The following is a 114923-nucleotide window of genomic DNA, read 5'->3' as shown; positions in this document are numbered from 1 at the left end:
AGTCCGAAGTGACGGCCGCGCTGGACAGCACGCTCGAAGGCGACCTGGGCTTCGACAGCCTGACGCGCGCCGAGCTGCTGACCCGCCTTGAACACCGCTTCGGCGTCAGCCTGCCGGAGCAGGTGCTGGCCCAGGCCGACACCCCGCGCGCGCTGCTGCGCGCCTTGCTCGCCGCCCAGGACCTGCCGCCCGGCGCGAGCGGCACGCACCTGCGCCAGGCCCGCCCTGCCCCGGCGGCACAGGCGCCCGACAGCGCCGCCACCTTGCCGGACGTGCTGCGCTGGCACTTGCGCAGCCACCCGGAGCGCACCCACATCATCCTGCAGGACGGCGACGGCGCAGACACGCAGATCAGCTTTGCTCAACTGCACCGCGGCGCCGCGGCCATCGCCGCCGGGCTGGTGTCCCGCGGCGTGAGCGCGGGCACGGCGGTGGCCATCATGCTGCCTACCAGCCCCGACTACTTCTACAGCTTCTGCGGCGTGCTGCTGGCGGGCGGGATTCCGGTACCGCTCTACCCGCCGGCGCGGCTGGCGCAGATCGGCGACCACCTGCAGCGCCACGCCGGCATCCTGGCCAACGCGCAGGCGCCGGTCCTGATCACGGTGGCACAGGCGCGGCCGCTGGCGGCCCTGCTCAAGGCCAGCACGGGAACGCTGCATAGCGTGCTCACGCCGCAGGAGCTGGCGGACGGCGGCGGCGCCCCGGTCCATCCGATGCTGCGCACGCACGACATCGCCCTGCTGCAATACACCTCGGGCAGCACCGGCTCGCCCAAGGGGGTCGTGCTCAGCCATGCCAACCTGCTGGCCAACCTGCGCGCCATGGGCAAGACCCTGGCCGTCGGCTCGCAAGACGTCTTTGTCAGCTGGCTGCCGCTCTATCACGACATGGGCCTGATCGGCGCCTGGCTGGGCAGCCTGTACTACGCCTACCCGCTGGTGGTGATGTCGCCGCTTGCCTTCCTGGCGCGGCCCGAGCGCTGGCTCTGGGCGATCCACAAGTACCGCGGCACGCTCTCGGGCGGGCCCAATTTCGCCTTCGAGCTGTGCCTGCGCAAGCTGGCCAATGCCGACCTGGCCGGGCTCGACCTGTCCAGCTGGCGCTTCGTCTTCAATGGCGCGGAGCCGGTAAGCCTGCAGACCATGCGCGCCTTCATGGAGCGCTTTGCCCGCTACGGCCTGCGCCCGCAGGCTGCCGCGCCGGTGTACGGGCTGGCGGAGGCCTCGCTGGGCCTGACCTTTCCGCCGCTTGGCCGAGGGCTGGCGGCCGACCGCATCGACCGCGACGAATTCACGCGCACTGCCGTGGCCGTGCCCGCGGGCGAACACGCGCCCACTGGCGAGCGCGAGACCCTGGAATTCCCGTCCTGCGGCCGGCCGCTGTCCGGCCACGAAGTCCGCATCGTCGACGCCACCGGACGCGAACTGGGCGAGCGGCATGAGGGCCTGCTGCAGTTCCGCGGCCCTTCGGCCACCAGCGGCTATTTCCGCAATCCCGTGCAGACCCGCCAGCTGTTCGACCGCGGCTGGCTGAACACCGGCGACTATGCCTATATGGCGGCCGATGAGGTCTATATCACCGGGCGCGCCAAGGAAACCATCGTGCGCGGCGGCCGCAATATCTATCCCTACGAACTGGAGCAGGCGGTCGGCGCCATCCCCGGCATACGCAAGGGCTGCGTGGCCGTGTTCGGCAGCCCCGATCCGGATAGCGGCACCGAACGCATCGTGGTGATGGCGGAGACCGCAGAGAAGGATGTGCAGGCGCGCCGGGCGCTGCACCGGCAGGCGCTGAAGACCGCCCTCGACGTGCTGGGCATGCCGCCCGACCACATCGCCCTGGTGCCGCCGCACAGCATCCTGAAGACATCGAGCGGCAAGATCCGGCGCGCCGCCTGCCGCGAGCGCTTCGAGCACGGGCGCCCCGGCCGCGGCGTGGAAGCGCCCTGGCTGCAGATCGCGCGCTTTGGCTGGCGCGCGCTGCGGCCGGAGCTGCGGCGCGGCCGGCAGACCGCCGCGGGCCTGTCCTACGCCCTCTATGCCTGGCTCCTGTTCGCAACGCTGGCGCCGGCGACCTGGCTGGCATCGGTTGCGCTGCACCGGCCGGCACTGGGCTGGACGCTCAGCCACCACGTTGCCCGGCTGTTTCTCAGGCTGGGCGCGGTGCCCTGGTTCGTGCAAGGGCTTGAGCACCTGCCGCGCGACCGGCCCTGCATCCTGGTCTCGAACCATGCCAGCTACCTGGACGGAATCGTGCTGGTGGCGGCGCTGCCCACGCCGGTATGCATGGTCGCCAAGCGCGAGCTGCAGGGCCAGCGCATTCCCGGCACCTACCTGGCCAGCATCGGCGCCGACTTCATCGACCGCTTCGATAACGTGCGCGAGCACGAGGACGTGGAGCGCGTGGTGGCCGCGGTGCGCGCCGGGCATTCGGCGCTGTTCTTCCCCGAAGGCACCTTCGGCCGCGCGCCGGGGCTGCAGGCATTCCGCTCGGGCGCCTTCCTGGCGGCCGCGCGGGCCGGCGCGCCGGTGGTGCCGGTCGCCATCCGCGGCACCCGCTCGGTGCTGCGCGACGGCCAGTGGCTGCCGCGCCGCGGGCCGATCGGCGTGGTCATCGGCAGCCCGCTCTGGCCGGACGGCGCAGACTGGCCCGCCGCCATGCGCCTGCGCAACACTGCCCGCGCCGAGATCCTGCACTACTGCGGCGAACCGGATGCGCGGCGCACGACGCACCGGGATGCGAGGCGGGCCTAGTGTGCCGCGCCGCGAGGAACTTGCCATGACATCTGCCGACGGAGCAGGACACTAGCGGCATGGATACCTTTGCCACCGCGCCGATGTGGGCCGGCTTCCTGGTCCTGGTGCTGGGAACGCTGGTGGTCGACGTGTTCGTCCTTGGCGGCCGGCACGCGCACCGCGTTTCGACGCGCGAGGCGCTGGGCTGGACCCTGGCCTGGTCGACGCTGGCCGTGCTCTTCGGCATCGCGCTGTGGTGGCTGCTGGCCGGGAGCGCCGGACGCGAGGCCGCAGACCGCAAGGTGCTGGAGTTCTATACCGGCTACCTGATCGAGCTGTCGCTGTCGGTCGACAATATGTTCGTGTTCGCGATGATCTTCGGCTACTTTGCGGTGCCGCCGGAGTTGCAGCGCAGGGTGCTGCTGTTCGGCGTGGTCGGCGCGATCGTGATGCGCGCCGTCATGATCCTGCTCGGCGTTTGGCTGATCAGCGAATTCTCGTGGATCCTTTATGTGTTCGGCGTGTTCCTGCTGTTCACCGGCATCAAGATGCTGTTCGTTTCCAGGCGTACCCCCGATCTCTCGCGCAATCCCATCGTTCGCTTCCTGTGCGCGCATATGCGGATCACCGCGGACTATCGCGGCGAGCACTTCTTCGTGCGCATCGACGGCTTGCGCCATGCGACGCCGATGTTCCTGGTGGTGCTGCTGGTCGAGGCGACCGACCTGGTGTTTGCCGTCGACAGCATTCCGGCCATCTTCGCTGTCACCACCGATCCCTTCATTGTCTTCACCTCGAACATCTTCGCCATCATGGGGCTGCGGGCGCTGTATTTCCTGCTGGCCAACCTGGCGCAGCATTTCCATTACCTGAAGTACGGCCTGGCCATCGTGCTGGCCTTTATCGGCGCCAAGATGCTGGCCGAGCCGTGGTTCCATGTGCCGGTGCACTGGTCTCTCGGCGCCGTCGCCATGACGTTGTTCGTGTCCGTCCTGGTCAGCCGGGCCAGGGCCAGGCGCACGCTTGCGCACGCCGGGGACGAACTGGGCGGCCACTGCGCCCCGCGTGAGCGCAGGGCGGGGAACCGGCGCACATAAGGAGCGATTCCATGAACAAGATCCTGCTTGCGACCGACGGGTCGGCCTATAGCGACGCGGCCGCCCGCTACCTGGTACAGAATCCCCTGTTCAGCCGCGACTTCGTGGTACACGTGGTGCACTGCGAACCGGATGTGGCTGGCGACATCAAGACCTTCATCGACCGGTCCACCCTGGATGCCTGGCATCGCGAACAGAACGAGAAGGCGATGCAGTCCGTGGCCAGCATCCTGGGCGAGGCCGGTATCGCTTGCGAGTGCCATGGCTTCGTCGGCTTCGCACCGGCCCGCATCGTCGAGTATGCGAGCAGTATCGGCGCCAGCCTGATCGTGATGGGTTCGCACGGCCGCGGCGGATTCCTGGATGCCATCATCGGCTCGGTGGCCAGGCGGGTGCTTGCGCACGCGCACTGCCCGGTGCTGCTGGTCAGGAGCTAGTGTCCTCTGATCGCTGAGAAAACTGGCCTGCTGGCGGTTTGCTTCCCCTCGCAAACCAATGCCTCTAGCTGGCGCGGTTGACTGGGAATTGCTGGAGTCTGTCTACAAGATCGCAGGGCAACCGGCGTCTCGCCGGATTGTGCGGCCGGGGCGATTTTACCTCGGTGGCTTGCGCGCCAATGCCGCAGTGACCGTAACAGTAACGGGCTTGTGCCATCTTTGCCCCAGCCCGCCCCCAGCAACACGGGCGCTATCGATCACCCCATGTAAATCATTGAGTCATGACTGCCAGGAACGCGACCAAGCCAACGTAGAACAACACATTGGTAAGCCGTGCCTCGGAAGTGAACGTGTAGTAGCCTTTGTTCTCCGGCGCCGTCGGGTCGTAGCGTCATGCCTGCGGTAAATGAGGTACGGCAAGCACCGCGACCAGGCTCAATATTGGGCTGGGCGTGCCAGGAACAGCCCCAACAGAACGGGGACGCCCAGGAACCAGATGCGCGGGGACAGCACGGCGGTCACCCGCCCGCCATCGACGGGCTAAAGCGGAACTTGGCCGTCTGGCAAGGGCATGTAGAACAGGTGCGTCTGGTACTGTCGCGCTATCGCGTTATCCTGGCCTGCGGATTGCCAGCAATGAGGGTCGACCCGCAGGCGGTCTTCATGCCGTGCTGTGCCACCGGCACCCCGCTGATGGTATACGCAGCGTTGCCCTCGATGATCGGAAACACACCCTTGGCACGTCGGGCACGAGACCATGTGGCCGCGCCCGGCAATCTGCCTGCCATTCAGGTCGGTGCCGGCGAAGCCCTCCAGCACCACGCCGCCGTGGTCGGTCATGTCACCTACACAAGTGATTCCATCTAGCATCTTTCTCCCTGACAAAGTCAGCGCACTCCGCAAAAATCTGTCATCCGGCACACTCCCAGAAAGGTTCTGCCTGAATCATCTGCCATTACTATTAGTTGCTTTTATTTGCCGTTCAAGTTCGTCCGCAAGTGGACTGGCACCGGACTCCCCATTCGAATCTGCTGCGTGAGCCCAGCACAGGGCCTCGGCATATTTATTCTCCTGCTGCAAAATCTTTGCGAGATTGTACTGAGCAACGGAATTTCCATTTCTTGCTGCAATTTCCAGCCAACTATTTGCCTTTTTCGAATCGAAATTTGAGAAGGTATAAAATTTATAAAGCCTAAACGCTGAAGCCGAATCGCCTGCACTTGCCTGCGCAGAAAGAGTTGCGATCTGCTCTTCGGAGAGAAAATATGTCGATCCGCCAGAAACCGGCGGTACGTTACCAGCATCAGTCATGCATGCTCCATTCGAAGGATTTATGAGAGCGAAAAAAAAATACAAACGAAAATAGTAGTTTCATTTCTTCGCGGGCTTGAATATTAGACAGCTTGGAGAACACCAACGCGGGCTGGCCCATCAATTGAGGCAGGCCATTGCCCTTGACGGTGACGGTGCGAGAGGAAAGCGATCGGCTGCCCATGCAAACACGCTCCGTGAGAATGGATTGGTGACTGCCACAGGCAGCCAATGGCTAGCTATTTTGCGGGGCGATCGCTGCGCCCGCACTTGATGCGCATCAATACGCCTTTCATATGGAAGTGGAGTCCAGCCGGATATCGGACGTTTCCTAAAAATGCATGCAATCCATTTAAATCAGAATTAAAAAAATCTGAGTTTTCAGGCGGGATTTTCGTTGGCTGGTATGAGCGGACATGCCGGCGCGCGCGAGTCTCCCGCGATCCCCTGACGATCTCTTGCAATGGGAGTTACGCGGTGGTCAGTGCGTGCCGCCAGCGCGCCCGCGTCGTACTGGGCGTCGCTGGCGAACGAGTTGTCGATGGTGGTGAGAGCGCGGGCGGGAGAGGGAGCACACCAACGGTGTGCCGGAACCAGTGGCATTAGCCCGCTCTGAGGGATACAGGACAGCTTTGCCAGCCTGACGGCATAGTGTCCTGATCCGCAGGTTGACCGCCACCCGGCGCATCTCACAGGGCAGCGCGCAGCCCCAGGAAGAAGCGCCGCCCGGGCGCGGGTTCGAAATACCGCCCGTTGGCCTCGTTGACGATCACAGAGCCGATATAGCGCCGGTCGGTGAGGTTGTCGATGCGGCCGAAGACGTAGAGCCGGGTCGGGCCGATGCGGAACTCATAGCCGGCGCGCAGGTTGAACACCGCATAGCCTGGCGCGGCCTGCGTGTTGAGGTCGTCGGCGTAGACGCGGCTGTCCACGCGCAGCTCGGCCCCCAGCGTCAGCGGCGCTGCCGGCCGCCATGACAGGTCCGCGCCCAGGCTGTGGCGCGCGGTGCCGGGCAGGCGCTTGCCGGCCGCCACGGTCTGGCCCTGCGCGTTGACGAAGCTGTCGCCGAAGTAAGCATCGAGCCAGGTATAGGCCAGTCCTGCCTCGATACGGCTGCCGCCGCCCTTGCCTGGCGTGCCCACCTCACCGAGAAAGCCACCGCGCCAGCCCAGTTCGAAGCCGCGCCGGTGCACGCCGCTGACATTCTGGTAGACGGTGCGCCCGGCATTGTTCGATTGGGGCACCACCTCGTCGTGGCTGTCGGCATCGAACAGCGCCGCCTCCAGCCGCTGCCCCGCCGCCTGCCACTTGATGCCGATCTCGCCCTGGCGGCTGGTGGAGGCCTGCAGCCCCAGGTTGCTGCCGACGCCGCCGGGGCCGTAGGCGACTTCGGTCAGCGTCGGCGTCTCGAAGCCGCGGCCGAGGTTGGCGTAGAGGTTGAGTGAGTCGAGCGCGTGCCACACCACGCCAAGCACGGGGCTGAGGTTGCTGTAGGTTGCGTTGCCACTGTCATCGGGGCTGGCCGCATTGATGAAGTGGTCATCAATGCCAAGCCGCACCCGGCTGGCGCGCACGCCGCCCACCAGTTGCCAGGACGGGTGGAAGGTCCAGTCGAACTGTGCAAAGGCGCCGAGGTCGGTCGCGGTATTGGTCTCGTCGCGGCGCAGCGCGCCTTGCGTGCCGTTCTGGTTGACGTAGCCGTTGCGGCCATCGCGCATGCCGTTGGCTTCGAGCCCGGCGCTCCACAGCAGCGGCAGGCCGGCGGCGGTGGTGGTGCGCCGGCTCCATGACAGCGCGGCGCCGCCGTAGGTGCGGTCCAGGTCGACGATGCCGCCGGCCGAATTCGGCGCGGCACCGCTGAAGCCCAGCCGCTGGTACAGGTTGCGCGTGCCGCCGTACAGGCGTGCCGACAGGCTGTCGGTCCCGGTCAGCTGGTGGTCCACCACCACGCCGGCCTGGGCCTGCTCGACATTCTTGCCGGTATCGAACTGGGTCGCTGCGGGCACCGCCTGGCGCGGGTTGGCATCGGCCTGCGCGCGCGTGAGCCCCAGCGGGTCCTGCGCCAGCGGCTGGTTGAAATAGTTGAACTGGCCGGTCACGCGCGTGCCGCTCGCCGGCTGCGCCACTACCTTGGCATTGAGCTGGTAGCGGCGCGCCGCGCTGTGGTCGCGGTAGCCGTCGGTCTGGTAGGTCCAGGCGTCGAGCGAACCGCCAAGCCGGTCGTTGCCGCCGGCCAGCGCGATGCCCGCCTGCCACTGGCCATCCGAGCCGAAGCCGGTCGACGCGCGCCCGCTAAAGCCATCCCTGGGCGGATCGGGCGTGAACACCTGCACCACGCCGCCCGACGCATTGCCATACATCTGTGCAAACGGGCCGCGCAGCACCTCGACGCGGCTGGCGTTGGCAAGGTCGGCAGTGGAAGCCTGGCCCTGCCCGTCCGGCATGGTGGCCGGGATGCCGTCGACATACAGGCGCACGCCGCGCACGCCGAAGGTGGAGCGCGTGCCAAAGCCACGCACCGCCAGTTGCAGGTCCTGCGAGTAGTTCTGCCGGTCGCGCACCGCCACGCCCGGCACGCCGGCCAGCACCTCGGACAGGTTCACCAGCGGCGTGGCGCTGCGCAGCGGATCGACCGGCACGCTGTCCACCGCCGCCGGCGCATCAAAGCGGCGCTGTTCGCTGCGGGTGGCGCTGACCACCACGTCGGGCAGGGTTTCGGCGGTGGCGGCGGCCACTGCCGTGCCGGGCGGGTCGGCGGCACGCGCGCCGGCGCTGGCCAGGACCAGCGCGGCGAACGCCAGCGCGGAGCGGTTCGCGAACGGGATGCCGGGGTTACCGGAACGGCGCTGCTGCCGGACCGCCAAAATCTGCCTGCCGCCTGGTTTCATGGGATCGGAAAGCGGTTGCGGGTTCTGGCGCGGATGTGGAGGCGCCGGGCACAGGTGAATGTGTCGCAACTTTATCGTGTCCACAGCACTATTGCCACGCGCTTGGCTGCGGGGAAAACCCGCGGAGGAGATGGAGCCGGCACCGGATTCTGGTTGTTCAGAAAAATTCAACAACTGATTGCATGGACGCTCACGCAGCCCGCCCCACGGCTCCCTACACTGCTTTCACCACCCGCCGCAACCGCACCAGTCCATCACGCGATGCAGCATAAGGGTATTCAGATTTTCGCTACTATCAAGGGGATCCGCCATCATGACCACCGCACAAACCCGCGTCGCCATCGTCTACCACAGCGGCTACGGCCACACCGCCAAGCAAGCCCAGGCCGTTGCGCGCGGCGCCGGCAATGTCGCAGGCACCGAAAGCCTGCTGATCCCGGTCGAGGACATCGACCAGCACTGGGACACGCTGGAACAGGTGGACGCCATCATCTTCGGCGCGCCGACCTACATGGGCAGCGCCTCGGCACAGTTCAAGGGTTTTATGGACGCCACCTCGCGCAATGTCTTTGCCAAGGGCGGCAAGTGGGCCAACAAGGTCGCAGCCGGCTTCACCAACGCGGCTTCGCGCTCCGGCGACAAGCTGGCCACGCTGCAGCAGATCGCGATCTTCGCGGCGCAGCACGGCATGCACTGGGTCAACCTGGGCCTGCCCCCGGGCCACAACAACTCCAAGTCGACCGAAGACTCGCTGAACCGCCACGGCTTCTTCCTGGGCGCCGCCGCTCAGTCCAACGCCGATGAAAGCGCCGACGTGGTGCCGCCGCTGGCCGATCTGCGCACCGCCGAGCACCTGGGTGCCCGCGTGGCCGAAGTGGCGCAGCAACTGGTCGCGGGCCGGCGCGCGCTGGCGGAACTGAAAGAAGCTGCCTGATCCGGCCGCACCCAGACGCATCGGCCCCGCATGGGGCCGATTTTCTTTTCCGGGCAGTCGCGAGCCTGGGCGGTCAGTACAAGACTTCCAGCGCGTCGAACAACTCGCTGTCCTTCTGCGCCGCCGAGCGCGCGCGGCGCCGGATTTCCTGCAGCAGGCAATCGGTGAAGCACTGCGCCGCGGGGCTGCCTACCGCATTGTGGCGCGTGATGATGCCGAGCCGGCTGGTCTCGAACTGCTCGGCCAGCGCAAAGGCTTGGACCCAGCCGCGCATCGACTCGGTCAGCAGCAGCGGCCGCGGGCAATAGCTGATCATGCCGGCATTGCGGATCAGCTCCAGCAGCAGCGCGGTGGAGTGCGCGCAATGCAGCCGCGCCGGGTCGATGCGCGCTTCATGCTGCCAGAACAGGTTGCGCATAAAGGACTCGTAGCTGGCCGCGGTGTAGTTGACGACCCAGTCCTGCTCCAGCAGTCCGTGCAGCGACCGCGCATCCGCGCACGGATGCCCGCGCCGCGCGATCACGCACGAGGTGTAGGCAAGCAGCGGCTCGCACTCGAATTCCTGCGTGGACATCGCCGCCGTGAACGGCCCCACGGCGAAGTCCAGCGTGCCTTCGCGCAGGCGGGGCAAGGCCACCGCGGTCAGGCCTTCGAAGATCTCCACCTGCACGCCCGGCATGCGCTCGCGAAAGCGCAGCAGCACACGCGGCAGGAAAGTCAGCATCACCCAGGGCGTGACGCTGATGCTCAGCCGCCCCACCCCCTCGCCGCGCAGCGTGGCCAGTTCTTCACCGGCGCGGGCGAGCTGCCCGACCACCAGCCGGGCGTGGCCCAGCATGCGCTGCCCCGCGTCGGTCAGCGCCACGCCGCTGGCGGTACGCGACAGCAAGGGCAGCCGCGCCTCGCTTTCCAGCTCGCGCAGCGCCTTGGTGACCGCCGCCTGCGACAGCCCGACCAGTCGGGCGGCGGCGCGGATGCTGCCGGCATCGGCAACGGCTACCAGCGCCTGGATCTGGTGGAGATGTCAGGATAACAGTATTGCGGCTATCGGCACGCACGGGCCCTGCATAAGATCGCCCCACGCAATCCCCCGACCAAGCCTCCGGAGACCCCATGCATCCAGATCCCGTCCTGCCCGGCATCCGCGCCATCGAAGCCGAGATGGTGGACCTGCGTCACCGTATCCACGCCCATCCCGAGCTCGGCTTCGAGGAATTCGCCACCAGCGACCTGGTGGCGGAATGCCTGCAGGCCTGGGGCTATGCCGTGCATCGCGGCCTGGGCGGCACCGGCGTGGTGGGCACGCTGCGTCACAGCGAAGGCCGCGCCATCGGCCTGCGCGCCGACATGGATGCGCTGCCGATCCGCGAAGCCACGGGCCTGCCGTATGCCAGCAAGATCGACGGCAAGATGCATGCGTGCGGCCATGACGGCCACACCGCCACGCTGCTGGCCGCGGCCCGCTACCTGGCCGAGCACAAGCCTTTCCGCGGCACGCTGCACGTCATCTTCCAGCCGGCCGAGGAAGGCATGGGCGGCGCGCGCGAGATGATCCGGGACGGCCTGTTCCGCCTGTTTCCCTGCGATGCGGTGTTCGCGCTGCACAACATGCCCGGCCACCCGACCGGCAAGTTCGGCTTCCTGGGCGGGCCGTTCATGGCCTCGTCCGATACCGTCACGATCCGCGTCACCGGCCGCGGTGGCCACGGTGCGGTGCCGCACCGGGCGGTCGATCCGGTGGTGGCCTGCGCGTCGATGGTGATGGCGCTGCAGTCGGTGGTGGCGCGCAACGTGAACCCGCTCGACATGGCCATCGTGACCGTCGGCGCGATCGAAGCCGGCAAGGCGGCCAACGTGATCCCCGAGAGCGCCGAGCTGCGCCTGTCGGTGCGCGCGCTCAAGGCCGAGGTGCGCGACCTGCTGCAGGCACGCATCACCGCGCTGGCGCATGCCCAGGCCGAAAGCTTCGGCGCCAGCGCCGAGGTGCACTACGACCGCCGCTACCCGGTGCTGGTCAACGACCCGGCCACCACCGGGATGGCGCGCGAGGTCGCCCGTGAATGGCTGGGCGAGGACGGCCTGATCGACAGCATGGTGCCGCTGACCGGCAGCGAGGACTTCTCTTTCATGCTGGAAGAGTGCCCGGGCTGCTACCTGATCGTCGGCAACGGCGATGGCGAGGGCGGCTGCATGGTGCACAACCCCGGCTACGACTTCAACGACGCCTGCCTGCCGCTTGCGGCCACCTACTGGGTCAAGCTGGTCGAGCGCTACCTGCGCTGAGCCACGCTCCCATCGACAATGACCGGCCCCGAGGCCGGCGCCACCCCCCCCACGGAGACACCGAATGCCCACTTCCCTGCCCGCGCAGCCGCTGGACGGCGCTTATGCCGTGCCCCCGGCCAGCCGCGCCGCACCGCGCCGTCGCGTGATCGCAGCCATCACCATTGGCAACGGCCTGGAGTTCTACGATTTCACCGTCTACAGCTTCTTCGCGGTACTGATCGGCCAGCTGTTCTTTCCCGTGAGCGGCAGCTTCGGCCAGCTGATGCTGTCGCTGGCCACGTTTGGCGTGGGCTTTGTCGCGCGCCCGCTCGGCGGCCTGCTGATCGGACTCTACGCCGACCGCGTGGGGCGCAAGCCGGCCATGGCGCTGACGCTGTGGCTGATGGGGCTGGGCTCGCTGCTGTTCGTGGTCACGCCCACCTATGCGCAGGCCGGCCTGGCCGCGCCGCTGCTGATCGTGCTGGCGCGGCTGCTGCAGGGCTTTGCGCTGGGCGGCGAGGTCGGGGCCTCCACGGCGCTGCTGATGGAGTACGCCGACGACCATTCCCGCGGCTACTACGGCAGCTGGCAGTTGTTCAGCCAGGGCGTGAGCGTGCTGCTGGGGGCGGTAGTCGGACTGTCGCTGACCAACGGCCTCTCGCCTGATGCCCTGCAAAGCTGGGGCTGGCGCGTGCCGTTCGCCATCGGCATCCTGGTGATCCCGCTCGGTCTCTATATCCGCCGCCACCTGGAAGAAACCGCCGAAGTGCCGGCCGCCTGCGCTCGGGGCCATGAACGCGCCGGCCTGGCTGAAATCTTCCGTGGGCACGGCCGCGTGGTGGTGGCCGGCGTGCTGGTGACGATCGGCGGCACCTCCGCCACCTATATCGTGCTGCACTACATGACCAGCTACGCGGTGACGGTACTGAAGATCCCGCTCGGGCTCAGCATGGCCGCCGGCTGCGTCGCCGCACTGGTGCAGGTGGCCCTGTCTGCGTATGCCGGCAGGCTGTCCGACCGCATCGGCCGCAAGCCCGCCATCCTGTGGTCGCGCGTGGCGATGCTGGTGCTGGTCTACCCCGCCTTCCTGCTGCTCAACGCACGGCCGTCGCTCGGCACGCTGCTGGCCGTGGTCGCGATGCTGGCCCTGCCGCTGGTGCTGAACGTGGTGCCGTCCGTGGTGCTGATCACTGAGTTGTTCCCGCGCCGCATCCGCGCGAGCGGGTTGTCGGTGGTCTATTGCATCGGCGTGCTGGTGTTCGGCGGCTTCGCGCAGCTGATCGCCACCTGGCTGATCGAACTGACCGGCAATGCCGGCGCGCCGGCGCTGTATGTGATCGGCTGCGGGCTGATTTCGCTGGTCGGGCTGGCGATGGTGCCGGAGACGGCGGGCAAGCGGCTGGACTGACTGTGGTGGACTACGCTCCGGACAAGATCCGGCGCGCGCGCTCCAGCACCGGACGGTCCACCATCTTGCCGTCCACCGCCACCGCGGCGCCGTCGGCAGCGGCGGCCGCGGCCAGTACGCGCCCGGCCCAGTGCCGTTCATCGGCCGACGGCGCCAGGCCGTCATGCACGCCGCGGACCTGGCCCGGATGGATCAGCAGCTTGGCGCCAAAGCCGAAGGCCCGGGCGCGGCGCGTTTCCGCGGCAAGTGCAGCGTCATCGCCGATTGCGGTGCAAACGCCATCCACGGGCGCGGGCAAACCGGCCGCGCGGGAATGAAGCACCAGCCGGCTGCGAAAGTAGTGCAACGCTTCGCCGTCGTCCTGCACGTCGAGATCGAACATCAGGTCGATGCTGCCGAACAGCAGCCGGACCACGCCGCCGGCACGGGCCAGATCGCGCAAGCCGGCGAAGCCGGCGGCGTTCTCGACCAGCGGGAAACAGCGCACACCGGGCAATGCCGCAGCAAGCGCATGGACGCCGGCCGGATCGGCCTTCGGCAGCACGATTTCCGCGACACCCTGTGCGCGGCACCAGGCGAGGTCGTCTTCGTAGTACGCGGTATCGGCGCCGTTGATGCGCACCAGCATGGCGACGCCGGCTGCCGCTGCCCGCTGGCCCAGCGCCGCCCATGGGGCGCCAAGCCCGTCGCGGGCCTGCCCCTTGTCGGCGGGCGCGACCGCATCCTCGAAATCGACAATGACGGCATCGGCGCCGGAGCCGATCGCCTTGGCGATGCGCTCCGGACGCGAGGCCGGGACAAACAGGTAGCTGCGAGGATTGGCGATCGGCATGGCTGCTCCTTTCAGACCGCGCCGGCCGAGCGCAACGCGGCAATCTGCGCCGCGGTCTGGCCCAGTTCGGCCAGGATGGCATCGGTGCTCGCGCCGAGCGCCGGAATCGGGTCCATGCGTGCCTCGGTCATGCCCGGCGGCAGCAACGCCGGCACCGGGCCCACCGGCGTGTCGACCTGGCGCCAGCGCTGGCGCGCCGCCAGCTGGGGGTGGTCCCAAACGTCAGCGATGGTATTGACCCGCGCATTGGCAATCCTGGCGGCCTCCAGCCGGTCGACCACTTCGGTGGCGGTCAGGCCCGAGAAGCTGTCGACGATGCGCGCGCGCAGCGCCGCGCGGTTCTGATTGCGCAGGCTGTTGCTGGCAAAGTCGGGATGCGTGGCGAGATCGGGTTCGCCCAGCACTGCCTGGCAGAACACGACCCACTCGCGCTCGTTCTGCAGTCCCAGCATCACGGTCTTGCCATCGCCGGTCGGAAACGGGCCATAGGGATAGATGGTGGCATGTGCCGCGCCCGCGCGCGGCGGCGGCTCGGCGCCATCGAAGGCGTAGTAGAGCGGGAAGCCCATCCACTCCACCATCGATTCCAGCATCGAGATATCGATGCGCTTGCCGCGCCCGGTCTTGCCGCGTTCCAGCAGCGCGGCCAGGATATTGGTATAGGCGTACATGCCGGCCGCAATATCGGCCACCGAGGCACCTGCCTTGACGCCGTCGTCCGGCGTGCCGGTCACGGAGACAAAGCCGGACTCGCTCTGGACCAGCAGGTCGTAGGCTTTCTTGTCGCGGTACGGGCCGTCGCTGCCATAGCCCGAGATATCGCACACGATCAGGCGCGGGTACTTTTCGCTCAGGCTATCGAAGTCCAGGCCCAGGCGCGCGGCCGCGCCGGGCGCGAGGTTCTGCACCAGCACGTCCGCGCGTTCGAGCAGTCCGGCCAGCACGGGGGCGGCCCCGGCGTGCTTGACGTCGAGCGTCAGGCTCTCCTTGGAGCGGTTGGTCCAGACGAAGTGCGAAGACAAGCCGCGCACGCGCGTGTCGTAGGCGCGGGCAAAGTCGCCGCTGCCAGGCCGCTCGATCTTGATGATGCGCGCGCCCAGATCCGCCAGCTGGCGGGTGCAGAACGGGGCCGCGATCGCCTGCTCCAGGGAAACGACGGTGATGCCTTCGAGGGGATGGGGCATGGTGGTATCCGGTTTTGCGCAATGTCCTGACGGCAATCTACCGGACCGGGCCGCACCTGGGAAATACCGATTGCCGAGGGGATCATAAGTAGAATGAATACCTTGGAATTCTCCCGGAGCCTGCCATGGACCTGCGCGCCATGCGCTATTTCATCGCCATCGTCGACCAGGGCAGCCTGACGCGGGCAGCCGAAGTGGTCTGCGTGGCGCAGCCCGCACTCAGCCAGCAGCTGGCGGCACTGGAAAAAGAGCTGGGCGTGCCGCTGGTCCACCGCGGCGCCAAAGGTGTCAAACCCACGGAAGCCGGCCGCACGCTCTATCGCCACGCCCGCAATATCCTGCGGCAGGTGGAGATCGCAGGCGCCGAGGCCCGGGTGGCCGGCACGGATGTTACCGGCATGGTTGCCATCGGCCTGCCCACCACGGCGGCAGCGGCATTCGGCATGCCGCTGATCCGCGCGGTGCGCGCCCGCTATCCGCAAATCCGGCTGCAGCTGTTCGAGAGCATGAGCGGTTATATCTCGGAGCTGCTGGACCACAACCGGCTGGACTTCGCCATCCTGTTCCGCGATGTGCCGTCGCGCGCGGTGGAACTGGAGCGGCTGGCGAGCGAATCGCTATACCTGGTCGGGACGCCTCCCGTGATGCGCGGGCGCGCAACGGCGCGAGCGAAGTCCCGGGTGCAGGCCGGTGCGGAAGGCGCCACGGTCGCGATCAAGGCACTGGGCGAGCTGCCACTCGTGCTGCCAAGCGGCTCGCAGGGCCTGCGCGAAGTGGTCGAGCTTGCCTTCGCGCAGGCCGGCGTGTCGCTGAACGTGGTGGCCGACCTGGATTCGCTGCCCTTCCTGCTGGCGACCGCGCGCGAGGGCCTGGCGTGCACCATCCTGCCCGCGTCGTCGCTGTCCGACGCGGACAGCGAAGTGCCGCGGCACCTGATCGTGCCGGAACTGCGCCGCACGCTGTCGCTGTGCTGGCCACGCGCGCTGCCGCGCACCAGCGCGGCCGAGGCCGTGGCGGAGGTGCTGCGTGAACTGGTGGCCGAGCGCATTGCGGCAGGCGGGTCGCTCAAGCCGCTCATTCCGCCGCCTGCGGCCGATCAATAAAACTTATGCCCGTAGTCGGCGATTGAATTTCACGCCGGCGCGGCAGTCGGCTAGAGTTGCCACCAGCCTGGGCCGGCATTCACGGCCCCGCAATTCCAGGAGACACCATGCAACGCACCCGCCGCGCCCTGGCAGCCGCCGCTGCCCTGGCCGCATGCCTGCCGCTGTTCAGCGCCAGGGCCCTCGCCGCCGCCCCCTATCCGTCCAAGCCCATCCAGATGATCGTGCCGCAGGCGCCGGGCGGCACCAATGACATCGTCGCGCGCCTGGTCGCCGCGACCCTGTCGCAACGGCTCGGCCAGCAAGTGGTGGTGGAAAACCGCCCGGGCGCCGGCGGCAATATCGGCACCCAGGCAGCGGCCCGCGCCACGCCGGACGGCTACACGCTGCTGATGACCATCAGCAGCACGCAGGCCATCAACCCGTCGCTGTACCGCAGCATCCCGTTCGACCCGGTCAAGGATTTCGAGCCGATCGCCCCGGTGGCAAGCGTGCCGAACGTGCTGGTGGCCAATCCCGCCTTCCCCGCCAAGTCGCTGCCCGAATTGATCGCGATGGCCAAGGCCAGGCCGGACTACTACCGCTATGCCTCCGCCGGCAATGGCACGCTGAACCACCTGCTGGGCGAGATGCTCAACAGCATGGCCGGCATCAAGCTCGAACACGTGCCCTACAAGGGCGTCGCGCCGGCGCTGAACGATGTGCTGGGCAACCAGGTGCCGCTGGCCTTCGCCAGCCTGCCGTCGGTGCTGGCCCATATCAAGGCGGGCAAGGTGCGCGCGCTCGGCGTCAGCTCCGCCAAGCGCTCGCCGTTCGCGCCGGACATTCCCGCGATCAACGAAACCGTGCCCGGGTATAGCGGCGACCTCTGGGTCGGCCTGTTCGCGGTCAAGAATACGCCGAAGGACGTGACCCAAAAGCTCGGCCAGGCCATGCAGGAGATCCTGGCGGACAAGACCCTGCGCGACAAGCTGGCGGCACAGGGCGCCGAAGTGATGACGGGCACGCCGCAGCAGTTCAGCAAGATGCTGGCGTCCGACATGGACAAGTGGGCCCGCATCGTGAAGGCATCGGGCGCGCAGGTGGACTAAGCGCAAAACGGACACCCAGGCGGCACGCCAGCGGGCATGCCGCCACTCCCGCACACCCCCAACCCTATCGGGCAACGAGCGCCGCCAGCTCCAGCACCCACCGGTCGCGAAATTATCGCGACAAGACCCCTTCCAGCAGCTTTCCTCAAGAGGTAGTTCCTGCCTTCGGCTAATCGTCGGGCCAGACAGCCCCACGACGGCGAACCATCAGGGCCATCCCTCTTGGTGTTTCCCCTAACTCAAAATGCCTTGGCGAAGCCTGCGGGAGTGCGCTACATTTGCATCAAATAAATCTTTTATTTGATTATTTATTTGATGCGCGCGATACGTCACGCGCCACCAGGAGACAGCGCCCCCCGATGAGTTTCCAAAACCACGCCTTCTAGCGACGGCGGTGATAGGTCGCGATTTCACGCGTAGCGATCTCGTAGACCTTCTCCAGTTGTTCCAGCTGCCCGGCCGCCCTCAGCGCGCCGGACTTAGGGCCGAATTCGCCTTGCGCGGTCTCGAGCAGTGTCTCGCGCCGCAAGCGGGCAAATTCGTCGCACACCCTTATGCCTTCGTCAGTGGCGAAGTAGTAAATGCCCGTGCGTGCGCTGCCGTATTTGTCGACCAGTTCGGCCTTGAGCAGCTTGCGCAACTCATATTGCATGTTGGGCACGTCCTGGCGATTGGTCATGTGCAGCAGGTCCTTGATGGTCTTGGGCCGCTCGTGCATCCGGATGATGTGCAGCAGGGTATTTTCCTGCCCGCTCAGCGTAATCCCGGTCACGGCCGCCAGGCATTCGGACTGCCACCGCAGGAACGACTGATAAACCCGCATGACGGCGTATTCGAGGTCGGTGATCTCGACGCTGAAATCATCCGTCGCCAGGTGCCAGCGATGTTGTTCGGCAGTACGGTCGATTTTCGCGGATGGCGTGGAGTTACTCGAGGTCTTGGGCATTGTCAGCTCGACGCACGTTGCGTGCGTGGGTTTTTCAGGGCAGTACGGGCGCCGCATTATCCGCGTGCGGCGCATGCTAGGGATTCTACTTGGCCGGGAGATACGCATGAGAAAAATTCTGAACACGAAGGACTTTGTACTGGGCACGTTTGCGACCAATTGCTCGGGTGGCATGTCGGTGACCAAGATCGGCGAGCGCTGGGACAACTCGTGGGAAAACAACGCGAAGCTGGCCCGGATGCTGGACGATGCCGGCATCGACTTCATGCTGCCGATCGCGCGCTGGATCGGCTACGGCGGCGAGACCGACTTCCACGGCTCGGTGCTGGAAACGATCACGTGGGCGGCCGGGTTGCTGGCGCAGACCAAGAACCTGACCGTATTCGCCACCATCCACACCGCGGCCAACCACCCGGCGGTGGTGGCCAAGCAGATCGCGACGCTGGACCAGATCGGCCAGGGCCGCGCGGGCCTGAACATCGTGGCGGGCTGGAACCGCCCCGAGTACGAAGCCCTGGGCCTGCCGCTGGCCGCCGGCCACGACAAGCGCTACAGCTATGCGCAGGAGTGGTTCGACGTCATCAAGCAGATCTGGGAGCGCGACGGCGCCTTCAACTATGACGGCGAGAACTTCCACCTGAAGGGCATCTACGGCCTGCCCAAGCCGTGGCACGGCGAGCGCCCGCCGATCCTGAACGCCGCCGGCTCCGGCGAAGGCCGCGACTTCGCCATCCAGAACGCCAACTTCCTGTTCACGCCGGCGATCGACCTGGCGCGTTCCAAAGTGGAAGTGGCCGAGCTGAAAGCCAAGGCCCGTGCGGCGGACAAGCCGGTGCAAGTGCTGACCTTCTCGCACGTGGTGTGCCGCCCGACCGAGCAGGAAGCGCGCGACTACCTGCGCCACTTTGCGCAGGACAACGCCGACTGGGCTGCGGTGGACAACCTGGTGGCGCTGCAGTTCGCCAACGCGCAGTCGTTCCCGCACGACCTGCTGGCGCTGATCCGCGACCGCATGGCGGCGGGCCACGGCGGCTTCCCGCTGGTGGGCACGCCCGAGCAAGTGGCCGATGGCATCTGCGCGCTGGCCGAAGCCGGCTTCAAGGGCACCACGCTGTCGTTCGTCGACTACGTGAAGGAGTTCCCGTACTTCCGCGACACGGTGCTGCCGATCCTGGAGGCACGCGGCCTGCGCCAGCCCGGAGGGTCGAAAAATGGCGGCCAGTAAGCACGACCGGCTGGCGGCGCTGCAGCAACAGTTCAAGCAGGCAATGCGCGGCTTCGCCGGCGCGGTGACCGTGGTGACGGTGGCCGAAGGCGAAGAGCGCAGCGGCTTCACCGCAACCTCGGTGTCGTCGTTCTCGGCCGAGCCGCCGATGGTGGTGGCGTCGATGAAGGCGAGGAGTTCTTCGGCCGGGCTGCTGCAGAGCACGCGGCGCTTCGGCGTGAACCTGCTGCGCGTGGAGCAGCAGGCGATCGCGCAGCGCTTCACCGGCTTTGGCGGCGAGGCCGGCACCGCGCGCTACGGCAGCGACGCCTGGACCCAGCTGACCCCAGACGGCGCCCCCGTGCTGGCCGATGCCGTGGTGGCAATGGATTGCGAGGCCGAGGAACTGCTGGAGCGCCACGGGCACATCCTGATCATCGGGCGCGTGCGGGCGGTCCATGTGGCCGAACAGGCCCCGGCGCCACTGCTCTACTGGCAGGGACGGTACACGCGGCTGGCGCACGCTTCGGCCTGATACGGCGTACACAACAAGGAAACCCCATGAGCAACACCGTGCAACAGCTTGCCGCGGACCTTTCCGGCGGCAAGGCAAGGATCATCGACCTGACGCAGACCCTGTCGCCGGACTTCCCCGCGCTGGTGCTACCCCCCGAGTTCGGGCAGGTGTGGGCGTTCAAGATGGAACGCATCAGCCAATATGACGACAAGGGACCGGGCTGGTACTGGAACAACTTCTCCTGCGGCGAGCATACCGGCACGCATTTCGACGCGCCGGTGCACTGGATCTCGGGCAAGGACCACGCCAACAACACCGTGGACACCATCGACCCGGCCAACTTCATCGCCCCCGCGGTAGTGGTCGATGCCAGCGCCGAAGTGGCGGAGAACCCCGACTGGGTGCTGACGGTGGCGCACCTGCAGCGCTGGGAAGCCGACCACAGCCGCATTCCCGCCGGCGCCTGGGTGCTGCTGCGCACCGACTGGAGCAAGAAGACGGATCCGGCGGAGTTCCTGGGGCTGCGCGACGACGGCGCTCACACGCCTGGGCCAACGCAAGAAGCCGTCGAGTGGCTGATCCATGAACGCAATGTCCACGGCTTCGGCGTTGAAACCATCAACACCGATGCCGGCCAGTCCTACGCCTGGCCGCTGCCCTACCCGTGCCACACGCTGATGCACGGCGCGAACAAGTACGGCCTGCAATGCCTGAAGAACCTGGACCAGCTTCCGCCCACCGGCACGCTGATCGTGGCGGCACCGCTGAAGATCCAGAACGGGTCGGGCAGTCCGTTGCGAGTACTGGCGATCGCGGCCACCTGACAGAGCCGCAGACGTCCACAAGAAATGAGAAAGGAAGGGAGACAATGAAGCACCAACGCAGGATCCTGGCCGCCGTGGCGGCCGCCGGCAGCCTCGCCATCGGCGCCGCGCAGGCCCAGAGCACCGTGCAGCTCTATGGCACGATTGACGCCTTTGCCGGCTCCGTGCGTGCCAGTGGCGATGCCCACAGCACCGCGGTCGTCGACAGTTCCGGCCTGACCACCTCCTACTGGGGCATTGGCGGGCAGGAAGCGCTCGGCAACGGCCTGAACGCCGAGTTCACGCTGGAGAGCTTTTTCCGTACCGACAACGGCAAGGTCGGCCGCTTCGACGGCGACGTCATGTTCGGGCGCAATGCCTATGTTGGCCTGAACGGAGGTTTCGGCGCGATCAAGCTCGGCCGCAACACCACGCCGTGGTTCGTGTCGATGTTGCTGTTCAACCCGCTGGCGGATTCGGCCGTGTTCTCGCCGATGTTCCTGCATGCCTACACCACGCCGCCGGGCGCGCCGGTCGGCAACTCGGTCGCAGGTGACACCGCCTGGGACAACTCGGTGCTGTACCAGAGCCCCGGTTTCGGCGGGCTGCGCTTCAATGCGATCTACTCGACCGGCGAGAGCACCGGACACCAGGGCAAGCAGAACTACGGCGGCAATGCCACCTACTTCAACGGCAACTTTGGCGCCACGCTGGCGGTGCAGCGCGTGGGGGTCAATGCGCCGGAATTCGCGGCCAGCGGCGCCAGCTACCAGATGGCCTACCTGGCGGGCCTGTCCTACGACTTCAAGGTGGTCAAGCTGTTCGGCCAGTACGCGCGGTCGGACAACAGCTTCAGCACGCTGAGCCGGCAACGCAACCGCACCATGCAGGTGGGCGCGAGCGCCCCGCTGGGGCCGGGCTCGCTGATGGCAACGTGGGTGCGTACCTGGCAGGGCGGCAACGAGACGCTGGGCTCGGCCCGCCGCGACACCACCACGCTGGCCTACGACTACCCGTTCTCCAAGCGCACCGACCTTTACGCCGCCTGGCGCTATGACAAGGTGACCGACCTGAATCCGGGCAACACCTTCGGGCTGGGCCTGCGCCACAAGTTCTAGTGGCAGCCTCGGCGCCTCCAGTCGAGGCGCCGACCAGATTTCCTTCGTCGCTCCAAAAAAATATTTCCACAATCATATGTTTATGCCTAAACTATGTGGAACGACAACAAACGCGTGGCGACGATCGCGCGAAACAGGTTCCCTGGCGGCCTCTCCGGTTCCCTATCCGCCACCCATCAGGAGACAGACAATGACCCCAGCTGGCACCATTCAGCCCTGGCACCCCGCTTCTCGCGCGACCTATACCGTACTTTTCGTATGCTTCCTTGCGATTCTCTTTGAAGGCTATGACGTCGGCGTCATGGGAGCGGTATTGCCCGCACTCGCCGACGACCGCAACTGGAACCTGACGCCGCTGGAACTCGGTGCCCTCAGCAGCTATGCCCTGGTCGGCATGTTCTTTGGCGCCTTCCTGATCGGCACGCTGAGCGAGATGATCGGGCGCCGCCGCATGCTGCTGCTCTGTGTTTCCCTGTTCTCGCTGACCATGCTGGGCGCGTCCTATGCGCCGACGCCGGCCATCTTCGGCGTCTTGCGCTTCATCGGCGGGCTCGGCCTTGGTGGCGTCATTCCCGTAGCCGCCGCCTTGACCATCGAGTACTCGCCGCCGCACCGCCGCAGCTTCAACTATGGGCTGATGTACTCGGGGTATTCCGTGGGCATCCTTTGCGCCGCACTCATTGCGATGTGGCTGTTGCCCAGCCTTGGCTGGCGTGGCGTGATTGGCCTGGGTGCCGTGCCGATGGTGTTGATACCCCTGATGGCGTGGATGCTGCCCGAATCGCTGGAGTACCTGGTGGGGCAAGGGCGAATCGATGAAGCGCAGGCATTGGCCGATCGCACCGGTCATGGCCGGCTGCCGTCACAAGTCCGGCCCGCCAGCAGCGCCGCCCGCGCCACCTGGCGCGACGTGATGTCGAGCATGTTCGCCCGCAAGCAGCTGCGCGCGACGGCGTGCTTCTGGATCGCACTGTTCTTCGGCTTGCTGCTGGTTTATGGCCTCAATACGTGGCTGCCGACCATCATGCGCAAGAATGGCTACGACCTCGGCTCCAGCCTTTCCTTCCTGGTTATCTTCAGCCTCGCTTCCGCGGTGGGCGGTCTGTTCCTGGGCAGCGCGGCCGACAAGATGGGTGCGCGTGGCACCGTCGCGGTCTTCTACCTGATCGGCGCTCTCGCCATCGGCGCGCTGATGTTCCGCAACTCCGTTGTCGTCAACTACCTGCTGGTCGCGCTGGCTGGCGTTGGCAGCGTCTCGGCATCCCTGATCCTTACAGGCTATCTGGCCGGCTACTACCCGGCACACGCACGGGCCGCGGCAACAGGATGGGCCCTGAGCTTCGCGCGAATCGGCGCCATGAGCGGCCCGCTCGTCGGCGGTTACGTGGCCGGCTCAGGCCTGAGTTTCGGCTGGAACTTCATCACGTTCTCCATTGCGGGCCTTGTCGCTGCACTGGCTGTGGCGCTGCTGCCATCGACACGGCAACCAGTCGTGGCCCGCGCCGTCCAGCAAAGCAACGCATAAAGCGCCTGAAAAGGGAATTCGGCTTCCACGGAAGCCGTCCACGTGACCTCGAGTTCCGCGCATATATATGATTATGAAAATATTTATGTTCAAACTATATTCTTCTCGCCACAACGTGGGCGTCAGGAAGAGAAGCCATGGCTGAGCGTTCGTTTGCCGAAGAAGTCAAGAAGTTGCGCCTGGGTTCCGGCGAGGTATTCAGCGGCGAGGGCATCCTCGCGGTCACCAAGGCGCTGCTGGAGTCCGGCGTCGCCTACGTCGCCGGCTACCAGGGCTCGCCGATCTCGCACCTGATGGACGTGCTGGCCGATGCGCAGGACATCCTTGCCGAGCATGGCATCCGCTTCGAGAACAGCGCGAGTGAAGCCACCGCGGCCGCGTCGCTGGCCGCCTCGGTCAACTACCGGCTGCGCGGCGCGGTCACGTTCAAGGCCACCGTGGGCACCAACGTGGCATCGGACGCGCTGGCCAACCTGGCATCGGGCGGGGTTACCGGCGGCGCGCTGATCATCGTCGGCGAAGACTACGGCGAAGGTTCCTCGATCATGCAGGAGCGCAGCCACGCGTTCGCGATGAAGTCGCAGATGTGGCTGCTCGATCCGCGCCCCAACCTGCCGTGCATCGTGCAGGCGGTGAAGGACGGCTTCGACCTGTCCGAAGCTTCCAATACACCGGTGATGCTCCAGCTGCGCGTGCGCTCGTGCCACGTACACGGCCAGTTCGTCGCTTCCGACAACCGCCGCAGCCGCTTCTCGATCCAGGACGCGCTGGACCACCCCACGCGCGACCTCAGCCGCATCGTGCTGCCCCCGGCGAGCTTCGTGCACGAGCACGAGAAGATCAAGCAGCGCTGGCCCGCCGCCGTGAAGTTCATCGAGGAACGCCAGCTCAATGAGTTCTTCCAGGGCGAGATGGATGACATCGGCATCGCCGTGCAGGGCGGCAGCTACAACACGCTGGTCCGCGCACTGGAGCAGCTCGGCCTGGCCGATGTGTTCGGCGAGTCGAAGATCCCGCTGTACGTGATGAACGTGGCCTACCCGCTGATCGATTCGGAGTGGGAACGCTTCTGCGCGGGCAAGCGCGCCGTGCTGGTGCTGGAAGAAGGCCAGCCCAACTTTATCGAGCAGAACGCCGCCAACATCCTGCGCATGGCCGGCACCACCGCGACGCTGCATGGCAAGGACCTGCTGCCGCTGGCCGGCGAGTACAACACCGCGACCGTGCTCAAGGGCTTGCGCGCCTTCCTGGAGCAGTACGGCAAGCTTGAACCGCTGCCTGAGCCGAAGCCGGCACGCAAGGTGATCCCGCTGGTGCAGGCGCCGGCCGCCACCGTCGACGCCGTGGCTGCCGAGGTGCTGGAACCGCAGAAGCTGGTCGACGAGAGCGTGCATGCGCGCCCGCCCGGTTTCTGCACCGGCTGCCCGGAGCGCCCGATCTTCACCGCGATGAAGCTGGTCGAGCGCGAGATCGGCGAGCACCACGTCAGCGCCGACATCGGCTGCCACCTGTTCTCGATCCTGCCGCCGTTCAACCTCGGCAACACCACCATGGGCTACGGCCTGGGCGGCGCCAGCGCTGCGGCGCTGAACGCGCCCGGCGGCAAGCGCGCCATCTCCGTGATGGGCGATGGCGGCTTCTGGCACAACGGCCTGACCAGCGGCATCGCCAACGCGGTCTTCAACAAGAGCGATAACCTGACCATCGTGGTCGACAACAGCTACACGTCGGCCACCGGCGGGCAGGACATCCTGTCCTCGACCGCGCTGAACGACACCCGTAGCACCGGCCACGCCATCGAGGACGCGGTCAAGGGCGTGGGCGTCAAGTGGGTACGCACCATCCGCCGCACCTATGACCTGAAGGCGATGAAGGCCACCCTCAAGGAAGCGCTGACCACCGGCGCCAAGGGCCCGAAGGTGCTGATCGCGCAGAGCGAATGCATGCTGAACAAGCAGCGCCGCGAGAAGCCGAAGACGCGCAAGGCGATCGCAGACGGCCAGCGCGTGGTACGCGAGCGCTTTGGCGTGGATTCAGACACCTGCACCGGCGATCACTCGTGCATCCGGCTGTCCGGCTGCCCTTCGCTGACGATCAAGCCCAACCCGGACCCGCTGCGCACCGATCCGGTCGCCTCCGTGCTGGACAGCTGCGTGGGCTGCGGCCTGTGCGGCGAGGTGTCGCACGCTGCGGTCCTTTGCCCGTCGTTCTACCGCGCGCAGATCGTCACCAACCCGACCCGCATCGACAAGCTGCGCCAGCGCCTGCGCGACGCCGTGATCGGCTTCCTGCAGCGCCGCGATGCCGCGCGCCGCACCCGCCTTGCATTCTGAACACCAAGTTTCGAGAGGTTCAATCGTGAACGCACCCAACAACCTCAGCGCCAAGCCGATCAAGGTCGCCATCCTCGCCATGGGCGGCGAAGGCGGCGGCGTGCTGGCCGACTGGATCGTGGATCTGGGCGAGCACAACGGCTATATCGCGCAAACCACGTCGGTGCCCGGCGTGGCGCAGCGCACCGGCGCTACCATCTACTACGTCGAGTTGTTCCCGCGCGACCTGGCCGAGCAGGCCGGCCGCCAGCCGGTGCTGGCGCTGATGCCCACCCCTGGCGATGTCGATGTGGTACTCGCCTCCGAACTGATGGAAGCCGGCCGCGCCGTGCAGCGCGGGCTGGTGACGCCGGAGCGCACCACGCTGGTGTCTTCCACCCACCGCGTGTACTCCATCGCCGAGAAATCCGCGATGGGCGATGGCCGCGTCGACAGCAACGAGCTGATCGCCCACGCCGGCAAGGCCGCCAAACGCTTTGTGCGCTTCGACATGGCGCAGGCCGCCGAAGCCAGCGGCAGCGTCATCAGCGCCGTGCTGTTCGGCGCGCTGGCCGGCACCGGCGTGCTGCCGTTCAGCCGCGCGCAGTTCGAAGCCACCATCGAGCGCGGCGGCGTGGGCGTGAAGCCCAGCCTGCGCGCCTTCGGCGCGGCGTTCGCCACGGCCGAGGCCGCCGAGACGCCCGCCGCGGAAGCCGCAAAGCCGCTGGGCGAACTCAAGCCGCAGGATCCCAGGGTTGCGCAGTTGCTGCATCGCGCCCGCGCCGAACAGCCGGCCGAAAACTGGCCAGTCGTGGTCGAAGGCGTGCGCCGCATGATCGACTACCAGGACGTGGCCTATGCCGGCCTGTATCTGGATCGGCTGGCCGCCGTGCGCCAGGCCGTCGGCAAGGACGACAGCGCCCTGCTGCGCGAAACCGCGCGCCACCTGGCGCTGTGGATGTCGTACGAGGACACCATTCGCGTGGCCGACCTCAAGACCCGCGACTCGCGCTTCGCGCGGGTGCGGGGCGAGGTGCGCGCCGGCGACAAGCAATTGCTGGCGATCAACGAGTTCATGCACCCGCGCCTGGAAGAAATCTGCGAGACCTTGCCGGCCGGAATCGGCCGCTGGCTGATGCAGCCGCATTTCGTGCACCGCCTGGTGCGCCACTTCACCACCTCCGGCCGCGTGGTCACCACCAGTTCGTTGCGCGGCTACCTGATGCTGTGGGCGGTGTCGCGCCTGCGCGGCATCCGCCGCAGCACGCTGCGCTATGCGCTGGAAACCGAGCGCATCGAGGGCTGGCTGGCCCAGGTACTGGCCGCCGCGCGCCTCAATCCGGCGCTGGCGCTGGAAGTGGTGCAGTGCCAGCGGCTGGTGAAAGGCTACAGCGACACCCATGTGCGCGGCCTGACCAACTACCAGACCCTGATGAACGCCGTGATGCGGGCCGGCGCCCGCCTGGCCCCGGCCACGCTGCGCGAGTTGCGCGAGGCCGCGCTGGCCGACGAGCACGGCAAGAAGCTGAAGGAAGCCCTCGCCCGCCATGCGCTGGCGTGACCCACACGGGCCAACCCCTAGCAGGAACCGCAGACCATGAGCACTACGCATACCTTCCGGCGCCAGCACAAGATCCATTTCTCGGAATGCGATCCGGCCGGCATCGTCTTCTACCCGCAGTACTTCGTGCTGTTCAACGACCTCATCGAACGCTGGGTCGACTGCCTGTTGCCGGCTGGCTATCACGGCGTGATCGGCGCACGCCGGCTGGGCATGCCGACCGTGCACCTGGAGGTGGACTTCAAGGCGATCAGCCGCTTTGGCGACCAGGTCTGGCTCGAGCTGGAAGTGGTGCGGGTCGGCGGCAAGTCGATCACGCTGAACTGGCGCTGCACGGGCGCAGACGGCGAGCTGCGCATGTCGGCCACGCAGACCATCGTGATGACTTCGCTGGACACGCACCTGGCGCTCCCGGTGCCCGATGACCTGCGGGGCGCCATCGAACACGGTCCTGCCCCCGCAGACCAGCCTTATCCCGAAATCACCGTCTGAATGCCGACGGACCCGCAGCGCGGGTTCCAAGGGCTCCGGTAGTAACCTGATTGGAAGCAGCCATGAACATTGTATGTATCGGCGGTGGCCCCGCCGGCCTGTATTTCGGCCTGTTGATGAAACTCCAGGATCCCGCCAACAAGGTCGTGGTGGTCGAGCGCAACCGTCCCTATGACACCTTCGGCTGGGGCGTGGTGTTCTCCGACGCCACCATGGACAACCTGCGCGAGGCCGACCCGGTCTCGGCCGAGACCATCGGCGATGCGTTCAACCGCTGGGACGATGTCGAAGTCCACCTCAAGGGCCGCGCGGTGCGCAGCGGCGGCCACGGCTTTATCGGCATCGGCCGCAAGAAGCTGCTGAACATCCTGCAGGCGCGCTGCGAGGAAGTCGGTGTGGAACTGGTGTTCGAGAACTACGTCGAGGACGACCAGGCCATCGCGCGCAAGTACAACGCCGACTTGGTGCTGGCTTCCGACGGCCTCAACAGCGTGGTGCGCAAGCGCTATGCCGACACCTTCCGCCCCGACATCGACACGCGCAACTGCCGCTTTGTCTGGCTGGGCACGAAGAAGGTGTTCGACGCCTTCAACTTCATCTTCGTGCCGACCGAGCATGGCTGGTTCCAGGCGCATGCCTACCGTTTCGAAGACGGCACCTCGACCTTCATCGTCGAGACCCCGGAAGAAACCTGGAAGGCCGCCGGCATCGACCAGATGAGCCAGGAAGAAGGCATCGCCTACTGCGAGAAGCTGTTCGCCCCGTACCTGGACGGCAACCCGCTGATCAGCAACGCCGGCCACCTGCGCGGCTCGGCGATCTGGATCCAGTTCCCGCGCGTGATCTGCGAGAAGTGGGTGCACTGGAACACCCTGGCCGGCGACAGCGGCGTGGAGAAGAAGGTGCCCGTGGTGCTGATGGGCGATGCCGCCCACACCGCGCACTTCTCGATCGGCTCCGGCACCAAGCTGGCGCTGGAAGATGCCATCGAGCTGGCGCGCACCCTGCGCAACATCGACGGCTCGCTGGAAGATGCGCTGAAGCACTACGAAGCCGTGCGCTCGGTGGAAGTGCTCAAGATCCAGAACGCCGCGCGCAACTCCACCGAATGGTTCGAGAACGTCAAGCGCTATGAAGACCTGGAGCCCGAGCAGTTTGCCTATTCGCTGTTGACCCGCTCGCAGCGCATTTCGCACGAGAACCTGCGCGTGCGCGACAAGGCCTGGCTGGAAGGCTACGAATCGTGGCTGGCCGAACGTGCCGGCACGGAGGCCGCCGCCGTACCGCCGCTGCTGACGCCGTACACCGTGCGCGGCGTGGAGTTGAAGAACCGCGTAGTGGTGTCGCCCACCGCCATGTATTCCTGCCAGGACGGCGTGCCGGGCAACTTCCACATGGTGCACCTTGGCAGCCGGGCACTGGGTGGCGCCGGCCTCGTGATGGTGGAAATGACGGCAGTGTCGCCGGACGGCCGCATCACGCCGGGCTGCCCGGGCCTGTGGAGCGACCAGCAGGCGGCGGCGTTTGCCGGCATCGTCGGTTTCGTGCACGAGCACACCAGCGCGCGCATCGGCGTGCAGATTGGCCACGCCGGCCGCCGCGGCTCGACCCAGCTCGGCTGGGAGCAGATGGACCACCCGTTGGCCGAGGGCAACTGGTCGCTGATCGCGGCCTCCGCCCTGCCGTACCTGCCGGGCGTTTCGCAGACACCGCGCGCCATGACCCGCGCAGACATGGACCGCGTACGCGATGACTTTGTCGCCGCCACCCGGCGCGCGGCGGCTGCCGGCTTCGACTGGCTGGAGCTGCAGGCGGGCCATGGCTACCTGCTGTCGGGCTTTATCTCGCCGGTGACCAACCAGCGCACCGACGAATATGGCGGCGCGCTGGAAAGCCGCATGGCCTTCCCGCTGGAAGTGCTGCGCGCGGTGCGTGCGGCATGGCCGCAGGACAAGCCGGTGTCGGTGCGTATTTCTGCCACTGACTGGGTCGAGGGCGGCAACAGCGCCGACGACGCGGTGGCCATGGCACGCCTGTTCAAGGAAGCCGGTGCGGACGTGATCGACTGCTCTTCGGGGGAGGTCAGCCCCGAGCAGAAGCCGGTGTACGGACGCATGTTCCAGACCCCCTTCGCCGATCGCGTGCGCAACGAGGCGGGCGTGCCGACGATCGCCGTCGGCGCCATTACCGAAGCCGACCAGGTCAACGGAATCATCGCGTCGGGCCGTGCCGATCTGTGCGCCATCTCTCGCCCGCATCTGGCCGACCCGTCCTGGTTGCTGCGCGAAACCGCGAAGCTTGGCTACCGCCGCGTCGAATGGCCGAAGCAGTACCTGCTGGCCAAGGACCAGCTTGAGCGCAACCTCGGGCGCGCGGCCGCGGGGGCCTGATGGCTTCCCTATGAACTCACCAGAGAGGAAGACGATGTCGAATACCTCGTATGACACCTACCGCGAAAACGTAGCCGGCCGCGCCGATGTGGAAGACACGCCCGAGCTGGTTTCTTACTACAAGGAGCTCGATGCGCTCAAGACCGGCGCGCTCTGGACCGTGGCCAACAAGATCGAGCCGTGGCAGCCGAAGTCCGAATCGGTGCCGGTGCTGTGGCGCTACCGCGACCTGCGTGACCACGTGCTGCGCTCGGTCGACCTGGTGACGCCGGAGAAAGCCGGCCGCCGCGTGATCTACCTGAACAACCCGGGCCGCCAGGACGTTTCGGCGGCGGTGGGCTGGCTCTACTCGGGCCTGCAGGTGATGCATCCCGGCGAGGCCGCCTCGGCACACGCGCACTCGTCGTCGGCGCTGCGCTTCATCATGGAAGGCAGCGGCGCCTACACCATCGTCGACGGCCACAAGATGACACTGAACGCCAACGACTTCGTGCTCACGCCCAACGGCACCTGGCACGAGCATGGCGTGGCGGCCGAAGGCACCACCTGTATCTGGCAGGACGGGCTGGACATCCCGCTGGTCAATGCGATGGAAGCGGGCTTCTACGCCGTGCACCCGGATCTGCAGCAGGCCGTGACGCACCCGGTCGACGACATGCCGGCGATCTGGGGTGGCAAGGGCCTGCGCCCGCATGAGGGCAACTGGAGCAAGCCGTATTCGCCGCTCTACAAGTACGAATGGGCCCCGACCTACGAGGCGCTGGTGCGCCACAGCAAGGTCACCGACGGCAGCCCGTTCGACGGCGTGCTGATGCACTACGTCAACCCGGTCACCGGCGGCCCGGTGATGCCGACCATCGGCGCCAGCATGCAGCTGCTGCGTCCGGGCGAAGCCACCAAGGCCCACCGCCACACGGGCAGCTTTGTCTACCAGGTAGCCAAGGGCAGTGGCTACTCGGTCATCAACGGCCAGCGCTTCGACTGGACCGAGCGCGACATCTTCTGCGTGCCGTCGTGGGCCTTCCATGAGCACGCAAACGCGTCGGCCAGCGATGACGCCGTGCTGTTCTGCTTCAACGACCTGCCGGTAATGCATTCGCTCGGGCTTCACCGCGAGCAAGCGCTGGCGGAGAACGGCGGGCATCAGGTGGTCCTTTGAACCTCAGCAGTACCTATTTTCCAAATTGTGCAGCCGCACCGATTGCGGCCTTTTCCGGAGTTATCAAACCATGCGTCTCGTAACCTATCGCGCTGAAGTCGCTGCCGCCGCCCGCCTTGGTGCCATCGTCGACGGCAATGTCGTTGACCTCGCCCGCTTCGGCGCCGCCGTCGGCGTGAGCATTCCCTCCACCATGCTCGAGTTCATCGACCTGGGCCCCGAGGCAGTCCGCTCGACCAGCGCGCTGCTGGACGAATACCGCGGCAAGCTGCCGTTCGGCGTGGCCGTGCCGGCCTCGAACGTCAAGCTGCTGGCGCCGATCCCGCGCCCACGCAAGAACATCTGGGGCATCGGCCTGAACTACGTCGAGCACGTCGCCGAATCCAGCCGCAGCCTGGACACCTCGAAGGAACTGCCGAAGGAGCCGGTGATCTTCTCCAAGCCGCCCACCACCGTGATTGGCCCGGGCGACGCGATCGAGCACAACAAGGAAATCACGCAGCAGATGGACTGGGAGGTCGAACTGGCCGTCATCATCGGCACGCGCGGCAAGGGTGTGAAGGAGGCCGACGCGCTCAACTACGTGTTCGGCTACAGCGTGATGATCGACATCTCGGCGCGCGACTGCCGCCGCGCCGGCCAGTGGATCTACTCCAAGGGCCAGGACACCTATGCCCCGTTCGGCCCGGTCATCGTCACCGCCGACGAAATCGCCGACCCGCACACGCTGGACCTGTCGCTGACCGTCAACGGCGTGACCAAGCAGAGCTCCAACACCCGCCACATGCTGTTCAAGGTGCCGGCGCTGATCGCGGACATCAGCAAGGGCATGGCGCTGGAACCCGGCGACATCATCGCCACCGGCACGCCCGACGGCGTGGGCGCGGGCCGCACCCCGCAGGAGTGGCTGTGGCCGGGCGACACCGTGGTAGCCACGGTGGAAGGCATCGGCGAGCTGCGCCACCCGGTGGTAGCTGTCTAAATCCCGTCATCCCCGCGCAAGCGGGGATGACCGCTGCAAGCGAGGCACACACATATGCTCAATCTGCCCAAATTCAAGGCTGCGGCCGTCCAGGCGGCTCCGGTCTTCCTCGATGCCGACGCCACGGTCGACAAGGTCTGCCGCCTGATCAAGGAAGCCGCCGATAACGGTGCGAAGCTGGTCGCCTTTCCGGAAGTGTTCGTGGCCGGCTACCCGTACTGGAGCTGGCTGACCAACCCGGTCGACGCCAGCCCCTGGTTCGAGCGGCTGGTCAAGGCTTCCATCGAGATCCCCGGCCCGGAGATCCGCAAGATCGCGCAGGCGGCGCAGGCCAACCACATCAACGTGATCGTCGGCGTGAACGAACGCAGCCGCACCGGCGTCGGCACCCTGTTCAATACGCTGGTGACCATCAGCGACGAAGGCCGCATCCTGGGCCGCCACCGCAAGCTGGTGCCGACCTGGGCCGAGAAGCTGACCTGGGCCAATGGCGACGCCTCGGCACTGCGCGTGCACCAGACCAGCGTCGGCCCGCTCGGCTCGCTGGCCTGCGGCGAGAACACCAACACGCTGGCGCGCTTCTCGCTGCTGTCGCAGGGCGAGATGATGCACGTGGCCAGCTATATCGCGCTGCCGGTGGCCCCGGCCGACTACGACATGGCCGAGGCCATCAAGGTGCGCGCCGCCGCCCACTGCTTCGAGGGCAAGGTGTTCACCGCGGTGTCGTGCTCGACCGTGTCGGAGGAGATCATCGAGGCCATGAGCCCGCTGAACCCGAAGGCGCGCGAGCTGCTGTCGCGGCGCAACAGCGCCTTCTCCGGCTTCCTCGGGCCGGACGGCCGCGTCATCGGCGAGCCGCTGATCGACGCGGAAGGCATCGTCTACGCCGACATCGACCTGTCCCGCTGCATCCAGCCGCGCCAGATGCACGACATCACCGGCCACTACAACCGCTTCGACATCTTCGACCTGCGCGTCGACCGCCGCCCGCTGCAGCCCGCCCAGTTCCTGGACGGCGCCAGCCAGGCCTTCGACCTCGACGCCGAGGAAGCGGAACTCAACGCATTCGACCTTTTCGAGAGCAAGTAAATGTCTTTCCTGTTGACGCCCCAGAAGCCGCTGCGCATCGGGCAGATCGTGCCTTCCTCCAACACCACCATGGAGACGGAAATCCCCGCCATGTTGCGCGAGCGCGAGAAGGATTTCGCCGAGCGCTTCACCTTCCACTCCAGCCGCATGCGCATGAAGAAGGTGGTGAAGGAAGAGCTGGAGGCGATGGACCGCGACAGCGACCGCTGCGCCATCGAGCTGTCCGACGCACGCGTGGACGTGCTGGGCTACGCCTGCCTGGTGGCCATCATGAGCATGGGCAAGGGCTATCACCGCGTCTCCGAGGCGCGCCTGACGCAGCGCACCGTCGACAACGGCAACCCTGCGCCGGTGGTGACCAGCGCCGGCGCGCTGGTGGACGGCCTGCACGCCATGGGCGCGAAGCGCGTCTCTGTGGTGTGCCCGTACATGAAGCCGCTGACGAAGATGGTGGTCGAGTACATCGAGAGCGAAGGCATCGAGGTCAAGGACTACACCGCGCTGGAGATCCCCGACAACCTGCAGGTCGCCGCGCAGGATCCGGCCAACCTGCTGGAGATCTACAAGCGCATCGACACCACCGGCGTCGACGCCATCGTGCTGTCGGCCTGCGTGCAGATGCAGTCGCTGCCGTCGATCCAGAAGGTACAGGACGAATCGGGCATCCCGACGGTGTCGGCGGCGGTGGCCACCACCTGGCAGATGCTGCGCAAGCTGAACCTGCGCGCCGAGGTCGCCGGCTGCGGTGAACTGCTGAGCGGCAAATACTGAGCGCCATCCCACGCTTTGGTCGCCCCTGCCCGTGCAGGGACGACGTTTCGCACACGCACATGGACGACATTCATTTCTACGAGCCCACGCGCGGCCATGGGCTCAGGCACGATCCGCTGGCAGCCATTGTCGGCCCGCGCCCGATCGGCTGGATTTCGACGGTGGACCAGGCCGGGCGCGCCAACCTGGCGCCCTACGCATTCTTCAACGTCTTCAACTACACGCCGCCGGTGGTGGCATTCTCCAGCGTCGGCTACAAGGACACCGTGCGCAACGTCGAGAACACCGGCGACTTTGTCTGGAACCTGGTGACGCGCCCGCTGGCCGAGCGCATGAACGCCACCAGCGCGGGCGTGGCGCCGGAAGTCGATGAGTTTGGCCTGGCTGGCCTGACGCCGGTACCGTCGCGGCTGGTGTCGGCGCCGCGCGTGCAGGAGAGCCCGGTATCGTTCGAGTGCCGCGCTACCAAAGTCATGCAACTGAACCGGGCCGACGGCGCCATGCTCGATACCTGGATGGTGCTGGGCGAGGTGGTCGGCGTGCATATCGACCGGGCCTTCCTGCCGGACGGGGTCTATGACACCGCCGCCGCACGCCCGATCCTGCGCGGCGGCGGTCCGGCCGACTACTATGAGGTCAGCAAATCGATGCTGTTCCAGATGTGCCGGCCGGCCTGAGGCGCGGCCCTGCCCTCAGTTGGCAGGGCGGTGCAGGTGGATCAGCAGCTTCAGCGTGGCGCGCAGCTCGTCGGCCTTCTTCTTGCCGAGCGGCGCCAGCACATGGTCCTCGTGGGCCCGGGCCTGTGCGATCAGGGTGGAGGTCAGCTTCTGCCCGCGCGGCGTGATGCGCACCAGCGTGATGCGCCGGTCAGTCTCGTGCGGGATGCGCTTGACGTAACCCTGCGCCTCCATGCGGTCGAGCAGGCGCGTCACCGTGGGCTGCTTGGTCACCGAGATCTGCGCCAGTTCCCCGATGCTGATTGGCTTGCCGCCGGACAGCGTGGACAGGACGCGCCAGTCTGAGATGGTGAAACCATTGGCTTGCACGATCACGTGGAATTCCCCCGAGATCAGCTGGCTGGCCTGGGCCAGCAGGGCCGGGGTGTAGTTGTCGACGAAATCGTCGTCGGCGGTGTCGATGGGCTGGTTCATGCGGTCCGATGGGCGGGAAGCGGCCTCGTCGGCCGCGCGACGGGCAGAACATACCACGGCGGTCAAGGGCGCGCCAACCGCGCCCGGAACACAAAGAGCAAGCCCAGCATCGCCGCTGCCAGTCCGAGTTGCTGCAGTCCGCCAATCCCCACCGCCCCGCGCTCTCGTTCAACCCACTCGAACCGCGGCGCGTTCCGATATTCATCCGTCGACACACCGCGATAGCTCATGATGCGCGGGACGAAGTACGCGCGCCACTGCACTTCGAAGCGGTCCACCCGTGCCATGAAGCTGGCGTACCGCGGCGCGTCGCTGCCCGCCAGCCGGTCGGCGGCAAGCAGCAGCGACAGCGGCGGCGAGAGCCAGGCCCATCGCTCCGCCTGCGTGAAGCGCACCGCACGCGCGTGGTCGAACGCGGACGCGACCGGCCGGATCCGCGCTGCCTGGTCGAGGTAGCGCGGCATGAAGCTGACCGGCCATGCGTGCTGCCGTGCCGTGGCCGGGGCCCACTGTGGATTGGCCTGATACCACTCTTCCACCAGCTCCGACATCCTGGCTTCCGCGCTCTGCTGCGCCGCGCGGATCTGGACGATTGCCGCCAGCCGTGACGGCATCGGCATCGTGCGATCCGCCAGCGCCGCGACCATCGCAGGCGTGCCGAAGGTGGCGATGGCCCACAGGCCAAGCCCGGCCAGCACCGCCGTGGCGCCGGAACCGGGCAGCAGGTTGAGCGCAGCGCTGGCCGCACTCCAGAACGCGATGAACGCCGTCACGCAAAACAGCCATGCGAGATACGCCGACAGCGTTGCCGCGGGGTCCAGCAGGAATGCCAGCGCGGAAGCGAGCACGGCAATCAGCCAGACCGCGCCCGCCCGAACCGCGATGGCGGCGAACAGCACACGCCCGCCGGCCGCACCCTGCGCCATCGACATCCGCCACGTGCCGTGTTCGCGCTCGCCCTGGACCATGCCTGCGCACAGGCACACCAGCAAGAGCGGCGCCAGCAGCGCGATCGCCGTCGCCAGGTCGAAGGTGCCGTAGCGCTGCAACAGCGGGTTGGCCAGCCGCTCCTCGTTGCGCGCGTCGGTGTGGCGGCTCTCGACAGTGACGCGAATCGACGGCGGCAGCAGGTCCAGCACGCTGCTCGCCAGCGCCAACCCGCCACCTGGCCGCAGCTGCGCCACCGGGGCTTCCGACCTGGCGAACTGGAATGCCGCCATCGCGGCCTGCTCCGGAGATGCCGGCGATGCCTTGGCCTGGGCAAGGCGCAATGCCGCCTGCCCGTTTGCTTCCAGCTGCTGCAGCTTTTCATGCCATGCGCGCGCACTGAGACCCGATGCCAGCGCGCATGCGCACAGGGCGGCAGCGAACAGCAGCAGCGCCCAACGGGCACTGCCCGCCGCGCAGAAGCGGCGGCATTGCGCGGCAAGCGCCTGCCTGGTCTGTCTTATGGGGCTCATGGCTGTATCCTGCGAAGAGAGAAGAACAGGCCGGCCACGGCCAGCCCGCACCACCAGAACATGATCGCGATCTCCGGCAACGCTGCCCGCAGCGCGAAGAGCGCCGGCGGCATGGTGTAGGCAAAGGGCCGGATTGCGCGCCAAAGCGCGGCGCCGGCGTACCTGGCATCGAACGAAGTCATGCCGCGCGTGTGGCCGGCATCCCATTCATCGATGACCGTGTTGACGCTGCGCCGATAGCGCTCCGCGGCGGCCTCGTAGTCGCGCTGGTGCGAGAGATCCGTTCCTGCCATCTTCATGGCGAAGTTGCGGACCGCCAGCGTGGGGCTCAGCAGCGCGGCGGCGCGCATCACGTTCTCCTGCGCCGCATAGCGCTGCCACAGCGCATCGAAATGCAGCGCATGGACCCGGTCGGCGTAGGCGTCGCGCTCCAGCCGCCGCAGCGGCGCCGCGCCCACGGGCAGGTCCTCGAGGCGCGTGACGCCATAGCGCGACAGCAGCGCCGCGTCATGGCGTTCGGTGCGGGCCGCCAGGCTGCCGTCGCCCGGCAATCCCTCCGTGTAGTCGCGCTGGATCGCCGCCCAGAACGCTTGCGCCGACGGCAGCGGCACGGCATGCCGCGCAACCGCCGCGCCAATGCCCGGGATCACGAAGACAAAGGCCAGCCACAGGCCCACCAGCACGAACAACGCGCTCCTGCCGTCGGCCACCCAGGCCGACACCGCCAGGCCCAGTCCCACCAGGATCGCGGTGTATAGCAGATAGGCGGCACCCAGGCCCGCGGCCCGCCACCAGACCGCACCATCCAGCGTGCCGCCGGCGCTGGCCGCGATGACCGGGGCCAGCGCCACGGCCAGCGCAAACACGGCAAAGCCCGCGCCCAGCGCCAGGAATTTGCCGGCCACGAGCCTGGCCGGCGCCACGCCGGCGCCGTGCATCATGCGCAGTGTGCCGCGCTGCCGCTCGCCGCTGACGGCATCGAAAGTGACGGCGATCACCAGCAGCGGCAACAGCACCGCGAACACGAAGCCGGCGCTCAGGTCGCCGAAGCGGGTGGATGGCAGCGCATCCTGCGCGGGCTCGAAGCGCGCCACATTGCGCCGGTGCGGCTCCAGCCACAGCGCCTGGCCAAAGTAGTCGCCCAGCCCCGGCTCGATCACCGTCAGCGCGGAGGCCGGCCGGAACACGTACAGGCCGAAGTGCGCGCCGCGATGCGGATGCTTGTCACCCTGGTCGTCCCACTGCTGCCGCGTCGCGGCGGCAACCTGCGCCACCTCGCTGGCGACCGCGGCATGCCGCTGCAGCGAGGCCAGGATGGCGACGGCCAATACCGCGGCGCCGATCGCAAGCAGTGCTGCGAAGCGCCCCTCCCTGGCCATCGCCCTGAATTCCTTCACAACCACGGTCCTGATCATGGCGCAACACCCTGCGCGCGCGCATGGGCCAGGTAGGTTGAGGCCAGTGCCTCGTGGCCGACGGTGGCCGCGTCGAACTCGGCCACCAGCACGCCGGCACGCAGGATGCCGATGCGGTCGGCGAGCTGCCTGGCGTTGAACAGGTCATGCGTGGCCATCAGCACCGCCATGCCCGCGTCCGCCGCTTGCCGGACACGGTTTGCCATGTCATCGGCCGCGGCCGGGTCCAGCCCCGAAGTCGGCTCGTCAAGCAGCAGCAATGACGCGGATTTGGCCTGGGCAATGGCCAGGCCCACCTTCTGGCGCATGCCTTTCGAGTATTTCGCTACGCGCCGGCCGTGCGCGTCGCGGGCCAGCCCCGCGCCGTCCAGCAGCGCCGTAGCCTCGGCGCGCGACAGGCCGATGCCGGCAATCGCACAGAAGTAATCCAGGTTTTCCGCGCCGGACAAGTAGGGATACAGCGCGACGTTCTCGGGCAGGTAGGCGACGCGCCGCCTGACCGCAGCCGGATCGGCAACGGGCGACAGTCCGTCGACCAGCACCGTGCCACCGGCCGGCGGGACAAACCCCAGCGTCACATCGATGGTGGTGGTCTTGCCCGCGCCGTTGCCGCCCAGCAAGGCGTAGACGCAGCCCTTCGGCACGGTAATATTCAGGCCGTCCACAACGCGACGCCCGTCGCGATGGACGACCAGGTCACGAATTTCAAGCATGTCGTGTCTCCGTCGAATACGTCAGAAGAAATAGCGTGCCGCCATGCCGGCTTGCCATTTCGGCTGCGGCGCTACCAGCAGCCCCGCTGCGGACCCATACGCGGCCTCGGTCGAGAACCGGTGCGGCTGCAGCACCGCGAACAGCGACAACTGGTATTGCTTCCAGTCGAGCACCGCGCGCAGGTCGAAGCGCGTGTAGGCCGGCATGAAGCGCAGCTGGGTCTGCGGCGTTCCCATGTAGTAGGGAATACCGGTAGTCAGATAGGCATCGGCATTGACGGTCAGCTGCGCGCCCTGCAGCCGCTGGCGGTACTCGGCGCCCAGCTTGAGCTGGTGCCGGGGAACCGACAGCCTGGCCCCCGTGTTGGGCAGCGGGTTGTTCGCTTCGGCCTGGATGATCTGCCCGTAGCTGGCGTAGACCGACACCGGGCGGATGGGCCGCCAGCGGGCCTCCAGCTCATATCCCTTGCGCGTCGTGTCGCCGACCGACTTGAACGATCCGTCCGGCTGCCCCACGATCTCGTCCTCATTCAGCGTGTAGTAGGCTGCTGCGGTCACGGTCAGGTTGTTGGCCGGCGTCGCGGTAAAGCCCACGTCGTAGGATTTCACCTTCGACGGCGACACGTCATAGACCGTGCCGCCGGGCGCGCCCAGCGGGCCCGTGGCCCCGCTGCTGCTGATCTGCTCCGCGGCCGGCGAACGGAAGCCCTGCGCGACGTTGGCGAACAGGTCGAGCCGGGGCAGCACCGACCAGACCGCGCCGAGCTTGGGCGTGGTGACGCCCGAGAAGTAGTCGGTGCTCGCTGCCGGCAGCTTGCGGTTGACGATGTCGTAGTCGAACCAGTCGCGCCGCAGGCCCGCGGTCAGCTTGACCGCTTCGACCGGCTTGAACTGCCCCTGCACGAACAGCCCGTAGGTGAGCAGGTCGAGCTGCTGCGCGTTGATATAGTTCGCAGTGGGCACGCCACGCACCCAGATCCGGCGCTGCGCGTCGCCGCGGTCGCGGCGCACTTCCGCGCCGACCATGAGCGCGGCCCGGTCTCCGAACGTGAAATTGTTGGCCAGCCGGCCGCCGAAGATATTCCGGTCATCCGAACCCACGGTGTGCTGCACGCTGCTGGTGGCAATGCCGCGCTCGCGCTCGAAGGCTTCCCCGTACAACGTCGCATACCAGCCGTCCTCGCCATGCGCCGGGGCGCGATTCAGCGCGAACATCGAACGCTTGCCGCTGCCGAAGCCCGGCAGCCCGTATTGCGTGGAGCGCGGGTCCACCTTGCCGGATTGCAGGTCGCTCAGCAGCAGGTAGCCGGCGGCTGTCGATTCGGAGCGATAGTGGTTGAGCCGCAGGCTGTAGACGCCATCGCCGATCCTGGTCGACAGCTTCCAGAAGAAGTTGTCGCGGTCGGTGCTGCCGTCGTACCGGTAGCTATGGGTGCGGTAGATATCGGCCACGAACAGCGACCGGATCGACTCGGACCCGGGCCGCAAGGCATGGCTGCCTGACAGGACCAGTGTTGCGCGCTTGCCGTTGTACCGGTCGAAGCCGATGCCGATACTGGAGGGCACGTCGCCCGACTGCGTGCTGATCGGCACGGCACCCGCCCGGTTCTGGTCGCCATACAACGCGGACACCGGCCCCTTGACGACGTCGATCTGGCCGATCATGTCCGGGGTCAGCCATTCCAGGAATGCAGGCCCATGTCCGGCGCCGGCCTGGCTGGACGGCATGTTCTGCGGCACCCCGTCCACATAGACTGCGGTGTCGGCGCCGTGCGTGCCCTGGGTGGCGAAGCCGCGCATGCGGAAACCGTTGCCCGTGTCGCCCTGGTCGATGTTGTTGGCCACCACCCCAGGTACACGACGGAACATGTTGGAGATGTCCCGGCCGATATTGATGGTGCCCAACTCGTCGGCGGTGACGACCGAGACCGCGGCCGGCAGGCCGGTGCTGTCCGTGGTCACGAGCTTGCGCTTGCCTTGCAGGCTGGTGTCCTGCGTCGCCACCACGCTGACTTCCGGCAGCACCGTATGCTGGCCTTCGGCAAATGCGGCCTGGCTGAAGACGCCCGACGAGAGCGCGAGCAGTGTCCAGGCCAGGGGGCGCGCGGCACCCGTGTTTTCGTTCTTGTTCATGAGGCCTCGCGGCAGCCCGGCGGTATCCGCTATGGGCACCGGGCTTGCCGTACAAAATTCAGACGTGAGGATGCCGCCCGCCTGGCATGACGCAGCGGACGCGCAATCAGATGTAAGGGAAAGGGATGCGGCCGGGGGTTAGCCGGCGGCGCGGGCCAGCGCCGGTGGCGCGCGCAAGGCGGGCGGAGAGAGGAAGCGGGTACGCCATGTCGGCGCGGCGATATCGACCTGCCGTACCCGTGACAGCAGGCGCAGGATGACGCAGAGCAATTGCACCGCGATGGCGGCGCTGATGAAGAGATGCAACCGGGGCGAGCACCACAGGCAATCGCATTCCGTCGTGCCATCGGCAGGCACGCGGTCCGTGTCGGACGTGTCCGGCGTGGCGGCCGTATCGGGGATTGCGCCTGCGCTTGTGTTCGCCACGACAGCCTCCAACTGCGTTCCCGGTACCGCATGCACGTGCGTCACCGCGGCCCACGCCTGCACTAGCAAGAGCAGGAGCACGGCCCAGATGAGACGAACGATGTTCGCATGCTTACGCATTGATGGAGGCGCTGGCTGTGTCGACCGGCGCCATATTAACGCAACTCAATTGCAATTGTAAGTCGATGCCGCGACATATTGCTGCCGCCCGGCACCACCAGCGGCTTGCAGGTCTGCCTGTCCTGCAAGCCGCTAAAGACTGCACCGTTCCCGCCGTTAAGCAAGAGTTGGCCAGCGAAGACATTGGCAAGACAGGCAGCCGGCACGCCGGCGCCTGCACTTCTGGGGTGGAAACGGGGGACAGACATGCAAAACCTGGGGATTCGCATACGCCTGGGCGCGGCGTTTGGCGCCATGTGGTCGCTGATGGCGATCGGGATCGCGGTGGCCTTGCCGCGGATGCAGGATGCGGCCGATGCGCGGCGCCTGCTGATCGCGTTGGGCGTGGGTGGGCTATGCCTGGCGGTGGGCGCGGTCTGGGCGCTGGCGCGCAGCATCGAGGCGCCGTTGTCCGAGGCCGTCTACATTGCCGAAACCGTGGCGGCGGGCGACCTCAGCCAGGAGTTCGACACCGAGCGGGGCGGCGAGTTTGGGCGGCTGCTGGGCGGCCTGGGAGAGATGGAAGACATGCTCACCGACCTGGTGACACGCATCCGCGCTTCCACCGATTCGATCACCGCCGCTTCGCACCAGATTGCCGCGGGCAATACCGACCTGTCGCAGCGCACGGAAGAGCAGGCAGCGGCGCTGGAAGAGACCGCGTCGAGCATGGGCGAGCTGACCTCGATGGTGCAGCAGAACACCGAACGCGCGCGCGCCGCCAACGGGCTGGCGGCAACCGCATCGGGCATCGCCGCGCGCGGTGGCGAAGTGGTGGGCAACGTGGTGCAGACCATGTCGGCGATCAGCGCCAGCTCGCGCAAGGTCACGGACATCATCGAAGTGATCGAAGGTATTGCCTTCCAGACCAATATCCTGGCGCTGAACGCGGCGGTGGAAGCCGCGCGCGCGGGTGAGCAGGGGCGCGGCTTTGCCGTGGTGGCCGGCGAGGTGCGCACGCTGGCGCAGCGCAGTGCTTCGGCGGCGCGGGAGATCAAGCAGCTGATCGACGATTCGGTGCAGCAGGTGGACAGCGGCTCGGCACTGGTGGGCCAGGCCGGCGAGACCATGCAGGAGATCGTTCAGGCAGTGGCCAGCGTGACCGGGCTGCTGGGCGAGATCACTGCGGCCTCTGAACAGCAGAGTGCCGGGATTGCGCAGGTCAACGAGGCGGTGGCGCAGATGGACACCGTGACGCAGCAGAATGCGGCGCTGGTGGAGCAGGCGGCCAGTGCCTCGCACGAACTGGCGGGCCAGGCCACTGAGCTGCAGCGCGTGGTGGGCGAGTTCAAGCTGGATGCGGAACCGGCGTCAGCACAGGCGCCGGGGCATGGCGCATTCAGGCAGGTTGCTGCGTTCGGCTGATGTGGGCAGCGCGGATTGCTGACTGATTGCGCGCCCCCTCTCCCGCAAGCGGGAGAGGGGAGAAAGGCAGCGGCAAGCTGGACGTCTTCAGCGACTTAGACCGTCACGCAAGCCGGCAGCACCGCCTGCACCGCCGCCGCAAAGCGCTCGACAATCCTGTCGATATCCTGCGGCGTGCAAATGAATGGCGGCGCGAACAGCACGTGGTCGCCATGCACGCCATCGACCGTGCCACCCATCGGATAGACCAGCAGGCCGTTCTGCACGGCGGCGGCTTTCAGGCGCGCATGCGTCTTCAGCGCCGGATCGAGCGTGGCTTTGCTGTCGCGGTCGGCCACGAACTCCACGCCGACGAACAAGCCGCGTCCACGAATATCGCCCAGGTTGGGATGGTCACCCAGCACCTCGCGCAGCCGCGCGCGCAGTTGCTCGCCGCGGGCCAGCACGTTGGCCAGCAAATTGTCTTCGGCGATGGTGCGCTGTACCGCCAGCGCCGCGGCGCAGGCCGTGGCATGGCCGATATAGGTATGGCCATGCTGGAAGAAGCCGCTGCCGCCGACGATGGCGTCGTAGATCCTGCGCGTCGACAGCATCGCGCCGATCGGCTGGTAGCCCGCGCCCAGGCCCTTGGCAATGGTGACGATATCGGGCACCACGCCATCCTCTTCGCACGCGAACAGGTAGCCGGTGCGGCCCATGCCTGACATCACCTCATCCAGGATCAGCAGCACACCGTACTTGTCGCACACGGCGCGGATGCGCTTCAGGTAGTCGCCCACCGGCGGCACCGCGCCGGCGGTGGCGCCCACCACGGTTTCGGCGACGAAGGCGGCCACGGTGTCCGGGCCGAGTTCCAGGATCTTCGCTTCCAGCTCGTCGGCCAGGCGCTGTGCGTACTGCGGGTCGGTCTCGCCGGCCTGCTGGTCGCGGTAGGCATAGCACGGCGACACGTGGTGCGCCGGCACCAGCAGCGGCAGGAAGGGCTCGCGCCGCCAGGCGTTGCCGCCGATGGCCAACGCGCCCAGGGTGTTGCCGTGGTAGCTCTGGCGACGCGCGATGAAGTGGCGGCGGCTGGGCTGCCCTACTTCGACGAAATACTGGCGCGCCAGCTTCAGCGCCGACTCCACCGCTTCGGAACCGCCGGAGACAAAGTAGACATGGTCGAGATCGCCAGGCGCGGCCTGCGCCAGCGTCTCGGCCAGCGTTTCCGACACCTCGGTGGTGAAGAACGAGGTATGCGCGTAGGCGATGGTGTCGAGCTGCGCCTTGATCGCCTCGATCACGCGCGGATGGCCGTGCCCCAGGCACGACACGGCGGCGCCGCCGGAGGCGTCGAGATAGCGCCGGCCTTCGCTGTCGATCAGTTCGATGCCCTGCCCGGCAACGGCAACGGGCAGCTTCTGGCGCGGATTGCGATGGAATACGTGGGTCATGATGATGTGGTGGTGGGGCCGCGCGTCAGCGGGGCAAAGCGGAATCGGTGTCGGCGGGGCAGCGCTCCAGCACGCGGCCGGAAAACGCGGGCAGTGCGCTGCCTTCGCTGTCCGTCTGCGTGGACTGTTCCCAGACCCTGGCGCCGTTGACCCAGACGCCGTGGATGCCGGTGCTCAGTTGCAGCGGGTCTTCAAAGGTGGCACGGTCCTGCACCCGGTCCGCATCGAACAGCACCAGGTCGGCAAACGCGCCCGGCACGATCCGGCCGCGGTCCGCCAGCCCGTATTGCTGCGCAGCCAGGCCGGACATCTTGTGGATTGCGGTTTCCAGCGTCATCAGCTGGTCTTCGCGCACCATGCGCGCCAGGATGCGCGGGAAGGTGCCCCACTGGCGCGGATGCGGGCGCGGATCGAAGGGCAGGCCGTCCGAGCCGAAGATGGTCAGCGGAAACTGCGCAATGCGCTCGACGTCGCGCTCATCCATGATGAAATAGATCGCCGCCGCGGGGCGCAGCTTTGCCAAGAGCGCGTCTTCGTCCAGGCCAAGCTCCTGCATCAGCTCGTGGAAGTCGCGGCCGCCCGCGGGCGGGTAGCCGGTGGACCAGGTGACCATGGTGCGCGTGGACTGGCGCACGCGGTCCAGCCGCAGCATGGTCGAGGTCGCGGGATAGGGATGGCAGTCCAGGCACAGCGGCTGCAGGCGCGCGGCGTCGGCCAGCAGCCCGAGGGTTTCGACCGAGCGGCCATGATTGCGCTTGCCCGCGACCTTGTGGTGGGAAAACACCACCGGGCAGCCAAGCGCGCGGCCAATGCGCAGCGCTTCTTCGATCGACGGCACGATGTCGTCGGTCTCGTCGCGCAGGTGGGTGGAATAGACGCCGCCGTGGGTGCGGACCGGCTCGCTCACGGCGATGATCTCGGCTTCGGTGGCGGCTGCCGCGGGCGGATAGAACGTGCCGGTCGAGACACCGAAGGCGCCCGCCTCCATCGCCAGCCTGACCTCGTCCCGCATCGCAGCGATTTCTTCTGCATTGGCGGCCCGGTCCAGTTCCGGCATCGCGCGCACGCGCAACGTCGAATGCCCGAGCAGCGGCACCACGTTGACATTGGCCGGCGTCGCGCGCAGCGCGTCGAGCCACTGCGCGAAGGTATCGAAGCGGAACAGCGCGGGCGGCCCCAGCAGGTCCAGCGGCTGCGGCGGCGCGCTGCTGACCAGCGGTGCCACGCTGATGCCGCAGTTGCCGGTGACCACGGTGGTGATGCCCTGCGACACCTTGGGCGTCATGTCCCGATGCACCAGCAGGTAGCCGTCGTCGTGCGTGTGGGCATCGATAAAGCCCGGTGCCAGCACGCGGCCGGCTGCGTCCACGGTATGTTCCGCAGTCATGTCAGCGCAGTCGCCCACGGCGACGATGCGGTCGCCCGCGACTGCCACATTGGCCACGCGGCGGGCTGCGCCCGTGCCGTCCACGACCGTGGCGTTGCGGAAGATCAGGTCGGCGCGCCGGGGCGCGGCTGGTTGCGATGCCATCGTCAATCCTTGTCTCGTCGGCGGTGTTATTGCGGCGTGATGCCGGCCTGCCTGACCACGGCCGCCCATTTGTCGGTTTCACGCGCGGCATAGCCGGCCAGCGCCTGCGGCGTGCCGCCGACCGTCTCGGCGCCCAGCGCGGCGAACTTGTCCTTGATGGCCGGATCCGCCAGCGCGCGGTTGAAGGCGCCGTTGAGCTTGCCCACCACCCCGGCGGGCGTGCCTTGCGGCGCGACCAGGCCGCCCCAGGCCACCCCTTCGAAACCCGGCACGCCGGACTCCGCGATGGTGGGCAGCGCCGGCAGCAGCGGCGAGCGCGCCAGGCTGGTCACTGCCAGCGGCTTGAGCTTGCCGGCCTTGATCAGCGGCAGGATGGTCGGCATGTTGTCGATCAGCACATTGACCTGGCCGCCCATCACATCGGTGGCGGCCTGCGGGCTGCCCTTGTAGCCGATGTGCGTCCAGGCCAGCCCCGCCTTGTCCGCGAGCAGCTGGCCGGTCAGGTGGCCGGACGTGCCCTGGCCCGGCGAGGCATAGGTGACCTTGTCGGGGTTGGCCTTGACGTAGGCCACCAGCTCGGCAAAGGTCTTCACCGGCATCTCCGGCCTGACCGCGATCACATTCGGCACCTTGAACAGCAGCACCACCGGCACGAAGGCATCGGGCCGGTACGGCAGCTTGCGGAAGGTGCTCTTGTTGATCGACAGCGTCACGTTGTTGGCATAGCCGAGCGTGTAGCCGTCAGGCGCGGCGCGTTCCAGTTCGGAGATGCCGATCACGCCCGAGGCGCCGGGCTTGTTGTCGATCACGAACGACTGGCCCAGCGACTTGCCGACTTCGGCGCCCAATGCGCGCATCAGCACGTCAGGACTGCCGCCGGCGGCTGACGGCACCACCAGGCGGATCGGGCGCGACGGATAGCTGTCCGCCACTGCCGGGCCAGCCAGGCCCGCGGCGCCCAGCCACAACAGGGTGGCCATGAGCCGTCGCTTTTGCTGCTGCCTTTGCTCTTGCATCTCGTTATCCCGTTCAGTACCTGGGTTGGACCCGGCTACGCGTTTGCAGTATAGGGGCATGGCCCGAGTCAATGCAACATTTGTTTCTTTAATCATTATTATGAAACAAAACCGATGCGACGCCGGCGCGAATGCCTTTGCCGCAACGGCCCCGAACTCCATGAAACAGTCGTTACAGCCATCGGGGCGTCGCACTGCGGCACAGCCCCTGCGCCTCAAGGAAGCGCGCCGCCGCCAGTGCCTGGCTCTCGAGCCAGGGCGCGGCCACGATCTGGATGCCTGCGGGCAAGCCCTCGCCCGCGCACGGCGCGGCGACCACGGGCAGGCCCGCCAGCGACAACGGCCGGGTCAGGTGCCCGGCATCGGCACGCGGGCGATAGATGCGGCGGGTGCCGTTGACGGTGTCGGCGCCGATCGGCGTGGCCGCATAGGGAGTTGAAGGGGCCAGCAGCAGGTCGACGTCATCGAACAGCGCCAGCAGCCGCTGCCGCCACGCCGACTGGTGCTGGCGCGCGATGTCATACCAGCCGCGCGGCATCGCCAGCCCGGCCAGGATGCGCTGGCGCACGAAGGCGCTGTAGCCGCCATGGCGCACGGAGAATCCCATGGCCTGGTGGTTGCGCCCGACTTCGTAGGCGGAGATCACCGAGGCGGCGTCGCGCGCCGTGTCGGCGTCGGGCAGGTCGATAGTGCGCACCGCGCCAAAGGCCGAAGCCACGCGCAGCACTGCCGCCTGCACCCAGGGCTCGGCAAAATCAGAGAAGCCGCGGCCGAGCACGCCGACGCGCAGCGTCGCGACACCACGGCCTTGCGGATCAGCAGGCGCGTCCACGCCGAGCATGGCCGCATAGGCCAGCGCGAGGTCACCGGCGCTGCCGGCCATCGGGCCGACCGTATCCAGGCTCTGCGCATACGGCACGCATCCGGCCAGGGACAACCGCCCCGTGGTCGGGCGCAGCCCCCAGATGCCGCAGAACGCTGCCGGGGCGCGGATCGACCCATTGGTATCCGATCCCAGCCCGAACGGGACCACCCCGGCAGCCACCAGCGCCGCGGTGCCGGCCGACGAGCCGCCGGTGATGCGCGACGGATCGAGCGGATTGCGCACCGGACCGCCGATCACGTTCTCGCCGGTGGCGCCGCACGCGTATTCGTCCATCGCCGCCAGCGCAACGGGCACCGCGCCCGCGGCGACCAGCGCCTCGACCGTATCGGCATGGCGCGGTGCCGGCGGCTCCTGCGCGCGTGGCGCGGCGCCGGCCAGCGTGGCGTGGCCGCGCACGTCCAGCAGGTTCTTCACCACGAACGGCACGCCCGCCAGCGGCGGCAGCGGCCGGCCCTGCGCGCGCAGCCGGTCCAGCGCGGCGGCCTGCGCCAGTGCACTGTCCGCCAGCAGCGCCGAGCAGGCATTGAGCGGCGCGGCGGCTTCGGCGCGCTGCAGGGCGTCTTGCACCAGGTCGAGGGCAAGCCGCTCGCCGCTGCGTACCTGCGCGGCCATGGCGGCGGCGATCAGCGTGTCAGCAGCCATGCTGCCCCTCCGCTTGCGCCAGCGCCTGGCGCAGGCCCGCCACCATGGCCGCCATGCCGGCCAGCAGCGCGGCGGCCTGCTCGCAATCCTGAGGTGCCACCGGCACCTGCAGGCTCGCGGCGGCTTGCGCCACCAGGCCGGCGGGAGCGTCGTCGCTTGCTTGTGCCATGGTTGCTTGCGCCATCCCTCAGCTCCGCGATTGCATCAGCTGGCGCGGAATCGCCAGGATCAGCACGGCCGCGGCCAGCATCAGCCCGGCCAGCGCCAGCACGCCCAGCGAGATGCTGCCGGTGCTCTGCTTGATGCCGCCCATCAGCACCGGGCCGATCAGGCCGGCCAGGCTGGCCGCGCTGTTGATCATGGCAATGCCGCCAGCCGCGGCGGTGCCGGCCAGCACGCGGCCCGGCAGGCCCCAGAACATCGACAGCGTGGCCATCAGGCCGGAAATGCCGATAGTCAGGAACACCATCGCCATCACCGTGTTGTGCGGAAACAGCGTGCTCGCCCACATGCCAACGGCGGCCACCAGCAGCGGCAGCGCGGAGTGCAGGCGGCGCTCGCCGGTGCGCTCGGCGTGCGCGGCGTTGACGTTCATCGCCACGCACGCGACCGCATACGGGATCGCCGTCAGCATGGCGATCTCAAGCGGCGACGACATCCCGGTCGACTGGATGATGGTGGGCAGCCAGAACACCAGGCCGTAGTTGCCGATATTGAACAGCAGGCAGATCGCCATCAGCATCCACAGGATCGGCGACTTGAGCGCGGCGATGAAGCGGGTGTTCTTCTTCGCGTTCTCGGTGGTCAGCGTGCGCGTGATGGCGCCCGCTTCGGCCGGCGTGAGCCACGGCGCGGCCTCCGGCGACTCGGGCAGCATGCGCAACAGCAGCAGGCCCAGCACGATGGCCGGCAGCGCCTCGATCAGGAACATCCACTGCCAGCCTTGCAGCCCGTGCAGGTCATGCGTGGCCGACATCAGCGCGCCGGAGATCGGGCCGCCCAGCACCATGCCCAGCGGCATCGCCAGGAACAGGATCGACATGATGCGCGACTGCCGGTCGGCCGGGTACCACTTGTTCAGGTACATCACCGCGGCCGGGAAGAAGCCGGCCTCGGTCACGCCCAGCAGGAAGCGCGCGGCGTAGAACTCCATCGGCGTGGTCACGAACATGGTCGCGGCGGATACCAGCCCCCACAGGATCATGATGGCCGCCATGCTGCGGCGCATGCCGAGCCGGTAGATCAGCAGGCTGCTGGGCACCTGGCACAGCATGTAGCCCCAGAAGAAGATGCCGGCGCCCAGGCCATAGACCACGTCGCTCAGCCCCAGCGCCTGCTGCATCTGCAGCTTGGCGAAGCCGACGTTGACCCGGTCCAGGTAGCTGAAGAAGTAGCACAGCACGATAAACGGCACGATGCGGCGCGTGACCTTGGCGAACGCCGTGGCGGCGGCGTCCGGCAGCAAGGCGGCGTGGCCCGGGGACTGCGGGATGGCTGGCTTGGCCAGGGACATGATGGATCTCCTCCTTGTACAGGCGCGCGGGATCCGGCGCCATGGAGATGCCATCATAGCGGAACATGAAACAAACGTTCCACTAAGGTTTACGCTGAAACAAACGGTTTTATTCCTTCGCGTGATGCAGAAGGCCCGCCCCAATGAAAAAGGGCGGCAATGCATGCCGCCCTGTGGCGCTGTCAGGCTGGTGCGCGTGACTTGTCCGCCGCACGCTTGCGCGAGGCCTTGCCGCCGCCGCTTGCCGGCGGCGCTGCCGGCTCGGTGACATCCTGCGAGGCGCCGACCATGGTCAGGGCGTTGCCGTGCTCGTCCAGCGTGACCTCGCCTTCCTCATGGATGTCGCGATGGCTGCCGTCGGGCAGCTGGATGCGGTAGTCGACACTGTACGGCGCCTTGTCGACGATGGCCGCGCGGATGGCCGCCTGCACGCGGGCGCGGTCTTCCTCGACGATCGACGCCAGGTAGCGCTCCATGGTCACCTTGAACGCCTGCGGGGCCCAGCCGAAGATGCGGTAGGCCTCGTCGGTCCAGGCGCAGTCGTCGGTCTGGATATTCCAGTACCAGCCGCCCAGGTGGGCAATCTCCTGCGCCTTGGCCAGCAGCGCCTCGTTCTGGCGCAGCGCAGCCTCGGCGCGGCGCCGCTCGGTGATGTCCAGGCTGACGCCGATCATCTTGACCGGGCGCTGGTCGAAGTCGCGCACCAGCGTGGCCCGCGACGAGATCCAGCGCGTGGTGTCGCCGTGCACGACGCGGAACTCCCACTCGTGCATCTCCTGCGCGCCCAGCGTGCGCGCCAGCACCTCGCGCAGGCGCGCAACGTCGGCCGGATGCACGCAGGCCCAGAAGTCGTCCATGTTGCGGATATGGCGGCCGAACAGCGTGACGTCGTTGGACGAGTAGGTCAGGCCATCGGTCAGCACGTTCCATTCCCAGGTGACGATGCCCGAGACCTCCTGCGCGAACTTCATGCGCGCCTCGCTCTCCATGATCTCCGCCAGGTGCTTCTGGCGCAGTTCCTTGATGTGCGGGTCAGAGGCGGTGCTGGCCTCCAGGTCGGCGATGGCCTGCTCGCCGTAGCGCAGCCACAGCCAGTTGACGCCCAGGAAGCGCGCCAGCGCGAGCAGCCGCTCGTATTCGATCTCGCCGCCGCGGGTCCACTTGTGCACCGCCGACGGCGATACCGACAGCGCCTCTGCCACCTGCTTGAGCATGATCCTTTTGCCTTCCAGCACCCCCTTCAGGCGCGCGGCAAAAGTGTCTTCCGTCATGGGCATCCCCTCCGCTTTTTTTCAACCGATGGTGAATTGAGTTACTCGAACCTTACACCATCCCAGCAAATCGCGCGAATTGATAGCTACAGACCATCAATTTAGCAGACTTCATCGCTTTTTTGAATTGCGGTACCCCTACGCTCCTCACTAGACTTCATCTCACATCACCAATAGTAATTTAATTAACTATTAGTGAATCGATAAAGCACCGAGACCAACGAGGAGACAACCCCATGCAAGAGACCATCGCCCCCGCCTGCGGCACCACCCCGCCGCTGGCCTATACGCTGCCGGCCCACTACTACACCTCGCAGGAAGTCTTCGAGCAGGAGAAGAAGACCATCTTCGCGCGCAGCTGGGTGTGTGTGATGCACAAGAGCCAGGTGGCCGAGAACAACCAGTACGCCACGGTGAAAGTGGCCGGCGAGAACGTGTTCGTGGTGCGCGGCCGCGACGGCGTGTTGCGCGCGTTCTACAACGTCTGCCCGCACCGCGCCCATGAGCTGTTTGCGGATGGCGCGGGCAAGGCCAAGAACGTGATCACCTGCCCGTACCACGCCTGGTCGTTCGGCCTGGACGGCAAGCTGATCCACGTGCGCAACGCCGAGAACGTGCCGGGCTTCTGCAAGGACAACGCCGGCCTGACGCCGGTGCGCGTGGAAGAGTTCTGCGGCCTGGTCTTCGTCAACCTGGACATGGACGCGAAGCCGCTGGCCGAGCTGGCAGGCAGCCTCAACGACGAGATCCGCGCGCGCTGCCCGGATGTCGACAAGCTGGTGCCGGCGCACAAGCTCAGCTACGAGATGAAGGCCAACTGGAAGGTGGTGGTCGACAACTACCTGGAATGCCTGCACTGCCAGACCGCGCACCCGGCGCTGGTCGAGTCGATCAGGATGGAGACCTACAAGCACGAAGTGCGCGGCCTCTACACCAGCCAGGTCGGCCAGACGCGCTCGGGCAGCGACGCCTTCACCTATGACAGCGACGCCCCCAACACCGACTTCGCCGCCTACTGGCTGTGGCCCAACGTGACGCTGAACGTGCTGCCGGGAGATGGCAACTACGGCGTGTTCTACATGTTCCCGGTGGATGCCGACACCACCATCCAGCACTTCGAGTTCTACTTCCGCGACAGCACGCCCACGGCCGAGCAGGAGCAACTGATCGAGTACTACAAGAACGTGCTCAAGCCCGAAGACCTGAGCATCGTCGAATCGGTGCAGCGCGGCCTGAAGTCGCGCGGCTACCGCAACGGGCAGGGCCCGCTGCTGGTCACCGACGACAAGACCTCCGCCATCGGCGAGCACGGCGTGCAGCATTTCCAGCAGATGGTGCTCGACGCCCTGGCCGCCTGAAACGAACCACCGAACCGGAACCGCAGCAATGATCCAGACCCAGCTCTATATCGACGGCCAGTGGCAGTCGCCCATCGACCAAGGCACGCGCGCCATCCTGAGCCCCGCCGACGAGTCCGTGATCGCCCAGGCCGCCGAAGCCACCCGCGCCGACGCGCGCCTGGCCATCGCCGCTGCGCGCAAGGCCTTCGACGGCCCGTGGCGCCAGACGACGATCCGTGACCGCGCCAGGCTGCTGAACAAGATCGCCGAACTGATCGACCGCGACGCCGGGAAGCTCGCCCACCTGGAGTCGCTCAACACCGGCAAGACGCTGACCGAGAGCCGGACCGACATGGGCGATATCGCCGCCACCTTCCGCTACTTCGCGGGGCTGGTCGCATCCGAGTCGGGCGCGGTCAACGAAGCCCCGCACCATGTGATCAGCCGCACGCTGCGCGAGCCGGTTGGCGTGTGCGGCCTGATCACGCCGTGGAACTACCCGCTGCTGCAGGCCGCATGGAAGATCGCGCCCGCGCTGGGCGCAGGCAATACCGTGGTGATCAAGCCCAGCAACCTGACGCCGCTGACCACGCACCACTTCACGCAACTGGTGGCCGAGCTGGACCTGCCGCCCGGTGTGTTCAACCTGGTGACCGGCGGCGCCGAAGTCGGCGCCGAGCTGGCCGAGAGCCTGGACGTGGACCTGGTCTCGTTCACCGGCGGCGCCTATGCCGGCGAGAGCATCATGAAGGCCGCCACCGGCAACTTCAAGCGCATCGGCCTGGAGCTGGGCGGCAAGAACCCGAACATCGTCTTTGCCGATGCCGACCTGGACGCAGCGGTGGATTACGCGCTCAATGCCGCGTTCTTCCACGCCGGGCAGGTCTGCTCCGCCGGCTCGCGCCTGATGATCGAGGACAGCATCTATGATGCATTCATCAGCCGGCTGGCCGAGCGCCTGCCGCGCATCGTGATCGGCAACGGCTTCCACGGCGAGACCCAGATGGGCCCGGTGCAGTCGGCGCAACAGCACGAGAAGATCCTGGGCATGGTGCAGGCCGGCATTGCCGAGGGCGCACGGCTGGTTCACGGCGGCAAGCGGCCGGCGGGCGACGTCTTCAAGAAGGGCTACTGGCTGGAACCGACGCTGCTGGCCGACGTGACGGCAGACATGAAGATTGCGAAGGAGGAGATTTTCGGGCCGGTGATCACGGCCGAGCGCTTCCGCTCCGAGGAAGAAGTACTGCGTGCCGCCAACGACACCCCGTACGGCCTGGCCGGCGCGGTCTGGACCCGCGACCTCGACAAGGCCAACCGGATGTCGCGCGGCCTGCGCTTCGGCACGGTGTGGGTCAACGACTACCACCCGTACTTCCCGGAAGCGCCGTGGGGCGGCTACAAGGCGAGCGGCATCGGCCGCGAGCTGGCCCGCGTCGGCCTGGACGAGTACACCGAACTCAAGCACAGCTATATCAACCTGGCCCCCAAGGCGATGGGCTGGTTTGGCGCCTGAGCGCAGCTGACTTCGCAATCGCGTGCGCGGCAGGCCCGCCCCCGGGCGCCACGCACGGCGTCAAGCAAACAAGGAGATTGCACCATGCAGGCAATCCATGAGTACGACTACATCATCGTCGGCGCGGGCTCGGCCGGCTGCGTGCTGGCCGCGCGGCTGACCGAGGATGCCGATGTCTCGGTGCTGCTGCTGGAAGCCGGCGGCCCCGACTGGCGCCTGGACTGGCGCACCCAGATGCCGGCCGCGCTGGCGTATCCGCTGCAGGGCACGACTTACAACTGGGCCTACGTGACCGAGCCCGAGCCGCATATGAACAACCGGCGCATGACGCAGGGCCGCGGCAAGGGGCTGGGCGGTTCGTCGCTGATCAACGGCATGGTCTATATCCGCGGCAACGCGATGGACTACGACGGCTGGGCAGAAAACAAGTCGCTGGAGAACTGGAGCTACGCCGACTGCCTGCCCTACTTCCGCAAGGCCGAGACCTATGACAAGGGCGCCAACGACTACCACGGCGGCAACGGCCCGCTGCACGTGACCACGCCCAAGGCCGATATCAGCCCGCTGTTCCGCGCCTTTATCAAGGCCGGCGAGCAGGCCGGCTATGGCCAGACCGATGACCTGAACGGCTACAAGCAGGAAGGCTTCGGCCCGATGGACCGCACCACCACCGCGCGCGGGCGCCGCTGCAGCACCTCGCTGGCCTATCTGGACCAGGCCAAGGACCGGCCCAACCTGACCGTGCATACGCGCGCGCTGGCGGACCGCATCCTGTTCTCCGGCCAGCGCGCCATCGGCGTCTCGTACATCCAGGGCGACCATGTGCGCGAAGCGCGTGCGCGCCGGGAAGTGATCGTCAGCAACGGCGCGATCGCCTCGCCGCAACTGCTGCTGCGCTCGGGCGTGGGCAATGCGGACGAGCTGCGCGCATTTGGCATCGAGTCGGTGGCAGACCTGAAGGGCGTCGGCGAGAACCTGCAGGACCACCTCGAGATGTACCTGCAGTACGAATGCACCAAGCCCGTATCGCTATACCCGGCGCTGAAGTGGTGGAACAAGCCCGCGATCGGCATCGAATGGTACCTGCGCGGCACCGGCACCGCGGCCTCCAACCACTTCGAGGCGGGCGGCTTTATCCGCAGCAGCGATGACTTTGCCTGGCCCAACCTGCAGTACCACTTCATCCCGCTGGCGATGAACTACGACGGCAGCAACCCGGTGCAGTCGCATGGCTTCCAGTGCCATGTGGGCTCGATGCGCTCGCCCAGCACCGGCTTTGTCAAGCTGGCCAGCCGCGACCCGCGCGTGAAGCCGCGCCTGTTGTTCAACTACATGGCGCACGACGTCGACTGGCGCGAGTTCCGCGCCGCGGTGCGCCTGACGCGCGAGATCATCGGTCAGCAGGCGCTGGACCAGTTCCGCGGCCGCGAGATCAAGCCCGGCATGATGATCCAGAGCGATGCCGAAATCGACGCCTTCGTGCGCGAGCATGCCGAGACCGCGCTGCACCCGTCCTGCACCTGCAAGATGGGCGACGCTTCCGACCCGATGGCGGTGGTCGACAACCAGGGCCGCGTGCACGGGCTGTCGGGCCTGCGCGTGGTCGATGCCTCGATCATGCCGAAGATCATCACCGGCAACCTGAACGCGCCCACCATCATGATGGCCGAGAAGCTGGCCGACGTGATCCGCGGCCGCGCACCGCTGCAACGCTCGACGGCGCCTTACTACAAGGCCGCCACCGCGCGTGGCGGGGCGCAGGCAGACGCGGTGCGGCATCCGCCAGCCACTGCGCGAATGCCGATGCCGATGCCCGCCTGACCAGGCGGCGCGGCGCGCGGGCTTCCCGCCAGAACCCCTGACCGACGCATGTGCTGCCGGGACTTCGGTCCCCGGCGGGCAGCGTGCGTCCGGTCGGCGCGCCGCGCACCCACACCACAAAGCCGGCTACCCAGAACAAACCCAGACCGGCTGCAAGGAGGAGACTTCCATGCTGCGCAAATGCTTTGCTTCAAAACGGGCCCTGCAAGGCGCCCTGCCCCTGCTGCTGTGCCAGGCGCTGAGCGCGCAGGCGCAGACCAGTGCCGGGGCCGAAACCACGCTGGCCGTGGCGCCGGTGCCGCAGGTCACGGCAACCGTGCCGCCGGCCGAGGCTGCATCGCCAGCGCCGCTGAGCGCCAACCTGACCCTGACATCGCAATACGTATCGCGCGGCTTCCGCCAGACCTGGGGCAGGCCTGCGGTGCAGGGCGGCATCGACTACGCCCACCCGAGCGGCTTTTCCGCGGGTACGTGGATGTCGAGCATCAGCGACAAGTTCATCGAGGGCGGCACCGTCGAATGGGATCTGTATGCCGGCTACACCGGCACCGTCGGCGATCTCACCTATGCCGGGCAGGTCTACTACTACCTGTACCCGGGCGCGAAACTGCAGTACGCGCAGACCAAGTACAACTACGGCGAGGCCGTCGCGTCGCTGACGTACAAGTGGTTCAACGTCAAGTACTGGCTGACCTATACGCCCGACTACTTCGGCTACAACAGCGCCTCGCTGCTCGCCGGCAATGACCTGCACAGCCGCGGCTCCGGCTATCTGGATATCAACGGCACCTTCGACCTGGGCCATGGCGTCACGCTGCTGCTGCACTACGGCCAGGAGCGCGTGCGCAACTTTGCCGCCTACAACTTCCGCGACGTGCGCGTGGCGCTGTCCAAGGCCTTCGAGGGCGGCTGGACCGTGACCGGCGCCTATACCCGCGGCTGGGGACGCACCGACGTCTACGACAAGTACACCACCGGGGCGCTGGATTCGTCCGGCAACCCGTCCGTTTCCAACCCGCTGAAAAGCACGTTCCTGGTCTCGGTGACCAAGACGTTCTGACGGCAATCTTCAACCGCTGTTTTACCGCTTCCTACCACCATGGCCTCCCTGGGTCTTACCGACGCGACCGGACTTGTCGGCGTTGCCGCCTACGTTGCCGCGCATTTTGCCGTGCAGGTCCTGCACAAATCCCCGACCGGCAGGCTGGCCGTCGTCCTCAACGTGATCGGGCCGAGCTGCATCCTGATCTCGCTGACCGGCGCCTTCAACCTGGCGTCGTTCCTGACCCAGTGCTTCTGGCTGGGGCTGACGCTGCTGGGCTGGTGGCGCAACCGGCGGGCGGGGCATGCGGTGGTGGAAACGCTGGGCGGACCGCGCCCGGGACAGCCCGTGCAGCAGTAACAAAGAGGCGGCCAGGGCGCTTGGCAACGACGATACAAAACTTCCGTTGCCTTGGCTCCCAGCCGTTTCTATACTCACCCCGAAACACCATTGGTAATCTAATTAACCTATGGTGAATCAACAAGAAACCCGCATGCCTGAGACCCGTAACGGGCCGCATGGCAACCCCGGGATGACAACAGGAGACAAGGATGAGAAACGCCCCCAGAATCCCCGCCAGACATTCCCGACCGTCGTAACCCCGGCAGGCAGTACCGCAACGTACCCACCCAGACCGCAGACGGCAGACCGTGACGGAGCGCAGCTCCAGATAAACGGCAACCCGGGAAGCAAGGAGACATCGTGTATTCACAGAAAGACGTGCTGTCGATCGGCGCGCAGGCGCCGATCGCCCCCGCCCAATCGCAGCAGCAAACCCAATCGCATGAACTGCAGCGCACCCTGACCTGGAAGGATGCCTTCTGGGTCACCAGCGGCGTGCCCGCGGGCGTGCTCTTCACCATCGGCGGCGTGTCCGCCACCATCGGCAACCCGGCCTGGGTGATCTGGATCCTCGCCATCCTGGTCGGCTTTGCGCAGTGCTTCGTCTATGCCGAGATCTCGGGCCTGTATCCGCACAAGTCCGGCGGCGCCTCGGTGTATGGCGCGCTCGGCTGGGTGCGCTACAGCAAGTTTGTCGCACCGGTCTCGGTGTGGTGCAACTGGGTGGCCTGGTCGCCGATGCTGGCGCTGGGCACCAGCCTCGCCGCCGGCTACATGCTGAGCGCGCTGTTCCCGCCCGATTCGGTCATCAACACCTGGCAACTGACGCTGGTGGACCTGGGCTTTGTCAGCAAGGGCCTGACGCTGCGGGTGAACTCCACCTTCATCCTGGCCACCGCCTTCCTGCTGGTCACCTTCAAGCTGCAGCACAGCGGCGCTTCCGCCGCGGCCACCACGCAGCGGATCCTGGGCATTGCCTCGCTGACGCCGCTGGTGCTGATCGCGCTGGTGCCGATGTTCACCGGCGACATGCCGTCCACCAACTTCCTGCCGCTGCTGCCGCTGACCCATGACGCCGCAGGCGCCCCGGTGCTGGGCGGCTGGAACGCCGCCGGCATCAGCACCGCCATGGGCGCGATGTTCCTGGCGTGCTGGTCGACCTTCGGCTTCGAGACCGCGGTCTGCTACACGCGCGAGTTCAAGGATCCGCAGAAGGACACCTTCAAGGCGATCTTCTGGTCCGGCGTGCTGTGCCTGTTCATGTTCATCGCGGTGCCGATCGCGTTCCAGGGCTCGCTGGGCCTGTCGGGCATGCTGGAACCGGCCATCGTCGACGGCTCCGGCGTGGGCGCGGCCATGGCCAGGTTCGTCGGCGGCGGCGCGGTGGTGTTCAACGTGATCGTGGTGATGCTGGTGCTGGCGATCCTGCTGATCGTGATGACCTCGATGATGGGTTCGTCGCGCACGCTGTACCAGGCCTCGGTCGACGGCTGGCTGCCGCGCTACCTCTCGCACGTGAACGAGCACGGCTCGCCCACGCGCGCGATGTGGACTGATCTGGTGTTCAACCTGTTCCTGCTGCTGATGTCGAACTACATGGCGGTGCTGTCGATCAGCAACGTCTGCTACATGATCTTCGTGTTCCTGAACCTGCAGTCGGGCTGGATCCACCGCATGGACCGCCCGGACTGGGCCCGCCCGTACAAGTGCAAGAACTGGCTGCTGGCACTGGGCGCGTTCTTCGGCTTCTTCGACCTGGCCTTCGTCGGCGCCGGCGCCAACTTCCAGGGCGAGCACACGCTGCGCAACGGCCTGATCGCCGCGCTGCTGATCGTGCCGGTGTTCGTGTACCGCCACTACATCCAGGACAAGGGCCGCTTCCCCGAGTCGATGCGCCGCGACATGGAGCTGCCCAATGCGCGCGCCGGCGTACTGCCCTACGTGGCGCTGGTCGTCGGCGGGCTGGTGGTGTGGATCGCTGCCAAGCTGACGGTGATCACCTGACGGCTCCGGCAGGCCGGCCCGATGCCGGCCTGCCCCCCTTTCCCGATTTCCCTGCTTTTCCTGAATTCCGAGGTACCGCCATGACTGACACGCTCCGCGTGCGCGTCGGCCGCGTCGAGCCGCTGGCCGCCGGCATCAAGCGCTTCACCCTGCAACCCTGCGACGGCGGCGCGCTGCCCGCCTTCGACAGCGGCAGCCACGTGGTCGTCCATATGGACGGCGGCCGGCTGCGCAATGCCTATTCGCTGACCAGCACGCTGGGCGAGCCCGGCCACTACCAGATCGCGGTGCGGCTGGAAGAGGCTTCGCGCGGCGGCTCGCGCTATATGCACGAGCAGGTCAGCGAAGGCGACGAACTGCATATCGGCGCGCCTGGCAACCTGTTCAGCCTGGACCACGGCGCCGGCCGCCACCTGCTGATCGCCGGCGGCATCGGCATCACGCCGTTCATGACGCATATCCAGGCGCTGGCCGCGCGCGGCGCGGCGTTCGAACTGCACTACTGCTTCCGCAACGCCCGTTCCGCCGCCTTCCTGGACGTACTGCCCGCCACGCTGCAGCCCGGCCAGCTTCACCTGTACGAGAGCGACAGCGGCACCATGCTCGACCTCGCCGCGCTGATCGCCGCGCAGCCTGCCGACACGCACGTCTATGTCTGCGGCCCGGCGCCGCTGAACGACGCCGTGGTCAACGCCGCGCGCGCCGCGGGCTGGGACGCGGGCCGCATCCACTTCGAGCAGTTCCGCAACGAGGTCGACGCCACCGGCGGCGCCTTCGAGGCCGTGCTGCAGAAAAGCGGGCTGACGTTGCAGGTCGGCGCCGACGAGCCGCTGCTACGCGCCATCGAGAAGGCGGGCATCAAGGTGGACTGCATGTGCCGCGAAGGCATCTGCGGCTCCTGCGAAACCACCATCCTGGAAGGGCAGGCCGATCACCGCGACCAGTACCTGTCGGATGCCGAAAAAGCCGCCCAGAAGACGATGATGCTGTGCGTGTCGCGCTGCAAGGGCCAGCGGCTGGTGCTGGATATCTGACCATACTGAGGTCATTCGCAACCTTTTGGTTGCGTTTCCCCACCCGGTCTCCTAACATGCAACCACAACGTTGCCTATTCATCCCTGAACAAGGAGACCGGACATGGCTTCATCCACCGACCGCATCGAGCGCAGCATCCTGCTGGCCGCACCCATCGAACGCGTCTGGCACGCACTGGCCGACGCCGACACCTTCGGCAGCTGGTTTGGCGTGAAATTCGACGGCGTGACCTTCGCCCCAGGCCAGCGTGCCGTGGGCAGCATCACCTATCCCGGCTATGAATACCTGAAGTTCGACGTAGAGGTCGAGCGCATGGAACCACCGAGGCTGCTGTCCTGGCGCTGGCATCCGGCGCCAATGGAGCGCGGCCGCGACTATTCGGCCGAACCGCCCACGCTGGTGGTGTTCGAGTTGAAGGAAGCCGAAGGCGGCACGCTGCTGACCGTGGTCGAATCCGGCTTCGACCAGATCCCGCCCGAACGCCACATGGAAGCCTTCCGCATGAACAGCGGCGGCTGGGACGGGCAGATGGAAAACATCCGCAAGCATGTCAGCGGCGCAGCCTGAAACCCCGCCCGCGCTCGAAGCGCGCGATGCTGCGACCGTCTTCGCCGCGCTTGGCGACGAAACCCGGCTGCGGCTGGTGGCAGCGCTGTGCGCGGGCGGCGCGATGTCGATCGCGCAGCTGACCGCGGGCAGCGCCATGACGCGCCAGGCGGTCACCAAGCACCTGCAGGTGCTGGCGCAGGCCGGGCTGGTGCGCGACAGCCGCGCCGGCCGCGAGCGCCTGTGGCAGCTCGAGCCCGGCCAGGTCGAAGCCGCGCGCCGGTCGCTGGAAGCGATCGGGCGGCAATGGGATTTCGCGCTGGCGAAGCTGAAGCTGGCGGTGGAGACCAGTCACTAGCCGCCCAGGTGGTTTTCCCCCTTGCTCGCGGGCAATGGACACCCTTTCACTCGCCGCTATACTGGGAGCCCCTCCCATCACAGCGAGAGGAAGCGCGCAGTGGCTGACCACGACCTGTCCAGGCTGAAAATCGACCGGAGCGCCGCCGCGGCCGGCGCCGGCATCCGCCCCCGGCGCAGGTGGCTGCGCTACGCAGTGATCGCGCTGGCCGTGCTGGCCCTGGCCGGCATCGCCATGAAGCTGGCCGGGCCGCAGGCGGTGCAGACCGCCACCGTCACCTCCGCCTATCCCACGCAGAATTTCACCGTGCTCAATGCCACCGGCTATGTCGTGCCGCAGCGCAAGGCGGCGGTCGCGTCCAAGGCGCAGGGCCGGCTGGAATGGCTGGGCGTGCTGGAGGGCTCGCACGTGAAGAAGGACGAGATCATCGCGCGGCTGGAGAGCAAGGACGTCGCCGCCTCGTTCGCGCAGGCGCAGGCACAGGTCCAGGTGGCGCAGGCCAACCTGGCGCTGCAGCAGGCCGAGCTGAAGGACGCCGAGGTGAACCTGCGCCGCTCGAAGATCCTGATCGTGCCGAACGCCATCTCGCGCACCCAGTACGACGCCGACGTGGCGCGCTTTGACAAGGCGCGGGCCTCGGTCAACAGTTCGCGCGCGTCGATCGCCTCGGCCCAGGCCAATGCCCGCGCGGCCGAGGTCGCGGTGGAGCAGACCGTGGTGCGCGCGCCCTTCGATGGCGTGGTGCTGGTCAAGCATGCCAACGTGGGCGACAACATCACGCCCTTCTCTGCCGCCGCCGACACCAAGGGCGCGATCGTGACCATCGCCGACATGGAGACGCTGGAGGTGGAAGCCGATGTCGCCGAATCCAATATCGGCAAGATCCGCGCCAACCAGCCGTGCGAGCTGCTGCTGGATGCGCTGCCGGGATTGCGGCTGGCGGGGCAGGTGTCGCGCATCGTGCCGACGGTGGACCGCTCCAAGGCCACTGTGCTGGTCAAGGTGCGCTTTGTCGACCGCGATGCGCGCGTGCTGCCGGACATGAGCGCCAAGATCGCCTTCCTGTCGCGCGCCGCCTCGGCGCAGGACCGCCAGCCGGTGGTGGCGGTGCAGCCCGCCGCCGTGGTCACGCGCCAGGGCCGGGAGCTGGCCTATGTGGTGAAGGACGGCCGTGCGCATGAGGTGCAGGTCAAGACCGGCGACAAGCTGGGCGAACTGGTAGCCGTGCAGGGCGTCAAGCCGGGCGACGTGCTGGTGCTGTCGCCGGCCGACAATCTCGGCGACGGCGACCGCGTCACCGTGGCCAAGCCGTAGAGAGGACAGCATGAGCGCAGCACCGCTGGTGCAGATCAGCCACGTCGCCAAGTCCTACCGGCGCGGCGTGCAGACCGTGCCGGTGCTGACCGATATTTCGCTCGATATCGGCGCAGGCGAATTTGTTGCGCTGATGGGACCGTCGGGCTCGGGCAAGAGCACGCTGCTGAACCTGATCGCCGGCATCGACCGGCCCGACAGCGGCACGCTGCACGTGGCGGGGCTGGACATCACGCGGCTGCCGGAAGCCGAGCTGGCCGACTGGCGCGCCGCCAATGTCGGCTTTATCTTCCAGTTCTACAACCTGATGCCGGTGCTGACCGCGTTCGAGAACGTGGAGCTGCCGCTGATGCTGACCAGCCTGCCGCGTGCGGAGCGTCGTGCGCGCGTGGAGCTGGTGCTGGACATGGTCAACCTGGCCGACCGCATGCGCCACTACCCGTCGGAGCTGTCGGGCGGCCAGCAGCAGCGCGTGGCGATTGCACGCGCGCTGATCACCGACCCGGCCCTGATCGTCGCCGACGAGCCCACCGGCGACCTCGACCGCACCTCCGCCGCCGAGATCCTGGCGATGATGCAGCGGCTCAATGCCGATGCCGGCAAGACCATCATCATGGTCACGCACGATGCGCACGCCGCGGCCGCGGCGGGGTCGCTGGTGCACTTGGAGAAGGGAGAGTTGATCCGTGGCGAGATTGCCTAAGTCGTCATGTACGCACTCAAGCTGATCACCCGCAACGCATTGCGCCACAAGCTGCGCACCGCGCTGACGGTGTTCGGTCTGGTGATCGCGGTACTGGCGTTCGGGCTGCTGCAGACCGTGATCGACGCCTGGTATGCGGGCGCATCGGCGGCTTCCAGCGCGCGCCTGGTCACGCGCAATGCGATCTCGCTGGTGTTTCCGCTGCCGCTGAGCTACGAAAGCCGCATCAAGGGCGTCGACGGCGTGAGCTCGGTGGCGCGCTCCAACTGGTTCGGCGGCGTCTACCGCGATCCCAAGAACTTCTTCGCGCAGTTCGCGGTATCCGACAACTACCTCGACCTCTATCCGGAATTCATCGTGCCCGACCAGCAGCGCGCCGACTACCAGCGCGACCGCAAGGGCGCGCTGGTCGGGCGCCAGCTGGCCGACCAGTTCGGCTTCAAGCTTGGCGACGTGGTCCCGATCAAGGGCACCATCTACCCCGGCACCTGGGAGTTCGTGGTGCGCGGCATCATGGAAGGGCGCGACGAGAGCACCATCACGCGCCAGATGGTGTTCCACTGGGAATACCTGAACGAGACCGTGCGCAAGCGCACCCCGCGCCAGGCCGACCAGGTCGGCGTCTTTGTGCTGGGCGTGGACAACCCCGACAACACCGCCGCGATCTCGCGCAATGTCGATGCGGTGTTCCGCAATTCACTGGCGGAGACGCTGACCGAGACCGAGCAGGCCTTCCAGCTGGGCTTTGTCGCCATGTCCAACCAGATCATCGCGGCGATCCGCGTGGTGTCCTATGTGGTGATCGTGATCATCATGGCGGTGATGGCCAACGCCATGGCGATGAGCGCACGCGAGCGCACCGTGGAATACGCCACACTCAAGGCGCTGGGCTTCGGCCCCGGCTTCCTGGCGCTGCTGGTGTTCGGCGAGTCGCTGGCGATCTGCGTGGCCGGCGGCGCGCTCGGCATGCTGGCGACACCGCCGGTGGCAAGCGCCTTCAAGCAGGCCGTGGGCGGCGTGTTCCCGGTCTTCACCGTGTCGCCCCAGACCATGCAGCTGCAGGCGGCCTGCGCGCTGGCGGTGGGCGTTTTTGCCGGCATCGTGCCGGCGGTGCAGGCTGCGCGCGTGCGTATCGTCGAGGGCCTGCGGGCCATCGGCTAGCGCGCGGAGGCTGACGTGGCGATCCCGCTGACCTATATCGCGCGCAACCTGTGGGCCAGGCGCCTGACCACCGCGCTGACCGCGGGCGGGCTGGCGCTGGTGGTCTTTGTCTTTGCCACCATGCTGATGCTGGACGCCGGCCTGAAGAAGACCCTGGTCACCACCGGCGAGCAGAACAACGTGGTGCTGATCCGCAAGGGCGCCGAGACCGAGATCCAGAGCTCGGTCAACCGCGACCAGGCCAGCATCATGGAGATGCACCCGGCCGTGGCCATGAGCGGCGCGGGCCGGCCGCTGGCCTCGCGCGAGGCGGTGGTGCTGATCTCGCTCACCAAGACCAGCACCGGGCAGCCGTCCAACGTGGTGATCCGCGGCATCTCGCCGCCGGGCATGGACCTGCGCCCGCAGGTGCGGCTGGTGGCCGGACGCATGTTCCGGCCGGGCTCGTCCGAGATCATCGTCGGCAGCAGCATCGCCGGCGGCTTTGCCGGGGTGCAGATCGGCGAGCACCTGCGCTTTGCCCAGCGCGACTGGACCGTGGCCGGCCACTTCGACGCCGGCGGCAGCGGCTTCGACTCCGAGATCTGGGGCGACGTGGACCAGCTGATGCAGTCGTTCCGGCGCAATGCGTATTCGTCGATGGTGGTGCGTCTGGCGGATTCGGCGCTGTTCGACCGCTTTCGCGCCGATATCGACGTCGACCCGCGGCTGGCCGACGAGGCCAAGCGCGAGCAGGCCTTCTACAGCGACCAGTCCAAGGCGCTGTCCGGCTTTATCAATATCCTGGGCTTCACGCTGTCCACCATTTTTTCGGTCGCGGCGATGATCGGCGCCATGATCACCATGTACGCCTCGGTGGCCAACCGCGTGGCGGAGATCGGCACGCTGCGCGCGCTGGGTTTCAAGCGCGTCAACGTGCTGACCGCCTTCCTGATCGAAGCCGCGCTGCTGGGGCTGGTGGGCGGCATCGCGGGCCTCGCATGCGCCGCGCTGATGCAGTTCGCGTCGTTCTCGACCACCAACTTCCAGACCTTCGCGGACCTCTCGTTCCGCTTCATCCTGACCCCGGCCATCGCGCTGCAGACGCTGGCGTTCTCGATGGTGATGGGGCTGGCGGGCGGATTCCTGCCGGCGGTGCGGGCGGCGCGGATGAATATCGTGGACGCGTTGCGGGCGCGCTGAGCGAGGGTTTGCTCCCCTCTCCCGCAAGCGGGAGAGGGGGCACGGCATCGGCATTCACGGCCCGGTAGTCGCTGCGCCCCACCCCCATCCTTTCCTTGCCTTATTCCACCCGCGCGTCTACAACCCGTAGTGATGCATGCTCCCCGTCAGGCATTGCCGGCGGCCAGTGCACCCCCGGCACGGCCAGCGGCGCCCGATGGCAAGGTACCCCCGCAACCCTCTCCGCCAGGACGCCCCCGATGAACCTCGACCTGCTGGGCTCGCTGCTGACTGCCGTCGTGGTGCTGCTGATCGGCACGCTGGTCAACCGCAGCGTCGGCGTGCTGTCGCGCTACAACATTCCCGACCCTGTCACCGGCGGCCTGCTGTTCGCGATCATCGCCTCGGTGGCGCTGGCGGCAGCGAACTTCCGCGTGGTGATCGATCCCGGCATGAAGCCGGTGCTGCTGCTGATGTTCTTCGGCGGCGTCGGGCTCTGCGCCGACCTGCGCATGCTCAAGCGCGGCGGCAAGGCACTGGTGATCTTCCTGATCATCCTGCTGCCCTATATCCTGGTGCAGAACGTGGTGGGCGTGGCCATGGCCAGGACGCTGGACCTGCATCCCATCTTCGGGCTGGTGAGCGGATCGATCACGCTGGTGGGCGGCCACGGCACCGGCGCCGCCTATGCCGAGCGCTTTGCCGAAGTCAACAACCTGCAGGCGGTGATGGACCTGTCGATGACGGTGGCCACCATCGGCCTGATCGTGGGCGGCATCATCGGCGGCCCGGTGGCGCAGTACCTGATCTCGCGCTACAAGCTGCGCTCGACCGCGCGCGAGGCCGGCGACACCGAGGAAGAAGCCGCCGCGGTTTCGCCCATCACCACCGTGGGCGCGCTGGCCTCGCTCGCCGGCATCCTGGCCGCGGTGATCGGCGGGCGCTGGATCGCCGCGCAGATGCCCACCGGCGCCATCACCATCCCCGGTTTCCTGTGGTGCATGATGCTCGGCATCGCCATCCGCAACCTGCTGCCCTTTGCCGGCATGCGCTTTGACGACCGCGCCACCGACCTGATCACCAATATCTGCCTGTCGCTGTTCCTGGTGATGACCATGATGGCGCTGGACCTGGCCGAAGTGGCGCTGTCCGCCGGACCCTTCCTGCTGATCATCGCCATGCAGGTGGTCTTCATCATCCTGTATGTGGTGCTGGTGTGCTTCCGCTTCATGGGGCGCGACTACGAGGCCGCGGTCACCTCGGCCGCCTTTATCGGCTTCAACATGGGGTCGACCGCCACCGCCATGGCCAATATGCGCGCCATCACGTCCCGCTACGGGCCGGCACCCACCAGCTATTTGATCACGCCGCTGGCAGGCGCGTTCTTCGTCGACCTGATGAACGCCTTCGTGCTGACCATGCTGCTGGCGTTGCCGCTGATCGGAGGCTGACATGCGCCGCGCCCTCTTCACCCTCCTCATCGCCTTGCTGGCCAGCGCCTGGCTGGCAGGCTGCGGCGGCGGCCCGCCCGCCGACGGCATCCGCGCCGGCATCAACGAGCGGCTGGCGCAGGCGCTGCCGCCGGGCACGGTGGAACTGGCCGGCCTGGACCGGCGCGGCTCGCAGGCAGACACCAAGGCCCCGGCCGGTGAAACCCGCCGCGTGGTGTACTTCGATGCGGAACTGAAACTGCTGCGCGACTACGACTTCGGCGCCTGGGACTCGCCCGGCGTGGCCGGGCTGGTGTCGGCGCTGGGCGCGGGCCCGCGCGGCATCACCGGCATCACCAGCGGCGGCAACAAGGCCGGCGACATCATCCGCGCGCATGGCACGGCGCTGTACCGGCGCGACGGCGAGCGCTGGGTCGGCGTGCTGCCGGCCGGCTACCGCCCCGCTGAAGCCCCGACCGTCGCCACCGATGCGCAAAGGGGCCCGGCGGCGATCCTGGACGCGATGCGCAAGGTGATCGAGTCCGTGCAGAAGGATGCCTCGCCGGCACAGCGCGCCGTGATCGAGCAGGAGCTGACCACCGCGCACGCCAACATCCGCGCGCGGCTGGCACGGGTCAACGAGGGCTATGCCATTGCCGCCGGCGCCGAACACGGCCAGTACCTGCGTTTTGCGAAGGCGCTGGTGGACGGGGCGCGCGTGCGCGCGATGCCGCTGGTCACGCACGGCGGAGAAGAGAACCTGCGGCTGCTGCGCGCCGGCAAGGTCTCGGTGGCGCTGGCGCAGGGCGATGCGGCGCTGGAAGCCTACGAGGGCAAGGGCGTGTTTGCCGCCGACGGCCCGCAAGCCTCGCTGCGCGCCATCGGCAGCCTCTACCCCGAGCCCGTGCACGTGCTGGTGCGCGACGCCGATCCCGCCCGCTCGGTGTCAGAGCTGCGCGGCAAGCGCATCGCCGTGGGCGAGCGCGGCTCAGCCTCGCGCGTGACCGCGCTGCGCGTGCTGGCTGCGCATGGCCTGACCGACAAGGACTTCAAGGCCGAGGAAGTGGGGCTGGGCACCGGGCTGGTGGCACTGCGCCAGAACCAGGTCGACGCGGTGATCCAGGTGATCGGCGTGCCGGCCGACAGCATCCGCGACGCGCTCGGCGAAATGCCGCTGCGGCTGCTGCCGCTGGACGAACGGGTCATCACCGCGATGGTCGGGCAGAAGGCGGGCTATTTCCGCGCCACCATCGCGCCGGGCACCTATCCCGGCCTGCACACGCCGGTGCGCACCATCGCCACGGCGGCGATCCTGGTGACCGGGCCGGACCTGTCCGATACCGAAGTGGCCGAGCTGACGCGGCTGGTCTACCGCCACGGACGCGACTTTGTCGCCCGCGGCAGCGCCCAGGGCGCGCAGATCGCCGTGGCAACGGCGCGTGAAGGGCTGATGATCCCGCAGCACCTGGCGGCGGCCAAGACGCTGGACGCGCTGGCGACGCCCGGCATTCCGCCCGCCAAGCCCGGCGGAACGCCCGCGAAGCCCGTTGCAACGCCTGCGGCTTCGGGCGCCCGTGCGCAGTAAGGCCCGGCGGGCGGGCCGCCGATCAGCCCGCCGCGCTCGCCAGGCCTTCAGCCAGCCGGCAGCGCCGGTCCAGGAAATCGCTGGCGTGGCCGTTGCTGCCGGCCGCGCTGTCGACGGGCTGGTCGATCACGACAAAGCCTGCCCCGCCCTGCCGCTCCCGCACATAGGTGACAAAGATGCCGCGGTCCGGCGGCGCTGCGGCGGCGACCCCCTTGGTGCCGTCACGCACAAGCTGGAAAGGGTCGACCGCCAGCACCGGCGCGCTGGCCGGCACAAAGATCGCGCGCACCGGCTTGTCCTCGATCCGCAGCGTGGTCCAGCCGGTGCCGATCGGCCCGGCCGCGCCATTGGCCACGGCGCGCGCGGCCGCGCTGATGCAATCGAGATGGATATGCAGCTGGTCCTGGCTGCGCGAGGCGCGGGAATTGATCGCCAGGCCCAGCATGTCGTCGGGCACGGCCTTGCCAAGCGAGCGGCCAACGATGCCGCGCTCGGCCCAGCCGAAGGCCCAGGGGTTGGCGCCTGCGCCGTCCCAGGCTCTGGCGTCGTCGATGCCGGTCACCGTCCGTGCCGGGATCACCAGGTAATGCGACTTGCCGATCGCGTCCTTGTAGAGCACCAGTCCCTGGGACCGGTCCACTTGCGCGCAATCGGGATGAGCCGCCGCTGTACTGCCAAGGCAGCGCTGCTGCACGTTGCGCCACAAGCCATCGCGGCCGCCCGACAGGACGCCGACGACGTTTTCGGCGGTGCAGCCGGCCAGGGCCAGGATGGCCGCTAGCCACAACGCGGGGGCACCGCGCCAACCGCGGGCCGGCTTCAGCGCCGGCACGAAACTCCGTAGAAAGTCCCGGCGCGTGGATTAGACACCACATAGGCGTGGCGCTGCGCCCAGAACTGCGCGGTACGGAAGGCATCGGCCTCGCGCTCGCTCCAGTCCGTTGCAAGCAACGGCAGGGCTTCGGCATCGGTGGTGAGATAAACCCGCGCCTGATAGCGGGCGGATTGCAGCGTGCCGGTACGGATGGTGCGGATCGTGACGTGGAGGGTCATAGGCAGCTTCTCGACTAGGCGACTACCAAATCATAACCACTTCCGTGTGTTGGATTGGTGAAACCGTTGCGAATGTGCTAAGGCACCACAGATCTGTCAGGATCCGGCTCCGGCGACGACATACCCGCATCCTCATGCCTTCGGGAGAAAAACATGCCGGCCAACCCGCTCCGCAAGTCCGCCATCCTTGTGCTGACCCACCTTGCCGCGCTGGCCGTGGGCTTTGCTGCGGGCATCTATGTCTTGCCGATCCTGACAGAACAGGCTGGCGCCAGTGCGGAGCAAGTGCAGGCTGTGTCACAACAGTCGCGCTACACCGGCACCTTCCGCAAGGACTTGGCGGGCAGTGACGCGCTGCACTGGGTCAGCGGCCGGCTCCATGTTTCGCCGCAGGCGCTTGCCTTTGAAGGCAGCGTTGCGCCGGGGCCGGATTATCGGATCTACCTGGCGCCGGAGTTTGTCGACAACAAGGAGGCCTTCCTTCGGATCAAGGATCGGTCGCTGCAGGTTGGTGAGCTGAAGACCTTTGGCAACTTCACCGTGGCGTTGCCGGCTGGCGTGGATCCGGCGCGGTATGGGGCGGTGGTGATCTGGTGTGAGAGGTTTGGGCAGTTTATTGGGGCGGCGGGGTATCGGTAGTCATCGCCATACGACCGGCTTGTCGCTCTTGGCGGGCGTGGGCTGTTTCGCCGGCGTAGCCGGCGACCTACTTCTTGTCCAAGCGACAAGAAGTAGGCAAGAAACGCGTCGCCTATGCGGCTGGCAATCAATTACGCGGCGTCGGTCATATGGGCGGCGGTGCTTGCCGTTTGGATGTGGTCGCGGTTCGACCCTGCTACGCCATGTGAGTGTGTGCCAGTGCCTGCGATAACCGGCTTTTGAACGATCCCCAAGTCGGGCGGTGGCCCGCGCTCTCGAGCGATATCGCATCAACGCCTTCGGCTGCGCACCGCGCAAGCGCCCAATGACCGTCAACGCATTTTGAGCCTGCGCAGCAGCCGTAGGCGTCCCCGCGATGCGGCTGGCAGCAGGCGGCCTACGCCCTGCATGGGGATTGTTCAATAGTGGGTTAACGGAGGCGCTGCCACTGACTCACATGGCGTAGCAGGGTCGAACGGGCACCCACGCCGAACGGCAACCACCACCAACACCGTGAAATTTATTGCCAGCCGCACAGGCGACGCGTTTTTTGGTTACTTTTTGTCGCTCGGACAAAAAGTGACTCGCCGGCTACGCCGGCGAAACAGCCACGCCCGCCAAGGGCGACAACCGACCGCATGGCAACAATAGAAACACGCCGCAACCAAGGGCGGGGACCAGAGAAAAAAGGGCCGATCAAACCAACCGGCCCAACGAACCCCGCAATGCAATCCGCAGGTGTCGATATGACAGTTAATCGCCCACCCATGCAGGCATCACAACCTGCCAGGCGGGCATCAGACAGTTACGCTCAGAAGCGATGACGCAGACCAACGGTAGCACCGGTCTGGTTCTCACCAGCCACCACCGTACCAACCCCATTCAGCCCCAGCGCCGACCCCGACTTGTTCTTCGAGTACCCAACATTCAGGTACACATCCGTACGCTTGGACAGCGAGTAGTCCGCCGACAGCACGAACATCCACGGATCGGCATCGCTATTGCGCGTGTCGTTGTAGTAGGCCGCGCCGGTCAGCTGGAAGGCAGGCGTGAAGCGGTACTGCGCGCCAGCCCAGTACACATTGCTGCGGGTCGAAGCAGCGCTGGCGCTCGACACGCCGTCGTCCTTCAGCCAGCGATAGCCGGCAAACACCTTGGCGCCGCCGAAGGCATAGGCCGTACCCACCGCGGCGCGCTTGGCGGCACGGTCCTGCAGCGCCACGGTGGCGCCCTGGTACTGGTCGTAGGCAGCGCCGACTGAGAAGCCGCCCGCGGCGTACGACAGGCCGCCGCCGAAGTTGCGCGCGACCTTGGGCTCGCCCGCGACTTCGCCGTTGTTGTCGCGGCCGAAGCTGTAGAAGCCGGTGGCGGTCAGGCCGCCGAACTTGCCGGTGTACTTGATGGCATTGTCGGCACGGCCGTTGAAGGCCGAGTCAACGCTGTTCAGCGAGTAGCGCGGGCCCACGCCCATCGGGTCGAAGGCGCCGAACAGGTCGTACAGCGCGTTCTGCTGGCGGCCCAGCGTGACCGCGCCCCAGCCGCCCTGCAGGCCGACGTAGGCCTGGCGCCCGAACAGGCGGTTGCCCTGGCCCGAGGTGCCGGTATCGATGTCGAACCCGCTCTCCAGCACGAAAATACCCTTCAGGCCGCCGCCCAGGTCTTCGGTGCCGCGCAGGCCCCAGCGCGAGCCGGACAGGTTGCCGGAGTTCAGGCGCGTTGCCGTACCCTGGGCGCCGTTGCTGCCCGGCACGTGGCTGATCACTTCGACGCCGGCATCGACGATGCCGTAGAGCGTCACGTTCGACGCGGACTGGGCCGACGCCACCCCGGATACGGCCGACGCGGCCGCTGCTGCCGTCATTGCAAGGAGAGCTTTCTTCACTGTGATTTCTCTGTGTTCTGTTTGAGGCACGACACCGCGCCGGACCCAGGCCGGGTCGGCAAGGCCAACCCGGTCCGCCGGGCAACCCGGCAACGGCGCATCGTCCGCACAAAGTGCGGCTCCGGCATTGTCGTGGCGCAATATGAAAGCTTTGTGACCCTTGCTTCGCAGCAACAAGTGGCGGATAACCCTCGAATGGGGGTTTTCCCTGTAACCAAGGGGAACGTTTTGGTAGGATGCATGCTTTTCCGACGACGGTAATGCCAGTGCTCCGTGCCGCCATGTGCCTGTGCCTCGACCGCTTCGCCTCATGAGGCTGGCTGAGATCAAGACCCGGCTTGCCCCGCTGCTCGCCTCGCTGCAGGCTTCATTGCCTGCCCCCCTCCAGCAACGCCTGTCAGGCATGGCCGCGCGCCTTGCACGCGCCGGCCTGACCCGGCCCGGGTCGCTGCGCCCCACGCGGCGCGGCGTGCTGGTGGGCCTGGCCGCCATCCCCGCGGCCCTCCTGCTCTATGTGCTGGTCCTGATCCCGTTCACGCCGGGCATCAGCGATATCCGCAAGGCCAAGTCCGAGCAGCCGGCCCAGGTGCTGTCCGCCGACGGCAAGGAACTGGCGGTGTTCAAGTGGGCCAACCGCGACTGGGTGCCGCTGTCGCAGATTTCACCCAATGTGGTGGCTGCGCTGATCTCCACCGAAGACCACCGCTTCTACCAGCACCATGGGCTGGACTGGCGCCGGCTGGCCTCGGCCGCGGTGCATACCTTCTCCGGCGACCGCCAGGGCGGGTCCACCATCACCCAGCAGCTGGCGCGCAACCTGTATCCCGATGAAATCGGCCGCGCGCCCACGTTGACGCGCAAGCTCAAGGAAGCCATCACCGCGCTCAAGATCGAGGCGCTCTATACCAAGGACGAGATCCTCGAGACCTATCTCAACACGGTGCCGTTCCTGTACAACGCGTTCGGCATCGAGATGGCGGCGCGCACCTACTTCGACCGCCCGGCGCGCTCGCTCGACGTGCTGCAGAGCGCCACGCTGATCGGCATGCTCAAGGGCAACAGCTACTACAACCCGGTGCTCAACCCCGAGCGCGCGCTCGACCGGCGCAATATCGTGCTGGGCCAGATGGTCAAGCGCGGCAAGCTGGATGCGGCGCGCTACGAGCAGCTGAAGAAGCGCCCGCTGCGCATCGACTTCGAGCGCCAGACCGAGCCGCCCGGCCCCGCGCCGCATTTCGCGCAACAGCTGCGCAAGTGGCTGATCGGCTGGGCCGACCGCAATGGCTACGACATCTACGCCGACGGCCTGGTGGTGCATACCACCATCGACGCCCGCCTGCAGGCCATGGCCACGCAGGCCGTGGTGCAGCAGGGCAACCGGCTGCAGGCCATCGCCAACGCGGCCTGGGCGCCGCGCGCGGGCTGGGCCGCCAACCTGCCGCTGGTGCAGGCCTTCGTGCGCGAGACCCCAGAGTACCGTGCCGCCATCGCCGCCGGCACCGCGCCGGAAGAGGCGCTGCGCCATCTGATGTCCGACCATGCCTTCATGCGCGCGCTGCACCAGCAGAAGACGCGCATCCAGGCGGGCTTCCTGGCCATCGATCCGCGCAACGGCGAGATCCGCGCCTGGGTCGGCAGCCGCGACTACACCCAGGACGCGTTCGACCACGTGCAGCAGGCGCGCCGCCAGCCGGGCTCGACCTTCAAGCCCTTTGTCTACGGCGCGGCCTTTGAAGAAGGCAAGACCCCCGACGACACGCTGGTGGACCAGCCGGTGGAAATCGAACTGGCCGGCGGCGAGGTCTGGCGCCCCACCGATGAAGGCCGCCCCACCGGCCGCGCCATGACGCTGCGCGACGGCCTGGTCTATTCGCGCAACACCATCACCGCGCAGCTGATGCACGAAGTGGGGCCGACGCGCGTGGCGCGGCTGGCGCGCGACATGGGCGTGCGCGACAGCCAGCTCGACGTGGTGCCGTCGCTGGCGCTGGGCACCAGCCCGGTCACGCTCAAGGAGATGGTGGCCGCCTACGGCACCATCGCCAACGCCGGCGACTATATCGCGCCCACCATGGTGACGCGCATCGAAGACCGCCAGGGCAATGTGCTGCAGGTGTTCCGGCCGGCGCGCGCCGAGCACGCGCTGCCCGCCGCCACCACGCAAACCCTGCTCGACGTGATGCGCGACGTGATCGACCGCGGCACCGGCGCCAGCATCCGCTCGCGCTTCGGCATCCGCGCCGACGTGGCCGGCAAGACCGGCACCACCCAGGACAATGCCGACGGCTGGTTCATCCTGATGCATCCGGAGCTGGTGGCGGGCGCCTGGGTCGGCTTCAACGACAGCCGCGTCACGCTGCGCAGCGACTACTGGGGCCAGGGCGCGCACAGCGCGCTGCCGATGGTGGGCGACTTCTACCAGCGCGCGCTGCGCTCGCGCATCGTCGACGGCCGCGCGCGCTTTGCCGAGCACGAAGAGACCAGCCTGTTCGCATCGCTGGGAACGCAGCTGCGCGGCTGGTTCAGCCAGCTGTTCACACGCGACAAGGCCAGCGAGACTCCGGCGCCGCGCCCGGCACCGCGTCGGCCGGCGCTGCCCGCGCCGGAGGCTGATGCCGCACCGCCGGCCGGTGCGGCATCGTCTGCCGCGGCGGATGCCGGCCCGGATGAGCCCAGCCTGGCGCTGGACCGGGGGGAGACGGTGATTGCGGTGCCGCAGGACATGAGCGCGGGCAGCGCTCCGGTTGCGCCACCCCCTCAGGCCGAACCAGCGCCTAACGCCGCCCCTGCCTCCCCGGCTTCCGCAAATCCGCCCGCACCGCCTGCGCCCCCAGCGCCCATCACGCCCCTCGCGCCAACCGTCATCACCCCAGCCAACGGCAGCAACTGAACGCCCCTCCGGAGAGCGCGGCGCGGGGGCTACACCAAGCCGATATCCCGCCCCCGCACCCCCGGAAACACCTGCGCCAGCCGCACCTCATCCAGCCCGTACAACCTGCGGAAGACCCCGCCCAGCACCGCCCGGTACTCATTGCGCACCGGCCAGTCGCGGTTCTGGTTGAGCGTGGCCGGTTCTACCGCCACCTGCTCACCGGCGATGCGGCCCCCGCGCACCGCACCGCCCGCGGCCCAGTAAACCGTGCCGTGGCCGTGGTCGGTGCCGCGCGTGCCGTTCTCGCGGAAGGTGCGGCCGAACTCGGACAGCACCACCACGGTGGTCTTGTCCCATACAGGACCCATCTCGGCAGCGAAAGCAGACAGGCCGCGGCCGAGGTTGTCGAGCAGGCCGGCCAGTTGCCCCTGCGCGCCGCCCTGGTTGACGTGGGTGTCCCAGCCGCCCACGTCGATAAAGCCCAGGTTGAAGCGCTCACGCATCAAGCCCGCCATGCGCCGGGCCTCGACCTCGAAACCACGCGCGCTGAGCGAGCGGCGGTTGGCGGCCTGCATTTCCTGCATGCGCGCGGCCATGGTGCCGGCGTCACTGCCTGACCTGCCGGGCTGCGGCTGCGCCTGGCGCGCCACCGTTTCGCGCAGCTCGAAGCCTTCATCGATCAGCGATTCGAAACGCGTGCCACGGTACATCTGCGCCAGCAGCTTCGCCTGGCGCGCATCGAACGGGGTGCGGCCGCTGCCCTTGAGCGAGACATTGGGCACGTCGCGCGGACCGGACAGCACCATCGGCAAGCCGTCGGTGAAGGCCACGGGCGCGGCCTGCCCGCCCATGGCCTGCGCCAGGCGGTTCAGGAAGCCGCTGCCGCGCAGCGAGGCCACGGACTTGCGGTCCTCGCCTTCGCCGGGCAAACCGGCCTCGATCCCGTCCTGGGTCTCGAAGTGGCTGCGCGACAGGTCGTGCGTGCCGGCGAACGGCACGAAGGCCAACTGGCCGCGCTGCCACAACGGCAGCATGGTCGCGGCCAATGCCGGGTGCAGCGCCCAGTCGCCGATGCCGCGCGCGGCGCTGTCGGCGGCAAAAGCCGGCGCCAGCGCCACTGCCGCGTTGGGGTCAGCGTCCGTACCGGCCGCGGGCGGGCGGCGGATGGCGATATTGGGCCGCGCGGCATAGTAGAAGTCGCTGCCCGCCGGCACCAGCACGCTGGCGGCGTCATAGCCGCCGCGCAGGAACACCAGCAGGAAGCGCGCATCGGCCTGCGCCGGCAGCGCATAGACACGCGAGGCGATGGCGGGCAGCGCCAGCCCCAGCGTGGCGCCGCCCATTGTTTTCAGCCATTGTCGGCGTTGCATGGTCTGCTCCCTGTCAGCGCTGCATCCACTCGGGTGAACCGAGCAGCACGGTATTCCATTCGGCCTGCGATTCCGCCTGCGCCAGCGCGGCGCGCGTGGCGGGGCCAAGGGTGGCTTCGATGGTGTCGAAGTACAGCTTGTTGCCGATCATCGGGAAGCGCGCGCCGCTCGGCCTCGCGCCATCGCCGGCAAACAATCCCGCCGGCCCCGAGCCGATCGCGCGCGCGATCTCGAAGCGCCGCACCATCTGGCCCGAGCTGGCCCACGCGCTTTCCGACGACGGGTAGCCGTCCGGCGCCACGTGGCCGTAGAGCGGCTCGCCGAGCTGGTTCAACCAGTTCATCACGGGGCGCAGGTTGGTTACGGGACGGCCTTCATAGGCGAGCCGCATCGACGACACCACATAGACCATCGGATCCTTGAACTTGCGCGTGGGCGCCGCCAGTTGCCGGTCCAGTTCCGGCGCGAGGAACAAGGTGCGCAGCACTGCGGCGATATCGCCATCGGTGCGCGTGAAGGTCTGCGCCATGCGCTCGACCAGCGCCGGCGGCGGGTTGTCGGCGATGAAATAGGCGGCCAGCTTGGCGCTGATAAAGCGCGCGGTGGCCGGCTCGCGCGCCAGGATCGACACTGCGCGCGCCACCTCGTCGAAACCGGCCGGCTCGATGCGCTGGCCCAGCAGCGTCTTCGCACCGAAGTCATGGCGCGCGGGGTTGAATTCGAACAAGCCCTCGCTGCGGTACAGCCCCGCGCGCGCCGGCGGCAGCCGCGGCGGCGGCGTGCCGCGCAGGTTGACGCCCACGCCGGTCAGCACGCGCGCCAGCTCCTGCACGTCCTGCTGGGTGTAGCGGGAGCCGCTGGGGCCGCCCGATACGCCCATGGTATGCAGCTCCATCAGCTCGCGCGCGTAGTTCTCGTTGATGCGGTTGGCGCTGCTCTGGGCGTTGTCGAGGTAGACCAGCATGGCCGGCCCGGTCACGCTGGCCATCAGCAGGTCGCGGAAGCGGCCCAGCGCGTGCGGGCGGATGGCGCGCTCTTCGTAGTCGGCCAGCAGCAGCCGGACCTGGCCCTTGCCCGAGTAGACGTTGAAATGGTTCATCCAGAACCACGTCATCTGCTCGCGCAGCTGCGCCGGAGAATACAGCGCGCGCAGCAGGTGGCGCCGCGCGGCATCGGCCACGATCTCGCGGCCCTGCGCGTTCAGCGCCTGGCGGGCCTGCTGCTTGCGGTCGTCGTCGGGCAACGCGTCGATGCGCTGGCGCGCGTCGCGTGCGGCCTGGATCTGCGCGGCGGCATCGGCCTGCAGGTTGGGCAAGGCTGCGATGGCAGCCGCCAGTTCGGGCGGATCGGCCAGCGGCAGCGTCAGTTGCCGGTCGAGGAAGCCCTTGCGGCCCAGCCGGCGCAGGTGGCCAAGGGTGGCCTGGTCAGCGCCGTAGGTGACGGTGTTGAGCCAGCGCAGGTCGGTGGCGGCGGTGCTGCCGCCAGCCTCGGCCGGCACCTGTGCGCAGGCGGCCAGGCACGCTGCCAGTGCCAGTGCCGCGGCGGCCCGCCAGGCGGCGAGCCGGCCCGGGCCGGATTGTCTCGAATGCTGCGCCGGATTCATGCCTTGCTCCTCGCCCTGTTCGATCAACATCACTATGTTACGTGGCAAGCGCACATTGGTTGACCCGGAGGCGCCGCCGGAGTGTTACCAATGCTTTCTGCATGCCGATTGCCGGATTTGCCAAGACAGCGGCGCGCTGCCTGGCTAGCCTTGCGCTCTGTCCCTCCGATCCCGCCCCCCGGCGGAAACGCCTGCTTGCATGTCGCGCCCCCTGTCCGCTGCCGCCTGGCTGCCCACCGTTGCCTTTGTCCTGATCTGGTCCACCGGCTTTATCGTCGGCAAGGCCATCGTGCCGCTGGCCGATACCAGCCTGTTCCTGCTGGGCCGCTTTGCCGTGGCGGCGCTGATGTTCGTGGCCTGGTCGCTGGCCGCGCGCGCGGCCTGGCCGCCGCTGCGCGAGGCGCCGCGCCACCTGCTGGCCGGCGCGCTGATGCAGGGCATCTACCTGTGCGCCGGCTACGGCGCCGTGGCCAGGGGCCTGCCGCCGGCGATCATGGCCCTGCTGGGCGCGCTGCAGCCGCTGCTGACCGCGCTGGTTGCCATTCCCCTGCTGAAGGAGCTACCTTCCAGGCGGACGTGGCAGGGCCTGGCGCTGGGTGCGCTCGGCGTCGCGCTGGTGGTCGCCCCGGCGATGCCGGCCGGCATGCACCCGGCCGCGCCGGCGCTGTCGCCCTGGATCGTGCTGCTGGGCGTGCTGGCCATTGTCTCCATCACCATGGGAACCCTCTTGCAGAAATCCGTCATCGCCGCCTGTGACCTGCGCGCCAGTTCCGCCTGGCAGAACCTGGGCGCCATGCTGGTAGCCGCCGCGATGGTGGCGATCCAGGCCGCCGACGCGCCGCTGCACTGGCATGGCGGCGTGGCGCTGTGGGCCGGGCTGGCATGGGCGGCGATCGGCCTGTCGGGCGCCGGCACCTGGCTGCTGGTCAGCCTGGTGCGGCGCGGCCAGGCCGCCAATGCCGCGGCGCTGATGTTCCTGGCGCCGCCGCTGGCCGCGCTGCAGGCCTGGCTGCTGTTCGGCGAACGGCTGGATGCGGTGCAGGCGCTGGGCATGGCGGTGGCCGGCGCGGGCGTCTGGCTGTGCCAGACCCGTGGCAGGTTGCGGCATGCCGAAGCCCGCTGAACCCCACGCCTCGCCGCTGGTCGAGCACCGGCGCTACCGCCCGCAGCCGGACGGCCACCAGCACGGCTACCACCAGTTGCTGTTCGGCCTGGCCGGCGCCACCGAGCTGGAGATCGACGGCCACGTCTATCGCGTGGACGACCGCAGCGGCCTGATCGTGCCGGCCGGCAGCCATCATGAATTCCTGGGCTTGGACGGCAACCTGCAGCTGGTGGCGGACTTCCCGGCGCGCTCGGTGGCGCTGCCCGCGCGGCTGATGGCGCGCCCGCGCACGTTCCCGCTGGACGGCGCCTTCGGCAGCCGCGTGCGCGCGCTGTCGGCGTGGCGCGCCGCCGCGGCAGCGCGCGGGCCGCAGACCGACTGGCAACTGGCGGCCACGCTGGCCGCGGCGCTGGCGGACTGCCTCGGCATGCCCGGCGACGAGCAGGTATTCCCGCTGATGGCCGTGGATGCCTACCTGCGCGCCAACCTGGCCGCGCCCCTGCGCGCGGCGGAAGTCGCCGGGCATTTCGGCTGGAGCGTGCGGCGCTTCCAGACCCTGTTTGCCGAGGCCTTCGGCGATACCCCGCACCGCTACCAGACCCGGCTGCGGCTGGACCGCGCGCTGCAGCTGCTGACGCAATCCGCGCTGCCGCTGGCCGAGGTCGCGCTGGCGTCAGGCTACCCGGACCAGACCACCTTCACGCGCAGCTTCACGCGGCGTTTCGGGCAGCCGCCCGGGGCGTGGCGCGCGGCCGCACGCGTCCATCCCGACTGACGCCCGTTCGTTGCGCGCGGGCCGGCTTCGCGCCGACGCGGCTGATGCCGCCGGCGCACAGTAAGTATGGGGCAGAGATGCGACGCAGAGCATCATGGCCGACGGAGCTGCGCGGGTCTGCGCGGAGTCGGAAATGCTAATGAGCAGGACATTCGCTACCGCATGGGCACAACAGTTTCAATACGCCCGAGAAGCTTGCGCTCGTGCAAGCCTGGCGTGAAGCGGGGCCGTTGTTCACTCACCGTGAAAAGGCCGCACTCGCATGGGCCGAGTCGGTCACCCTGGTGGCGGACACACACGTGCCCGAGACGGAATTCCAAGTCGCGGCCGCGGCGTTCAATGAGAAAGAGCTCGCTGACCTCACGATGGCTATCAGCCTGATGAACGCCTATAACCGGCTCGCCATCTTCACGGCTGCCGTTCTGATGGCCTTCTGTCTGAAGATGACGCGCAAGCGTGCTTTCACCAGGCGATCGCGGTAGCCCGCAAGCAGAATGCCAGGTCGCTGGAGTTGCGGGCCTCACTGAGCCTTGCAAGGCTCTGGCAACGCCAGGGCAGGCCCGAGCCGGCCAGGCAACTGCTGGACCAGATCCGCAGCGCGTTTACCGAAGGGCTGGACAGCGCGGACATGCGCGACGTCGTGGCGGCATGCCGTCGATGACGATTTCGCGGCCAGGGGCGCTTTGCGCCAGTGTTTTCATTCTGAATCTCCTGATTTCCACTCAGGCCGCGTTGGCGGCCAGTGCGGGATAGTCGGTCAGCCCGCGTGCGCCACCACCAAACAGCGTGTCGCGGTCATGGGGGTTGAGCGTCGCGCCAGCGCGCAGGCGCTCCGGCAGGTCGGGGTTGGCCACGAACGGCCGGCCGAAGGCAATCAGATCGGCCCATCCCTCGTTCAGCGCGGCCTGCGCGCGTTCCGCGGTGTACTTGCCGGCGTAGATCAGCGTGCCCCGATACACCTCGCGCAGCCGCTGCCTGAATGCGGCTGGCATATGCGGCGCATCGTCCCAGTCGGCCTCGGCGATATGGATGTAGCCCACGCCCAGCTCGCCGAGCAGCTTTGCCGCGGCCGTATAGGTGGTTTCCGGATCGGCGTCGACGCAGCCATTGAGCGTGGTCAGCGGCGCCAGGCGGATACCGACCCGGTCCTTGCTGCCCGTGCCCTCGATCAGCGCCTGCGTCACCTCGCCCAGGAACCGCAGGCGGTTTGCGAGCGAGCCGCCATATTCGTCGGTACGGTTGTTGGCTTCCGAGTCGATGAACTGGTTGACCAGATAGCCGTTGGCCGCGTGCAGTTCCACACCGTCGAAGCCGGCCGCCATCGCGTTGCGCGCGGCCTGGCGGAATTCGTCGACGATGGCGTGGATCTCTTCCACCTTGAGCGCGCGCGGCCGGGATGCCTGCACGAAGCCCGGCTTGCCATCCGGTTCGGCAACGAACACGTTCACACCGTGCGCCTGGATGGCGGACGACGACACCGGCGCGTGGCCATCGAGCAGGCTGACATGGCTCAGGCGGCCCACGTGCCAGAGCTGCGCGAAGATGCGCCCGCCCGCTTCATGCACGGCAGCGGTGACCTTGCGCCAGCCGGCGACCTGCGCCGGCGTGTGGATGCCGGGCGTCCACGCATAACCCTTGCCGAGCGGCGAAATCCAGGTGCCCTCGCTGACGATCAGGCCGGCGCTGGCGCGTTGCGCGTAGTACTCGGCCATCAGTTCGTTCGGCACGTCGTCGGGCTGGCTTGCGCGCGAGCGCGTCATCGGCGGCATCACGATACGATTGGGCAGCGAGAGGGCACCCAGCGAATGCGGCCGGAACAGCGGATTGCGTGTATCGGACATCATGGCCTCCTCAGTCCCAGGCCGGGGCCAGGCCCTCGGGGCTGACCTCGCGGCCGTTGCGCTCCAGCGCGGCGATCTGCGCCATGTCGTCGGCGTCGAGCTTCAGGTCGCGCGCCAGCAGGTTGCTGGCCAGGTTCTCGCGCCTGGTCGACGACGGAATCACCGCATAGCCGAGTTGCAGCGCCCATGCCAGCGCAACCTGCGCGACGGTAGCGCGGTGCTTGTCCGCGATCTGCGCCAGCACCGGGTCCTTCAGCACCTTGCCGTAGGCCAGCGTCATGTACGACGTCACGGCGATGCCCTGCTCCTTCAGGAACGCGGTGAGCTTGTGGTTCTGCAGATAGGGGCTCAGTTCGATCTGGTTGGTGGCGATTTCGCCCTTGCCGACCGCATCGAGCGCCTGCTTCGTCAGCGCGATATTGAAGTTGGAAACACCGATCTGCCGCGTCAGGCCCAGCGCCTTGGCTTCGGCCAGCGCCGCCATGTATTCGGGCAGCGCCACGCCATTGCCCGACGCCGGCCAGTGGATCAGGGTCAGGTCGACGTAGTCGGTGCGCAGCTTGTCCAGGCTTTCGCGCAGGCTTGGCACAAGCTTGCCGGCGGCGTAGTTCGCCGTCCAGATCTTGGTGGTCACAAACAGTTCGTCGCGCTTCACACCGGCCTCGGCGATAGCCTGGCCGACGTCGGCCTCGTTGCCATAGATCTGTGCCGTATCGACGGCGCGATAGCCCAGGTCCAGCGCGTTGCGCACCGAATCGATCACGGCCTGGCCGGTCAGGCGGAAAGTACCAACACCAAATGAAGGAACGCTCATGGTGCAACTCCTCTGAAGGAAACTCGAATGCACGCAGTTTGCCGCCCTTACCTTTGCGGATAAAGCCGTGTATAAGGGAAATTCATTTGATTTTAAATCAACAATGAAGACGACCATCGACGAACTGCTGGCCTTTGCCGCCGTGGTGGACACCGGCTCGATCACGGCGGCCGCCGAGCAGCTCAAGCTGACGGTCTCCGCCGCCAGCCGCACCCTGGGCCGGCTGGAGGAAAAGCTGCAGACCACGCTGCTGCGGCGAACCACGCGGCGGCTGGAGCTGACCGAGGAAGGGGCGGCATTCCTGGAACACGCCCGCGCCATCCTGGCGATGGTTGACGAGGCGGAAGAGCAGATCGCGGCGCGCCGCCTGCGGCCGGTTGGGCGCTTGCGGGTGGATGCGGCAACGCCGTTCATGCTGCATGTGATCGTGCCGCTGCTGGAGGGCTTTCGCGCCAGCTACCCGGAAGTGGAACTGGAACTCAACTCGAACGAAGGCATCATCGACCTGATCGAAAAGCGCACCGATGTGGCGTTCCGCATCGGCCAGCTGAAGGACTCAACGCTGCATGCGCGCCCCATCGGCACCAGCCGCATCCGCATCCTGGCCAGTCCCGGCTACCTGAAGCGCCACGGCACGCCCACCAAACCGGCGCAGCTCGCGCAGCATGCGCTGCTGGGCTTCACGCAACCGGAATCGCTGAACGACTGGCCGCTGCGCGACGACGACGGCAGCGTGCTGCATATCAAGCCAACCATCGCCTCGTCCAGCGGCGAGACCCTCAGGAGCCTGGCCCTGAACGGCCAGGGCATTGCCTGCCTGTCGGACTTCATGACGCGCGACGATCGGCAGGACGGGCGGCTGGTGCAGCTGTTTGCGAAACAGACCCTCGATGTGCGCCAGTCGATCAACGCGGTCTACTATCGCAACACCGCGTTGGCGTCCCGCATCACCTGCTTTGTCGAGTATGTGGTCAAGGTGCTCGGGCAGAAGGCATTCGAGAGCTAGTTTTCATATTTGATGCAAAATCAAAAGTATTTGACTGATACACGGCTTAATCTGCAAAGATGAACCAGGCAAACTGCGCTCCATCGAAACCCATTCCCTGGAGCACACATGAGCCCCCTCTTCAAGCCCTTTGCCATGGCCGAGCAAACGCTATCCAACCGGATCGCCATGGCGCCGCTGACCCGTTCGCGCAACCCGGACGGGGTGCCCAACGATCTCAACGCGCTCTACTTCGGCCAGCGTGCCGACGCCGGCCTGATCGTGACCGAAGGCACGGTGATCTCGCCCAGCGCGCAGGGATTCCTGTTCAATCCGGGCCTCTACACGCCGCAACAGGTTGAAGGCTGGCGCAAGGTGACCGACGCGGTGCATGCCAAGCGCGGAACGATCTTCACGCAGCTCTGGCACGTCGGCCGGGTGAGCCACGTCTCGATCCAGCCCGGCGGCATCCAGCCGGTCAGCGCAACCGGCCAGGTTGCGAAGAACACCAAGGCCTGGGGCTATACCGCCGACGGCACGCCCGGTGCGGTCGACGTGTCCGCGCCGCGCGCGCTGGCCAGCGGTGAGGTCTACGGCGTGATCGCCGATTTCGCGGAAGCCGCGGCCAATGCGATCGCCGCCGGCTTCGACGGCGTGGAACTGCACGGTGCCAATGGCTACCTGATCGAACAGTTCCTGAACCCGACGGTGAACGACCGCACCGACGAATTCCGTGGCGACACGCTGGAAGGCCGTACCCGCTTTGTACTGGCTGCCATCGACGCCGTGGCAGCCCGGATCGGCGCGCATCGCACGGCCATCCGCCTGTCTCCCTATGGCGGACTGGGCGACATGGCCGAGTACCCCGAGCTGGAGCAAACCTATCTCCACCTGGCCGACGAACTCTCGAAGCGGAACATCGCCTACGTCCACCTCATAGACCAGAGCACGCGCGGCAGCTCGGCCACGCCGGCGGACTTCCTGGCAAGGTTCCGTCGTCGCTTCACGGGTGCGCTGATCCTTGCGGGTGGCATGACACGCGCACGCGCCGAGCAGCTGATTGCCGATGACCTGATCGACATTGCCGCCTTCGGCGAGCCGTTCATCGCCAACCCCGACCTGGTTACCCGGCTTGAGAACAACTGGCCGCTGGCCTCGTCGGACCGCGCGCACCACTACGGTGGCGGCGCCGAGGGCTACACGGACTATCCCGCCTACGGCGGCGCCGCCGCAGCCTGAACTGCGCCAGACCACATCGCGCAGCTTCACGCGGCGCTCAGGCCATCGAGCCACACGATTGCGCGCACGGGTATCGCCGCTCCCGTCGCCAGCAATTTTTCCTGATTTTCACCACGAATTCAGCAACAAATATCCCGGCTATCTGATTAACCTGCCCGCTATTTTCCGTTTGCGGCCCGCGCGGACGAGAAAATAGCTGCTCCCGCCGGCCCCACGAAGGCCGGCGCGGCCTTTCAGATGACACGGAGACAACGACACATGAGTGCAAGCGCAGAACATCTGCAACGCGGCCTGGGCGAACGCCATATCCGGCTGATGGCGCTGGGTTCGGCCATCGGCGTGGGCCTGTTCCTTGGCGCCGGCAATGCCATCAAGATGGCCGGCCCCGCCATCATGCTGGGCTACCTGATCGGTGGCGCGGTGATCTTCCTGATCATGCGCGCGCTGGGCGAGATGGCCGTGCACAACCCTGTGGCCGGCTCGTTCTGCCGCTACGCGCAGGACCACATGGGCCCGCTGGCCGGCTACCTGACCGGCTGGAACTACTGGTTCCTGTGGCTGGTGACCTGCGTGGCGGAGATCACCGCCGTTGCCATCTACATGGGCATGTGGTTCCCCGACGTGCCGCGCTGGATCTGGGCGCTGGCCGCGCTGGCGGCAATGGGCTCGGTCAACCTGATGGCGGTCAAGGCCTATGGCGAGTTCGAGTTCTGGTTCGCCATGATCAAGATCGTCACCATCGTGCTGATGCTGATCGGCGGCGGCGCCATGATCGTGTTCGGCTTTGGCAACGGCGGTATCGCCACCGGCATCTCCAACCTGTGGGCGCACGGCGGTTTCATGCCCAACGGCGCCTCCGGCGTGCTGATGTCGCTGCAGATGGTGATGTTCGCCTACCTCGGCGTGGAGATGATCGGCCTGACTGCCGGCGAGGCGCGCAATCCGAAGAAGTCGATTCCTGACGCGATCAACTCGGTGTTCTGGCGCATCCTGATCTTCTATGTGGGCGCGCTGTTCGTGATCCTGTCGCTGTACCCGTGGAACGAGATCGGCGCCCAGGGCAGCCCCTTCGTGCTGACCTTCGAGCGGCTGGGCATCAAGACCGCCGCCGGCATCATCAACTTCGTGGTGCTGACCGCGGCGCTGTCGTCGTGCAACGGCGGCATCTTCAGCACCGGGCGCATGCTGTACAACCTGGCGCAGCAGGGCCAGGCGCCGCAGGCCTTTGCCAAGGTCGACCGCAATGGCGTGCCGCGCCGCGCGCTGCTGGTGTCGATCGCCGCGCTGCTGTGCGGCGTGCTGCTCAACTACCTGGTGCCGGAGCAGGTCTTCGTCTGGGTGACGGCGATTTCGACCTTCGGCGCGGTCTGGACCTGGGCCATCATCCTGGTCACGCAGATCCAGTTCCGCCGCAGCCTGTCGGCGGCCGAGCGCAAGGCGCTGGCCTTCCGCATGCCGTTCTGGCCCTATGGCTCCTACATCGCGCTGGCCTTCCTGGCGCTGGTGGTGGCGCTGATGGCCTACTTCCCGGAGACCCGCGTGGCGCTGTACGTGGGCCCGGGCTGGCTGGTGCTGCTGACGGTGTGCTACTACGCGCTGGACATGCGTTCGCGCGGCCCGGTCAGCTACCGCGCCTGACCTTGCCGTAGCCAGCGGGGTGCGCCGGCCGGCGCGCCTCGCTACAATGGCTCCCGGGCAATCCAACGCCAGGGGGCCGAATGTCCGAAACCACTGAGGTTGCTGGCAACGCGGCGGCCGCGCCGCCGCGCAACAGCGCCGCCGATGCCGAGGCCCGCGCCATCGCGGTTGCCGATACGGTCGCGCGCACTGCCGTCGAGCAGGCCGACCATGCCATGCGCCACTGGACCGACCCCACCGCGGGGCCGGTGCGCATCGGCTCCGCGCAGCACCTGCAGATGTTCTGCAATATGCTGCTGCAGACCCACAACCCCTACAAACCCGCCGTGATCGACTGGCCGAAGCTGTCGCCGGAGGCCCTGCACCGCGTCACCTCGCTGCCGATCTGGGATATCGCCGTGCAGACCGAGGGCCGCGCCTCGATCCGAGTCAAGACCTTTGCCCAGACCGTCAGCGACCCGCTGCTGCGCAGCGCGCTGGAAATGGACGGCGGCGAAGAGGCGCGCCACAAGGTAGTGCTGTCAAAGCTGGTCGAGGCCTACGGCATCGCGCTCGCGCCCGAGCCTGACTACCCGCCCCCGGACGATCCGGAATGGGGCTGGCTGGTTACCGGCTACAGCGAGTGCATCGACAGCTTCTTCGCCTTCGGCCTGTTCGCCGCGGCCAGGCGCTCCGGCTTTTTCCCCGCCGAGCTGGTCGAGACCTTCGAGCCGGTGATCCAGGAGGAAGGCCGCCATATCCTGTTCTTCGTCAACTGGGCCGCGTGGTACCGGCGCAACCTGCCGTGGTGGCGCCGCCCGCTGTTTGCGCTGAAGGTGGCGCGGGTGTGGGCCTTCCTGGTCTGGGAGCGCATCGGCATCGCGCGCGGCATCGACACCGACGGCGTGGCCCAGGACGCCAACTTCACCATGAACGGCTCGGCGGCGCTGGGTGAGGCGCTGACGCCGGGCGCGATGATCGACCTGTGCCTGGCCGAGAACGACCGGCGCATGGCCGGCTACGACGCGCGCCTGCTGCGCCCGGAAACCGTGCCGCGGCTGGCCCGGCTGGCGCGGCGCTTCGTCAAGTAGGGCCGGCCCATGCACCTTGCGTTGGCGTTGTCGCTGCTGTCGCTGGCGGTCTGGCTGGTGCTGATCTTTGCCCGCGCCAGCTTCTGGCGCGTGCGCAAGCCGGCTGCCGCACCGGATCCCGCGGCCTGGCCGGAGGTGGTCGCGGTCATCCCCGCCCGCAACGAGGCCGAGGTGATCGGCCGCGCCGTGGCCGGCGTGCTGGGCCAGCGCTACCGGGGCCGGCTGGCGCTGGTGGTGGTGGACGACCACAGCCAGGACGGCACCGCCGATATCGCCCGCGCCGCCGCCGCGGCCACCGCGCGCCCGCGTGGGCTGACCGTGATCGGCGCACGCGAGCTGCCGGCCGGCTGGAGCGGCAAGGTCTGGGCGCAGTCCGAAGGGCTGGCCGCTGCCGACCGCATCGCCGCGCAGGCCCGTTACGTCTGGCTGACCGATGCCGATATCTGGCATGGCCCCGGCGTGCTGGCCGCGCTGGTGGCGCGCGCCGAGCACGAACGGCGCGACCTGGTCTCGCTGATGGTGCGGCTGCGCTGCGAATCCGCCTGGGAACGGCTGATCGTGCCGGCCTTTGTCTTCTTCTTCGCCAAGCTCTACCCCTTCGCCCGCGTGCGCGATGGCCGCAGCCGCGTGGCCGCCGCGGCCGGCGGCTGCATGCTGGCCAGCCGCGCGGCGCTGGCGCGCATTGGCGGCTTTGCCGCCATCCGCGGCGAGCTGATCGACGACTGCAGCCTGGCCGCGCACATCAAGCCCGGCGGCGCGATCCGCCTGGACCTGGCCGACGACAGCGTGTCGTTGCGGCCCTACAACGACTGGCGCAGCCTGTGGGACATGATCGCGCGCAGCGCTTATACGCAATTGCGCTACTCGCCGCTGCTGCTGGCGGGCGCGGTGTCGGGGATGGTGATTACCTATCTGCTGCCGCCGGTGCTGGCGCTGGCCGGAGGCTGGCGGCTGTGGCCGGCATGGCTGGCGTGGGGCGCGATGGTGCTGGCCTACCTGCCGATGCTGCGCGAATACCGGCAGCCGGCGTGGCTGGCGCCGCTGTTGCCGGTCACGGCGCTGTTCTACCTGGGGGCAACCATCGACTCGGCACGGCGCTACTGGCTGCGGCGCGGCGGGCAGTGGAAGGGCCGGGCACAGGCGCCGGTGCGGTCCTGAGCGCGCGCTGCCGCCCTCAGCCGAGATACCCCTGCGCCCGGAACCACTCCAGCGCGTCCCGCAAACCCTCCTGGTATGGCCGCGGCTGATAGCCCAGCACCTGGCGCGCCTTGTCTGATGTAAAGAACATCCGGTACCGGGACATATTGAGTCCATCCACAGTGATGAACGGCTCCTTGCCGGTAAAGCGCGCCGCCGCTTCCGCCCCGTACGCCAGCGGGTACAGCGGCCAGCGCGGCAGCTGCACCGTCGGCGGGCGCCGGCCGCACAGCTGCGCGATGTCGCGCAGCATCTGCTGCAGCATCACGTCCTGGCCGCCCAGGATGTAGCGCTCGCCGGACTGGCCGCGTTCCAGCGCCAGGAAATGCCCTTCGGCCACGTCGTCCACATGCGCCAGGTTCAGGCCGGTATCGACAAAGGCGGGGATCTTGCCCGTGGCCGCCTCGACGATGATGCGCCCGGTCGGCGTGGGCCGCACGTCGCGCGGGCCGATCGGGGTGGACGGGTTGACGATGACCGCCGGCAGGCCGCGCTCGGCCACCAGCTTTTCCACCACGCGCTCGGCCAGCACCTTGCTGCGCTTATAGGCGCCGATGGCCTCGTGCGGGCGCAGCGCCGCGGTCTCGTCCACCGGCGCCCGCGCGCCGGCCACGCGCAGCGTCGCCACGCTGCTGGTATAGACCACCCGCTCGACGCCGGCCTGCTGCGCGGCCTCCATCACGGCCAGGGTGCCGTCGACGTTGGTGCGCACGATGTCCTCGGGGTCCGGCGCCCACAGCCGGTAGTCGGCGGCCACATGGAACAGGTAGCGCACGCCCTGCAGCGCGGCGGCCACGGCCCCGGGGTCGCGCATGTCGCCTTCCGCCACGGTCACCGGCAGCCCGGCCAGGTTGGTGCGCGGGCTTTGCGGGCGCACCAGCACGCGCACCCGGAAGCCGCGTGCCAGCGCCCTGCGCGCCACCGCCGAGCCGAGAAAGCCCGAGGCGCCTGTCACCAGCACGTCATCGTTTATCGTCATAAACCCGTTTTCCCGTGAGGCGGAGGCGCTTTGGCCAGCCTCGCGCTGGCCAAAGCGCCGCCAGACAAAGCCGGCGTGTCGGGTATATAGTAACCACCGTGCGACGGAAATGTGATCTGCGGTGGATCTCCGGTGGATGCCGGTGCATTTCCTGTCCCGCCATCCCAAACACTGAAACCCGTTGCAAAGGGTCGGGGGGCTTACTCTATGCAGGTGATTCTTGCTCAGCCCCGGGGCTTCTGCGCTGGCGTGGTGCGCGCGATCGAGATCGTCGACCGCGCCCTCGTCAAGCATGGCGCCCCGGTGTTCGTGCGGCATGAGATCGTGCACAACAAGCACGTCGTAGAGGGACTGAAGGACAAGGGGGCGCGCTTCGTCGAAGAACTGGACGAAGTCCCGACCGGCGCCGTGACGATCTTCAGCGCGCACGGGGTCTCGCGCGAGGTCATCGCCGATGCCAGCCAGCGCCAGCTGCATGCCATCGACGCCACCTGCCCGCTGGTGATCAAGGTCCATACCCAGGGCCGCCAGTACGCGGCCAGCGGCCGCACCGTGATCCTGATCGGCCATGCCGGCCACCCGGAGGTGGAAGGCACCATGGGCCAGATCCCGGGCAAGGTGATCCTGGTGCAGAACGAGGCCGAGGTCGCGCAGCTGGACCTGCCCGCCGACACCCCGGTCGCCTACGTCACGCAGACCACGCTGAGCGTGGACGACACCCGCAATATCATCGCCGCGCTCGGGCGCCGCTTCAGCAACCTGGTCGGTCCCGATACGCGCGACATCTGCTACGCCACGCAGAACCGCCAGAGCGCGGTGCGCGACCTGTGCAAGCTGGCCGACGTGATCCTGGTGATCGGCGCGACCAACAGCTCCAACTCCAACCGCCTGCGCGAGATCGGCACTGAAAGCGGCGTGCCCAGCTACCTGATCGCCGAAGGCGCCGAGCTGGACCCTGCCTGGGTGCGCGACGCCAACGTGGTGGGCATCACCGCCGGCGCCTCCGCCCCCGAGGAAATGGTCGAGGACGTGATCAACGCGCTGCGCCGGCTGGGCCCGGTGGATGTCACCACCATGGCCGGGCGCGAGGAACATGCCGAGTTCCGGCTGCCGCCCGAACTGGCCGACGTTAAGCCGCAATCGGCCCCGCGCAAGGCCGGCAAGGAACCCGCCGCAGTCGCGGCCGCACCGGCCACCGCCAACGAGAATATCGCCGGCTGAACCCAACCAGAGGAAGCTGCCTTGGCTATTCCGCTACTGCAGGTCGCCCGCGTGGGCGCCTACATCGTCGGCAAGCATCTGTCGCGACAGAAACGCTATCCGCTTGCCCTGATGCTGGAACCGCTGTTCCGCTGCAACCTGGCGTGCTCAGGCTGCGGCAAGATCGATTATCCGGATCCCATCCTGAACCAGCGCCTGTCGGTGCAGGAATGCCTGGAGGCGGTGGATGAATGCGGTGCCCCGGTGGTTTCCATCGCCGGCGGCGAGCCGCTGCTGCACAAGGACATGCCGCAGATCGTGCAAGGCATCATCGCGCGGCGCAAGTTCGTCTACCTGTGCACCAATGCGCTGCTGATGGAAAAGAAGCTGGACCAGTACCAGCCCAGCCCGTATTTCATCTGGTCGGTGCACCTGGACGGCGACCGTGAGATGCATGACCGCTCGGTGTGCCAGGAAGGCGTGTACGACCGCTGCGTCGAGGCGATCCGGCTGGCCAAGCAACGGGGCTTCCGCGTCAATATCAACTGCACGCTGTTCAACGATGCCCAGCCCGAGCGCGTGGCGAAGTTCTTCGACTCGGTCAAGGCGCTGGGCGTGGACGGCATCACCGTGTCGCCGGGCTATGCCTATGAGCGCGCGCCGGACCAGCAGCACTTCCTGAACCGCGGCAAGACCCGACAGCTGTTCCGCGACATCCTCAGCCGCGGCCGCGCCGGCAAGAACTGGGCCTTCAGCCAGTCGACGCTGTTCCTGGACTTCCTGGCCGGCAACCAGACCTACCACTGCACCCCGTGGGGCAACCCGGCACGCACCGTCTTCGGCTGGCAGCGTCCGTGCTACCTGGTGGGCGAGGGTTATGCCGCCACCTTCCGCGAGCTGATGGAAGAGACCGACTGGGACGCCTACGGCACCGGCAACTACGAGAAGTGCGCCGACTGCATGGTGCACAGCGGCTATGAGGCCACCGCCGTGGCCGACACCTTTGCCCATCCGCTCAAGGCGCTGGACGTGAGCCTGCGCGGCGTGCGCACCAGCGGGCCGATGGCGCCCGATATTGCGCTGGACCGGCAGCGGCCGGCGGAATACGTGTTCTCGCGCCACGTCGAGATCAAGCTCGAGGAAATCCAGCGCGCGAAGCCGCGCGCCAACCGGCCGCGGCCGGCCGAGGCCAACGCCGCGGCCACGCACTGACCGCACTGCCGATGGCCGCGGAACTTGCCGCCACCCTCCCAGGCGCTGCGCTGACCTGCGTGTCGGCTGGCTATGCGCTGGCCGCGGCCTGGCTGTCGCACCGCGCGCCGGCGGCAAGCGGCGGCACCGCAACGACGCCGGTCAGCGTGCTCAAGCCGCTGTGCGGCGCCGAGCCCCGGCTGTATGAGAACCTGGCCACGCTGTGCCGGCAGCGGCATCCGTCGTTCCAGTTGCTATTCGGCGTGCGTGCCGCGGACGATCCCGCCATCGCCGTGGTCGAACGGCTGCGCCGCGACTTCCCGACGTGCGACATCGCGCTGGTGGTCGACCCGCAAGTGCACGGCACCAACCTGAAAGTCAGCAACCTGGTCAACCTGTTCGCACAAGCGAAGCACGATGTGCTGGTGATCGCCGACAGCGATATCGCCGTGCCGCCCGACTACCTGGCGCGCGTGACCGCGCCGCTGGCCGACACCGGCGTGGGCGTGGTCACCTGCCTCTACCGCGGCAATCCGACTGGCGGGCCGTGGTCGCGCATCGGCGCGCAGTTCATCAACGACTGGTTCGCGCCGTCGGTGCGCATCGCCCACGCGGGCGGCTCGCAACGCTTTGCCTTTGGCGCGACGATTGCGCTGCGGCGGGATGCGCTGGAAGCCATCGGTGGCTTCGCAGCCGTGTCCGAGCGGCTGGCCGACGACTACTGGCTGGGCGAGCTGACGCGGCAGCAAGGCTTGCGCACGGTGCTGTCGGAGGTGGTGGTCACGACCGATGTCACCGAGGACCGTTTCACCGACCTGTGGCGGCATGAGCTGCGCTGGCTGCGCACGATCCGATCGCTGAATCCGCCGGGCTTTGCCTTTACCTTCATCACCTTCACCTGGCCGATGCTGGCGCTGGGTGTGCTGCTGGCGCCGCAGCCGCTGGTGATTGCGGTGGCGGCCGCCGGCGCGCTGGCGCGCAGTTTGCTGGCAGGCAGCGTCGCCGCCGCACTGCGCGCACCGTTGCGCGATGCGCTGCTGCTGGCCGGCTGGGCATTTGCGCTGGCAGGCAAGCGCGTGCAGTGGCGCGAGCAGGTGCTGTCGGTGCGCGATGCCCTGCACACCAGTCCTGCGCTGACCCCGAACCAACCTTCATCCACCGGCATCCATCCCCAGAGGCCGCAATGAAAAAAACCCTGTTCCTCCAGGCCCCTTCCTTCGACGGCTTCGACGGCGGCGCGGGCTCGCGCTACCAGGCCAAGCGCGAGATCAAGTCGTTCTGGTACCCGACCTGGCTGGCGCAGCCCGCCGCGCTGGTGCCGGGCAGCCGCGTGCTCGACGCGCCGGCCGACGGCCTGACCGTGCAGCAGACGCTGGATATCGCCGCTGACTATGAACTGGTCATCATCCACACCAGCACGCCCTCGTTCCCCACCGACGCCAAGTTCGCCGAGGAACTGAAGCAGCGCGAGCCGGACGTGATGATCGGCATGGTCGGCGCCAAGCCCGCGGTCGATCCGGGCGGCACGCTGGGTGCCAGCGAGGCCATCGACTTCGTCTGCCGCGAGGAGTTCGACTACACCTGCCAGGATGTGGCCGCGGGCAAGCCGCTCCAGGACATCCTGGGCCTCTCCTATCGCTTGCCGGACGGCTCGCTCGAACACAACGGGCAGCGCCCGATGATCGAGAACATGGACGAGCTGCCCTTCGTGGCGCCGGTCTACCAGCGCGACCTGAAGATCGACAACTACTTCATCGGCTACCTGAAGCACCCCTATGTGTCGATCTACACCGGTCGCGGCTGCCGTTCGCGCTGCACCTTCTGCCTGTGGCCGCAGACCGTGGGCGGGCACCGCTACCGCACGCGCTCGGCCGAAAGCGTGATTGCCGAGGTCAAATGGATCAAGGAGAACATGCCCGAGGTCAAGGAGATCATGTTCGACGACGACACCTTCACCGACTTCAAGCCGCGCGTGGAAGAGATCGCGCGCGGGCTGGGCCAGCTGGGGGTGACGTGGTCCTGCAATGCCAAGGCCAACGTGCCGTACAGCACGCTCAAGATCATGAAGGAGAACGGCCTGCGCCTGCTGCTGGTGGGCTATGAGTCCGGCGACGACCAGATCCTGCTGAACATCAAGAAGGGCCTGCGCACGGACATCGCGCGCCGCTTCACCGAGGACTGCCGCAAGCTGGGCATCCAGATCCACGGCACCTTTATCCTGGGCCTGCCGGGCGAGACGCGCGAGACCATCGAGAAAACCATCGAGTACGCCAAGGAAATCAACCCGCACACCATCCAGGTGTCGCTGGCCGCGCCCTATCCCGGCACCACGCTGTACCGGCAGGCGGTGGAGAACGGCTGGCTCGAGGAGAACAAGGTCATCAACCTGGTCAACGACCAGGGCGTGCAGCTGGCCGCGATCAGCTATCCGCACCTGTCCAGGGAAGACATCTACCACGGCGTCGAGACCTTCTATAAGCGCTTCTACTTCCGCCCCGGCAAGATCTGGGAAATCGTGCGCGAGATGCTGGGCAGCTGGGACATGATGAAGCGGCGCCTGCGCGAAGGCGTGGAGTTCTTCCGCTTCCTGCGCTCGCACGAGGCCTGATCCTGGCCCACGCGCTTTCCTGTGCCTCGCTACGCGCGCTGATCGTCACCGCCGACGACTTCGGCCTGCATCCCGCCGTCAATGAGGCGGTGGAGCTGGCCCACCGCGACGGCGTGCTCAACGCCGCCAGCCTGATGGTGGGCGCGCCCGCCGTGGCGGATGCGGTCGAGCGCGCGCGCCGGCTGCCGTCGTTGCGCGTGGGGCTGCACGTGGTGCTGGCCGACGGCCCGGCCACGCTGCCGCGCGCGCAGATCCCCGACCTGGTCGACGCCGAAGCCCGCTTCGGCTCGGCCATGGCCCTGGACGGCTGCCGCTTCTTCTTCCTGCCGCGCGTGCGCCGCCAGCTGGCGGCGGAGATCCGCGCGCAGTTCGAAGCCTTTGCCGCCACCGGCCTGCCGCTTGACCACGTCAACACGCACAAGCATTTCCACCTGCACCCCACGGTGCTGTCACTGATCCTGTCGATCGGGCGCGACTACGGCCTGCGCGCGATGCGCCTGCCGCGCGAGCAGGGCGCGCCGTTGCCGCTGCGCCCCTGGCTGGCGCTGCTGCGCCGGCGCCTGGACCGCGCCGGCATCGCGCACAATGACTACGTGGTCGGCATCGCGCGCAGCGGGCAGATGGACGAGGCAGCCCTGCTGCAGGCGCTGGCGCAGTTGCCCGCGGGCGTGGGCGAGATCTACCTGCATCCGGCCGTGGTCTCTGGCGAGGCCATTACCGCATCGATGCGCGGCTACCGCCACGCCGACGAACTGGCCGCGCTGCTGTCGCCGCGCGTGCGCGCCGCGCTGGAGCGCGCGGCCAACCGGCGCGGCGGCTTTGCCGACGTGCTGGTGCCCTGATTTTTCAAGATGAAACGCATTGCTTACCTGACCGGGCTGATCGGCCTGCTGGCGCTCACCGCACTGGTGATCCATCAGGGCGCCGGCGATATCGCCGCAATCGTGGCGCAGGGCGGCTGGCTGCTGCTGTTGCTGGTGCCCCTGCACGCACTGCCGCTGCTGCTCGACGCGCAAGCCTGGCGCGTCCTGCTGACCTCGGCCGACCCCGAGGAGAAGGCGGGGCTCGGTTTCCTGTGGTGGGTCGCCACGGTGCGCGAAGCGGTCAACCGCCTGCTGCCGACGGTGGGGGTCGGCGGCGAACTGGTCGGCATCCGCCTGACGCGGCTGCGCATCCGCGACACCACCGCGGTGACTGCCAGCATCGTGGTCGAAGTGATGGTGACGCTGTTCTCGCAGTACCTGTTCTCGGCCATGGGGGTGCTGCTGCTGGTGGCCGCGCTGCAGGACAGCGGCGGGGCCTGGGTCATCCTGGCCGGGCTGCTGCTGTCATTGCCGGTGCCGGTGCTGTTCGCGCTGTCGCTGCGGCACACCGCGATCTTCGAGAAACTGGAAGGCGCGGCGCGCAAGCTGTTTGGCGAAGATCACCGCGTCGTCGCCTTGATCGACGGTGCGCGGCTCGATGCCCATATCCGCGCGCTCAACCGGCGCCGGCGCGAGCTGCTGGCGGCACTGGGCTGGCAACTGGCAGGGCTGGTCAGCGGCACGCTGGAGATCTGGCTGGCGTTGATGCTGCTGGGCCATCCGGTGCCGGTCTGGCAGGCGCTGGCAATCGAATCACTGACCCAGGCCGCGCGCCACGTGGCCTTCTTCGTGCCCGCCGGGCTGGGCGTGCAGGAAGCGGTGGTGATGCTGCTGGGGCAGGTGCTGGGGATGGATGCGCAGGTCTCGCTGGCGCTGGCGCTGGTCAAGCGCGCGCGCGAGATCCTGTTCGGCGTGCCCGCGCTGCTGTCATGGCAATGGGTGGAGTTGCGCCACTGGCGGCGCAACCGCGACACCGGCCACGCCGCGCCCTGATGGCGTGCGGCGCTCAGGTGTCGGATGCCTGGCGCGCGTTGTGGGTGGTCAGGTACTTCACCAGCCCGTCGACCCCGCTGCGCGCGACGATGTCCGCAAACTGCTTGCGGTACACCTCGATCAGCCACGCCCCCATCATGTTGATGTCGTAGATCTTCCAGCCGTTGGCTGTGCGCTGCAGCCGGTAATCGATCTGCATCTCGTCGGCATTGTTGATCACGCGCGTCTGCACCACCACATCGGTGGCGCCGCTGCCGGACTTGACCGGCTGGTAGCGGAACTTGACGTTCTGCTCGCGCAGCTGCGCCAGCGACACCGCATAGCTGCGCACCAGCAGCATCTGGAACTGCTCATGGAGCTGTTGCTGCTGTTCCGGCGTGGCGGTGCGCCAGGCACCGCCAACCGCCAGCCGCGTGGTGCGCTGGAAATCCGTGTAGGGCAGGAACTGCTTCTGGACCACCGCGGTAATCTTGGCGAGGTCGCCGGCGCGGGTGTCGGGATGGGACTGGATGGTGCCGATCACGCCCTCCACCGCGGCCTGCACCAGCCGCTCGGGGCTGGCGCGCAGGTCGCCGGGCTGGACTGCCTGGGCGTGCGCTACGGAAACCATGGCCACCGCCGCAAGCGGCGCCAGGTGAAGCAAACCGTGAATCGTCATGGATATGAGAGCCAGGAAGGACGGTGAAGCGGCGCCGGCGCTGCAGCGCCGGTGCCAGGCTGACAGTTTATAGCGGATCGGCCTGAATCGCGGATGCCCGGGCCGCGCATGCCGCATGCGCCACGCTGCCAGCCGATATACTCGCGGTTCGTGCTCCTTCCGGATCCGCCCATGCTGACTTCGCTGCTGACACGCATTGTCCGGCTTGCCACCGCCTGGCCGTGGCGCGTCATCATCCTGGCGGCATTGCTGACCGCCGTCAGCGGCGTCTACGTGGCCCGCAACTTTGCGATCAACACCGACATCGGCCGCCTGCTGGAATCCGACGCCCCCTGGGCGGTGCGCGATGCCGCCATCGGCGACGCCTTTCCCCAGCGCAACCAGTTGATCCTGGCGGTGGTGCAGGCGCCCGCGACCGAGCTGGCCGACGCCGCCGCCGAGGCGCTGGCCGAGGCGCTGCGCCGCCAGCCGGCACGCTTCACCGCGGTCAGCCAGCCCGGCGGCGGCCCGTTCTTCGCGCGCAACGGATTGCTGTTCGCCAGCACCGATGAAGTGCGCCAGCTCACGCAGCAGCTGGTGCAGGCACGCCCGCTCGTCAACGCGCTCGCACGTGACCCGACCCTGCGCGGCCTGTCCGATCTCCTCACCACCACGCTGACGCTGCCGCTGCAGATGGGGCAGGTAAAGCTGGGCGACATGGCCAGGCTGCTGGGTAGCAGTGCACGGACACTGGACCAGGTGCTGGCCGGCAAGCCCGCCGCGCTGTCCTGGGCAGGGCTGCTCGACGACAGCCTCAAGCCCGGGCCCGATGGCCAGGTCTACAGCTATATCGCGCTCAGCCCGGTGCTGGACTACAGCGACCTGCAGGCCGGGGCCGCCGCCTCGCGCGCGGTCCGGCAGGCGGCGGCCGAGCTGCAGCTGGCGCAGCGCTACCAGGCCACGGTGCGGCTGACCGGCCCGCAGGCGCTGGCCGACGATGAATTCGCCTCGGTCAGCGACGGCGCCGTGCTCAACGGCGTGCTGACGGTGCTGGTGGTGGTGCTGATCCTGTGGCTGGCCTTGCGCTCGGCGCGGCTGATCGTTGCGGTGCTGGCCAGCCTGTTTGCCGGGCTGCTGATCACCGCCGCGCTGGGGCTGGCCATGGTTGGCGCGCTGAACATGATCTCGGTGGCGTTCGCGGTGCTGTTCGTCGGGCTGGGGGTGGACTTCGGCATCCAGTTCGGCGTGCGCTACCGCGCCGAGCGCCATGACCGCGACCATATCGTCGAAGCGCTGGGGCTGGCCGCGCGCGCGGTGGGCGCGCCGCTGGCGCTGGCGGCCGCGGCCACGGCGGCGGCGTTCTTCTGCTTCCTGCCCACCGACTACCGCGGCGTGGCCGAGCTGGGGCTGATCGCGGGCGTGGGCATGATGGTGGCATTTGCCACCACCTTCACGCTGCTGCCGGCGCTGATCTGCGTGCTCAAGCCCGGCGGCGAACCCGAGGCGCCGGGCTTCGCGTGGCTGGCGCCCGCGGACCGGTTCTTCGACCGCTATCGCAAGCCGGTGCTGCTGGTCACCCTGCTCGCGATCCTGGCAGGCGCGCCGCTGCTGCCGCACCTGCGCTTTGACTTCGACCCGCTGCACCTGAAGGACCCCAGGTCCGAATCGATGGCCACGCTGCTGGCGCTCAAGGACGCGCCGCAGGCCGGCACCGACGATGTCAGCGTGCTGGCGCCTTCGCTGCCGGCCGCGCGCGATCTGGCCGGCAAGCTGGCGGCGCTGCCCGAGGTGGCGCGCGCGGTCACGCTGCAGACTTTCATCCCCGCAGACCAGCCGCCCAAGCTGCAGGCCATCGGCCAGGCCTCGGCCGCGCTGATGCCGGCGCTGACGCAGCCCGCCGCCACGCCCGCCACCGACAGCGCGCGCGTCAATGCGCTGCGCAATGCCGCGCGGCAGCTGGCCATCGCCGCCGACGAACGTCCCGGTCCGGGCGCGGCCGAAGCCGCGCACCTGTCCGCCACGCTGAAGCAGCTGGCAGCCGCCGACGCCGCCACGCGCGACCGCGCCGAGCGCGCCATCGCCGTGCCGCTGCAGCTGGCGCTGGCACGGCTGCAGCTGGCGCTGGGCCCGCAGCCCGTCAGCCAGCAGACGCTGCCGCCCGAACTGGTGCGCGACTGGATCACGCCGGACGGGCGCGCGCTGGTCAACGTCAGCCCGAAGCTGCCGCCGCCCGCCAGCGCACAGCGCGAGGCCGCGCTGGACCGCTTCATCACCGCGGTGCAGCGCGTGGAGCCGACCGCCACCGGCGGGCCGATTGCAATCCGCGGCTCGGCCGACACCATCATGGCCGCCTTTGCGCAGGCCGGCATCTGGGCGGTGGTGTCGATCACCATCCTGCTATGGATCACGCTGCGTCGATTCGGCGATGTGTTGCGCACGCTGATACCGCTGCTGGTTTCGGCCATCGTCACGCTGGAGTTGTGCGTGCTGTTCGGCATTGCGCTGAACTTTGCCAATGTGATCGCGCTGCCGCTGCTGCTGGGCGTGGGCGTCGCGTTCAAGATCTACTACGTGATTGCCTGGCGGCACGGCAAGACCCAGCTGCTGCAGTCCAGCCTGACGCACGCCGTGCTGTACAGCGCGGCCACCACCGCCACCGCTTTCGGCAGCCTGTGGCTGTCGCAGCATCCCGGCACCGCCAGCATGGGCAAGCTGCTGGCGCTGGCGCTGGCGTGCACGCTGGTCGGCGCGGTGTTCTTCCAGCCGATCCTGATGGGCCGCCCGCGCGAAGGCGCCCATCACAAACATGACAAGGCCGCCCGGTCATAATCACAAACCCGATGCGGCCGACCCCAATCCCCTTCGTACGATGCCTTTACGCCAGCGCGCTACATCCGTTGCCACCACCGCCATTGCCGCCGCCCTGCTCGCCGGCTGCGCCACCGGACCGCAAGCCAGCCCCGACGATCCGCTCGAGCCGATGAACCGCGCGGTCTTCACCGTCAACGACAAGCTCGACCAGTACGTGGCCGTGCCGGTGGCCAAGGGCTACAAGGCGGTCACGCCGGAGCCGGTGCGCACCGCGGTCACCAATTTCTATTCGAATATCGCGGACATCGGCAACTTTGCCAACAACCTGCTGCAGGGCAAGGGCGTTGAGGCAGCGGAGAGCTTCATGCGGGTCGCGATCAATTCCGTGCTGGGGATCGGCGGACTGATCGACATCGCCACGCCCGCCGGGCTGCAGAAGCATTCGCAGGATTTCGGCCTGACGCTGGGCACGTGGGGCGTGCCGTCGGGACCCTACCTGGTGCTGCCGCTGTTCGGCCCCAGCTCATTCCGCGACGGCGTGGGCCTGTATGTGAATTTCCAGTTCGACCCGACCACCTATGCCGAGCCGGCGGTGCGCAATTCGCTGTTCGGGATGAACGTGGTTGACGTGCGCACCAACCTGCTGGGCGCCACCGACCTGCTGAAGCTGGCGGCGCTGGACAAGTACGCCTTTGTGCGCGATGCCTACCTGCAGCGGCGCCGCTACCTGCTGGGAGAGAACACGTCGCTGCCAGACTACGACGAAGACGACGACGGCGGCACGGCCGCAGCGCCCGCCGCGGAGGCGCCGGCGGGCACGCCTGCGCCCGCGCAGCCGCAGGCGCCGCGCTGACGCGGGGTCTTAGCCGCCGATCCCCAGCAGCACCACCTCGAAGGTAAGCGTGGCGTTCGGCGGGATCGTTCCCGGCACGCCGCGCGCGCCGTAGGCCGTGGCCGGCGGGCAGGTCAGCTTGGCCTTGCCGCCCACCTGCATCGCCTGCACCCCTTCGGTCCAGCACGGGATCACGCGGTTGAGCGGGAACGAGATCGGCTGGCCGCGCTTGTACGAGCTGTCAAACTCGGTGCCGTCGGCCAGCGTGCCGCGGTAGTGAACCTGCACCGAGTCGGTGGCCTTGGGCGAGGCACCGTTGCCCTTGATCAGGTGCTGGATGGTCATGCCCGACGCCAGCGTCTGCGGCGCCGCCGCGGGTGCGGCCGGGGCCGAGGCGGCCGGGGCGGCCGGGGCGGCAGCGGAGGCGGCGCAGGCCAAGGTCAGGGTGCCGAGGAAAAGCGCAAGTGTTTTCATGGGAAACCTGGTCGTGAGGTCGTGATTGGGGATGCGGCAGTTTAACCGACACACGGCAACGATATGGCGGCAGCGGCATATAGCGCACAACGCACCCCCGCCGTGCGCCTTGCGGCAGGCATGGTGCGGCGCACCCCGCCGCATCCGTTACACGGGGCGTTTTGCCGTCTACGATGGTTCGTGACAGCCCCGCTGCCGCGGGCGCACGGAGATTGCCATGGCACTCACGGATTCACGGGACCTTCCGGTCTCGACCCAGAACGCCCGCTCGGTCGAGCAGTATGAGACCGCCCTGCAACTGCTGAACGGCTACTACGGCGACCCGCTCGCCGCCATCGACACGGCGCTGGCCGCCGACCCCGACTTCGCCATGGGCCACGCGCTGCGCGCGGCGCTGGCGGTCACCTCTGGCGATGGCACGGCCGAGCCCATGCTGCGCCAGAGCGTTGAAGCCGGCGAAGCCCTGCACGCCCGCGCCAACGACCGCGAGCGCCGCCACATCGCCGCGGCACGGGCCTGGCTGGACGGCGAGTTCGAGCGCTCGGTCCGTCTCTACGGCGATATCGTGATCGACTATCCACGCGACCTGCTGGCGATCCAGACCGCGCATCTCGGCGACTTCCTGCTGGGGCAGTCATCGATGCTGCGCGACCGCGTGGCGCAGGCGCTGCCGCACTGGGATGCCGGCATGCCGGGCTACGGCTACCTGCTCGGCATGCATGCCTTCGGCCTGGAAGAAACCCAGCTCTACGAGCGCGCCGAGGAAAGCGGCCGGCGCGCGCTGGAGCTCAATCCGCGCGACCCGTGGGCCGTGCACGCGGTGGCGCACGTGATGGAGATGCAGGGCCGGCTGGACGACGGCATCGCCTGGCTGGACGGGCGCCGCGACGACTGGTCCGACGACAATATGCTGGCCGTGCACAACTGGTGGCACCTGGCCTTGTTCCATCTGGAAGCGGGCAGGACCGACGAGGTGCTGGCGCTGTACGACCGCTATATCAAGCGCCCTGCGCCGGCGATCGCGCTGGACCTGGTGGATGCCTCCGCGCTGCTGTGGCGGCTGCACCTGCGCGGCGTGGACGTGGGCCGGCGCTGGCAGCCGGTGGCGGACGACTGGCTCGGCCGCGGCGCGGCCGGCTACTACGCCTTCAACGATGTCCATGCCGTGATGGCCAGCCTGGGCGCGCACCGGCCCGCTGCCGCCGACCAGGTCCGCGCCGCGCTGGAGCGCGCCGCCCTGGGCAACGGCACCAATGCCATGATGTCGCGCGATGTGGGGCTGCCGGTGGCCGATGCCCTGATCACGTTCGACCAGGGCGATTACAGCACCGCCATCGACCTGTTGATGCCGGTGCGCCTGATCGCCCACCGCTTCGGCGGCAGCCATGCGCAGCGCGACATCGTCAGCCTGACCCTGCTCGAGGCGGCGCTGCGCGGCCGCCGCAGCAACCTGGCGATCGCGCTCACGGCCGAACGCGCCGCGCTCAAGCCCATGAGTCCTAGCCTGCACCGGCTGGTGCAGCGCGCCGACTCGTGCCGCGCATAAGTCTCCCTGCCGCGGCCGGGATCGGCGCCTATACTGCACCTGTCCTGACCGGAGACCACCCATGCCCAGCTTCCGCGCCCTGTTCCGCCCCGCCCTCTTTGCCGCCATCGCCGCGCTGGCGCTGGCCGCCGTGCCGGCCATTGCCCATCACGGCTGGTCCACCTACGACGAGACCAAGCCGCTGACGCTGACCGGCAAGATCGTCGAGAGCCACTACGAGAACCCCCACGCGCATATCCGCATCGATGCCGGCGGCAAGCGCTGGCTGGCCGTGCTGGCACCGGTGTCGCGGATGGAGGCGCGCGGCGCCACCGCCGACAAGGTGGCCGTGGGGCGCGAGGTCACGCTGGTCGGCTACGCCAGCAAGGAAAAGGCCGACGAGCTGCGCGCCGAGCGCATCACCGTGGACGGCAAGACCGTCGAGTTGCGCTGAGCCGGCGCGCGCCGCATGTCGGTGCTGTTCGCGCAATGGACGGAATGGGCCGGCGCGCTGGCGCGGCTGCCGTTCCCGATGGCCCTGCGCAGTTCGGCCTGGGCCTATCCCGCGGTAGAGATCGTCCACCTGGCCGGCATGGCGCTGCTGTTCGGCTCCATCTTCGTGGTCGACATGCGCCTGGCCGGGCTCGGCCGGCGGCTGCCGGTGAGCCTGCTGTTGCGCCATGCGCTGCCCTTCACCGTCGGCGCCTTCATTGCGGTCGCGGCCAGCGGCGTGCTGCTGTTCCTGGCCCATGCCGATGAGCTGGCCGCCAATCCCGCGTTCCTGGCCAAGCTGTGCCTGATTGCACTGGCGCTGGCCAATGTGCTGTGGTTCCACCTCGGGCCCTATCGCAGCCTGCATGCCGGGCAACGGGGCTGGGACAGCGGCGTCGCGCCGCCGGCCGGCGCGCGCGTCAGCGCCATTGTCTCGATGGTGACGTGGTTGCTGGTGATCTGTGCCGGGCGTCTGATTGCCTATGTCTGATGGCCGCGGGACTCACGGCGGCGCCGGAGACAGCATCCCCAGCATGGCCACCAGGGCCATCACCAGCGCGGCGGCGCAGGCCTCCAGCAGCAGGCTGCGCCGCAACGCCAGCGTCGCCGCCCGATGCTCCCCAGCCTGCACCGCCAACGCCAGCCGCGGACTCAGGCGGAAGCGGTTCGCGGCGGCCAGGCCAAGCATCGCCACGAACAGCGCGAGCTTGGCGGCCAGCAGCCCGCCATAGGACATCGGCGCAAGATCCGGCAGCGCCGGGCCCACGATGAACCAGTAGTTGAGCGCGCCGGTCAGCAGCAGCGTGGCAACAATGATGGTGCCGATACGGGCAAACCCGTTCGAGGTGCGGCTCAGCAGCACCACCGCCGCCCGGTCCGATACCGGCCCCGCCAGCGACAGCAGCACGAACGCGGCCAACGCGCCAACCCAGGCGCCGGCGGCCAGCAGGTGGGCCACGTCGGCGCTCAGGTGGAGATAGCGCAAGGCGCCCTCATGCATCGCGCCGTGGCCGCCCCAGGCCAGCGTCGCCAGCGCAATCCCGCCGAACCCGGCCAGCGCGGTGAAGCGCGCGCCCGGCCGCCTGCGCCAGGACACGCAGGCCAGCACGAACAGCAGCAGGGCCGCCAGGCGCACCGACCACGCCAGCCCGAAATCCGTCCCTGTGACGATCATGGCGAAGACGTGGGCCTGCAACGCGGCGTAGTCGGACTCCCCTGTCATGGCCAGCGCCATCACCACAAGGGCAGCCAGCGAAAGCCCGATGCCGGCGATGGCGCAGCCCAGCGCAAGCGCCTGGCAACGCTTTGCGAAGCGTGAGGCCCGTTCCCCCCGATGCAGCGCATAGGTGCAGAACAGCGGCAGCCCGAACAGCAAGGCCAGGTCGACATAGAGCGCCAGGCGCAGCCCGGCGGCCATCCAGTCCGGCTGCTGCAATCACTTCACCGTGAAGGCAATCTTGCCGTTGACGGGATGGGTATCGGACGACACCGCCCGCCAGTCCACCCGATAGCTGCCAGGCGGCAGCGGCTGCGCCGGCGTGATCACCATGGCCTTGGGGTCGTCGCTGCCGGAGACTTTCACGGCCATCTTCATCGGCGCATGGTCGGCCATGCCCGGCATGCCGGTCATCACCAGGTTGGCGCCGGAAAACTGGGTGACCAGGTTCTCGGAGAACTGCAGTTCGATCTTCTGCGGCGCGGCCACCTCGGCCTTGTCCGCCGGCGTGGACGACACCAGCTTCGGGTGCGCGAAAGCGATGCTGCTGGCCAGCGCCGCGGTTGCGGCAAGCAGGATCTGGATCAGGGGGCGATTGGCATGCATGGTTGTCTCCGCTTGGGGATGATGAAGTTGTGGTGTCAGAACCAGACCCGGACACCGGCGACGAAACGCGTTTCGCCCGCCTTGCCGCCAGAGGTCCGGATCATGTCGGCGGTATTGCCGAAGGCCTGGTAGCGCTCCACGCCGATATACGGCGCGAACTGCCGGCTGAACTCATAGCGCAGCCGCAGCCCCACGGTGCCGTTGGACAAGCCGCTGCCGATGCCCGCCTCCGGGTCGTTCTTGCCATAGAGGTTGGCTTCGATGCGTGGTTGCAGGATCAGGCGCTGCGTCAGCAGCAATTCGTATTCGGCGGACAGCCGCAACGCGGTGCGGCCGCTGGTGCCGACATAGGCCGTGGCATCGACCTCGAACCAGTACGGCGCCAGCCCCTGCACGCCGAAGGCCAGCCAGTTGCGCGCCGGGCGCCCGCTGCCGGCGTCGTTGCGCAGGCCCAGCTGGGTATCCCAGTAGCTGGCCACGGCGTGGCCCCACAGCAGCTCGGTGCGGGCCTCGTGCAGCTTGCCCTTCGATGCTTCGCCCTCGGCCTTGAGCACCAGCTTGTCGTAGCTGTTGCCGAACCACGCCTGCATCTCGTAGGCGGCGGCATTGCTGCCGCTGGCGTGGGCCCACTCCAGGCGGTCGACCAGCACCGAGGCGAACAGGTGCTCGTCGGCCATCACGAGCTGGCGTTTGTCGCCCAGCGCGTACTTGCCGACGCCCAGCTGGTAGCCGCCGGAATAGGCATGCGGATCGCGGGCGTCGGGCGGCGCGCTGCCGCCCTGCATCTTCATGTCGCCGTGGTCCATGGCAGGGGCGGCCATGCCCTGCGTGTCCGGCATCGGCGCGCCGCCACCGTCCATGGTCTGGATCCCGTCCTGCTCCATGCCCTGCATCTGGCCATGGTCCATGCCCTGCATGGCGGCCGGGGCATCGTGCTGGTGCGCATGGCCGGCATGCGGGTCCTGCGCCTGGGCTGCGCCGATTGCGGTCAAGGCCAGCGCCGCGGCCAGTATCGTCTTCTTGTGCCTGTGCATGGAGATAATTGCGAATTCAGGTTGAGCCATCACGCCACCACCACTTCGCGGAACATGCCCGCATCCATATGCAGCATCAGGTGGCAATGCCAGGCCCAGCGTCCCAGCGCATCGGCGCTGACCAGGAAGCTGATGCGCTGCGCCGGCTGCACGGGGATGGTGTGGCGCCGCGCCTGGAAGCTGCCGTCCGGCGTTTCCAGCTCGCTCCACATGCCGTGCAGGTGCATGGGGTGGGTCATCATGGTGTCGTTGTGCAGGATCACGCGCAGCCGTTCGCCATGCTTGAAGTAGATCGGCGTCGACTTGCCGAACTCGACGCCGTCGAAGGACCAGGTGTAGCGCTCCATATTGCCGGTCAGGTGCAACTCGACCTCGCGCCCGGGGCCGCGCGCATCCATGGCGCCGCCGATGGTGTGCTGGTCGGCCAGGGTCAGCACGCGCCTGCCGTTGTTGCGCAGGCCGATGCCGGGATCGTCCAGGTTGGTGCGCGCCATGTCGACGCGCATGTCGGTGCCCGGACCGTATTCGGTGCGGGCGTGGCGGGCGGTCTTGCTGGGGACCTTGAGCGGGTCGGCGGCGGCCATGGCGTGCTGGCTGTGGTCCATGCCGGCGTGGTCCATGCCCTGCATCGGCATGGCGCCGTGCTGCATACCGCCGTGTCCGGCATGCCCGCCATGGCCGCCATGCCCGCCGTGGCCCGTCATCGCGCCCATCATGTCGGTCATGGTCAGCCATTCGGCCTGGTCGAGTGCGGGCACCGGCGCCGCCAGCCCTTCCCTGACCGCCAGCGTGCCGCGCGCATAGCCGGTACGGTCCATCGATTGCGCGAACAGCGTGTAAGCGTCGTCGCGCGGTTCGACAATCGCATCGCAGGTCTCGCCGGGGCCGAAGCGGAATTCGTCGACCGTGACCGGTTCGATATCCTGGCCGTCGACCTGCACCACCCGCAGCTTCAGCCCGGGGATGCGCACGTCATAGAAGGTGTTGCCCGAGCCGTTGATAAAGCGCAGGCGCACGGTCTCGCCGCGCCGGAACAGCCCGGTCCAGTTGCCGGCCGGCGTGACGCCGTTGGCCAGGTGCGTGAGCGTGGCGCTGGACAGGTCCGCCAGGTCGGTCGGGCTCATCCGCATCTGGTTCCACATGCTGCGCTTGTCCAGCGCCTGCTTCAGCCCGTCGCGCGAGACGTCGCGGAAGAAGTCGACCACGGTCGGCTGGTTGTAGTTGTAGTAGTCGCCCTGGACCTTGAGCTTGGTCAGCACCCGCATCGGGTCTTCGTCGGTCCAGTCCGACAGCAGCACGGTGTGGTCGCGGTCGGCCCGCACGGTTTCCTGGCCCGAGGCCGGATCGATGACGATGCCGCCGTACACGCCGGTCATTTCCTGGAAGCCCGAATGCGAGTGGTACCAGTAGCTGCCGGTCTGCGCGACCTTGAAGCGGTAGGTGAAGGTCTGGCCGGGCGGGATGCCGGCAAAGCTGATGCCGGGCACGCCGTCCATCTCAAACGGCAGGATGATGCCGTGCCAGTGGATCGAGGTGGCCTCGCGCAGGCGGTTGGTCACGCGGATGGTGACCGTGTCGCCCTCGCGCCAGCGCAGCGTCGGGCCGGGCAGCATGCCGTTGATGGTGGTGGCAATGGCCGGCTTGCCGGTAAAGTTGACCAGCGACTCGCCGATCACCAGGTCGAACTCGGTGCCGCGCAGCACCGGCGCCGAGCCGGAGCCGGCCGGGGCAGCCTGCCCGGCGCGCTGGCCCGCATGCTGCGCCCACGCGCTGCCGCCGACGCCGGCAAGGCCGGCCACCACGCCGCCGGCAACCAGCCCTTGCACGAAGCGGCGGCGGGGTAAATCGGGCAGCACAAGGCCGGTACTGGGGTGGCGTCGCATGTCATCAGTCCTGGTAGAAAGCATGCCAAGCGTAGCGAAGGCCACCCTACGCACGTCTGACTGGAACATGACATTCCGGTAATCTTCCGGTCATGTTGGCGCCCGCGTTGCCGGCGTAGAGTTGCCGGACCCTGCCGAAAGGGCTGATCGATCAAGGAATGTGCTGATGAAACTGCTAGTGGTGGAGGACGAGTCCAAGACCGGCGAATACCTGCGCCAGGGGCTGACCGAGGCGGGCTTTGTCGTCGACCTGGTGGCCAACGGACTGGACGGCCAGCATATGGCGATGACCGAGCCCTATGACCTGGTCATCCTGGACGTGATGCTGCCGGATCTCGACGGCTGGCGCATCGTGCAGGCGCTGCGCGCGGCGGAAATCGCCGTGCCGGTGCTGTTCCTGACCGCGCGCGACAGCGTGGCCGACCGCGTCAAGGGGCTGGAGCTGGGTGCGGACGACTACCTGGTCAAGCCCTTCGCCTTTTCCGAGCTGCTCGCGCGGGTGCGCACGCTGCTGCGCCGGGGCACGGCGCAGATGGCGCTGGACCGCATCCAGGTGGCCGACCTGGTGCTGGACCTGGGCCGCCGCCGGGCCACGCGCGCCGGGCGCCGCATCACGCTGACCAGCAAGGAGTTCGCCTTGCTGGAACTGCTGGCGCGCCGCCGCGGCGAAGTGCTGCCGCGCTCCTTGATCGCCTCGCAGGTGTGGGACATGAACTTCGACAGCGACAGCAATGTCATCGACGTCGCCATCCGGCGCCTGCGCGCGAAGATCGACGATGAGTTCGAGCCCAAGCTGATCCAGACCGTGCGCGGCATGGGCTATGTGCTGGAAGCCCCCGAGGCAGCGGAGAACGCTGAATGAAGGTCCGGATGTCGCTGACGGCACGGCTCACCATCCTGTTCTCGCTGTCGTCGGCCGCGGTGCTGCTGGGGCTGGGCGTGCTGATCTGGCTGGCGATCGACAATCATTTCGCCGACGAGGACTACGCCGTGCTCGGCGACAACGTGCGGCTGATCCAGAAGATCGCGGGCGAAGGCCCGGCGGCGTCGCTGGCGCAACGCCTGGGCCCGGTGCTGGAACACCATGCCGGATTCGTCGCCGAAGTGCGCGCCGGCGACGGCAAGCGCCTGTATGCCACGCAGGGCTTCGACTTCGGCATGGCCCTGGCCGCCGCCGCGCAGCTGCCGGCGCAGCGGCATGCCTTCACCTGGGAACAGGGCGGCCAGACCTACCGCGGCATGCGTGCGCTGGCGCAGGTGCCAACCGGACAGCCGGGGCCGCTGCAGGTCGTGGTCGGCATGGACACGGCGCTGCACGCCCACTTCATGCACGCCTTCCGCCAGTCGCTGGCCTTCTACACCGCGCTGGCCGCGCTGGCGAGCGGGCTGCTGGGCTGGTGGGCCGCGCGTCGCGGACTCTGGCCACTGCGCACCATGGCCTCGCGCGCGCGCGCCGTCACCGCGCACAAGCTGGACGAGCGCATGCCGGTCGATGCCGTGCCGGTGGAAATGGCCGACCTGGCCGCGACGCTCAACGCCATGCTGGAACGCCTGCAGCGCGATTTCACGCGCCTGTCGGAGTTCTCATCGGACCTGGCGCATGAGTTGCGCACGCCGATCACCAACCTGATGACGCAGACCCAGGTGGTGCTGTCGCAACCGCGCGATGCGGACAAGTACCGCGACGTGCTGGCGTCCAACGTGGAAGAGCTGCAGCGCCTGTCGCGCATGGTGTCGGACATGCTCTACCTGGCGAAGATGGAGCACGGCATCACCCTGCCGAACGCCGAGCCGATCGAGGTGGCTGATGAAGTCACTGCGCTGTTCGATTTCTACGATGCGTTGGCCGAGGACAAGGGTGTGCGCATGGCCCTGCGCGGCCGTGGCCGCATCACCGGCGACCGGCTGATGCTGCGGCGGGCATTGAGCAACCTGCTGTCGAATGCGCTGCGGCATACGCCGGCGGGCAAGGGCATTGTGGTGGAGATTCTGCCCTCCGCCGAGGCGGTGACGGTGGTGGTCGAGAACGAGGGCGACACGATCCGGCCGGAGTTGCTGCCATCGCTGTTCGATCGGTTCTTCCGTGCCGACAAGTCGCGGGCGCGGCCCGAGTCCGATGGCGCCGGGCTGGGGCTGGCGATTACGCAGGCGATTGTGGCTGCGCATGGTGGGGGGATTGGAGTGGAATCGGAGGGAGGAAGGACGCGCTTTGTCTTGACGTTCAAGGCGTAGGGACTGAGGCAGATTCAGCCGTGTCAGCGGTGATCGCATCCGCCGGCAACCCAGGCAGCATGGCGCGAATCGCTGGGACGAGCTCCCGCGTGGGCACCGTCCGCGTGATCCGGGCAATGTCTGCGGCGAGGCCGGGCCACTCCGCCGTTCGGTAAAGCAAGTAGAAATCGCGCTGGCCCAGCCGGGATGGTGGAATCGGCACAAGGTCGATCTGGTCCAGCCACGCCCGCGATTGCCAGAGGCAAAGACGCGTGCTGGGCAAGGCGGGTACTGAGTTCAGGGGCCCCCAAAAAAGCCGCCCACGCCAGTTACGGCAATTGGGGGAGCTGGCGTGGGCGCGAAGACCACCGGATGCGGCTCCAGCGGCAATCCGATGCTACGCAAATCCCCCTGTGACGACTGCCAACAATTGTGTCGGCAGCCGTAACGTGGCTTGCGGCCGTTGGCGTGCCGCTCAGGCCACAGGCAATTCGATACGGAACACCGCCCCCGCCCCAGCCGCGCTGCGCACGCTGGCCTTGCCGCCATGCCGCTCGGCCACGGCCCGCACCAGCACCAGCCCCAGACCCGCGCCTTCCGGCGCGCCCTGCTGCCCCTCATGCAAGCGCGCGAACGGTTCGAACAATCGTGCCTGGTCGGCCTCGGCAATTCCCGGCCCATGGTCCTGCACGGCAACGACAAAGCTGCCCGGCTCACGCGTGAGCGAGACCGTCACGGTCCCCCCTTGCGGGCTGAACTTGATCGCATTGCTGACCAGGTTGGCGATGGCGCGCGCCAGCAGCGTCGGTTCACCCTGCAGCACCGCGGGCTCGTCAGGCAGGTCGATCTGCAGCGTCACTTCGCGGGCCTTGGCCAGTGCCCAGAGCTGGTCCGTCGCATCCAGCACCAGGCCGCCCAATTCCACTTCCATGAACGCCAGGGTCTTCGACTCCGCGCGCGCGACGCTGATGAAATCGTCGGCCAGCGTCATCGTGCGGCGTGCATGGGCGGCGATGCGTGCCAGCACGCCGCTGTCCGTGGCGACGTCGCCGGCGGCTGCCCCATCGCGCCGCGCGCGGCGCTCATGCAGCTCGATCAAGGCCAGGATCGATGCCTGCGGCGAGCGCATGTCGTGCGACAGGAAGCGCAGCATCTGCTCGCGCTGGCGCTCGGCAATGCGGATCGCGGTGATGTCGATCACGCTGACGATCAGGCCGGCCACGGCGCCGGCCTCGGCGTGCAGCGGCGCGCCATGCAGCAGGTAGCGGCGGTCGCCGCGCCCGGCCACCTCGATGCCGCCGTCGGGAACCGGGACCGGAGCGATGCGGGCGCCGGCGTGGCGGTCGTGCAGCGACTGCCAGTACGCCAGGGCCGGTGCCGGCGCGGGAAAGATTGCCTCGATCAGCGCGCGGATGGCGGCCCGCGGCGGCCCGGCCGCGCCCGGCGCATGAGCGGGCTCGCCGTCCAGCACCGCGGGCGCCAGCGCCACGCAGCGCCGGTTGGCCAGCATCACGGCGCCGTCCAGGTCGCAGATCGCGGTGGCATCGGGCAGGCTTTCCAGGCCATCGGACAGGAAGCGGCGCGTGCCGCGCAGCTGCGCGCTCATGCCGTAGACGGCGCGCATGCGGCTGTCGAGCGTGGCGCCGGCATGGCGCGGCGCGGCAATCAGGCCGGGTTCGCGTTCCAGCCGCGCCAGTTCGTCGGTAAGGAAGCGCAGGGCCGCCTCCTGGCGCAGCCAGCTCCACAGCGGGTAGAACAGCACGCAGCCCAGCGCCGCGGCGGCGGGTGCAAACCATAGCCGCGCCAGCGCCAGCAGCAACAGCGAGCCGCCCAGCAGGGCGGCCAGCAGCAGCCCGGTGGCCACCAGCGCGCCGCGCGGGGGCAGGCGCAGCGCGGCCAGTGCGGCCAGCAGCACCGCCAGCAGCGTGCCGCCGACCTGCCACGCGCGCGGCACCGCCACGATGGCATCGCCGTCGGTCAGCGCCTGCACGGTATTGGCCAGGATCTCCACCCCACTCATGCCGCGGCCATCGCGCGACACGGGCGTCGGCAGCACGTCGCCCATGCCGGTGGCGAGCGCGCCGATCAGCACGGCCTTGCCGGCAAAGATGGCGGGATTGGTGCGGCCGTCCAGCACGTCGCGCGCCGACACGCGGGCAAAGGTGCCGGGCGGGCCGGCATACGGGATGCGCAGGCGGCCGCTGCGCTCCCAGCCGTTGGCTTCGGTGATCCGGGCCGGCTCCTGGCGCGCGATGCCGGGCGGCTCTCCGGCGCGCCCGAACCCCGCCATCACCGCGGCCAGGTGCGGCACGCCGGCGGCGGCCACCGGATGGGGCCCCTCGCTCAGATAGACCTGGCGCGCCACGCCATCGGTATCGACCACCATGTTGATATGCCCCACCGCGGCGCCCAGCCCGGCCAGCGGGTAGCGCACCAGCATGCCGGCGGGTCCGGATTCGGCCACCACCGGCAGCACCACGTTGCCGGCCTGGGCCAGGCTGCGGGCCAGCACGGCGTCGTCTTGCGGATAGCGGGTGTCGCGCTCGGACAGGATCACGTCCACGCCGATCACGCGCGGCCGGCCGGCGGCGATGCGCTCGACCAGCTGCGCCAGCACCGCGCGGCGCCACGGCCAGCGGCCGATGGCGGTGATGCTGGCGTCATCGATGCCGACGATGACGATGTCGTCGCGGGCCGGATGATGCTGGGCGCTGATGGCGATGTCGTAGGCGGCCAGGTCGGCGCGCTCGGCCCAGCCCTGGCGCGCGGCCAGCACCACCAGGGCCAGCACGGCCGCAAGCAGCAGGCACCATTCGATCAGCGTGCGCTGCCCGAAAGCGTGCCCGGGCGCGGCCGGTGCCGGGCCTGGCGCGTCAGTTGAGCCGGATGCGGCCACCACCGTCCGGCCGGTCGCCCGACCCGATTGCGCCGCCCTGCGAGTCGCGCAGGAGGGCATTGACTTCAATGCGCTGCGGCGCGGAGAACGCCGCCGGGTCAGGTGTCACCCCCGGCGCCGCACGTGCCACGCGGATGAAATAGACGCCGGGCGCGGGGCGCGGCAGGTCAATGGTGTTGGTGGTGGTGTGCTCGTCGGCCAGCAGCGTGGCAAAGCCGGCATCGGCCGAAACCTGGACCCGGTAGCCCGCGCCGGCGCCGCTGCCCTCGGGCCAGCCGATATGCAGCGCGCCGCCGTCGTCCTGCAGGGTCGGCACGGGCGGCTTGGGTTCGACGCTGAACGGGACCGCGTCCGACCACGGGCCCGGCCGGCCCGCCGCATCGACGCTGCGCACGCGCCACCACCAGCGGCCCGGCACCAGCGCTTGCGTGGCGGCGGGGTCGGAGGCCGCCTGCACCGCGGCATCGCGCGTAAAGGCCGGATCGGCGGCCAGCGCCAGTTCGTAGCGCGCCGCGCTCGGCACGGTGGCCCATTCGAAGGCGACGGCGTCGGCATAGCGCACCGCATCGGCGGCAGGCTGCTGCGTGAACGGCGCCGGCGGGTTCAGCCGCACCGACACCGGTGCCTGGGCGTCGTGGCCAGTCAGCTGGTGCTTGTCGATGGCACTGACGCTCAGGTACAGCGTGCCCTCGGGCAGGCCGTCGACGCGCGCGGTCGTGGCAGTGGCGCCACTGGCGGTGCCGGTCCAGACCAGTTCGCTCAGCGCCGCATCGCGCGCCACCAGCACGCGGTAGGCGGTGGCGCCCGGCACCGGCCGCCAGGCGGCCTCGAAGGACGGGCCCAGCACGGTTTCGGCCGGGGGCAGCAGGGCCGGCGCCGGCAGCAGCGCCACCGGCTGCGACAGCTTGCCGTCGGCCGACACGCCGATGCCATAGCCGGCACCGACCGAAGCCGCCGCGGTCATGGCGCGCTCCGCTGCCGGCCTGGCGCGGGCGCCCCGCGCCGCACTGACGCCGACGCGCCCTTCCAGCACCTCGCTGCGGCTTCCTGCCATGTCTGCCGAGACCCGGTAGCGGGTGCCGCGCACGCCGGTCACCATCATCGGCGTATGCAGCTCGAAGCGCCCGACGCCGCCGCCCTGCGGTGCCACGCGCGTATCGGCGGCACCCTTGTCGATGCGGATCACGGTGTCGGTCAGGCCGCTGCGCGCGAACGTGCGCAGCCGGCTGACCGAGAGCGTGGTGGCCGGCGGCACCGTGACGCGGCTGCGGTCCGGCAGCTCCAGCGTGACCGAGCCGCCCGCGGGGGTCTCGATGCGCGTGGTTTCGTCCAGCGTCATGCCGGCCTGCACCGGCCGGCCATTGGCGCGGACCGCGCCGGCCACATGGACCACGCGCGCCGAGGCGGCCTGTTCGGGAATCTGGCTGAGCGGGATGCGCAGGCGCGAGCCGGGCACCAGCCGGTACGGATCGGCCACGCGGTTCAGGCGCTGCAGCGTGCGCCAGCCTTCCTCGGACGCCATGTAGCGCGAGGCCAGGCCGATCAGTGTATCGCCCGGCTCCACCAGGTAGATAAAATCGGCGCCTTCCGCGCCCGCGGGCCCGGCGTGCGCCGGAACCGCCATGCCGGCCAGCAGGGCCAGCGCGGCACATCCAATCCGCATAAGAACCCGTTTCATCATGAAAGAGGGGACGCGTTCAAGCCAGGCGCGGCGCAGGCTAGGCGCGGGCCGCCGGCCTTGGTCATTCCAAGGTCAAGGCCCG

97 protein-coding genes and 2 pseudogenes (1 of these 99 running past the window's edge) are annotated in these 114923 nt (G+C 68.1%); 61 read left to right on the top strand and 38 right to left on the bottom strand.

The genetic code is table 11. From position 1 onward, the window contains the following. The 3 genes in view from AC3WVS_RS02635 to AC3WVS_RS02625 are tightly spaced (at most 59 nt apart) and all read left to right on the top strand, a layout consistent with a single transcriptional unit that may run on beyond the window. Positions 1 to 2756, top strand: partial view of an AMP-binding protein gene (locus AC3WVS_RS02635; protein ID WP_492317265.1) — the 3' portion only. It extends 91 nt beyond the left edge of the window; 2756 of the gene's 2847 nt are visible here — the last part of the coding sequence; its start codon lies beyond the left edge, outside the window; its stop codon occupies positions 2754 to 2756. A gap of 59 nt (positions 2757 to 2815) precedes the next feature. Continuing rightward, complete coding sequence (locus AC3WVS_RS02630) at positions 2816 to 3835, top strand: TerC family protein (protein ID WP_492317264.1); 1020 nt, start codon at positions 2816 to 2818, stop codon at positions 3833 to 3835. Positions 3836 to 3846: 11 nt separating this feature from the next. Further along, positions 3847 to 4272: a universal stress protein gene (locus AC3WVS_RS02625; RefSeq protein ID WP_492317263.1), complete on the top strand. Its 426-nt coding sequence runs from the start codon at positions 3847 to 3849 to the stop codon at positions 4270 to 4272. Positions 4273 to 4549: 277 nt separating this feature from the next. On the opposite strand, the pseudogene AC3WVS_RS02620 reads toward AC3WVS_RS02625, so the two are convergent. From AC3WVS_RS02620 to AC3WVS_RS02600, 5 genes and pseudogenes are all read right to left on the bottom strand, one after another. Continuing rightward, positions 4550 to 4812 (bottom strand): annotated as a pseudogene (locus AC3WVS_RS02620) (site-2 protease family protein); the annotation flags it as partial. After that, positions 4813 to 5112, bottom strand: a complete 300-nt coding sequence (locus tag AC3WVS_RS02615) for a PAAR domain-containing protein (protein ID WP_492317262.1) — start codon at positions 5110 to 5112, stop codon at positions 4813 to 4815. Between the two features lie 105 nt (positions 5113 to 5217). After that, positions 5218 to 5583 (bottom strand): hypothetical protein, encoded by a 366-nt coding sequence (locus AC3WVS_RS02610; protein WP_492317261.1) that lies wholly within the window; start codon positions 5581 to 5583, stop codon positions 5218 to 5220. Further along, positions 5576 to 5767, bottom strand: a complete 192-nt coding sequence (locus tag AC3WVS_RS02605; protein ID WP_492317260.1) for a hypothetical protein — start codon at positions 5765 to 5767, stop codon at positions 5576 to 5578. Before AC3WVS_RS02605 ends, AC3WVS_RS02610 begins: the two co-directional genes overlap by 8 nt. Before the next feature lie 505 nt (positions 5768 to 6272). Continuing rightward, positions 6273 to 8471, bottom strand: coding sequence for a TonB-dependent receptor family protein (locus AC3WVS_RS02600; RefSeq protein ID WP_492317259.1), 2199 nt, complete (start codon positions 8469 to 8471; stop codon positions 6273 to 6275). 313 nt (positions 8472 to 8784) lie between these two features. Here AC3WVS_RS02600 and AC3WVS_RS02595 point away from each other — a divergent pair, with 313 nt between their 5' ends. Next, the gene (locus AC3WVS_RS02595; RefSeq protein WP_010811027.1) at positions 8785 to 9405 is read left to right on the top strand and encodes a flavodoxin family protein; all 621 of its coding nucleotides are present in this window, start codon (positions 8785 to 8787) and stop codon (positions 9403 to 9405) included. Between the two features lie 73 nt (positions 9406 to 9478). Here AC3WVS_RS02595 and AC3WVS_RS02590 read toward each other — a convergent pair whose 3' ends face one another. Next, positions 9479 to 10417 carry a LysR family transcriptional regulator gene (locus tag AC3WVS_RS02590; RefSeq protein ID WP_492317435.1) on the bottom strand — a complete coding sequence of 313 codons (939 nt, stop codon included), beginning with the start codon at positions 10415 to 10417 and terminating at the stop codon, positions 9479 to 9481. A 101-nt stretch (positions 10418 to 10518) separates the two neighbouring features. On the opposite strand from AC3WVS_RS02590, the gene AC3WVS_RS02585 reads away from it, so the two are divergent. After that, positions 10519 to 11688 (top strand): M20 aminoacylase family protein, encoded by a 1170-nt coding sequence (locus AC3WVS_RS02585; RefSeq protein WP_492317258.1) that lies wholly within the window; start codon positions 10519 to 10521, stop codon positions 11686 to 11688. Positions 11689 to 11752: 64 nt separating this feature from the next. Continuing rightward, positions 11753 to 13078, top strand: a complete 1326-nt coding sequence (locus AC3WVS_RS02580) for an MFS transporter (RefSeq protein ID WP_492317257.1) — start codon at positions 11753 to 11755, stop codon at positions 13076 to 13078. 10 nt (positions 13079 to 13088) lie between these two features. Here AC3WVS_RS02580 and AC3WVS_RS02575 read toward each other — a convergent pair whose 3' ends face one another. Beyond that, positions 13089 to 13910: an HpcH/HpaI aldolase/citrate lyase family protein gene (locus tag AC3WVS_RS02575; RefSeq protein ID WP_492317256.1), complete on the bottom strand. Its 822-nt coding sequence runs from the start codon at positions 13908 to 13910 to the stop codon at positions 13089 to 13091. Between the two features lie 11 nt (positions 13911 to 13921). Continuing rightward, the gene (locus AC3WVS_RS02570; RefSeq protein ID WP_492317255.1) at positions 13922 to 15094 is read right to left on the bottom strand and encodes a CaiB/BaiF CoA transferase family protein; all 1173 of its coding nucleotides are present in this window, start codon (positions 15092 to 15094) and stop codon (positions 13922 to 13924) included. Positions 15095 to 15219: 125 nt separating this feature from the next. On the opposite strand from AC3WVS_RS02570, the gene AC3WVS_RS02565 reads away from it, so the two are divergent. Continuing rightward, complete coding sequence (locus AC3WVS_RS02565; RefSeq protein WP_492317254.1) at positions 15220 to 16197, top strand: LysR substrate-binding domain-containing protein; 978 nt, start codon at positions 15220 to 15222, stop codon at positions 16195 to 16197. A 107-nt stretch (positions 16198 to 16304) separates the two neighbouring features. Then, positions 16305 to 17288, top strand: coding sequence for a Bug family tripartite tricarboxylate transporter substrate binding protein (locus AC3WVS_RS02560; protein ID WP_011617655.1), 984 nt, complete (start codon positions 16305 to 16307; stop codon positions 17286 to 17288). Between the two features lie 382 nt (positions 17289 to 17670). Here the strand turns inward: AC3WVS_RS02560 and AC3WVS_RS02555 are convergent, their stop codons facing one another. Beyond that, positions 17671 to 18234, bottom strand: a complete 564-nt coding sequence (locus tag AC3WVS_RS02555; protein WP_492317253.1) for a winged helix DNA-binding protein — start codon at positions 18232 to 18234, stop codon at positions 17671 to 17673. A gap of 106 nt (positions 18235 to 18340) precedes the next feature. Between AC3WVS_RS02555 and AC3WVS_RS02550 the strand changes: the two genes are divergently transcribed. The 14 genes from AC3WVS_RS02550 to AC3WVS_RS02485 all read left to right on the top strand — a co-directional run bounded on the left by AC3WVS_RS02550 (position 18341) and on the right by AC3WVS_RS02485 (position 34834). Further along, the gene (locus AC3WVS_RS02550) at positions 18341 to 19459 is read left to right on the top strand and encodes an LLM class flavin-dependent oxidoreductase (RefSeq protein WP_153953330.1); all 1119 of its coding nucleotides are present in this window, start codon (positions 18341 to 18343) and stop codon (positions 19457 to 19459) included. Continuing rightward, positions 19446 to 19973, top strand: a complete 528-nt coding sequence (locus tag AC3WVS_RS02545; protein ID WP_492317252.1) for a flavin reductase family protein — start codon at positions 19446 to 19448, stop codon at positions 19971 to 19973. The genes AC3WVS_RS02550 and AC3WVS_RS02545 overlap by 14 nt, the downstream gene beginning before the upstream one ends. A gap of 26 nt (positions 19974 to 19999) precedes the next feature. Continuing rightward, positions 20000 to 20779: a cyclase family protein gene (locus AC3WVS_RS02540; RefSeq protein ID WP_492317251.1), complete on the top strand. Its 780-nt coding sequence runs from the start codon at positions 20000 to 20002 to the stop codon at positions 20777 to 20779. A 44-nt stretch (positions 20780 to 20823) separates the two neighbouring features. Next, a complete protein-coding gene (locus tag AC3WVS_RS02535) occupies positions 20824 to 21876 on the top strand; it encodes a porin (RefSeq protein ID WP_492317250.1) in 1053 nt (350 codons plus the stop codon). A 190-nt stretch (positions 21877 to 22066) separates the two neighbouring features. Next, the gene (locus AC3WVS_RS02530; RefSeq protein WP_492317249.1) at positions 22067 to 23401 is read left to right on the top strand and encodes an MFS transporter; all 1335 of its coding nucleotides are present in this window, start codon (positions 22067 to 22069) and stop codon (positions 23399 to 23401) included. Between the two features lie 137 nt (positions 23402 to 23538). Next, positions 23539 to 25734, top strand: a complete 2196-nt coding sequence (locus AC3WVS_RS02525; RefSeq protein WP_492317248.1) for a thiamine pyrophosphate-dependent enzyme — start codon at positions 23539 to 23541, stop codon at positions 25732 to 25734. Positions 25735 to 25813: 79 nt separating this feature from the next. Further along, positions 25814 to 27274, top strand: coding sequence for an indolepyruvate oxidoreductase subunit beta family protein (locus AC3WVS_RS02520; RefSeq protein WP_492317434.1), 1461 nt, complete (start codon positions 25814 to 25816; stop codon positions 27272 to 27274). Between the two features lie 36 nt (positions 27275 to 27310). Next, on the top strand, positions 27311 to 27766 hold the full coding sequence (locus AC3WVS_RS02515) for an acyl-CoA thioesterase (protein WP_492317247.1): 456 nt from the start codon (positions 27311 to 27313) through the stop codon (positions 27764 to 27766). Between the two features lie 62 nt (positions 27767 to 27828). Then, positions 27829 to 30156: a bifunctional salicylyl-CoA 5-hydroxylase/oxidoreductase gene (locus AC3WVS_RS02510; protein ID WP_492317246.1), complete on the top strand. Its 2328-nt coding sequence runs from the start codon at positions 27829 to 27831 to the stop codon at positions 30154 to 30156. 34 nt (positions 30157 to 30190) lie between these two features. Next, the gene (locus tag AC3WVS_RS02505; protein WP_492317245.1) at positions 30191 to 31315 is read left to right on the top strand and encodes a cupin domain-containing protein; all 1125 of its coding nucleotides are present in this window, start codon (positions 30191 to 30193) and stop codon (positions 31313 to 31315) included. A 70-nt stretch (positions 31316 to 31385) separates the two neighbouring features. Further along, the gene (locus AC3WVS_RS02500) at positions 31386 to 32297 is read left to right on the top strand and encodes a fumarylacetoacetate hydrolase family protein (RefSeq protein ID WP_492317244.1); all 912 of its coding nucleotides are present in this window, start codon (positions 31386 to 31388) and stop codon (positions 32295 to 32297) included. A gap of 54 nt (positions 32298 to 32351) precedes the next feature. Then, positions 32352 to 33386 carry a carbon-nitrogen hydrolase family protein gene (locus tag AC3WVS_RS02495; RefSeq protein WP_492317243.1) on the top strand — a complete coding sequence of 345 codons (1035 nt, stop codon included), beginning with the start codon at positions 32352 to 32354 and terminating at the stop codon, positions 33384 to 33386. Further along, positions 33387 to 34157: a maleate cis-trans isomerase family protein gene (locus AC3WVS_RS02490; protein ID WP_340520341.1), complete on the top strand. Its 771-nt coding sequence runs from the start codon at positions 33387 to 33389 to the stop codon at positions 34155 to 34157. 59 nt (positions 34158 to 34216) lie between these two features. After that, entirely contained in the window at positions 34217 to 34834 is a 618-nt protein-coding gene (locus tag AC3WVS_RS02485; protein ID WP_492317242.1) for a flavin reductase family protein, read from the top strand. A gap of 15 nt (positions 34835 to 34849) precedes the next feature. On the opposite strand, the gene AC3WVS_RS02480 is transcribed toward AC3WVS_RS02485, so the two are convergent. The 6 genes from AC3WVS_RS02480 to AC3WVS_RS02455 all read right to left on the bottom strand — a co-directional run bounded on the left by AC3WVS_RS02480 (position 34850) and on the right by AC3WVS_RS02455 (position 41575). Continuing rightward, positions 34850 to 35308 (bottom strand): MarR family winged helix-turn-helix transcriptional regulator, encoded by a 459-nt coding sequence (locus AC3WVS_RS02480; protein ID WP_284494955.1) that lies wholly within the window; start codon positions 35306 to 35308, stop codon positions 34850 to 34852. Between the two features lie 62 nt (positions 35309 to 35370). Further along, positions 35371 to 36768, bottom strand: a complete 1398-nt coding sequence (locus AC3WVS_RS02475) for a DUF3526 domain-containing protein (RefSeq protein ID WP_492317241.1) — start codon at positions 36766 to 36768, stop codon at positions 35371 to 35373. Continuing rightward, a complete protein-coding gene (locus tag AC3WVS_RS02470; RefSeq protein ID WP_492317240.1) occupies positions 36765 to 38183 on the bottom strand; it encodes an ABC transporter permease in 1419 nt (472 codons plus the stop codon). The genes AC3WVS_RS02475 and AC3WVS_RS02470 overlap by 4 nt, the downstream gene beginning before the upstream one ends. Next, the gene (locus tag AC3WVS_RS02465; protein ID WP_492317239.1) at positions 38180 to 38896 is read right to left on the bottom strand and encodes an ABC transporter ATP-binding protein; all 717 of its coding nucleotides are present in this window, start codon (positions 38894 to 38896) and stop codon (positions 38180 to 38182) included. Before AC3WVS_RS02465 ends, AC3WVS_RS02470 begins: the two co-directional genes overlap by 4 nt. Before the next feature lie 21 nt (positions 38897 to 38917). Continuing rightward, positions 38918 to 41029, bottom strand: coding sequence for a TonB-dependent receptor (locus AC3WVS_RS02460; protein WP_492317238.1), 2112 nt, complete (start codon positions 41027 to 41029; stop codon positions 38918 to 38920). A gap of 138 nt (positions 41030 to 41167) precedes the next feature. Further along, positions 41168 to 41575 (bottom strand): DUF2946 family protein, encoded by a 408-nt coding sequence (locus tag AC3WVS_RS02455; RefSeq protein ID WP_492317237.1) that lies wholly within the window; start codon positions 41573 to 41575, stop codon positions 41168 to 41170. Between the two features lie 246 nt (positions 41576 to 41821). On the opposite strand from AC3WVS_RS02455, the gene AC3WVS_RS02450 reads away from it, so the two are divergent. Then, complete coding sequence (locus AC3WVS_RS02450) at positions 41822 to 42979, top strand: methyl-accepting chemotaxis protein (RefSeq protein WP_492317236.1); 1158 nt, start codon at positions 41822 to 41824, stop codon at positions 42977 to 42979. Between the two features lie 95 nt (positions 42980 to 43074). Here the strand turns inward: AC3WVS_RS02450 and AC3WVS_RS02445 are convergent, their stop codons facing one another. From AC3WVS_RS02445 to AC3WVS_RS02415, 7 genes are all read right to left on the bottom strand, one after another. Beyond that, entirely contained in the window at positions 43075 to 44412 is a 1338-nt protein-coding gene (locus tag AC3WVS_RS02445; RefSeq protein WP_492317235.1) for an aspartate aminotransferase family protein, read from the bottom strand. 25 nt (positions 44413 to 44437) lie between these two features. Further along, on the bottom strand, positions 44438 to 45943 hold the full coding sequence (locus tag AC3WVS_RS02440) for an N-acyl-D-amino-acid deacylase family protein (protein ID WP_492317234.1): 1506 nt from the start codon (positions 45941 to 45943) through the stop codon (positions 44438 to 44440). Between the two features lie 26 nt (positions 45944 to 45969). Further along, positions 45970 to 46923, bottom strand: a complete 954-nt coding sequence (locus AC3WVS_RS02435; protein WP_492317233.1) for a Bug family tripartite tricarboxylate transporter substrate binding protein — start codon at positions 46921 to 46923, stop codon at positions 45970 to 45972. A gap of 208 nt (positions 46924 to 47131) precedes the next feature. Further along, entirely contained in the window at positions 47132 to 48487 is a 1356-nt protein-coding gene (locus AC3WVS_RS02430) for an AtzE family amidohydrolase (protein WP_492317232.1), read from the bottom strand. Then, positions 48477 to 48656 carry a hypothetical protein gene (locus AC3WVS_RS02425; RefSeq protein WP_492317231.1) on the bottom strand — a complete coding sequence of 60 codons (180 nt, stop codon included), beginning with the start codon at positions 48654 to 48656 and terminating at the stop codon, positions 48477 to 48479. The genes AC3WVS_RS02430 and AC3WVS_RS02425 overlap by 11 nt, the downstream gene beginning before the upstream one ends. Before the next feature lie 18 nt (positions 48657 to 48674). Then, on the bottom strand, positions 48675 to 50000 hold the full coding sequence (locus AC3WVS_RS02420; protein ID WP_492317230.1) for an MFS transporter: 1326 nt from the start codon (positions 49998 to 50000) through the stop codon (positions 48675 to 48677). A gap of 182 nt (positions 50001 to 50182) precedes the next feature. Further along, a complete protein-coding gene (locus tag AC3WVS_RS02415) occupies positions 50183 to 51271 on the bottom strand; it encodes a helix-turn-helix domain-containing protein (protein WP_492317229.1) in 1089 nt (362 codons plus the stop codon). Positions 51272 to 51507: 236 nt separating this feature from the next. Between AC3WVS_RS02415 and AC3WVS_RS02410 the strand changes: the two genes are divergently transcribed. The 15 genes from AC3WVS_RS02410 to AC3WVS_RS02340 all read left to right on the top strand — a co-directional run bounded on the left by AC3WVS_RS02410 (position 51508) and on the right by AC3WVS_RS02340 (position 68626). Beyond that, a complete protein-coding gene (locus tag AC3WVS_RS02410; protein ID WP_492317228.1) occupies positions 51508 to 52629 on the top strand; it encodes an aromatic ring-hydroxylating oxygenase subunit alpha in 1122 nt (373 codons plus the stop codon). Between the two features lie 28 nt (positions 52630 to 52657). Beyond that, positions 52658 to 54124, top strand: coding sequence for an aldehyde dehydrogenase family protein (locus AC3WVS_RS02405; protein WP_492317227.1), 1467 nt, complete (start codon positions 52658 to 52660; stop codon positions 54122 to 54124). A gap of 84 nt (positions 54125 to 54208) precedes the next feature. Then, positions 54209 to 55945, top strand: coding sequence for a choline dehydrogenase (gene betA, locus AC3WVS_RS02400; RefSeq protein ID WP_492317226.1), 1737 nt, complete (start codon positions 54209 to 54211; stop codon positions 55943 to 55945). Between the two features lie 169 nt (positions 55946 to 56114). Beyond that, a complete protein-coding gene (locus AC3WVS_RS02395) occupies positions 56115 to 57005 on the top strand; it encodes a TorF family putative porin (RefSeq protein WP_492317225.1) in 891 nt (296 codons plus the stop codon). Positions 57006 to 57044: 39 nt separating this feature from the next. Then, positions 57045 to 57347 (top strand): CBU_0592 family membrane protein, encoded by a 303-nt coding sequence (locus AC3WVS_RS02390; RefSeq protein ID WP_010811003.1) that lies wholly within the window; start codon positions 57045 to 57047, stop codon positions 57345 to 57347. A gap of 363 nt (positions 57348 to 57710) precedes the next feature. Beyond that, on the top strand, positions 57711 to 59333 hold the full coding sequence (locus AC3WVS_RS02385; RefSeq protein WP_492317433.1) for a trimethylamine N-oxide permease: 1623 nt from the start codon (positions 57711 to 57713) through the stop codon (positions 59331 to 59333). Between the two features lie 80 nt (positions 59334 to 59413). Next, the gene (locus AC3WVS_RS02380; protein WP_492317224.1) at positions 59414 to 60367 is read left to right on the top strand and encodes a PDR/VanB family oxidoreductase; all 954 of its coding nucleotides are present in this window, start codon (positions 59414 to 59416) and stop codon (positions 60365 to 60367) included. Positions 60368 to 60470: 103 nt separating this feature from the next. Continuing rightward, the gene (locus AC3WVS_RS02375) at positions 60471 to 60935 is read left to right on the top strand and encodes an SRPBCC family protein (RefSeq protein ID WP_492317223.1); all 465 of its coding nucleotides are present in this window, start codon (positions 60471 to 60473) and stop codon (positions 60933 to 60935) included. Further along, entirely contained in the window at positions 60916 to 61272 is a 357-nt protein-coding gene (locus AC3WVS_RS02370) for an ArsR/SmtB family transcription factor (protein ID WP_492317222.1), read from the top strand. The genes AC3WVS_RS02375 and AC3WVS_RS02370 overlap by 20 nt, the downstream gene beginning before the upstream one ends. Positions 61273 to 61371: 99 nt before the next feature. Further along, a complete protein-coding gene (locus tag AC3WVS_RS02365) occupies positions 61372 to 62586 on the top strand; it encodes an efflux RND transporter periplasmic adaptor subunit (protein ID WP_492317221.1) in 1215 nt (404 codons plus the stop codon). 10 nt (positions 62587 to 62596) lie between these two features. After that, entirely contained in the window at positions 62597 to 63289 is a 693-nt protein-coding gene (locus AC3WVS_RS02360; RefSeq protein WP_492317220.1) for an ABC transporter ATP-binding protein, read from the top strand. A 6-nt stretch (positions 63290 to 63295) separates the two neighbouring features. After that, on the top strand, positions 63296 to 64450 hold the full coding sequence (locus AC3WVS_RS02355; RefSeq protein WP_492317219.1) for an ABC transporter permease: 1155 nt from the start codon (positions 63296 to 63298) through the stop codon (positions 64448 to 64450). Positions 64451 to 64465: 15 nt separating this feature from the next. Next, entirely contained in the window at positions 64466 to 65632 is a 1167-nt protein-coding gene (locus tag AC3WVS_RS02350) for an ABC transporter permease (RefSeq protein WP_492317218.1), read from the top strand. Positions 65633 to 65871: 239 nt separating this feature from the next. Then, positions 65872 to 67062 (top strand): sodium/glutamate symporter, encoded by a 1191-nt coding sequence (gene gltS, locus AC3WVS_RS02345; RefSeq protein WP_492317217.1) that lies wholly within the window; start codon positions 65872 to 65874, stop codon positions 67060 to 67062. A 1-nt stretch (position 67063) separates the two neighbouring features. Then, on the top strand, positions 67064 to 68626 hold the full coding sequence (locus AC3WVS_RS02340) for a TAXI family TRAP transporter solute-binding subunit (RefSeq protein WP_492317216.1): 1563 nt from the start codon (positions 67064 to 67066) through the stop codon (positions 68624 to 68626). 22 nt (positions 68627 to 68648) lie between these two features. On the opposite strand, the gene AC3WVS_RS02335 is transcribed toward AC3WVS_RS02340, so the two are convergent. After that, positions 68649 to 69458 (bottom strand): CDP-diacylglycerol diphosphatase, encoded by an 810-nt coding sequence (locus AC3WVS_RS02335; protein WP_492317215.1) that lies wholly within the window; start codon positions 69456 to 69458, stop codon positions 68649 to 68651. Continuing rightward, the gene (locus AC3WVS_RS02330; RefSeq protein WP_436224843.1) at positions 69446 to 69679 is read right to left on the bottom strand and encodes a CDP-diacylglycerol pyrophosphatase; all 234 of its coding nucleotides are present in this window, start codon (positions 69677 to 69679) and stop codon (positions 69446 to 69448) included. The genes AC3WVS_RS02335 and AC3WVS_RS02330 overlap by 13 nt, the downstream gene beginning before the upstream one ends. 153 nt (positions 69680 to 69832) lie before the next feature. Here AC3WVS_RS02330 and AC3WVS_RS02325 point away from each other — a divergent pair, with 153 nt between their 5' ends. Beyond that, positions 69833 to 70318: a DM13 domain-containing protein gene (locus AC3WVS_RS02325; protein WP_492317214.1), complete on the top strand. Its 486-nt coding sequence runs from the start codon at positions 69833 to 69835 to the stop codon at positions 70316 to 70318. A gap of 811 nt (positions 70319 to 71129) precedes the next feature. On the opposite strand, the gene AC3WVS_RS02320 is transcribed toward AC3WVS_RS02325, so the two are convergent. Then, entirely contained in the window at positions 71130 to 72200 is a 1071-nt protein-coding gene (locus AC3WVS_RS02320) for a porin (protein ID WP_492317213.1), read from the bottom strand. A 310-nt stretch (positions 72201 to 72510) separates the two neighbouring features. On the opposite strand from AC3WVS_RS02320, the gene AC3WVS_RS02315 reads away from it, so the two are divergent. After that, complete coding sequence (locus AC3WVS_RS02315; protein WP_492317212.1) at positions 72511 to 75090, top strand: penicillin-binding protein 1A; 2580 nt, start codon at positions 72511 to 72513, stop codon at positions 75088 to 75090. A 29-nt stretch (positions 75091 to 75119) separates the two neighbouring features. On the opposite strand, the gene AC3WVS_RS02310 is transcribed toward AC3WVS_RS02315, so the two are convergent. Next, a complete protein-coding gene (locus AC3WVS_RS02310) occupies positions 75120 to 76442 on the bottom strand; it encodes a DUF1501 domain-containing protein (protein ID WP_492317211.1) in 1323 nt (440 codons plus the stop codon). Between the two features lie 13 nt (positions 76443 to 76455). Next, positions 76456 to 78045 carry a DUF1800 domain-containing protein gene (locus AC3WVS_RS02305; protein WP_492317432.1) on the bottom strand — a complete coding sequence of 530 codons (1590 nt, stop codon included), beginning with the start codon at positions 78043 to 78045 and terminating at the stop codon, positions 76456 to 76458. 199 nt (positions 78046 to 78244) lie between these two features. Here AC3WVS_RS02305 and AC3WVS_RS02300 point away from each other — a divergent pair, with 199 nt between their 5' ends. The 3 genes and pseudogenes from AC3WVS_RS02300 to AC3WVS_RS02290 all read left to right on the top strand — a co-directional run. After that, positions 78245 to 79168: a DMT family transporter gene (locus tag AC3WVS_RS02300; protein ID WP_492317210.1), complete on the top strand. Its 924-nt coding sequence runs from the start codon at positions 78245 to 78247 to the stop codon at positions 79166 to 79168. Then, a complete protein-coding gene (locus AC3WVS_RS02295) occupies positions 79152 to 79925 on the top strand; it encodes a helix-turn-helix domain-containing protein (protein ID WP_492317209.1) in 774 nt (257 codons plus the stop codon). The genes AC3WVS_RS02300 and AC3WVS_RS02295 overlap by 17 nt, the downstream gene beginning before the upstream one ends. Before the next feature lie 182 nt (positions 79926 to 80107). Continuing rightward, positions 80108 to 80407: pseudogene (locus AC3WVS_RS02290) on the top strand (carboxymuconolactone decarboxylase family protein); the annotation flags it as partial. A gap of 240 nt (positions 80408 to 80647) precedes the next feature. On the opposite strand, the gene AC3WVS_RS02285 reads toward AC3WVS_RS02290, so the two are convergent. Both AC3WVS_RS02285 and dkgB read right to left on the bottom strand, forming a co-directional pair. Continuing rightward, positions 80648 to 81769 (bottom strand): alkene reductase, encoded by a 1122-nt coding sequence (locus tag AC3WVS_RS02285; protein WP_492317208.1) that lies wholly within the window; start codon positions 81767 to 81769, stop codon positions 80648 to 80650. A 7-nt stretch (positions 81770 to 81776) separates the two neighbouring features. Beyond that, positions 81777 to 82580: a 2,5-didehydrogluconate reductase DkgB gene (gene dkgB, locus AC3WVS_RS02280; RefSeq protein WP_492317207.1), complete on the bottom strand. Its 804-nt coding sequence runs from the start codon at positions 82578 to 82580 to the stop codon at positions 81777 to 81779. A gap of 103 nt (positions 82581 to 82683) precedes the next feature. On the opposite strand from dkgB, the gene AC3WVS_RS02275 reads away from it, so the two are divergent. The 5 genes from AC3WVS_RS02275 (at position 82684) to AC3WVS_RS02255 (ending at position 88670) form a co-directional block, all read left to right on the top strand. Beyond that, a complete protein-coding gene (locus AC3WVS_RS02275; RefSeq protein WP_492317206.1) occupies positions 82684 to 83586 on the top strand; it encodes a LysR substrate-binding domain-containing protein in 903 nt (300 codons plus the stop codon). Positions 83587 to 83694: 108 nt separating this feature from the next. After that, a complete protein-coding gene (locus AC3WVS_RS02270) occupies positions 83695 to 84804 on the top strand; it encodes an alkene reductase (RefSeq protein ID WP_492317205.1) in 1110 nt (369 codons plus the stop codon). Positions 84805 to 85062: 258 nt separating this feature from the next. Next, a complete protein-coding gene (locus AC3WVS_RS02265) occupies positions 85063 to 86442 on the top strand; it encodes an amino acid permease (RefSeq protein ID WP_010810971.1) in 1380 nt (459 codons plus the stop codon). A gap of 80 nt (positions 86443 to 86522) precedes the next feature. Continuing rightward, positions 86523 to 87512, top strand: coding sequence for a ferritin-like domain-containing protein (locus AC3WVS_RS02260; RefSeq protein ID WP_492317204.1), 990 nt, complete (start codon positions 86523 to 86525; stop codon positions 87510 to 87512). Between the two features lie 9 nt (positions 87513 to 87521). Continuing rightward, positions 87522 to 88670, top strand: a complete 1149-nt coding sequence (locus AC3WVS_RS02255) for a glycosyltransferase (protein WP_492317203.1) — start codon at positions 87522 to 87524, stop codon at positions 88668 to 88670. A 16-nt stretch (positions 88671 to 88686) separates the two neighbouring features. On the opposite strand, the gene hpnA is transcribed toward AC3WVS_RS02255, so the two are convergent. Beyond that, positions 88687 to 89688, bottom strand: coding sequence for a hopanoid-associated sugar epimerase (gene hpnA / locus AC3WVS_RS02250; RefSeq protein ID WP_492317202.1), 1002 nt, complete (start codon positions 89686 to 89688; stop codon positions 88687 to 88689). A 207-nt stretch (positions 89689 to 89895) separates the two neighbouring features. On the opposite strand from hpnA, the gene ispH reads away from it, so the two are divergent. The 6 genes from ispH to AC3WVS_RS02220 are packed head-to-tail and all read left to right on the top strand — an operon-like array spanning position 89896 to position 96543. Then, positions 89896 to 90909: a 4-hydroxy-3-methylbut-2-enyl diphosphate reductase gene (gene ispH / locus AC3WVS_RS02245; RefSeq protein WP_010810967.1), complete on the top strand. Its 1014-nt coding sequence runs from the start codon at positions 89896 to 89898 to the stop codon at positions 90907 to 90909. Positions 90910 to 90930: 21 nt separating this feature from the next. Continuing rightward, positions 90931 to 92100: an adenosyl-hopene transferase HpnH gene (gene hpnH, locus AC3WVS_RS02240; protein ID WP_492317201.1), complete on the top strand. Its 1170-nt coding sequence runs from the start codon at positions 90931 to 90933 to the stop codon at positions 92098 to 92100. Between the two features lie 11 nt (positions 92101 to 92111). Further along, positions 92112 to 93266, top strand: coding sequence for a bacteriohopanetetrol glucosamine biosynthesis glycosyltransferase HpnI (gene hpnI, locus AC3WVS_RS02235; protein ID WP_492317200.1), 1155 nt, complete (start codon positions 92112 to 92114; stop codon positions 93264 to 93266). Continuing rightward, positions 93263 to 94687: a hopanoid biosynthesis associated radical SAM protein HpnJ gene (gene hpnJ, locus AC3WVS_RS02230; RefSeq protein ID WP_492317199.1), complete on the top strand. Its 1425-nt coding sequence runs from the start codon at positions 93263 to 93265 to the stop codon at positions 94685 to 94687. The genes hpnI and hpnJ overlap by 4 nt, the downstream gene beginning before the upstream one ends. A 38-nt stretch (positions 94688 to 94725) precedes the next feature. Continuing rightward, the gene (gene hpnK, locus AC3WVS_RS02225; protein ID WP_492317431.1) at positions 94726 to 95529 is read left to right on the top strand and encodes a hopanoid biosynthesis-associated protein HpnK; all 804 of its coding nucleotides are present in this window, start codon (positions 94726 to 94728) and stop codon (positions 95527 to 95529) included. 9 nt (positions 95530 to 95538) lie between these two features. After that, on the top strand, positions 95539 to 96543 hold the full coding sequence (locus AC3WVS_RS02220) for a lysylphosphatidylglycerol synthase domain-containing protein (protein ID WP_492317198.1): 1005 nt from the start codon (positions 95539 to 95541) through the stop codon (positions 96541 to 96543). Positions 96544 to 96556: 13 nt separating this feature from the next. Here the strand turns inward: AC3WVS_RS02220 and AC3WVS_RS02215 are convergent, their stop codons facing one another. Next, positions 96557 to 97201 carry an MlaC/ttg2D family ABC transporter substrate-binding protein gene (locus AC3WVS_RS02215; protein WP_492317197.1) on the bottom strand — a complete coding sequence of 215 codons (645 nt, stop codon included), beginning with the start codon at positions 97199 to 97201 and terminating at the stop codon, positions 96557 to 96559. Positions 97202 to 97372: 171 nt separating this feature from the next. Between AC3WVS_RS02215 and hpnN the strand changes: the two genes are divergently transcribed. After that, positions 97373 to 100009, top strand: coding sequence for a hopanoid transporter HpnN (gene hpnN, locus AC3WVS_RS02210; RefSeq protein ID WP_492317196.1), 2637 nt, complete (start codon positions 97373 to 97375; stop codon positions 100007 to 100009). Between the two features lie 40 nt (positions 100010 to 100049). After that, a complete protein-coding gene (locus AC3WVS_RS02205) occupies positions 100050 to 100844 on the top strand; it encodes an MlaA family lipoprotein (protein ID WP_010810959.1) in 795 nt (264 codons plus the stop codon). 9 nt (positions 100845 to 100853) lie between these two features. Here the strand turns inward: AC3WVS_RS02205 and AC3WVS_RS02200 are convergent, their stop codons facing one another. Further along, entirely contained in the window at positions 100854 to 101297 is a 444-nt protein-coding gene (locus AC3WVS_RS02200; RefSeq protein ID WP_492317195.1) for an FKBP-type peptidyl-prolyl cis-trans isomerase, read from the bottom strand. 217 nt (positions 101298 to 101514) lie between these two features. Between AC3WVS_RS02200 and AC3WVS_RS02195 the strand changes: the two genes are divergently transcribed. From AC3WVS_RS02195 to AC3WVS_RS02185, 3 genes are all read left to right on the top strand, one after another. Beyond that, positions 101515 to 102843, top strand: coding sequence for a tetratricopeptide repeat protein (locus AC3WVS_RS02195; protein WP_492317194.1), 1329 nt, complete (start codon positions 101515 to 101517; stop codon positions 102841 to 102843). A 61-nt stretch (positions 102844 to 102904) separates the two neighbouring features. Continuing rightward, positions 102905 to 103276: a DUF6152 family protein gene (locus AC3WVS_RS02190; protein ID WP_492317193.1), complete on the top strand. Its 372-nt coding sequence runs from the start codon at positions 102905 to 102907 to the stop codon at positions 103274 to 103276. Positions 103277 to 103291: 15 nt separating this feature from the next. Further along, entirely contained in the window at positions 103292 to 103804 is a 513-nt protein-coding gene (locus AC3WVS_RS02185; RefSeq protein WP_492317192.1) for a DUF6644 family protein, read from the top strand. Positions 103805 to 103816: 12 nt separating this feature from the next. On the opposite strand, the gene copD is transcribed toward AC3WVS_RS02185, so the two are convergent. From copD to AC3WVS_RS02165, 4 genes are read right to left on the bottom strand one after another with little or no spacing between them, the layout of a single operon-like run. Continuing rightward, complete coding sequence (gene copD / locus AC3WVS_RS02180; protein WP_492317191.1) at positions 103817 to 104749, bottom strand: copper homeostasis membrane protein CopD; 933 nt, start codon at positions 104747 to 104749, stop codon at positions 103817 to 103819. Further along, on the bottom strand, positions 104750 to 105136 hold the full coding sequence (gene copC / locus AC3WVS_RS02175) for a copper homeostasis periplasmic binding protein CopC (RefSeq protein WP_492317190.1): 387 nt from the start codon (positions 105134 to 105136) through the stop codon (positions 104750 to 104752). Between the two features lie 35 nt (positions 105137 to 105171). Next, positions 105172 to 106170, bottom strand: a complete 999-nt coding sequence (locus tag AC3WVS_RS02170) for a copper resistance protein B (protein ID WP_492317189.1) — start codon at positions 106168 to 106170, stop codon at positions 105172 to 105174. 29 nt (positions 106171 to 106199) lie between these two features. Then, a complete protein-coding gene (locus tag AC3WVS_RS02165; protein ID WP_492317188.1) occupies positions 106200 to 108053 on the bottom strand; it encodes a copper resistance system multicopper oxidase in 1854 nt (617 codons plus the stop codon). Positions 108054 to 108219: 166 nt separating this feature from the next. Here AC3WVS_RS02165 and AC3WVS_RS02160 point away from each other — a divergent pair, with 166 nt between their 5' ends. Both AC3WVS_RS02160 and AC3WVS_RS02155 read left to right on the top strand, forming a co-directional pair. Beyond that, positions 108220 to 108915 (top strand): heavy metal response regulator transcription factor, encoded by a 696-nt coding sequence (locus AC3WVS_RS02160; RefSeq protein ID WP_492317187.1) that lies wholly within the window; start codon positions 108220 to 108222, stop codon positions 108913 to 108915. Further along, positions 108912 to 110285, top strand: coding sequence for a heavy metal sensor histidine kinase (locus tag AC3WVS_RS02155; RefSeq protein ID WP_492317186.1), 1374 nt, complete (start codon positions 108912 to 108914; stop codon positions 110283 to 110285). Before AC3WVS_RS02160 ends, AC3WVS_RS02155 begins: the two co-directional genes overlap by 4 nt. Positions 110286 to 110739: 454 nt before the next feature. Here AC3WVS_RS02155 and AC3WVS_RS02150 read toward each other — a convergent pair whose 3' ends face one another. Both AC3WVS_RS02150 and AC3WVS_RS02145 read right to left on the bottom strand, forming a co-directional pair. After that, positions 110740 to 113163, bottom strand: a complete 2424-nt coding sequence (locus AC3WVS_RS02150; protein ID WP_492317185.1) for a CHASE2 domain-containing protein — start codon at positions 113161 to 113163, stop codon at positions 110740 to 110742. Next, positions 113138 to 114823, bottom strand: coding sequence for a FecR domain-containing protein (locus AC3WVS_RS02145; RefSeq protein WP_492317184.1), 1686 nt, complete (start codon positions 114821 to 114823; stop codon positions 113138 to 113140). Before AC3WVS_RS02145 ends, AC3WVS_RS02150 begins: the two co-directional genes overlap by 26 nt. Positions 114824 to 114923: the final 100 nt, after the last annotated feature.

Source organism: Cupriavidus sp. CPT47-8839-RL05A (genome assembly GCF_058792255.1).
Note: the sequence above shows the minus strand (reverse complement) of the source record. Positions and strands in the feature narration are given on the sequence as shown.

Coding starts and splice junctions, on each gene's coding strand:
- AC3WVS_RS02630 (WP_492317264.1), top strand. CDS start 2,816: ATGGATACCTTTGCCACCGCGCCGATGTGGGCCGGCTTCCTGGTCCTG.
- AC3WVS_RS02625 (WP_492317263.1), top strand. CDS start 3,847: ATGAACAAGATCCTGCTTGCGACCGACGGGTCGGCCTATAGCGACGCG.
- AC3WVS_RS02615 (WP_492317262.1), bottom strand. CDS start 5,112: ATGACCGACCACGGCGGCGTGGTGCTGGAGGGCTTCGCCGGCACCGAC.
- AC3WVS_RS02610 (WP_492317261.1), bottom strand. CDS start 5,583: ATGACTGATGCTGGTAACGTACCGCCGGTTTCTGGCGGATCGACATAT.
- AC3WVS_RS02605 (WP_492317260.1), bottom strand. CDS start 5,767: ATGGGCAGCCGATCGCTTTCCTCTCGCACCGTCACCGTCAAGGGCAAT.
- AC3WVS_RS02600 (WP_492317259.1), bottom strand. CDS start 8,471: ATGAAACCAGGCGGCAGGCAGATTTTGGCGGTCCGGCAGCAGCGCCGT.
- AC3WVS_RS02595 (WP_010811027.1), top strand. CDS start 8,785: ATGACCACCGCACAAACCCGCGTCGCCATCGTCTACCACAGCGGCTAC.
- AC3WVS_RS02585 (WP_492317258.1), top strand. CDS start 10,519: ATGCATCCAGATCCCGTCCTGCCCGGCATCCGCGCCATCGAAGCCGAG.
- AC3WVS_RS02580 (WP_492317257.1), top strand. CDS start 11,753: ATGCCCACTTCCCTGCCCGCGCAGCCGCTGGACGGCGCTTATGCCGTG.
- AC3WVS_RS02575 (WP_492317256.1), bottom strand. CDS start 13,910: ATGCCGATCGCCAATCCTCGCAGCTACCTGTTTGTCCCGGCCTCGCGT.
- AC3WVS_RS02570 (WP_492317255.1), bottom strand. CDS start 15,094: ATGCCCCATCCCCTCGAAGGCATCACCGTCGTTTCCCTGGAGCAGGCG.
- AC3WVS_RS02565 (WP_492317254.1), top strand. CDS start 15,220: ATGGACCTGCGCGCCATGCGCTATTTCATCGCCATCGTCGACCAGGGC.
- AC3WVS_RS02560 (WP_011617655.1), top strand. CDS start 16,305: ATGCAACGCACCCGCCGCGCCCTGGCAGCCGCCGCTGCCCTGGCCGCA.
- AC3WVS_RS02555 (WP_492317253.1), bottom strand. CDS start 18,234: ATGCCCAAGACCTCGAGTAACTCCACGCCATCCGCGAAAATCGACCGT.
- AC3WVS_RS02550 (WP_153953330.1), top strand. CDS start 18,341: ATGAGAAAAATTCTGAACACGAAGGACTTTGTACTGGGCACGTTTGCG.
- AC3WVS_RS02545 (WP_492317252.1), top strand. CDS start 19,446: ATGGCGGCCAGTAAGCACGACCGGCTGGCGGCGCTGCAGCAACAGTTC.
- AC3WVS_RS02540 (WP_492317251.1), top strand. CDS start 20,000: ATGAGCAACACCGTGCAACAGCTTGCCGCGGACCTTTCCGGCGGCAAG.
- AC3WVS_RS02535 (WP_492317250.1), top strand. CDS start 20,824: ATGAAGCACCAACGCAGGATCCTGGCCGCCGTGGCGGCCGCCGGCAGC.
- AC3WVS_RS02530 (WP_492317249.1), top strand. CDS start 22,067: ATGACCCCAGCTGGCACCATTCAGCCCTGGCACCCCGCTTCTCGCGCG.
- AC3WVS_RS02525 (WP_492317248.1), top strand. CDS start 23,539: ATGGCTGAGCGTTCGTTTGCCGAAGAAGTCAAGAAGTTGCGCCTGGGT.
- AC3WVS_RS02520 (WP_492317434.1), top strand. CDS start 25,814: ATGGGCGGCGAAGGCGGCGGCGTGCTGGCCGACTGGATCGTGGATCTG.
- AC3WVS_RS02515 (WP_492317247.1), top strand. CDS start 27,311: ATGAGCACTACGCATACCTTCCGGCGCCAGCACAAGATCCATTTCTCG.
- AC3WVS_RS02510 (WP_492317246.1), top strand. CDS start 27,829: ATGAACATTGTATGTATCGGCGGTGGCCCCGCCGGCCTGTATTTCGGC.
- AC3WVS_RS02505 (WP_492317245.1), top strand. CDS start 30,191: ATGTCGAATACCTCGTATGACACCTACCGCGAAAACGTAGCCGGCCGC.
- AC3WVS_RS02500 (WP_492317244.1), top strand. CDS start 31,386: ATGCGTCTCGTAACCTATCGCGCTGAAGTCGCTGCCGCCGCCCGCCTT.
- AC3WVS_RS02495 (WP_492317243.1), top strand. CDS start 32,352: ATGCTCAATCTGCCCAAATTCAAGGCTGCGGCCGTCCAGGCGGCTCCG.
- AC3WVS_RS02490 (WP_340520341.1), top strand. CDS start 33,387: ATGTCTTTCCTGTTGACGCCCCAGAAGCCGCTGCGCATCGGGCAGATC.
- AC3WVS_RS02485 (WP_492317242.1), top strand. CDS start 34,217: ATGGACGACATTCATTTCTACGAGCCCACGCGCGGCCATGGGCTCAGG.
- AC3WVS_RS02480 (WP_284494955.1), bottom strand. CDS start 35,308: ATGAACCAGCCCATCGACACCGCCGACGACGATTTCGTCGACAACTAC.
- AC3WVS_RS02475 (WP_492317241.1), bottom strand. CDS start 36,768: ATGAGCCCCATAAGACAGACCAGGCAGGCGCTTGCCGCGCAATGCCGC.
- AC3WVS_RS02470 (WP_492317240.1), bottom strand. CDS start 38,183: ATGATCAGGACCGTGGTTGTGAAGGAATTCAGGGCGATGGCCAGGGAG.
- AC3WVS_RS02465 (WP_492317239.1), bottom strand. CDS start 38,896: ATGCTTGAAATTCGTGACCTGGTCGTCCATCGCGACGGGCGTCGCGTT.
- AC3WVS_RS02460 (WP_492317238.1), bottom strand. CDS start 41,029: ATGAACAAGAACGAAAACACGGGTGCCGCGCGCCCCCTGGCCTGGACA.
- AC3WVS_RS02455 (WP_492317237.1), bottom strand. CDS start 41,575: ATGCGTAAGCATGCGAACATCGTTCGTCTCATCTGGGCCGTGCTCCTG.
- AC3WVS_RS02450 (WP_492317236.1), top strand. CDS start 41,822: ATGCAAAACCTGGGGATTCGCATACGCCTGGGCGCGGCGTTTGGCGCC.
- AC3WVS_RS02445 (WP_492317235.1), bottom strand. CDS start 44,412: ATGACCCACGTATTCCATCGCAATCCGCGCCAGAAGCTGCCCGTTGCC.
- AC3WVS_RS02440 (WP_492317234.1), bottom strand. CDS start 45,943: ATGGCATCGCAACCAGCCGCGCCCCGGCGCGCCGACCTGATCTTCCGC.
- AC3WVS_RS02435 (WP_492317233.1), bottom strand. CDS start 46,923: ATGGCCACCCTGTTGTGGCTGGGCGCCGCGGGCCTGGCTGGCCCGGCA.
- AC3WVS_RS02430 (WP_492317232.1), bottom strand. CDS start 48,487: ATGGCTGCTGACACGCTGATCGCCGCCGCCATGGCCGCGCAGGTACGC.
- AC3WVS_RS02425 (WP_492317231.1), bottom strand. CDS start 48,656: ATGGCACAAGCAAGCGACGACGCTCCCGCCGGCCTGGTGGCGCAAGCC.
- AC3WVS_RS02420 (WP_492317230.1), bottom strand. CDS start 50,000: ATGTCCCTGGCCAAGCCAGCCATCCCGCAGTCCCCGGGCCACGCCGCC.
- AC3WVS_RS02415 (WP_492317229.1), bottom strand. CDS start 51,271: ATGACGGAAGACACTTTTGCCGCGCGCCTGAAGGGGGTGCTGGAAGGC.
- AC3WVS_RS02410 (WP_492317228.1), top strand. CDS start 51,508: ATGCAAGAGACCATCGCCCCCGCCTGCGGCACCACCCCGCCGCTGGCC.
- AC3WVS_RS02405 (WP_492317227.1), top strand. CDS start 52,658: ATGATCCAGACCCAGCTCTATATCGACGGCCAGTGGCAGTCGCCCATC.
- betA (WP_492317226.1), top strand. CDS start 54,209: ATGCAGGCAATCCATGAGTACGACTACATCATCGTCGGCGCGGGCTCG.
- AC3WVS_RS02395 (WP_492317225.1), top strand. CDS start 56,115: ATGCTGCGCAAATGCTTTGCTTCAAAACGGGCCCTGCAAGGCGCCCTG.
- AC3WVS_RS02390 (WP_010811003.1), top strand. CDS start 57,045: ATGGCCTCCCTGGGTCTTACCGACGCGACCGGACTTGTCGGCGTTGCC.
- AC3WVS_RS02380 (WP_492317224.1), top strand. CDS start 59,414: ATGACTGACACGCTCCGCGTGCGCGTCGGCCGCGTCGAGCCGCTGGCC.
- AC3WVS_RS02375 (WP_492317223.1), top strand. CDS start 60,471: ATGGCTTCATCCACCGACCGCATCGAGCGCAGCATCCTGCTGGCCGCA.
- AC3WVS_RS02370 (WP_492317222.1), top strand. CDS start 60,916: ATGTCAGCGGCGCAGCCTGAAACCCCGCCCGCGCTCGAAGCGCGCGAT.
- AC3WVS_RS02360 (WP_492317220.1), top strand. CDS start 62,597: ATGAGCGCAGCACCGCTGGTGCAGATCAGCCACGTCGCCAAGTCCTAC.
- AC3WVS_RS02355 (WP_492317219.1), top strand. CDS start 63,296: ATGTACGCACTCAAGCTGATCACCCGCAACGCATTGCGCCACAAGCTG.
- gltS (WP_492317217.1), top strand. CDS start 65,872: ATGAACCTCGACCTGCTGGGCTCGCTGCTGACTGCCGTCGTGGTGCTG.
- AC3WVS_RS02340 (WP_492317216.1), top strand. CDS start 67,064: ATGCGCCGCGCCCTCTTCACCCTCCTCATCGCCTTGCTGGCCAGCGCC.
- AC3WVS_RS02330 (WP_436224843.1), bottom strand. CDS start 69,679: ATGACCCTCCACGTCACGATCCGCACCATCCGTACCGGCACGCTGCAA.
- AC3WVS_RS02325 (WP_492317214.1), top strand. CDS start 69,833: ATGCCGGCCAACCCGCTCCGCAAGTCCGCCATCCTTGTGCTGACCCAC.
- AC3WVS_RS02315 (WP_492317212.1), top strand. CDS start 72,511: ATGAGGCTGGCTGAGATCAAGACCCGGCTTGCCCCGCTGCTCGCCTCG.
- AC3WVS_RS02310 (WP_492317211.1), bottom strand. CDS start 76,442: ATGCAACGCCGACAATGGCTGAAAACAATGGGCGGCGCCACGCTGGGG.
- AC3WVS_RS02305 (WP_492317432.1), bottom strand. CDS start 78,045: ATGAATCCGGCGCAGCATTCGAGACAATCCGGCCCGGGCCGGCTCGCC.
- AC3WVS_RS02300 (WP_492317210.1), top strand. CDS start 78,245: ATGTCGCGCCCCCTGTCCGCTGCCGCCTGGCTGCCCACCGTTGCCTTT.
- AC3WVS_RS02295 (WP_492317209.1), top strand. CDS start 79,152: ATGCCGAAGCCCGCTGAACCCCACGCCTCGCCGCTGGTCGAGCACCGG.
- AC3WVS_RS02285 (WP_492317208.1), bottom strand. CDS start 81,769: ATGATGTCCGATACACGCAATCCGCTGTTCCGGCCGCATTCGCTGGGT.
- dkgB (WP_492317207.1), bottom strand. CDS start 82,580: ATGAGCGTTCCTTCATTTGGTGTTGGTACTTTCCGCCTGACCGGCCAG.
- AC3WVS_RS02275 (WP_492317206.1), top strand. CDS start 82,684: ATGAAGACGACCATCGACGAACTGCTGGCCTTTGCCGCCGTGGTGGAC.
- AC3WVS_RS02270 (WP_492317205.1), top strand. CDS start 83,695: ATGAGCCCCCTCTTCAAGCCCTTTGCCATGGCCGAGCAAACGCTATCC.
- AC3WVS_RS02265 (WP_010810971.1), top strand. CDS start 85,063: ATGAGTGCAAGCGCAGAACATCTGCAACGCGGCCTGGGCGAACGCCAT.
- AC3WVS_RS02260 (WP_492317204.1), top strand. CDS start 86,523: ATGTCCGAAACCACTGAGGTTGCTGGCAACGCGGCGGCCGCGCCGCCG.
- AC3WVS_RS02255 (WP_492317203.1), top strand. CDS start 87,522: ATGCACCTTGCGTTGGCGTTGTCGCTGCTGTCGCTGGCGGTCTGGCTG.
- hpnA (WP_492317202.1), bottom strand. CDS start 89,688: ATGACGATAAACGATGACGTGCTGGTGACAGGCGCCTCGGGCTTTCTC.
- ispH (WP_010810967.1), top strand. CDS start 89,896: ATGCAGGTGATTCTTGCTCAGCCCCGGGGCTTCTGCGCTGGCGTGGTG.
- hpnI (WP_492317200.1), top strand. CDS start 92,112: ATGGCCGCGGAACTTGCCGCCACCCTCCCAGGCGCTGCGCTGACCTGC.
- hpnJ (WP_492317199.1), top strand. CDS start 93,263: ATGAAAAAAACCCTGTTCCTCCAGGCCCCTTCCTTCGACGGCTTCGAC.
- AC3WVS_RS02220 (WP_492317198.1), top strand. CDS start 95,539: ATGAAACGCATTGCTTACCTGACCGGGCTGATCGGCCTGCTGGCGCTC.
- AC3WVS_RS02215 (WP_492317197.1), bottom strand. CDS start 97,201: ATGACGATTCACGGTTTGCTTCACCTGGCGCCGCTTGCGGCGGTGGCC.
- hpnN (WP_492317196.1), top strand. CDS start 97,373: ATGCTGACTTCGCTGCTGACACGCATTGTCCGGCTTGCCACCGCCTGG.
- AC3WVS_RS02205 (WP_010810959.1), top strand. CDS start 100,050: ATGCCTTTACGCCAGCGCGCTACATCCGTTGCCACCACCGCCATTGCC.
- AC3WVS_RS02200 (WP_492317195.1), bottom strand. CDS start 101,297: ATGAAAACACTTGCGCTTTTCCTCGGCACCCTGACCTTGGCCTGCGCC.
- AC3WVS_RS02195 (WP_492317194.1), top strand. CDS start 101,515: ATGGCACTCACGGATTCACGGGACCTTCCGGTCTCGACCCAGAACGCC.
- AC3WVS_RS02190 (WP_492317193.1), top strand. CDS start 102,905: ATGCCCAGCTTCCGCGCCCTGTTCCGCCCCGCCCTCTTTGCCGCCATC.
- AC3WVS_RS02185 (WP_492317192.1), top strand. CDS start 103,292: ATGTCGGTGCTGTTCGCGCAATGGACGGAATGGGCCGGCGCGCTGGCG.
- copC (WP_492317190.1), bottom strand. CDS start 105,136: ATGCATGCCAATCGCCCCCTGATCCAGATCCTGCTTGCCGCAACCGCG.
- AC3WVS_RS02170 (WP_492317189.1), bottom strand. CDS start 106,170: ATGCACAGGCACAAGAAGACGATACTGGCCGCGGCGCTGGCCTTGACC.
- AC3WVS_RS02165 (WP_492317188.1), bottom strand. CDS start 108,053: ATGCGACGCCACCCCAGTACCGGCCTTGTGCTGCCCGATTTACCCCGC.
- AC3WVS_RS02160 (WP_492317187.1), top strand. CDS start 108,220: ATGAAACTGCTAGTGGTGGAGGACGAGTCCAAGACCGGCGAATACCTG.
- AC3WVS_RS02155 (WP_492317186.1), top strand. CDS start 108,912: ATGAAGGTCCGGATGTCGCTGACGGCACGGCTCACCATCCTGTTCTCG.
- AC3WVS_RS02145 (WP_492317184.1), bottom strand. CDS start 114,823: ATGCGGATTGGATGTGCCGCGCTGGCCCTGCTGGCCGGCATGGCGGTT.